Below are 115,343 nucleotides of genomic sequence, written 5' to 3'. Positions count from 1 at the left end.
GTGTTCCGCATCTGCGGCTGGACGCCGAGCGACGCGGACCCGCGGGTGGGCTGGCTCGACATCGGCCGCGTCACCCTGATCGACGGCTGGGCGGACCGCGCCGCCGACCCGAGCGCGCCACCCGCCTACAAGTACGCCGTGGCGGCGGGCGACACCTTCACCATTCCGTTGTGGGCGGAATGGAAGCGAAGCGAATCCGAATGCTAATTACGAGGCGGAGGAACGATATGCTATCCATCATCAAAGGCCCTTACCTGCAGTGGCCGACGGCGACGTCCATGACCTTCATGTGGGAGACTTCGGAGGAGGCGAGCGCCCGTGTGGACATCCTGGCCGCGACGCTGGTGCACGACTGGAAGCGGTACGAGCAACCGGAGCACGTGCTGTTCACCGTCACCGAGGAGGCCCCCGCGCGCCTTCACCGCGTAACGGTGAACGGGCTTGAGCCCGGGACCGTCTATTTCTATAAGGTGACATCCGAGTCCGCCGCGAGCGACAGCGGCAGCGACATCGTCGAATCCGGCCCTCATCCGTTCAAGACGGCTGCGGGCCCGGGAGTGCCGTTCTCGTTCACCGTCACAAGCGAGACGGGCGGCTACAGCGGCTTCGACACGACCGGCGGGCAGATCAACACCGCGGTCTTTGAGCAGATGCAGCGCTATCGGCCGGATCTGGCTTTGTTCGTCGGGGACATCGTCAATGACGGGCAGCAATACGAGGATTGGGAGAAATTCTTTTTCGGTCCGGGCCGCTCGTTCCTGACGACGACGCCGGCATACTGCTGCCCGGGCAACCATGAGAATTACGCCGAATCGTACAAAGATTGGTTTGCCTTCCCGCCTCCATCGATCTACTATTCGTTCGATTATGGAGACGTGCACTTCATTTCCCTGGACGCAACCGATTTCGTGAAAAATGCGCATTATCCTCAAGGGGCGGGCGAGATGTCACCGGGCCATGCCCAGTATGACTTCCTCGTTCGCGATCTGGAGGAAGCGGCCGCGGCGAAGTGGAAGATCGTCTTCTTCCACTACCCGCCCTACGTCTCCGGGAGCTACCAGGTCGAGGCGATGCGGGCGCTGTGCCCCGTCCTCGAGCGGCATGGCGTCGATCTCGTGTTCAACTCGCACACGATCGTCTACGAGCGCAGCCATCCGCTACGCGCCGACCGGCTCGACTACGAGGACGGCATCGTCTACATCGTGGCCGGAGGAGCCGGCGCGATGCCGGACTGGCTGCTGCCCAAGCGGGAGTGGCATACGTCCCAATCGGTCGCGGTGCCGCACTTCTTGCAAGTCGTGGCGCTGCCGGACCGGTTGGACATTCGTGCGATCGACATGGACGGGCGCCTATTCGACACGCTCACGATTCGCAAAGACGCGGACGGGCGGAAGTCGTTTTTTTAGTCGGGTTAACTTTTAGATACCATAGTTGAAATATTTGCATCTAATGCGCCAATTGAACCATTTCAGCTTGAATTAGATGAAAATTTTTCCGCTATCTCTTGGGTTCAACCACCCCTCCATGGGCCGGTTCTACCCCCAATCTGCAAAAATTCGCCTGCCGCTTACATGATTGATCCAACATTTGGTTACCCTACATTTTACCAAATGACGGGAGCGGCAGGCGGACTTATGAAACCCTCGACCGACAAAATCCGATTCATTCAAGCCTGCATGTTGCACATGCTGATGACCGGCTTGACCACCCATGTAATTATCAATCCGATGCTGCTGGATGCCTCGGGCCGGGACGCCTGGATCGCGGTTCTGAGCGCCGGGGTGCTGTATATGCCCTGGTGCGCCCTCCTCGCGTTCATCATGAAACGCGCCGGACAGCAAAAGCTGCAGCCTTGGCTCGCCCGTCAGACGAATCCGTTCGTCTCCTGGCTGCTGGTCATTCCTTTTTGCGTGCAGGTGTACCTGATCGGCGCCATGACCATGCTCCATACGACGGCCTGGACCATCACGAACTATTTGCCTGCGACTCCCTTGATCGCCCTGATCATTCCGCTTGCGGCGATCAGCTTCCTATTCGCGATTTCCGGGATACGGTCCATGGCGATCGGAGCCGGATTCATGCTGCCGATTGTGATTATCTTAGGGTACTTCGTTTCTATTTCCAATACGCCGGCCAAGGATTATCAACAGCTGAAGCCATTCCTGGAGAACGGTCTGCCGCCCGTGCTGGCCGGCATGGTGTATGCCGGAAGCGGCTTCGTCGAGCTGTTCGTCATGCTCGGGATCCAGCATCGGATGAAGACGCAAGCGAAGGCGTGGCAGCTGATGACGTTAGGCGCCATTCTGGTGTACATCACCCTCGGCCCGATTATCGGAGCGATTACGGAATTCGGTCCGAAGGAAGCGGCGAAACAGAACATCTCTCCCTACGAGCAATGGAGACTGGTCGAGCTGGGCAATTATGTCGAGCATTTGGACTTCTTTTCCATTTATCAATGGCAGGCCGGGGCCGTCATTCGGATCAGCCTCTCGCTGTACATATTGGCCGAGATGTTGCCCTTCCGTTCCAGCAAAGCCCGGCTATGGGGAATGGCGGTCATCATGTTCAGCTACATGGCGATGTCGCTCATTCCGGTGAGCGAATACGCGTTTTATCTCCTCCGGTATCGATACTACTTTCCCATTGCCCTTGTTGTCGTGCTCGCCACGACTAGTCTATGGGCGGTCATCGCTCTGTTAGGCAAGTCCAGGAAGGAGGCCGGCCTGACATGACTCTGAAAAAGAAAACGGATCTGAACGCAACCCAAGGGCTGTGGACCGAGGAGTTGATTCGAGAGACGTTTCGCTATTCGGCGGACGTGCAGGTGCTCTCGGTCCAGCTGACCGCCGATCGCGAGTCGACGCTCATTCTCGCGTACGCGGACGGCTTGAGCGACGACCGCCTGCTGGGGGAGATTGTCCTGCCGCAGCTTCGGCTGGTGTGGGAAACGGAAGGGCCGGATGGATTTTGCGGGAAACGCGTTCACGGCACCCTGCCCCTCCTTCCCATAGATGGGGGTGAATCGGCTGACGCGTTGGCGGAATGGCTGTTTCAGGGCGACGTCCTGCTGCTTCTGCCTGAAGCGGCGATCTCGTCCGGCGAACCGCCGTTCCTATTCCGGATGAGTATTAGCCAACGGCCTGTCCGCATGCCGGATGAGTCCAATACGGAGATCTCGATCAAAGGACCGAGAGACGGCTTCGTCGAGGATCTCATCACCAATGTGTCGCTCGTCCGCAAGCGGCTGCGCAGCCCATCCCTCCATTATGAAGCCTTCACGCTCGGCCGTCGGACGAAGTCCAAGGCGGCTCTGCTCTACATGGGGGACATCGCGCCTTCGGCCGTCATCGAGGAAGCGAGGAACCGGCTGAGGAACATCGATATGGACGGCATCTTCAGCATCGGCCAGCTGGAAGAGCAGCTGGCCGACAGCAAGTATTCCCTGCTCCCGACGCTGGATACCACCGGCCGGCCGGACTATATCGTCCAGAGCTTGTTGGCCGGCCGGTTCGCCGTGATCCTGGACGGCAACCCGATGGTGCTGATCGGGCCTGCGGGCCTGTCCATGCTGCTCAAGTCGCCGGAGGATGCGTACTTCAATTTCTATTACATCTCGTTCGCCCGTGCGATCCGTTTTTTTAGCTTTTTCCTGTCGATCTTGCTGCCCGGCATCTGGGTCTCCTTGTCCGCCTTCCATCAGGACCAGATTCCGTTCCGGCTCATGGCTACGATCGTGACCGCCCGATTGGGCTTGCCGTTCTCCGCGCAGATGGAGCTGTTCCTGCTGCTCGTGCTGCTCGAGATCTTCCGCGAGGCCGGGCTGCGGCTGCCCAGCGCGATCGGCCAGACCTTGACCGTCATCGGCGGTCTGATCATCGGAGACGCCTCCATCCGGGCCGGTCTCGTCTCGCCTTCCGTCGTCGTGGTCGGCGCGATTACTGCGGTGTCCGGTGCAACGCTGGTCAACCAATCGCTTAGCGCGGCCGTCAGCGTGCTGCGCTTTTGCCTGTTTTTGCTCTCCGCGGTACTGGGCATGTACGGCCTGCTGCTCGGCATTATCCTGATGGTGGCCTATATGTCCCGGCTCGGGTCCTACGGCGTTCCGTTCCTGACGCCGATCTCGCCTCCGGTGTTTCGGGATATGATCCAATCGTTCCTGCGCGTGCCTTGGGACAAGATGAAGAAGCGCCCGGCCTTCCTCCGCACATCGGATACGACGAAGGAGGGGGAAGAGGGCTCATGAGGCGTGTCGGGAACATCGCATGCTGTACGCTGCTCCTCCTGCTGCTCAGCGGATGCTGGAATTCCAAGGACATTCAGAATTTGGCGTACATCACGGCGATTGGCATGGACTACGAGGACGGCAAATTCATTACGTACGCCCAAGTGCTCAATTTTACGACAGTGGCCAAGCAGGAGACGGCCGAAGTCGGGAAGAAGATCCCGGTCTGGATCGGAAGAGGCGAGGGCCGGTCGGTGACGGAATCGCTCACTTCGCTGTATGCGACATCGCAGTATCGGATTTACTGGGGGCACGTCAAGGTTGTCATTTTCAGCGAGCGGATCCTGAAGCGGGGCGTTTATGAGGTGTATGACATGTTCAACCGGTACAGGGAGATCCGCTATAACATTTTGCTGTACGGGACCAAGGAAAAGCTCGTCGACATTCTGAGCCAAAAGTCGATGTTCAACCAGGCTCCGCTGAACACGCTCATTTTTAGCCCCAAAGAGGTCTTTGCCCAGCGTTCCTTCATCCTGCCGATGCAAGGCTACAAGTCGATCGCTCGTCTGCACGACGGGAGCCACTCGGTTCTGTTGCCCACCGTTTCCCTGAATAAGAATCGCTGGAGCGAGGACCAGAACCTGAAATCGATGTTCCAAATCGACGGCGCCTTTTATTTCCAAACCGGTTACGTGCTGTCCGGCTGGCTGTCGGAGCAGGAGCTGAGGGGAGGACGCTGGGTGCAAAAGAAGCTCGACCGGTCGCCCATCAACATTCCGGATGACGAGCATCCCCATGCAGGGCTTATTCTGGAGAAGCCGAAGCCGCGGCTCGAGACGATCTTCGAGAACGGCAAGGTGCGGTTCCGGGTGAAGATCCGGTTGAAGGGGTACGTGGACGAAATGCATAGCGATATAAGCGAGCGGCAGATGGAGGAGGAGGCGGCCAACAAGGTCAAGGCGGAAGTGGAGGAAGCTTTTCGCAACGGATTGAAGATTAAGGCCGACGTGTTGGGACTGGAGGAGCATCTGTACCGGAATCATCCGCAAAAATGGAAGCAGCTGGGCGCCGACCAGCGGATGATCCTGACCGAGGACTCGCTCGCGGAAGTGACCGTAAAGGTGAAGCTGAAGCATACCGGCAAATACAAGGGACGCTCCAGCTAGCGCGGGCGGACCCGCAAGAAGGCGGAGCCTCCGGGCTCCGCCTTCCGTGTTGCTGGGTCGCGCTATACGACCGGGAAGTGCCACGCCGGCTCGAGCCGGTGCACGCCCTGCGGGCGATAGCCGAGTGCCGGCGCGATCCCGCAGGCGTCGGCCAGCAAGTAGATGATGCTGAGCCACATCTCGGTGCCTTGCAGCCCTGGGGCATGCACGGTCTCCAGCTCGAAGCTGAAGCCCCGGCCCGGCTGCCAGCGGGTGAGCGTCCGCTCCAGCTGCGCCCGCGCCCACTGGACGATGTCGGCCCGCCGGTAGTCGGTCTGCTTCATGCACAGCCAGAGCGGGTGGATCACATCGAGCACGTTGCACGCATTGCCGAGATCGTCCCGGAAAAACTGCCGGTTGCGCGTATGCGCGAGCACCGAGTCGATCGTCGTGTTCGGATACGGCAGCGGCATCCCGAACTGCGCGTACGTGGAGCGGGTCAACCGGTAAAAGCCGTTGACCGGCTGCATCAGCCCTTCCTTCGCGGTCGGCCTGCCCCAGAGGCCGGTCGTCGGGTCGGCATGCGTATGCAGCCAGCCGAACAGGTCGTCCGGCCGCTTCGCCGACCCGAAGTGGCGGGCGTTGATGTACAGCCCGGTCGCATAGCTGTCGATCCAGTTTCCCGCGCTCCAGGCGTTCGTCTCCCACGGCAGCGCGTCTAGGCTGCGGAAGAGCGACTCCGATGTGCGCCGCTCGATCACGTGAACCGGATGCTCCACATGGCTGCCGAGCACCTCGAGGGCATAGCCGACCGCGAGCAAGTAGTAACCCGACAGAGTGTTCGGCAGGAAGTCCGGCTCGTCGCTGACCGGATCGGGAGCCGCCCACGGATCGGGGATGAGCCCGGTCTTCGGATCCTGGAAGCTCCGAAGCTTCGCAATCATTTGCTCGCGCGTGAAGCCCGGCGGCAGCTCCCCGAACATGGCCGCGATCTCGGTCGCATCGCAGTACGCCCGCCCGGTGCGCTTGAAGCCGGTCTTGTCGATGTAATAGGGCTCGGCGCCGGCTTCGTCCTGCACGAGGTAAGCCGACAGGACGTCCTGCAGCTCCTCCTTCACTTGCCGGCCGAATGCCGCGAGGCGCTGCTCGAGCGCCGTCCCGCCGGTGGCAGTGGCTGCGCCGTCTACCCGCGCCACAGTCGCGACGGCGTCTGCCGCCTCCGACGTCGCGGCGATCGCGGCTTGCGCGGCGGCTTCCGCCGTCGCCACGCCGTCCGAGGCCACCCGGCTGCGGAGGACGCGTGCCGGACTGCCGCCAACGATACTGTATGGCGGCACGTCCTTCGTGACGACGGCGCCCGCGCCGATGATTGTATGGGCGCCGACGCGCACGCCGTCGACGATGACGGCATTGGCGCCGATCCAGACGTCGTCGCCGATCTCGATGCCCTTCGACGTCGTCGGCTGGCGGAAGATCGGCACCTCGGCCGAATCGAAGCCATGATTGAACCCATAGATGCTCGCGAGCGAAGCGATCCGCACTCCGTCGCCCATCGTCACTTTGCCCGATACGACGGCATACGCATTGATCGTGCAGTCGGAGCCCATATGGAGCGTCGTGTTGCGCACGATGGCCCCGGCCGCGATATAGCTCCGGTCTCCCATCCGCAGCGAGTTCGGGAAGACGATCGCTTCCGGAGCGACGAAGCAGTCGACCCCGAATGTGCAGTCATAAGCTTCGGCGAGCTTTCCTTGAATCTGCGCTTGGCTCTCGCGTTCCTCGTCATTGTTCCGAATCCACGGCATGTAATCCACGTCTCGAATAGACTTTTCCACTGTGGTCAGCATCCTTTCCGAACCGCATGTATTCGGCTCCAGTGTAGCACTTCGCGGCTGGGATCAACATGGCCAGAAAGCTTGGAATCTTGTCAAAAACGCCGCTCTATCCTATGCTGAAGGCAAGAGTGACATGATGAGGGGAGGCGTCGAAAATGTCGCAGGTGGCCGGACTGCCCAGCAACCTTTGGATGACGATTCAATGGATGGACGACAAACGCACCGCAAGCGGGTGGAGGGACATCCGACAAAATACGAAGGTGCACAGCTTCTACTGGATTCGGGCGGGCCGAGGGACATTCGTAACCGATGAGCCGGTGCGCGTAAAATCGGGGATGCTGTTCTACCTGAAGCCCGGTCTGTCGATGTCCATGGAGTCGGATGACGAGGAGCCGCTGCGCATCTCCATGGTGCTGCTCAAACTGTACACGGTCGAGCAAGAAATGGCCGTCCCGGTCCAAGAGCTGGACTTGCCGTTCGTGACCCAGGTTGGCGGCGAGTCGCAGCAGCGATTGGACGAGGGGTTCGAGGCGCTCACATCCGGATGGGTGCCGGGTCAGCCGGCCGAGGAGCTCCGTGCCAAGGCAGTGCTGTACGAGCTGCTGTACGAGATCGTCCAGCTCCAGTATTCCAGCCCGGCCGCCGAGATCGGCCCGGAGCTGTTCCGGCGCATTAAGGGTGAGCTGGAACGCGATTTCGGTGAGCCGCTTCGGCTGAAGGAGGTCGCGGCCCGCAGCGGCATCTCGGTGTCCCATCTGCGCGAGCTGTTCCACCGGTACCTCGGGATGAGCCCGAAGAGTTACCTCGACCAGGTGCGCAACGAGCATGCGAAGAAACGGCTCATCTACACGAGCCTGACGGTGCGGGAGATCGGAGAGAGCTGCGGTTACGCGGACGAATACCACTTCAGCAAACGGTTCAAGCAAGCGAACGGCCTCCCGCCGCTCGCGTTCCGGATGCGGAACCGCTAAGCAGTTGTCTCTCTGCGGCAACGGCCGGGAATGGTGGCGGACGAGAATAAGGGCCTTCCTGGCCAGGAAGGCCCTCCAGGGCGGGACTTAATCCACCTCACAAGATGGGCGACAGCAGATTGGAGATGCCCTCCATCAGGCGATGCCAGAGGGAGCGGTTGTCGTACTCGGCTTCGGTCAGCTCAACGGAATCCTTCATGTCCTCCAGGAAGATGTTCTGGAGCTTCTGCGACGTCGGCGCGTGGTAGAGGACGGCGTTCGTTTCGAAATTCAGCTTCAGGCTGCGCTGGTCGAAATTCGCCGTACCCACGGTGGAGATGGTGCCGTCGATGATAAGCGCTTTGGCGTGCAGGAAGCCTTTGCGGTACAGATAACATTTCACTCCGGCCGGCAGCAGCTCCCCGACGTAATAGAGAGAGGCCCAGTGTACGAACAAGTGGTCCGCGTCGTAGGGAATCATCACCTTGACCTCGATGCCGGACAAGGCGGCGATGCGGAGGGCATTCTGCAGGCTCTCGTCCGGGATGAAGTAAGGGGTTTGCAAATAGATGCTGCGGCGCGCCGAGTGGATCATTTTGATGTACATGTTCTCGATGTGGCTCCACTTCTGGTTCGGTCCGCTCGCGATCAATTGGATCGGCACGTCGCCGTGGCCCGGCTCCTCCACGGGAGGGAAGTACGTCGGATTATAGTCGACGGGCGTCTGGGAGGCCAAATTCCAGTCGCGGATGAACAGGGCTTGGAGCGAATGGACGCTGTTGCCTCGCAAACGCAGGTGCGTGTCGCGCCAGAAGCCGAATTTTTTGCTCAGCCCTATGTACTCGTTGCCCACGTTGAAACCGCCGATGTAGCCGATCTTCCCGTCGATGACGACGACTTTGCGATGATTCCGGTAGTTCACCCGCAAATTCAGGTAAGGGATGCGCGAGGGGAAGAACGCTGCCCGTTGCCCGCCCGCCGCGGTGAAAGCGCGGAAGAACTTGTCGTTCAGCTGCCGCGACCCGATGTCGTCGTACAGAATGCGCACCTGCACGCCTTCCGCCGCTTTCCTCGTCAAAGCTGCTAGGACGCGTTGGCCGAGCTCGTCGGTATTGATGATGTAATATTGGAAATGAATGTGATGCTGGGCCGCTTCAATCTTGGCTAACAAATCCTCGAACTTGGAATTGCCCTCGGTGAACAGCTCCACTTCGTTGTTTTGGGTGAGCAGCGCCTTGTTCGCCTTGACGTTCAAGTAGATCGTATCCTTGTAATGCTCGATCTCCGGATCCTTGTACTCGATTTGCCCTTCGTGGATGCGTCGGGCTTGCGCCTGGGTCAGCTTGCGCATGATCTCGACTTCCCGCTCGTTCAGGCGGTACAGCTTGCGCCGGCTCATTTTTTGCCCCAGGATGATGTAGAGCACGAAGCCCACGATGGGGACGAACAGAAGCACCATGAGCCACGACCAAGTGGCGGCGACATTGCGGCGTTCCAGGAACACGACCGCGACCGCTAGGAGGATGTTGATGATGAGGATGTAGATCGATATGCCTTGCTGCAGCGAGAACATGAATGACACCCCGGGATTATATTTGTAGAAGTACGGTCGACGTTGCTCTACCATTGTACACTTGTTAGAAGCTGGAATAAAGCGGGCGCCATAAAGCTCTTTTATCGGATGCAAAGATTTTGGTATTTTACTTTATCTTCGTAATGAGGTAAGTTGATTATAAAAGTAAAATGCTTAGGGAGACTGATGACAATGCCAATTCAACTTAGCATTCAGCGAGCACAGCAGCTCAAGGCGAAACCGGACGAGAAGAAGCTCGGTTTCGGGCAATATTACACCGATCATATGTTGATTATCGACTATACGAAAGGCCAAGGTTGGCACGACGCCAGAATCGTCCCGTACGCTCCGATCTCGCTCGATCCGGCTGCCATGGTGCTGCACTATGGACAAGCGATTTTCGAGGGGATGAAGGCGTTCCGCACGGAGAAGGGCGAGATTCTGCTGTTCCGTCCGGACAAGAACATGGAGCGCATGAACGTCTCGAACGATCGGCTCAGCATTCCTCCGGTGGACGGGGACTTCTTAATTCACGCCATTAAGGAACTTGTGCACCTGGAGCAAGATTGGGTGCCGAGCGAGCCGGGCACTTCGCTCTATATCCGTCCTTTCATTATTGCCACGGAAGCCTGCCTCGGCGTCAGAGCTTCGTACCAATATATGCTTATGGTCATTCTGTCTCCGGTCGGCGCCTACTATTCGGAAGGGATCAAGCCGGTCAAGATCAACGTGGAGAGCGAGTATGTGCGCGCCGTCCGCGGCGGAACGGGCCATGCCAAGACCGCGGGCAACTATGCGTCCAGCATCAAGGCGCAGGAGGAAGCGAAGGAAGGCGGCTACGCGCAAGTACTATGGCTCGACGGCGTGGAGAAAAAGTACATTGAGGAAGTCGGCAGCATGAACGTGTTCTTCAAAATCAATGGCGAAGTTGTCACGCCGGAGCTGAACGGCAGCATCCTGCAGGGCGTCACCCGGGATTCCGTGCTCCAGCTGCTGAAGAGCTGGAACGTTCCGGTTACGGAGCGCCGCGTGTCGATCCAGGAGCTGTACGACGCGTCGGCGAACGGTACGCTCGAGGAAGCGTTCGGCACGGGCACCGCGGCTGTAATCTCGCCCATCGGCGAGCTGAGTTGGGAAGGCAGGGTCATCCAGATCAACGGCGGAGTGATCGGGCCGATCGCCCAGCGGCTGTACGATTCCATCACCGGTATCCAGAACGGCACGCTCGCTGATCCGTTCGGGTGGACGGTACAGGTGGAGACGGCTAAGGCGTAATAAACCAAAAGCGGAGAAAAGGCCATTCTTAGGTCTCTTGTGACCTCAGGATGGCCTTTTTTGTGGTTTTCGGATCATTGACAGCCCATTTTATATCATGTAAATTATACATGTAAATAATACGGATGAAAGGAGGCTTATGTTCTTTACGTCCATCTAAGACTGAAACCTGCACTAGAATTGGAGCTGAATTGCTGACTTTCACTACAACATGTAACCGCTTGCAGACGAATGTGAACCGACACTATTCGTAAAAGAGGAGTTGTTCCTGTTGGTGAGATCTATCCGGTTATCCAAAGGTTTATGTGTTTTATTGATCATTGCTCTCCTCCTTCCTTTCTTCCAAGCACCAAGCCAAACTACATATGCAGAAGGTGTTGAAGTGCAACAAGAAAATTCGCTGCCCCCGAACGGCGGATTCGAGGAATCGACTAACGGCAAACCGTTGAATTGGGTGTTGTACGATCCGAACCAGGTGTATCAAACGACCACGGAGCAGGTGTATGGAGGCTCGTATAGCGCCAAAATCACCAATCTTACTTCATCCGCGGGACTACGCAGCGCGAAGATGCCCGTCACGCCGGGGACGATGTACGAGGCATCCGTCATGTCCTACAATCTGGACGCCAATTCGGATCTGTATCTCGAATTTTGGGATGCCTCCAACAAACGGTTGACTCCGGTCACCACGAAAACCAACTCCACCAGAACGCAATGGGTCCGCACGGACATTCGGGCGCAAGCCCCGGCGGGCGCGGTATCGGCGACGCTGCTGCTCTACCTGTCCAGCGCGAATAAAGGCACGGCCTACTTTGACGATGCCAAGTTCAGCGCAGCCTCCGTTCAATCCTCTTTCGATCATCTCGTCGTGAATACATCCAAAACGTTATATCAAGTAGGCGATACCGGCACGCTCAAATGGTATGGCTTGAGAAGTGACGGTTCCTTGTTGAAAGACTCGGAGATCTCACAGGTCTCCTATACAAGCATGAACCCCGACGTCTTCGCGGTGCATCCGTCCAATGGGAGCTTCCAGGCGTTGTCCGCCGGCAGCAGCGAGATCAAGGTGAAGGTCACCTCGGGCGGGGTTACCCATACGTCCATCATTACGCTTCGGGCCGACGATTTCAGCGGCACAATTCGGAGCAGTAAAACCAAAAGCACGTATTATAAGGACACGAAGCTCCAGAACCTCCGGGACAATCTGGCGAAATATGAGTGGGCGCGCGCCGAGCGGGACTCGGCGGTGACGACTGCGGCTCCCTATTTGGCCATCGACGATCAAAAGCTGTGGAGCATCGTCACCTCCCAGAGTGTATCCCGCAGTCTGGGGATCGCGACCCGGTACAAGCTAAGAGTGAAGGGAAGTCCCGATCCTGCGGATTCAACCATCAGCAATTATGGTAATTACCCATGGAAAATCGACGTCATCAACAAGCCTTGGAAGCTGCAAAGTCCGGTCACCGGACGCTACTTCCCGACCAACGACTTCGCTTCGTTCTACGAGAGCGGGATCGACGAGTACGGGGCGTTCGATTATAAACTCGCTATGCAAAACGGCTCCGCCTATTTAACCAACCTGGAAACCCCCGGCTCCAAGTGGGGGGTCGACGACGGCTGGGGCTGGATGGAAGACAATGACGACATTTGGACTTTTATTGCCTACTATAATCATTGGGGAATCTGGTACAGCGGGTTCATTACCAAAGCTCTGGACAGTCTGAGAAATGCGTACCTGTATACGGGCAATCCGGAGTATGCTTACAAAGGGCTTATTCTCCTGGACCGGGTAGCGGATCTGTACCCCGACATGGATGTCACGGCTTATCCGTGGAACAAAGGGTTCGATAACGGAGACCCGGGCATTCATACCGCGCAAGGAAAAGCCGTGAACGATATATGGGAGACCGGGTTGGTCAAGAGCCTGGTGCTTGCCTACGATGCGTTCTTCCCCGAGGCCCAAAGTCAGGAGAATCGATTGGTGTCGTTCCTGTCGGCCCAGTCGGCCAAGTACCACATGGCAAACCCCAAAAATTCGGCGGCCGCCATCAAGAAGAACATCGAAGACAATATCGTACGGGTGGTCTATCCCGGTATGAAGCAATCCCAGATTCGCGGCAATATGGGGATGCATCAAAGCGCCTTGGCGCTCGCTGCGGTCGTGCTGGATGAAGAGAACACTTCCAAGACGTGGTTGGATTATGTGTTCCAAACTGGGGGGCTGGTGACGGTGAAAGATCCGGACCGCCCCTATGGCAGGCAGTATCAAGTGACGGGCGGCGATCTGAATCGGCTGCTGGTGGATGAGATCGACCGGGATGGGATGGGGAACGAAGCCGCCCCCGGCTATAACGCTTTATGGCTGAATACGTTTTTGGAAACGGCAGAGTACCTGGACGGCTACGAGCGGTATCCGGTGTTTGATATTTACCAACATGTCAAATTTCAGAAAATGTTCTCCGCCTTCTACCAGTTGACGATGCTCGGCAAATATACCCCTTCGATCGGCGACTCCGGCTTTTTGGGTTCGCCGGGCGTAGTCGGGAATATGAATCATGATCTGCTGGCCTTCGAGAGATGGCGCGATCCGCTTCAGGCCCAGCTGATTTATCTGAAAAACGGCAATTCGGCGAACGGCCTCCACGGAAGTATTTTCTCCGCCAATCCGGAGCAGATCGGACTCGACATTGCGAATGTCATACAGTCGCGAGGCCCCTTGCAGCTGGACAGCACGTTAATGAGCGGGTACGGTCTGGCGGCACTTCGCGATGGGGATCCGGCCACGCTGCAGACGGACGGCACGGTATTCGATTTCAAGGACTTGAAGATTGTATCCGCCAATCGCGGCACCAAGTATTTGCCTGCCTATGGCGCCTTGCTCTTCCAGAACCTTGATGACACCGACGGGGCGATTACGTTCGAGTTCAACGTTCCGGCATCGGGCGAATACGGCATTGACTTCCTGCCGAACAAGGCGACCAGCTATGGCAAATACAAGGTGGCCGTGGACGGACTGGAAGTCGGATCGTATGACTTCTATGGCGGTTCGGCTCCGAGCAGCTTCACTACGTTAACGAACCGCTCGCTGGAGGCCGGTCCGCATACGATCTCCTTCGTGTACGAAGACCGGAATCCGGCGTCGACCGGGTATTACGCGGCCTTCAAGAAGCTGGCTCTGGTCACGCCGGAAGAGCGGGAGCGCCAGGAGACGGCCAAGCCGGATACGCAGCGCGATATCTGGATGTATTTCGGCAGGAACGGCGGCCACGGCCACAAGGATACGCTTAACTTGGGTCTCCACGCGTACGGGATGGATCTGGCGCCGGATCTGGGCTACCCGGATGTAACCGGCAACGACCCCAAGCGGATGGAGTGGACGGAGAACACAATCTCTCACAATACCGTGATGGTGGACAAATCCAAGCAAAGCAACTCGATTGTCGGACTTCCGCGGCATTTCGACGGCAACGGGAATGTGCAGCTGTTCGATGTCGAGGCTCCTGATGTATATCCGAATACGGACCTGTACCGCCGCACCACCTCGCTGATCAAGGTGGATGACGAGCGTTCGTATGCCGTCGACTTTTTCCGGGTCGAGGGCGGCAGCAACCACACGTTCAGCTTCCATAGCGCCGATGCGACCGTGACTACGGAAGGGCTGGAGCTGGTCCCGCAAAAGGATAGCAGCGGCAAGTACGTGGGGACTTATGCGGGAGCCGACGTTCCTTATGGCCAGAAGGAGCCGGGAAGCGGTTCGGGCAGCGGGTACAAGGGGAGCGGGTTCCATTATTTGTTCGACGTGGACCGGGCTTCGTCTCCGCAAGCGCCCTTCAGCGTGGATTGGAAGGTGAAGGACACATGGGGGATTGACCCTGCCGATCCGAACGTTCACCTTCGCCTGACTATGCTGAATTCGGTCGACGGAGTGGCGCTGGCCAGCGGTCAACCGCCTCAGAACAACGCGAAGAGTCCCCCGTCGGTCCGGTATATGGTAGCGGAGAGGACGGGCGACAACCTGAAATCGACGTTTGCTTCGGTAATCGAGCCGTACAAGAGTGAACGCTTTATCGAATCGATCGAACGGGTTGCCGTGAGCAAGGCCGGATCTCCGGTAACCGATGAGTCGGTTCAAGCGGTGAAGGTAACTTTGAAAAATGGAAGAACCGACTACGTCATTTACTCGCTGGATCCGAATTCGATTTATACCATAGACAATCAACTGCAGTTCAAGGGATTCTTCGGGGTCTATTCGGAGCGAAACGGGCAATACGAGTCGGTCTATCTGAACGACGGGACCCTGCTCGGCTTGCTGGAGGAACCCGTGATTCAGCAGTCATTCGGCAGCTTGGACGGGACGATTGCCGATTTCACGAAGACGATGTCCTTGCATAACGAGCTTATCGTGAATCTCGATCTTCGCGGCATACAGCCGGAGTCGCTCGTAGGCCGTATGATTCATATTGACAATGACGGCGTTCGGAACGGCACATACGAGATCAAAGGCTTGACTCGTGTCGGTCCAAACCAGTATCGGGTCGATCTGGGGGACATCACGCTCATCCGCTCCTATCGGGATTCGAATGATTTCAGCCAAGGATACGTCTACGATATTGCGCCAGGTGCGGCCTTCCGCATTCCGTTGTCCTTTACCCCGCCTGTGGTCACCTCGATCCGACTGAGCGGGATCCCCTCTCCGCTGCAGGCGGGCACGGTCAAGCAAACGGTAGTAACGGCAACCTACAGCAACGGCGCAGAGGCGGATGTAACCCGCTGGGCGCATTATACGAGCTCCGACCCGAGCGTGGCGGAATTTACGGATACGGGGCTGCTTTTGGCCCGAAAAGCCGGAACGACCGTAGTTAAGGCGACATATGGAGAGTTCGTGTCCGAAGCCTTCACACTGCAGGTGGAAGGCGCTGCGAAGAGCACGGCCAAGCCGGGGGTTCCTGTTCTCTCCCATGACAACGGGTACGATTACGGCTTATTGGACGGCCGATACAACGTCACGATGAACTTGTGGTATGGGCAAAACGGCTGGATCTACAAGCTGTATGAAAACGATGTGGTCGTCGATACGCAGATCCTGTCCGATCAGACCCCGGCTCCTCAGTCGGCGGTGACCGCCATCAGCGGCAAGACGAACGGCACCTACCGGTATCGGGCGGAGCTCACGAACGGACATGGAACGACGAGCAGCGATCCTCTCGTCGTCACCGTCAAGGATGCAGCGCCAGGCAAGCCTGTATTGGCTCATAATAACTGGGACGGAGACGGCCGCTATGAAGTGAGCATGAATCTGTGGTGGGGGACGAACGGAGGCACGTATCGCTTATACGAGAACGGGGTGCTGATCGATACCCAGACCTTGACCGAACGAACGCCTAACGCCCAAACCGCTGTTACAAGCGTAGCGAACCGAAGCAAGGGTACGTATGAATATCGGGCGGAGCTGGTCAACTATGCTGGTGTAACTGCAAGCGACAGGCTGACTATCATCGTCGACAAGTGAATCGGGATAGGAGAAGAGCCGGTCATTCGACCGGCTTTTTGTCTCCTGATCCGGTATGTTATGATGGTTCCAATGATGGACTGTGTGCCCTTACTAGGGGCAGAGTAACTAGGAGGACCGTTGTGAGAGCAGGCTCCAAAAAGTACGCCAAGTTTCTGAATGACATAAAGCTGAGCATCATAAGCGGGGAGCTGTCGGAAGGGGAGTTCATCCCGTCCGAGAACAGCCTCGTTCAGCAGTATGGTCTGAGCCGCCCGACCGTGCGCAAGGCGCTGGCGGAATTGGCGCAAGAGGGGCTGATCCAGACCATTCCCGGCAAAGGAAGCGTGATCCTGGGAACCGATCATCTGGAGCTGAAGGTCACGATGCTGAACCTGTACTGGATTCTTCCGTCGAATGAATATCCGCTCATTGAACGGGTTGTAGAGCGATTTAATGCAGAACACCGGCACATTCAGGTTCGACTCGTCCCCTTTTATAGCGAAATCACGCCTTCCATCTATGCCAGCTATAGAGCGCAGGATATGCAGGAACGGAAGCCGGATTTGATCAGCATCACCAACCGATTCCTGCTGGAGCTGGAAACCGAGAAGATTGATTCCGTTCTGCAGCCCTTGAACGATCTCCAGCTCGATACGCGGGCGGAAATCTATGATTTTCTGTGGAGTCCCACCATCCGGAACGGACAACTGTACGCGGTGCCGGTTACGTTCTCGCCTATTATACTGGTTTACAATAAGTCTATGTTCCATCAGATCGGCCTCGAGGTGCCGAACCGCCGTTGGACGTGGGAGGATCTGGTGCAGGCGGCTTCGCAGCTTACCCGGGAGGTTAGCCCCTCCACGGTTCAATATGGCTTTTCGTTTTCTCCTTCCTTTTACCGCTGGCCGTTGTTTTTCCTGCAAGAGGGAGGGGAGTTTGTGAAGGATGGGATTGCTTTCCCTCCGTCGGAGCAAGGGAAAGCCGGAATCCGGTTTATACTCGATTTGATCTACAAGTATAGAGTAGCGCCGCTGCTCTATAAGAGCTCTGACCTGAGCGAGCAGTTTTTCCATCGGGGCAAGGTCGGCATGATTTTATCCACGTACTATTTGTGCGAGTCGTATAGCGGCAATCCTTTTGAATGGGGAATTTGCAAATTTCCTACCGGCAGAATGGACAAGTCTTTAGCCATCTCTACGAATATCGGGATCAGCAAAGATTGCGAGCATGTACACGAGGCCCGTTATTTCATCCAATATTTGTTGTCCGAGCCTGTTCAAGCGTTCATTAAAGCGAAGAGCACCACTATTCCGGTCGTCCGATCGGTGGCGGAATCCACGAATTACCCGCATACATCTTTTACAGGCGAGGGGTATTATTCGTTCTTGGATACATTGGGCGATATCCAATTGGTCAATGATTTGGGTCTATCCAATCATCAAGTCGCTCAGCTAAACCAGGCGATGGAGATGGTCTGGTTCCGGACGGAGACGTTCGATCATGTATGGGAAGCCATTGGAGCGCGTTCCGATTAAGCTTGGCGCCTCTTTTGTAGTTGCGGACGGCGATTTCAACATGATACGCTTTGCTTGTCATATCCAGTTGAAGGAGGAGTAGGTTATGAGCGAAGCCAAGTACATATGCCGCCGGCTGCCGGCGGAGGGGAAGCTGTCGCTTCCGTTGGGAGCGTCGTTGTGGGAGCGGGCCGAGCAGGTGGAGCTGCTCGAGGTGGTGAGCGGCGGTGAGCCGCGGCTCGGTACGCGCGTCCGCGCAGCCTGGAACGACTGGGGCGTGTATTACCGGTTCGAATGCGAGGACGACTATATCCTCAGCACGATGACGCAGCGTGACGACCCGATCTACGAAGAGGACGTAGTAGAAGTGTTTATGTCGGTTGACGGGGATCTGACGCGGTATTTTGAATTCGAGTTCAGCCCGGCCGGCGTCCTGTTCGACGCCAAGATCGTCAATGACTTGTCTGATCCGAAGGGCGCTTCGATTCAAGTGGACACGTCCTGGGACAGCGCGGAGCTGGCTTCCTCGGTGAGTGTGGATCTGGCGAATCGGCGGGTCGTCTACGAGATCGCGATTCCCGCAGTGGATCTGCTGAACGGGAAGTCCATCCAGCCCGGCGACGAGTGGAGGACCAACCTGTATCGCATCGACCGTAGCCCGAACCGCGACGAGGACGAGTATACCGCTTGGTCCCCTACGGGCATCGTCCGCTTCCATATCCCGCGACGATTTGGAACATTTGTCTTCGAATAGCGGATTTGGGCGGAATGGCAGCGTTTTCCCAGCATTTTGATATTGAAACCAATTCATTCCTATGCTAGCCTTACTAACAGAAACGCAACATAATCAAGCCGAATCCGGTCGTACCGAACGACCGGTACGGGGGACCGATGGAAAGAAGCTGACGGGCGCTTAGGCAGGTCCTGTCGGCCTTTTCTTTCCCATGCGCCTTCCGGCCTAAGGCCGCGAATGCGCTAGTGGGGTGAATGCGAAGCCGCTCCGTGCAGGAGCGACACGCTAGGGAACACTCTCTTCCCGAACCCGACACCTAACCTCGGAGGCACTAGGAGGGAAAGCTGGTTGAAGAAATGGTTCAAACCCGTGGCGATGTCCTGCGCCACGTTGGGACTGGCCGCCTTGCTGTATGCGGGTGCGCCGTCCGACGCCTCCGCTGCTCCGGCGGATGACGTGAAGATGCAAGTGAACGACTCGCTCGTCTCCTTCCCGGAAACCGGGCCGGTCATGAGCCCTGCCGGCTCGGTGCTCGTTCCTCTTCGTGCGGTAGCCGAGCAGATCGGCTTCAAGCTCGATTACAGCATGCAAGGCTCGACCGTCAGCCTCACGATGAGCGACGGCAAGCGATCGATCAGCCTGCGCACCGGCTCGCCGGATGCGACCGTGAACGGGAAATCCGTGAAGCTGGAGACGGCACCCGCGTTCATGAACAGTGCGACGTATGTGCCGCTTCGGTTCGTCTCGGAGAGCCTCGGTTATCTCGTGCAGTGGGATAATGATAACCGGATCGCGATCCTGAGTCTGGATGGCAGCTATCATGCCCCGGCCTGGTACGCCCCGCCGAAGAAGTCCTCGACCGACCTGCTGTTGGAAACGGCGCAGACGTACCTCGGCATCCGCTATCAATGGGGCGGTACGACGCCTGCCGGTTTCGATTGCTCCGGCTTCGTCAATTACGTGTTCGATCAGTACGGCATCGACCTGCCTCGGACGTCCCGGGGGATGTACGACAGTGCCGGCTATTCGACCGTCGGGTTAGCGCCCGGCGATCTCGTGTTCTTCAGCATCGGCGGTTCCACTACGCATGTGGGCATCTACTTGGGGAATGAGCTGTTCATCTCCTCGACGACCTCGAGCGGGGTGAAGATCGATTCGATTACGAGCAGCTATTGGGGCAAGCGTTTCATCGGCGCGAAGCGCGTCATGTAAGGAAGTCTAAGGGAAAACGGCACGGACCTGACCGCGGGTTCGGGCCGTTTTGTCGTTTGTACGCGGTACGACTTTAGGCCTAAAAGTATACAAATCGTGGCCTAGCTCTTCATTCTGCGCGCCTATTTTCCGACAAACCATTTAGAACAACTTGACGGCTCTTGCTTTCATCCACTTTTTTCTTACTCAAGGCAGGTGCAGCATAATGCGAATCAATCATAATCTGGCTGCCGGGAATACGCAGCGGCAAGCCTCCACGAATAATACGGCCGTCGGCAAAGCGCTCGAGAAGCTGTCGTCCGGCTATCGCATCAACCGCGCCGGCGACGACGCGGCCGGGCTCGCGATCTCCGAGAAGATGCGCGGGCAGATTCGCGGTCTCGATCAGGCGTCCCGCAATGCGCAGGATGCGATCTCGCTCATCCAGACCGCCGAAGGCGCGATGGGCTCGACACAAAACATCCTGCAGCGGATGCGGGAGCTGGCGGTGCAATCGGCGAACGGTACGATGACCGATTCGGACCGCGAGCAGCTGCAGAAGGAAGTGGCGCAGCTCAAGACCGAGATCGACCGGGTCGCGACGACGACCGAGTTCAATACGAAGAAGCTGCTGAACGGCAGCTTGAGCGGCAAGAAGGAGGCGCAGGGGACGGAAGTGCTCTCCGCCATGCTCGATCAGGCGGACATTCCGGCTACCTCCGCGACCGCCAAGGCCGGCTATGCCGTCCCGATGCGGGAGGCCACGCCGGGGCAGCCCGGTACGGGGTACACGCAGATGGCGGGCGAGCCGCTGATGGAGCCGATTGTGGTTCAGACCGGGCTTAACGACCAGTTCAGCATTTCAATTAACGGGTCCGTATACAATCCTGTGTCCATCCCAGCCAGCCCCGCTCGCGGCTATACGAAAGCGGAATTTATCAGTGCCTTGAATAGTGCCGTGCAGGTATCGGTGGGTACGGATTGGGTCAATGAACTTAACCAAGTTTCATTTCAGTCCAGCCCGGATGGTCGGTTAATGGTTCAAACGGTGGCGACGGGGAGCAATAGCTCGATTTCAGTCAGTTTGTCGAATCCCGGAACAGCTTCCCAATCCGCCCTGATGGCGATGGGGTATGCCGCGAAGGCTCCGGTGTTGACCGGGACGGTCAATCTGCCTCCGACGGTAACTCTAGACGCTGTGGCAGCCAACAATGATCTGAGTGTAATTCTAGGCAACTCAACCCTAACTGTGAATGTTGTGACGGATGCGGGGCTGACCGCGGGTGGCACCTATTCGTTGCCGGACCTAGTTACTGCCCTTCAAACGGCGATGGACACCCAGTTTGGGAAAGACATTATCCAAGTGAAGGATGACGGTACACACAAGCTGAGCTTCTACACTGCCATTGGGACGGCCACATTCAGTATAGCCGACAGTGGAGGCACATTTGCCACCACCCTCCTGGGCGGATCGCCGGTGAACGCGCCGGCCGGAACGCCGGTTACGAATATTAACATCAAGGGTGCCGATCATATCATTGCGAACAAAGGCGGCACTTATATAGGGGAAGGCGTGAATGACCAATTCACGATTCGCGTGAACGGCGGGGAGCCGGAGACGATTACACTGAACGCGGGGACGTATGCGCCGGTTCAGAAGCTGCTGGATGAGATCAACAATCAGCTCGGCACGCATCCGGCGCTGGCGAATGAAGTGTTCGCTTATTTGGACGAGCAAGGTAGGCTTACGTTCGCGACGTACAAGTCGGGGGCAAGCACAAGGGTAGAGGTGGGGGATCCGAACCCTCTGACCCGGACCGCGCTCGGTGTACTCGGCTTCGCCGATTCGGCGGGCGATCTGAACTCGAGCGCTTCGTTCACGAATATCGCGGCCGGGATCGACTTGACGACGGCCGCGAATCGCAAGCTTAACATTACGCTGGGGAACAAGACGGTTACCATCGATCTGGGCAATCAGAATGTGAACACGACGACCGTTCCGGGGAATGACAATACATCCCGCGATGCGTTCCTAACAGCCTTGCAGGGGGAGATCAACGCCGCCTTCGGAGAAGGAGCCTTGACCGTGAAGTGGGCGAGCGTCCCGCCGAAGGAAGTACTGACGATCAGCAGTAATGCACGGGCTTCGAAGTTCGAACTCTCGAATGGAGGAGCCGGCGTCACGGGAGCTACTGCGCTGTTCGGTGCCGCTACCGTTACCTCGTCGACCGGCTACTCCGGTGCACCGAACGAGATCCGGGTGGGCAGCGATGCGATCGCCCAATCAATCACGAACGCCACTCCGCTCAGCGAGCTCGCCGATTCCGACGGCAATGGGCTCGGGCTGAAGACGGGCCATGTGATCAAGATTACCGGCTCGCAGAACGGGGAAGGCTTCGAGACCGAGTTCCAGGTGGGGTCTGGGTCCACATTGGGCGAGCTGCTCGGGGCGCTGCGCAAGCTGGACGAGTTCCGCGGGGCAGCGGTGTCCCTGGACCTGCTCCAAGGCAAGATCGTAATCCGTGGAGCTACGGGCGAGACGAAGGACATCTCGAACCTCACGTTCACTGCGCAGCGATCGGCTACCGATTCTAGCGGCGTGTCCGCGTTCAACCGGGTGTTCAACACGTTCGCGGTGACGCGTCAAGCGCAGAACGCGAGCTCCGACCGGTCGCTCTCGATGCAGATCGGGGCCAACCAAGGGCAGACGCTGACGCTCGACATCAACAATGTGAGCCTGGGGGCGCTGCGGCTGACCGCCGTTGACGTGTCGACCTCCAATTCCTCGCAGTCGGCGATTAGCGTCATTAACAATGCCGTCGAGTTCGTCTCGACGGAGCGGGCCAAGCTGGGCGCGGCGCAAAACCGGCTCGAGCATACGATCCAGAACCTCGGCACCTCGAGCGAGAACTTGACGGCATCCGAGTCACGCATCCGCGATGTCGACATGGCCAAGGAGATGCTCGGCTTCACGAAGGACAACATCCTGTCGCAGGCCGCGCAAGCAATGCTGGCGCAAGCGAACCAACAGCCGCAGGGCGTGCTGCAGCTGCTGAAATAAGGACAACAAGAGGGCATCCCTGGCGGGATGCCCTCTTTGCCAGCCGGCCGCTCCAAAGTAAATTTTCTACTCTACAGCCCCGCAACCGACCGACTTCCGAGCTCCAAAGTAGATTTTCTACTCTACAGCCCCGCAACCACCCAACTTCGCCCATCACTCCCCCAAATCGTCCAGCCACAGCCCGCGCACCTGCTCGCACAGCTCTTCCTCGGTAAGGATGCCGGCCCAATACTTCTTCAGCTGCTGCCGGAGCAGAGCGAACGTCCGGAGCGGGAAGTTCAGCTCCCGGTGCAGCCGGTAGGAGGCCATGATCTCTCGGAACAAATAGTACCGCGCCGGCCGGTTCATCGCTTCTGGAGCCGGGTCCGCCGGAGCCTCCGCCACCCGCTTGCGCGCCGGCAGGCTGAGCGTGTCGCGCCGCAGAATCGCCTGCGCTCGCGTCGAGGCGAGGTAGTCTACTAGCTGCTTCGCCGCCTCCTTGTGCTTCGCCGCCACGTTCACGGCCACCCCGATTACGGTCATCAGCGAGCGGGGCTCGTACAAGTAAGGTAAGGGCGAGATGTCGTAATCGATCGCGGAATGCTTAATCTCGTTAAGGGTCATGTAGTTGGTCAGGATCATCGAGACTTTGCCCTGCATGAACAGCTCGTTCACGTCATGGCTGTTCTCGGACATGTAGTTCGGGAACACGCGGGGATCCGTAATAATCCGTTTGCACAACCGGATGCTCTCGAGGAGTCGCGTGTCGTGCAGCTCCACGAAGCCGCCCGCGTCCGGCTCGAAGCGGAGACCGCTCTGGAGCAGGAAGGCCGGCCAGCGGTTGTCCGACAGCAGGTGGAAGTACAGGCCGTGCCGCTCGCCCGGCACGGTCAGCGTCGCGGCGTGCTTGAGCGCCTCCGCCCAGGTCCAGCTGCCGTCCGGCTCCGGGACGCCCGCCTGGCGAAAATGCTCGCGATTGTACGCGAGCAGCACCGGCGAGAAGACGATCGGCCTCGCCAGCAGCAAGCCCCCGGACTCGAAAGCCTCGCTCGCGAACCCGTACACCCCCGGGTCGGGCGTGAGCGGCTCCAAGAGTCGAGTCGACCCGCTATGCTCGCTGCACATGAAATCCATATTGTTGATCGTGAGGGCGTCGACCAATCCGCTCTGCAGGTAGTCCCGATTGAAACCTTGGTACTCCACGGTCGAGAGCCGGACGGTCTTCACCCGGAGGCCGGGATGAAGCGCTTGGAAGTCCTCCAGCAGCGCGGTGAGATGGAAATCGCGCTCGATCGTGCCATACGTGCCGAGCGTCACCGTAAGCGTCTCCGCCGCGCGGTTCGTCACTTGGCTGCCGACCCGATTGATCTTCACGATCCATCCTTCCGCCAGTAGCTGATCCAGCCCTTTGCGCACCGACTTGTTGCTCAGGTTGTACTTCTCCACCAGCTCCGTCTCCGCAGGAAGATAGTCCCCCGGCTTGTAGTCGCCGTCGGCGATCTGCTGCCGCAAGTCCAGGACCATCTCCTGCAGACGGGCTGAGAATGTAGCGCGGCTGCGCGGATTTCGCTTCTCCATCTTCGCTCTCCCTTGCTGAGTTCATTACTCTCGTTCATACCTCAATCATACCGAATGAGAGTTATGATGTACAGTAAAGTGATTTATACAAAATAGCCATTGACAGCATTTAGCCCCGTAAGTAAACTGATGCCGTAATTATACAGCAATATGTACAGCAGAATACAAAGCACACCATACCAATCCTGCGCGATGTACAGCAGGGGCCAATAAAGGACAGGTGACCATCATGAAGCAAGTAAAAGTCGGGATCATCGGGTGCGGCAATCTGGGCAGAACGCATGCGGAATGCATCCAGCAGCTGGACGGGATGACCGTCGCCGCCTATTGCGACGTGTTCGAGGAGAATGCCCGGAAGCTGCTGGAGCGGTTCGGAGGCGACTATGCGACGAGCGACGTCCAGAGGCTCATGGATGACCCCTCCATCGACGCGTTGTACATTACAACCTTGCACGACACCCATGCGGAGCTCAGTATCCGGGCGCTGGAGGCGGGGAAGCATGTGCTGGTGGAAAAACCGCTCGCGATGAGCCTGGAGGATTGTCTGCGCATCGGGGAGGCGGTCGGCAAGAGCGGCAAAAAGCTGTTCACCGCGTTCAAGATGCGGTACTACGACATGCTGTGGAAAGCGAAGGAGCTCATTCCGGAGCCGCTCGTCGTGACGATGCAGATGATGGACAATCGTTGGGCGGACGGGATGTGGGCGAACGATCCGGTGAAAGGCGGAGGCAACGTGCTCAGCCAAGGCTGTCATTCCGCCGACATCTTGCGTTACGTGACGGGTGCGGAGCCGGTCGAAGTGTACGCGGCGGGCGGCAACTACTATCAGCCGTCGGGTGTGGTCGACAACCTCGTGGCGGTCTACCGCTTCTCGAACGGCGCGGCGGGGAACCTGGTGCAAGGGGACTGCCGCTGCCCGGAACAGACGAGCAAGTTCTTCATGCAGCTGTTCGCGGAGAACAAGTCGATTACGCTGAACGACCGGTTAACGACGTTAACCTATCAGGAAGCCGGGCAGGAAACCGTCGTCTACAAAGGAAGCGAATCCGGCTTCTTGGAGGAAAACCGTGCGTTCCTGCAATGCATTCAAGAGGATACGCCTCCGATGATCGACCATGTAGACGGGCTGTATGCCACGTTAATGATTCTGCAAGCGATGGAGTCGCTGAAATCCGGCAAGCCCGAGCCGATCCAGGCGGTCGTGAATCAAGCGTTGTCAGGCCAAGCGGTTTAACCGAAAATACTCAATCCAGAGCGGAGGCAACGGACCATGAAATCATTGAAACTCGGCATGGTGGACCTCGATACGTCCCATCCGAAAAGCTTTCTCCCCGCCATCCGAGCCATGGGCCACGAGGTGACGGCCGTATTCGACGGAGGAGCGGTGAACCCGCCCGGATACGCGGAAACGTTCGCGCGTGAGAACGGCATCGCCGGAGTATACGATTCGGTCCGAGCAATGGCCCAGGACGTGGACGCGGTGCTAATCCACAGCTGCAACTGGGATGTCCATGTGGATCGGGCGCGGCCGTTCGTGGAAGCGGGCAAGGGCGTCTTCATCGACAAGCCGCTGGCGGGCACGGTCCGCGATTTGCGCCAGCTGCTGGCTTGGAACGAGCAGGGCGCCCGTATCACCGGCGGCTCATCGCTGCGTTGGAGCGTGGAGGTACAATCGTGGCTGTCCCAAGGCATTCCGCGGGAGGAATGGGTGTATGCGCTCGTCGGTTGTGCCGTGGATGAGTTCAACTATGGCATTCATGCCTATTCGATGCTGCACGGTCTATTGGGGCCGGGCGTAACCCAGGCGCGGCATCTGGGCCAGTCCGTTCAGAATCAGGTGGAGCTGACGTGGGCGGACGGCCGCACCGGCATCGTAAGTGTAGGACGCACCACGGGCTATCTCCCGTTCTATGCCAACATCGTCACGCAGAAAAAGGTCGAGTATATCCAGGTGAACAACGCTCTATTGTATCAGGCGCTGCTGGAGCAAGCTTTGCCGTACCTGGCCGGGGAGACGGAGCCTCCGCTCACACTTGCCCAGCTCTTAGAAGTGGAGCTGTCGGCGATTGCAGCCAAGCTGTCGCAGCATCGGGGCGGAGTTCCGGTTGCTTTGAGCGACATCCCCGACGATTACGCGGGATATGATGGAGCGGCGTTCGCCGAGGCGTACAAGGCCCAGAAGTACCCGCCGGTGAAGGCGTAATCTTAAGTTCCGGCATCAACCGTGCCTGCATCTTAACAATTTCTTTACCTGAATTTGACATCGCCGTAATCCTGCTGCGGTAAGCTGGGGCTTGTGAGTACTCAGACCGTAGCAGGAGGATGGCCAAGATGTGGAGACGTTTTAGGTTGAAGAAAAGATGGATCGTTATATCGTTGGCGGCATTAACCATAGGGGGAACGCAAGTAGTCGGCGCGGCCGGTTCGGCTCTGGAGGCTATCGCAGTCAAGTTCCAGATCGTATCGGGTGGCCAAGCGGTCTCGCTGACCCAAGATCCGGTCGTCATCGACGGCAGCACGTATGTACCGCTGCGTGCGCTGAGCGAGGTGCTGGGCCAGCAAGTCGAGTGGGACGAGTGGAACCAGACGATTCGGCTGAAGGCGTCCCCGACTGTAGAAGCGGTACACCAGTGGAAAAATCCTGCCAAGCTCGGCAGCACCGAAATCAAGGAAGGCGGCTTCTCCGGGCTGACGCACTTGCCGGGCGACCCGGCCGACGTGTTCTACACACTGGCCGACCGCGGGCCGAATGGGGAGTTCGGCAAGGATAAGGTGCGTACGTTCCCGGTCGATCAATACATCCCTCGGATCTACAAAATCAAAGCGATCGGCGGATCGATCGAAATTCTAGAGACGATTCAATTGCACCTGCCGGAAGGTGTCAAGGACGTCTACTCCGAAACGAACTTCGTGACCGGGGTTTCCAACTTGAAGGACACCGATGAAGTGCCTTACGATGGGACCGCGGCGACCAAGCTGGCCTACGACCCGGATGGTCTCGATCTCGAGGGCATCGCCTACAACCCGAAGGACGACACGTTCTGGCTGAGCGACGAATATCGGCCATCGCTCGTGCAAGTGAAGCGGGACGGCACGATCGTAGGGCGCTACGTCCCGCAAGGGGCGAAGGAAGCACTGCTCGCAGCCGGCGCGAAGACCGAGCTGTACGACACGCTTCCGGCCGTCTACGGCAAGCGGGTGTCGAACCGCGGCTTCGAGGGCGTCGCGATCTCGCCGGACGGCCAGTCGCTCTACGCGTCCATCCAAAGCCCGCTCGCGAACCCGGACAAAAAGACGAGCGACGCTTCCCGCAACCTCCGGATTCTGAAGCTCGATCTCGCAATGAAGCAGGTCGTCGGCGAATACGTGTACGTGGCGGAGCAAGCCGGGCAATTCGTCAATGTGGCGCAAAAGGACGTCGTCATCAGCGACTTGTCGGCGCTCGATACGAATGTGCTGCTGGTCGATGAGCGTGACAAAAATGTAGGCAAGGACGCGCAGCTGAAGCGCATTTACAAAGCCGACTTCTCGAAGGCGACCAATGTGCTCGGTACGGATGTGAGCGACTCCCTGGAATCGCTTAGCGTGAGCCAGCTGAAGGAAAAGGGCATCGTACCGGTGGCGAAAGAGATGATCGTCGACATGACGAAGCTCGGCTATCCGTACGAGAAGATGGAAGGTATCACGGCTATCGGCAAGGACCGCATCGCGATCGTGAACGACAACGACTTCGGCGTCGACGGCTACAACGACAAGGGTGAACTGCAGCTCAAGGAGACGCCGAGCGAAATGTATGTCGTGAAGCTGAACGAATCTTTGTACTGAAGCCGGGAGCAGGATGGCCCCCTCCGCCATGGAGCGGGGCTTTTTCTGCTTGTCATGCTCCATTGACACCCCCCGGCACATATACTATGATACAGAAAGAATACAAAACATTCTGATTGAGGATCAGATATAATACAAGGTCGTGAACGATGAGCCAAACGCCTAGCCGTAAAACATTTCGCGCCCGTTTCGATGACATGGTGAAAACGTTGCGCAGCCGCCTCGCCTCGGGTCAATATGCCCCTGGCACCTATTTGCCATCGGTAGAAGCGTTGTCCGAGCAGTTCAACATGAGCATCAATTCCGTGCGCAAAGGACTCGATACGCTAGCCGCGGAGGGATGGATCGAGACCATTCCGCGGGTGGGCTCGCGGGTTTGCCCTAGATCGATAGCAGCGGCAGCCGATACGACGCTCATCCTGGCCGTGCCGCATACGTTCGCTCGCGATGCGGCGCTGGAGGAGCTGCTGGACCGCTTCCACGCCCAATATCCGCATATCAAGGTGCAGCCCACGATCGTGCCGGAAACGACGCCGAGATCCTGCGTCGAGAGCGGCGTCTTCGATGTGGTCGCGCTGACATACCCGGGATTCGAGGAGCTGGCGGCGAACGGCCTGCTTCCCGCATTGGAGGTGCAGGAGGAACGGAGCGACATTTACCCGTTTCTGACGGAGAGCTTCAAGCAGGACGGCGTATTGCGGGCACAGCCGTTTCTTTTTTCGCCGGTCGTCTTGTGTTACAATAAGGACCATTTTCGGGAGAGCGGGCTGCTGGAGCCGGACAGCGGCTGGAGCTGGGATACGCTTATCGAGCAGGCCGAGAAGCTGACCCGGAAGCCGGAACGATACGGGTTGTTCTTTCTTCACGAAACCGAGAATCGGTGGCTCCCGTTCCTGATGCAGAGCGGACAACAGTTCGTGCGGCGAGAGGACGGGACCGTATCTTTACGAGGCACGAAGCTGATGGACAGCTTATCGTTCTGCCGCGACATCGTGGCGAATGAAGCGATTTTCCCGCGCGGTCTGCGGATGGATGCGCAAACGTTGCTCCTGAAGCAGCGGGCTTCCATCATCTTGACGACATACTTCGGACTGAACATGTTGAAGGACGCACCGTTCGCGTTCGATGTATCGCCGCTGCCTCATCTCCATACGCCCGATACGCTGCTGCTGGTCATGGGGCTTGCCGTGCATGCGCGCTCTGCCAATGCGGAAGCCGCGAGAGAGCTGGTCCGCTTCTTGACCTCGGCCGAAGCGCAAACGCTCATCAGCCGGCATACCTTCAGCATTCCCGCCGTGAAGCCTGTCGCGGAAGCGTCCGTTCCGGAGCGGGACAGCCGTGTGGCGAACTATCACATGTTCCGGCATATCATCCCTACGTTTCGGCTCCACAAGGATTTGAAGATGGACTACCGAATGGTAGCGAGGCTGCGCGAAGAGCTGCTGTTGTTCTGGTCCGGATTGGACGATGAAGACGCATTGGCCCTCAGATTGGAGTCCCAGCTGTAATAGAAGCGCGAAGCTTGTCTCTTGGAGGAGCGAATCCTGAAGAGATGAGCTTTTTTGTATTTTATCTGAATCACATCTTTACATATTGACGCAACAAGAACCAGAGTACTATAATGATTTTGTAATTATGTGATATAGATGTAATTCAGAGAGGGGAATGAGGGTAACAGTGAAAAAATGGTTCAACACTACGGTGGCCTTAACGGTTGCAGCAGCCGTTTTAGCCGCCTGCTCCGGATCCGGCGAGCCGCAATCGTCGCCGGAAGCGAGCGCGTCCCAGACCGGCGCGCAAGAGAAGCTCAAATTGGACTGGTTCGTTATGGGGCCGGTTACGTCCACCCTGCCGCCGGCGGATAAAGATTTCATCAAGAAAACGATCGACGCCAAATTCAACGTAGACTTGAAAATCGATTTCATGGCCAACGGGCAAGACTACACGAACAAGCTGAACCTGAGAATCAGCAGCGGGGAAGCGCCGGATCTGTTTATGGCGAACGGCGTCGAATCCAACAAGTACATCCAAGACGGCGTTGTAATGGATCTGACCAACCTCGTCACGCCGAAGACGATGCCGAACTATTTCAAGACCTGGGTGACCGAAGACGAGCTCAAAAGCTATCAGGTGCAGAACGTATTCAAACGCGCTCCCGTCCCGTATACGCGCACGTTGTACACGAGCTATTACATCCGTAAAGACTGGCTGGATAAGCTGGGGCTCAAGATGCCGGAAACTTACGAAGACATGATCAGCGTAATGAAAGCGTTTACGGAAAACGATCCCGACGGGAACGGCAAAAAAGATACGTACGGCTTCACCGATGTCGGGAACGGCACGTCCATCCCGCGCGGGTTTCCCGAGTTTTACAAAAACGGACTATACGGGACTTTCCTCATCGAGAACGACCGTTTGATCGACCCCGGCACCGACATTCGGATGGGTCCGGTGCTGGACGACCTCAAAAAAACGCTGTCCATGAACATCGTCGATCCGGACTGGCTGCTGAATAAGACGGGCCAGCAAGTCGAGAAGGCGCAGCAGGGGAAAGTGGGAATCGTCTACTTGGGCTATCGGACCGCGGCTCTCGACAATGCGGCAGACAGCATGCAGAAGAAGACGAAGGAAGTGACGAATAATCCGAACGTGGATTGGCAGCCGTTCCATCCTTGGGCGAAGACCGGCGTCAACACGCTCCCGCTGCCCGGCAATCCGTTCTTGATCAATGTTAAGACCTCTGCAGCGAAAGCGAAAAAGTCGATCGAAATCCTGGACTGGCTCGCAAGCGCTGAAGGCTTCCTGCTTACGCATTACGGTCAAGCCGGCGTGCACTACAAGCAAACGGGCAACAAAATCGAGCCGAATCCCGATGCCTTCAAAAAAGATATCACCGATAACGGCGATTTTCTGAAGGTGTACTCGTTTTTCGCGCCGAACGAACCGCATTTCCTCAACCTGGAATATGTCGATCCGCAGGAAACCGATCGCGACCGGGCCATCCTTGCCAAAATCCGCTCCTATAAATTCACTCCGAATATCGGCACGAGCGTCGTGACGGATCCGACCATGAACTTGCCGGAAATGCGCAAGCAAGCGAATCAGGTTCAGATCAAAATCGTAACCGAGGAAAAGGATGCATCCAACTGGCCTAAATACCGCCAAGAGCTGATGACGAAATACGAAGGCAAAAAAATATTGGATTCCTACGCGGCGCAAGTCAGCAAAGCGCTAAATCGGACGATTACATTCAAGTCGGAAAACTAAAAAAGGTTCACGGGCTGCAGGAAAGATAGGAGAGAAACCATGAAAACGACTTACAGCCGGAATGGGCAAGTGGAGCTGCTGGAAACGGAAATTCCCGAGCTTCGAGACCACTTCGTCTTGATCCGAACGGAATATTCGGCCATTAGCCCGGGAACCGAGCTTGCTTTAATCCAAAAGAAGTCCAATACAACGCTTGGCAACAGCGCGGTCGGGATCGTGCAGGCCGCAGGGGCCGGGGTGAAGGGGATCGAGGAGGGGATGAGGGTCGCTTGTTACGGCGGCCCTTATGTGAAGCATGCGGAGTACTTGCTCGTACCGAAGCATTTGGCGGTCCCGGTACCGCCGGAGGTCGATCCGGAACATGCCGCCTTCGCGGGCATAGGTGCGATCGCGATTCATGCGCTGCGCCAATCCGGATTGCAGTTCGGCGAGGTTGCCGCCGTTATAGGGCTCGGGATCTTGGGCCAATTGATCGCTCAGATCGCGCTGGCCGCCGCTTATCAGGTCGAAGCATTCGACGTACTGGAGAGGAGGTGCCACGCTTGGCAGCAAGTTAGTCGCCTTCCGGGCCGTCATCCGGCTGAGGGAGCGCTCGAGGAACGAATCGCCGCCATCACCGGAGGCAAAGGCGCCGACTGTGTCCTGCTGTGCGCGGGGAGCAGCGGGCAAAGGTTGATGGATGATGGGATTCGCTTGCTGAGGGACCGCGGTACGCTAGTCATCGTAGGCGATCCGCTGCCGGCGTTCGACCGTGCTGCCCTGTTCGCCAAGGAAGCGTCGATTCGCATCTCCCGGGCAGGAGGTCCCGGTAGGTACGATCCGCATTACGAGAAAGAAGGAGTCGATTACCCGTATGGTTATGTTCGATGGACGGAAGGGAGGAATACGGCTGAATTTGTCCGACTGCTGGCGGATCGGCGAATCCGGGTCGGACCGCTCATTACCCACCGATACGATTACCGGGACATTGAGCGGGCCTATGCGTTTTGCCGGGAGTTCCCGAGCGAATCTCTCGGCGTGTTAATCCAGTACAATCATTGATCGAAGACATCCAACCGATTAAGAAGGAGTCGATCAGCTTGGGATTAAAACGGTTTATGGCCAAATTGCTCGTTGCAGTGCTAGCTGTTGGTTTGCTCCCCCTGATGCCTGGGAAGTTCAGTTCTCTTCCGGCTGCGCAAGCTGCGTCCGGTCAGGAGCTGCTCCCGAACGGAGGGTTCGAGGCGGTATCCGGCGGCTTGCCCGACCAATGGACGGCGATTACTCCGGGCAACTACTATGCCTCCGTTACCGATAACGTTTACGCCGGCGCCCGGGCTTTGAAACTGACGGACCCGAGCTCTACGACGGGCATTGGGATGCGCAGCGCCAACGTGCCGGTGGGGCAGGGGGATCGCATTCAGGCGTCGGTGTTCGCCAAAGACGATACGGGCCACTCGATCCTCTACCTGGAGTTCTGGGATGCCAACAACCAGCGGATTTCTTACAAAACGAAGAAAAATACCGTTTCCGCAGATTGGACTGTATTGAGCGTGGAGGATGAGGTGCCAGAGCATGCTGCCTATGTAACCCTGTTGCTATATTCGGATTCCACGAATACCGGCATATCCTACTTCGACGTCGCGTCGATTACGAACATTACCCAAAGCACGGAACTGCTTCCGAACAGCAGCTTCGAAGTGGTGGCGGGCGGGCTGCCGGCACAGTGGACGGCGATCACCCCGGGGGCCTACTATGCTTCGGATTCCAGCTACGCTTATGACGGTTCGTATTCGTTGAAAATGTCCGATCCCAGCGCGGGTACCGGAATCGGCATGCGCAGCGCGCAAGTGCCGATCGTCGATGGGAATTCGCTCAAGGCTTCGGTCAGAGCCTATGACGCATCGGGCCACTCCGTCTTGTATCTGGAGTTCTGGGATGCGTTCAACCAGCGAATCGCTTATAAGACGAAGACCAATACGGCTACGGCGGCCTGGACCTCGCTGAATGTGGAAGACGTGGCGCCGACGAACGCCGTGGCCGCAACGCTCTTGTTGTATTCGAGCTCCAGCAATGTAGGCGTATCCTACTTCGATGCCGCCTCGCTCCAATATGCAACGCCTACTCCGGAGCTGCTGCCTAACAGCGGGTTCGAATCGGTAACAAGCAACAAACCGGCGCTATGGACGCCGCTCAGCTCCGCGATCGGCATCCAATCCGCGACGGATCAAGTGCTTCAGGGCGCTTACAGCGTCAAGCTGACCGATACTAGCACGACGAGCTCGGGCGGCTTGCGCAGCGCGAAAGTTCCGATTACCGGCGGAGAGGTCTATAAGGCGCTCATTGACGTTTATGTCAGCAGCGGCTCCTCGTTCAGCTATTATATCGAGTTTTGGGACAGCGCGAACGTGAGGGTTCTGAACAAATATAAGACCGTGAGCGCGTTGAACGCCTGGACGAACGTCGCGGTGGAAGCTACGGCTCCCGATAACGCGGTCACCGCCTCCGTGCTGCTGTACTCGAGCGGCTCGAATGCCGGCACCGGCTACTTCGATCAAGCTTCCTTAAAGCTCGTACCAGATATCGCGTTTCCGCTCGCCGTAACCGGGCATCCGCGGCTGTTCTTTACCGGTGCCGAGATTGCGGCGCTTCGGGCCCGTGCGCAGGACTTGACGCCGTCGCCTTCCGGCGAAACGGCCAAAGCTTTATGGGACAGTGTGCTTAGTAGTGCCAATGAGTACTTGAACGAAACCTCTTATACCGTGTTGTACTATAACGGGTATCCGGTTACCTACCCCTTGCCGCCGGTGATGCCGCCCGTCATGGCCAATCCACCTGGGTATACGGGAAGCCCGACTTATCCGTATTGGGCGGCTATGGCCAAAGCGCTTCAATACAGGCTGGAAACGTTGTCGCTTGCCTATGTCATAACGGAGGACTCGGCTTATGCGGCGAAAGCGAAATCGTATATGCTGTCCTTGGCGGACTGGGAGAGGTGGACCGATACGAATTATCCATGCGGAGGCGGGTTGTCTTGCCTGGATACGGCGCATTTGACCCTCGGCGTCAGCGCGGCTTACGATATGCTGTACGATACGCTTACGGCCGCGGAAAAGTCGAAGGTGGAGGATGCGCTGGAGCGTCTCGGGTTGGAGCCGCTGCGGCTCTCCATCAACGATGTCGACAACAATGCCGACGCGCTGCGCGCGGCCGCGCTCGGCAGCGGGGGCGCCGCCTTGCTCGGCAAAAGTCCGAAGGCTAACAAGTTTTTGACGCGAGCGGTCCGGTATTACCAGTGGTACCTCGATTTCCGGATGAATTCCGGACAAACGGAAGGCTTCAACTATACGGACTATTCCGTGGAGAATATGATTCGAGGGATCGACAACTTGACTCGGACGACCGGGGTGCAGAGCTACATTACGCATCCGTTCTTTAATGATTTTATCGTCCGCTGGTCGAACTACTTCCTGTCTCCGGGAGGCGGCGGCTTGGCTACGATCTCCGATTCGGGCGCCAATGCGTTCAGCTACGGCTTTTTCCCTAATACGATGAGCATCGTCGCCCGCTGGTTGAACAATCCGTACGCGGTTTGGTATTTGACGCAAGCGGATGTAGCTGGCTCCGCCTTCGATCGGTTCCTGTATTTCATCCCGAATTCGAATGCCGGCGTCCCGAATGCATGGCCGAGCTCGGCGGTGTTCCCCGAAGTCGGATGGGCGGCGATCCGCTCCGGCTGGACCGGCAACGATTCGCTGATGACCCTGATCGGCAACAACAACAAGCTCGATCACAGCCACTATGATCAGAATAGCTTTACATTGGCAACGAACGGCACCTGGATCGCCAGGGACCCGGGATACCGGGATTTGAGCCCCGGCCCGAAGCAAAATTTCACGGCCAAGGACGGCCACAGCACGATACGCGTAGACGGCGGGTCGCAATCCGTGAAGGGAGGAGGCACGCTGCAAACCGGGATTATGTCGCCGACAGTCGACTATGTGAACGGTTCGGCGCCCGGAGCTTACGGCACTGCGCTGACTGCCTTCGATCGGCATGTCGTACGCGTCCGAGACTATTACGTGATGATGGACGATCTGAAAGCGAGCTCGACGCATACGTACGACTGGATGCTATACGCCGGACCGGTCAAGGATGCCAAAGTGGACGGGGCCGCGGTCGCAAGCGGCGTCGCCACGAACGGGAACAAGCTCTCATACCGGCATAGCGGCGCTGAAGTAACCGTTTATGCCCTCGAGCCGTCGGCCGTGCCGATTACGTTCGATAAGTATGCGGGCGCCGAATCCTACGGATATATGGCGCAGGTAAACGGCGGTGCGGCGGTAGCCGACCGTAAGTTCCTGCATGTGCTGAAAACGGAGGCTTCGCAGCCGGCAGGTGTGCTGGCCGGGACCGACCTGTTGCCTTCGGTGGCGGCTTCTTCGGGGGACATCATCGATTCGGTGAAAGCCGCGACGACCGATATCCTGCTGTACAAGGCCGATGCAGTCGGGGACTACGTGGACTTCACTATGAATGTAAGCGAACCGGGAGCGTATAGCCTTAGCGCTTATCTGGTGCTCGCGCCCAAATACGGGCAAGTCAAGGCTTATGTAGACGGCCAGCCGGTCGGCCCCGTATTCGACAGCTATAGCCCGGTCACGCAGAGCGCTCCTCTTCAGCCATTCGGCAACGTAACTTTGACGGCTGGACCGCACACGGTTCGTTTGGAGGTCGTCGGGAAGCATCCGTCCTCCGGGGATTATTGGATCGGAATCGATGAGATCCGCCTGCTGCCGGCTGCGAACAACGCGGTGGGGACCGATGCGAATTTGCAGCCCGAGCGGGTGGAGGCTGCCGGTGTCCTTGGGGCAAAAGTAGCTTGCACCGTCACGTGCTCGGTATACGATTACGTTCTGTTCAAGACGGGGACGTCCAGCAGCGAGTATACCGTGGAGAACATCACGAGTAATGCCAAGCAATCCGTCGTCTCGCATGGAGCTTCCGGCGTGCCGGTCGCGTTCGCGATGACAGACGGGACCGGCTTGGCGGATAGCGGGCAGACGCTGCTGCAAGGGGCCGCGAACTTCGATGCTTCGTTTGCCTATGCGCCGGATACTGGAATCACGACGGGCATCTGGAATGCCGACGCAGGCAGTTCGTTCTCGCTTTGGGTGCCTGGCGCACCTGCCCTAGTGCAGGTAGACGGAGCGGCGGTTACGAATTACAGCTACAATGCGACCGCCAAGCTGTTAAACCTGCCTTTGACGGCAGGCCGGCATTCCATCACTGTGCAAGAATAGGCTCATAGGAGGCGACCTAAGCGGTTGCCTCTTTTTTTGCGTTCTTTACCGGCGCCGGACAAATCTGGTAGTGTATGTACGGAAGCGATTATCGATGTTTGTTAAATAAATGAGGGGGAAGCAGCCATGGAGTGGGTAGAGGAAGCGAAGCAGCTGGCCGAGCAGGCGGCCATCGAGGCGGGGACGTACGCCCGGGAACGGTTCGGCAGCCGGCTGACGGTGGACCACAAGAGCGACAGCGGGGATCTCGTCACCGAGGTGGACGTGCATACGGACGCGATGATCGTACGGCGCATCCGCAGCCGCTTCCCGGATCATGCGATCGAGAGCGAGGAAGCGGGCCATACGACCGGTGCGGCACCGTCGGACGTCATCTGGCACGTCGATCCGCTCGACGGGACGAACAATTATGCGCTCGGCATTCCGCTGTACGGGGTATGCATCTCAGCCAATGTATACGAGGAGACAGTGCTGGGTGTCATCTATGATTCGCAGCTGGGAATCGTGTACGGCGCCACGGCGGGCGGAGGAGCGACACAGGATGGCGTGCCGATCCGAGCCAAGCCCGTCGCCGAGCTGCGCAAAGGCACGATCTCGTGGATCCAGGGCCATGCCGTCGGCAAGCAGGACGAGCAAGCCTTGCGGCTTCGCCATGCGCTTGAGGCGCAGCTGAAGCGCGTGCTGCGCGTGTGGGCGCCGTCACTCACATGGGCGATGCTGGCCCGCGGAGATCTCGCCGGTCTCGTGCTGTACAACTCCGAAGGCTGCGACCTGTACGCCGGCCTGCTGCTGGCACGCGAAGCGGGCGTACGAGTCACCGACTTCGGCGGCACTCCCGTCACGGGAGCATGCCCGGCGGAGCCGTATCTCGTGGCGGCGCATCCCGACAATCATGCCGAGCTGCTTCGAATCGTACAGCAGGCAGTGGGTGTGTAACTGTAGCGAGCTGCAGCGGCAAATGGAATGGGCGATGCATGAAAAAGGAGGATTCGGGGAACAGCTAACCTTGTTTCGTTCAGATGGATTGGATTTCCACCTACAGAAAGAAGGCCGCTGCCCATGAGTCATGTTCCAATGATTTTTCAATTCAAGGATCGTCATGCCGCTTCCCTCGCTCACGATACGCTCACCGAGATCGGGTACCACGTTCACATGGCGGATCGCGGCGATCAGCCGGTCGTGCAAGTGTTCGTGGACCACAGCGAGCTGACGTCGGCGCTTGAGATCGCGCAGGCGCACGGCGGAGACTTGCTGCCCGCCGAGGAGCAGGCTTACGCCTCTGCTGCTGCCGTAGACACTTCGGGTGAAGGGCAGCTGTACAACATGGCGTACGGGATGGACATGGTCCCGATTCCGGCGCATCTCGTGAACGAGGACGCGGGCGCCGACGCTCCGCTCTCCTCCGACTTCGACCCGTCCGGGGACGATTACGACGGATTTGATGCCGGGGTCCATATGTAGCCCGCTTCTAAAGAAACCTGACCCAGGATCGCCTCGGTCAGGTTTTTTAGTCTAAACGGAAGCCGTTTATCCAAGTGAACTAATAAGCTAACCTGCTTTACTATTTCCGGGCGAAATGTGGCGTTTTGTCGAGATTGTAAACCAATGTGAACAATTAGAAAGGGTTGGGACTCGGAGCGGTGCCGGTGATTCATTCCCGGGCTCTTTCAACGCGTCGTCATTCGACCTAAAAAAGCGTTCCCCATGCACCCTGCAAAGGCACCTCGATTCCCACTTTTTATCATTGACAGCTTGAGGGGGCGTCATTAGAATACAGATAGGAATATACAGGTTATATACAAGAATGCGGTAGTGGTGGTTATCGAGAGAGGAGCCGTACTTAAGATGATAGTCGACAGCCATCTTCATTTGGTATTTACTAGAACGCAGCCTTGGGAACCGCTGGTTGAGAAGGCGCTGCACCATATGCAAATGCACGGCATCGAAAAGACGTGTCTGATGCCGCATCCGCAATTCGCCGGGAACATCTATCCGAACCAGGCCGACATGACGTTCCAGGCAGAGACGCTCGTCGAGATCGCGAATGCTCACCCGGATGTGTTTTTGCCGCTCTTATTCATCAACCCTTCCTTGCCAAGCGCCTTCACGCTGGAGCTGATGGAGAAGTACATTCTGAACGGGCCGATCATCGGGGCCAAATTCCACATCTCCATGATCGCCGATGACGACCGGTACGAGCCGATCTACGACTTCCTGGAGCGGCATGACATCCCGCTGCTTTTCCATAGCTGGTACAAGACCGTCCAGCGCACGACGTTCGAGTCCACGCCGGCGGATATCGCGCGGATGGCGCGGAAGCATCCGAAGCTGCGTATCCTGATGGCCCACCTGACGGGGGCCAAGCTCCGAGGCGTGCAGGATATTAAGGCCCTGCCGAACGTCTACCTCGATACGTCCGGTTCTCAGCCGGAGGAAGGCTACCTGGAATACGCGCTTCGGGAATTGGGGTCCGACAGGGTGCTGTACGGGTCCGACTATCCGATCCGCGCGTTCTCGACGCAGCTCGCCCGGATCGATTCCGTGGACATGTCGGCGGAAGACCGGGACAAGGTGCTGTACCGCAACGCCTTGCAGTTCTTTCGCAAAGGAGGGGCGTAAGCGATGACGATGGGGAAAATATTGCCGAAAGTAATCGATGTTGCCGCATGGACGGGCAACTGGCCGTTCCTGAAGCTGCGGTATACGGAGCTGCCCGCCCTGAAGGCGAAGCTGCAGTCGCTCGGGGTGCAGCAAGCGCTTGTCGCACCGATCGAAGCGATCCTGGAGCAGGATCCGATGCGGGCGAACCGCGACCTGCTCGAGGCGACACTGGGCGATGCGTTCTTCTCGCCAGTGCTCGTAGTCGACCTCTCCTACGCGAATTGGGCGGAGGTAGTAGAGCTGGCCGTGCAGGACGGCCGGGTGCGCATCCTGAAGCTGCTGCCGAACTACCACATGTACGACGTCAGCGAAGCGGTCCTGGAGCCGCTCGTGAAGCTGACCCAGCAGCACCGGCTGCTCATCAGCCTGCAGATGCGCGTCGAGGACAAGCGGGGGATGTACCCGCTGCTGGACGTGGACGACCTGGATATCGTCCGGGTGGTGAAGGTGTTGTCGTACTTCCCGGAGCAGCTGTTCGTGATCAGCAATCCGGTCATCGCCGAGCTCGCGCAAGTGCTGAATTCGGTGGACAACGTGCATGTCGAGCTCGCGGGCCTGGAGCACGTGGACATCATCGAGCATCTGAAGGAGCTGTATACGCTGGACCGGATCCTGTTCGGCTCGCATGCGCCGTTCTTCATTCCGGAGTCGGTGCTGGCGAAGCTGAAGTACACCGACGCCTCGCAAGCGGACGTGGAGCAAGTCGCCTACGGCAACGCCGAGCGGCTGCTCGAGTGGTGCGGGAAGTAAAGCGCGTGCGCGTGACATAGGGTATGCGGCATGCGGCGTACGGCGTACGGCGTGCGGTAAGACATGCTGACTTGCTGACTGACAACAGGAGCGGTATCCCGATGGGTGCTGCTCCTTTTTTGGGTAGGTCGGGCAGTGTCAGGTAAGAAATGGTGAATTTAACTGATTTATTGGCGAAAATAAAAAGAGCTTGTTGGGTTAACTTGCAATACGCCAACAGCTCCTTTGAGCACAGTTGTAGATCCTATTAACAGATAACTTTGATTCACTGCTTCAATAAATGGCTATTTGATTTAGTCTGTTTCTTAAATCATCTTGATTATCAATAATCTCACTTGTTCGTTTATATCTTCCTTGAGAATCCCTCATTGTAACTTAACTACCTCACTATTATCTAGCATTAGACTACTTCTTCTTCATTATCCTCAGAATAATACACCGCCGATTCGGCCATTGCAGCTACTAAAGGTGTTAACTGATCTTCCTCATTCCAACAAATACTTCCTTGTGGCGTATCTTTGGTGAAATCCAAAAGACTGATTAAAAGCTCTTCTACTATTTTAAATAGCTCATTATTTTTTTTCAATTGAGTTAGTGCATTATAAGGCTTTCCTGATCGAATTGTTTGGCTAAAATATGCCGCTTCAAAATTAGGTAATGATGCTACTATTCTTACCTTGCTTGGGTCTATTGCCTCCTTTACCTTTTTTAATATCGCATTATTTTGTGTCCACGCCGAGTTCTTCTTCTTACCGTCCTTAGTATAAGGGAAATCACTGTCATGTAAGACAGAATATCCAGAACCGAAATGATTCAATATCTTACATAATGATACGATCGTTGCTTTACCTCTGGCCCTAATAATATGTACGTTCCTATAGAGATCTGGCTTTTTTGAAGTTATGTACTTAAAAGCAGTATACTCGGTATCACCCTCAACAATAATGGAGTGCCCCCCGAAAAAAAATTCTGCTACGTGTGGATCGAACATATTTAATAGCTTTAATTGCTCTCGATCATTCTCATCCAGTTTTACTTTCTCTGGGCGAAACACGGTTGTGCCAGATATTTCACCATCGTTAGATCTCTCTACACGGACTATAGTTGTATTATCTCTCGAAACATCAATAAATGCTGGGGAATGTGTTGTAACCATAACTTGCCAGTCTCCTTTTGTTGGGAGGTCATACAACACTTTGCACGCTTCTCGAACTGCGTTAGGATGAAGGCATAATTCAGGCTCGTCCAATAAAAGAACATGTGGACGTGAAGACTTCGCTTTTTTTGCGTTCTCAGCTTGCGCTATTAATCTGAGAGCAGACCACAACAACGTTCTTCTTGCACCACTACCTTGCTTGTCTATAGCACTTTGATAACCAAATTCAGGGCCCATTAAAAGCTTTGCTGAATTTTTAAATAAAGAAACATCATTTTCAATATTATCTTCTGCCTTAGAATCAAACTTTACTATGTAACCTGGGAAAATACCCGAGATCGATGAAGTGAGTTCGGTTTCAATTGATTCAATTTCTGTCTTTGATTCATCCAGTATTTTTCTTCTAATTACAGAAAGCTGAGTCAGAAGTTTAGCATATTCTGTTTCTTCCCCGTCATCCGAGGTTGTTTTTTGTATTGTTTTAACACGGTCTTTTACAATTGCAGTAAGCAGATCAACTATTTGCTTCTCTTGATCTATAGGATGAGCAAAAGCTTCCACCATGTGTGGTTCCGGTCTGTTTTCCTTTGCTATATTAGGTGCTCCCCACGGAACTTGATTATCCCAATCGTTTTTTTCAACATCAAACCCTTGACGTTTAGGATCAGTATTTGGAGAATTCCAAATCCAACGTTCCCGAACGATTGCTTTTTCATTTTCTAAATCTTTCTGGACCCATCTTACAGCGGGAGATGTATCGCCATTCACATTAGTATGAAGTTCAATTTCAGGGAGCATATTTGGGTCGACAATTCCATTTGGAAAATCAGCTTCACTGAGCTGAGCCTTTTTTGAGCCATGGTTCATAACTACTTCATAGGCTTTCAGTATTGAGCTTTTACCCGCATTATTAGGGCCAACTAAAACTACAATTTCATCTAAATCAATAGTTACGGGAGTACTTCCAATACAGCGAAAATTTTTTATTATCATTCTCCTAAGGTTTGGACGACTTGCTTCAAACCAGGGGAATAAGTCTTCTGTAATTTCCTGCGTTTTCTTTTTCGGTGGCATCACAATCACCTCAATAGGTATATTTTACTAATTAATTAGAAGCATATCATTGAATGGAATAGTATTCCATAGAAACATATAACTACTAGACTACTAATGGGTTACTCTCTTAACACAACTCCTAGGGCACAAGCTGATTCTTCCACTCTCCCCCCCTCAACAGTTGCCGCAATTTTCACACTTCTTTACATGATCTCCAAACAAGCTTAACACTCCTCTGATGTCGACAAGTTACGGTTGGTACAAGGACGCGCGAAGGGATGGAGGTGAGAAACACAATGATACGGGAGTCCGAACTGCGCAAAGCCGCTCCCCGTTATCTGGAAATTGCGGACATACTTCAATCCGAGATCGGCAGGGGCCTCTACCAGCTGGACGAACGGCTCCCCTCCGAGGTGCAGCTGTGCGGCCGGTTCCGAGAGAACCGCTATACGATCCGCCAGGCGCTGGACATCCTGCTCCACACCGGAGTCATCCGGTCCCACCAAGGCAAAGGCCACTATGTATGCAAAAAACCGCTCGACCTTCAATATACGATTACGCCCAGCACGCGCTACTCCCATGTGATGGAGGGGCTTGGGTGCAAGCCGCAGGCAAGGCTCCTTCACCAGGAACGGCAGAAGGCGCCGGCCGCGGTAGCGGAAGCGCTCCGGCTCGACGCCGACGAGGACGTGTACCGCTTGGAAATTTTGCGCTATGCCGACAGCGTACCGCTGACTTGGAACATGACGTGGCTGCCGGTGCGCTTCGTGCCGGACCTTATGGAGCATACCGCCTCGCTCGGGTCGCTCTATGAGCTGCTGGAGGTGCAGTACGGCCTGAGGCTGCACCGCATCTGGTCCACCTTTCAGGCGACATATCCTACCGCGTTAGTCGCGGGATATTTGCAAATCTCCCCCAACACGAACCTGCTTCAGATCGAAAGCGTCATGCGGGACGACGACCATCGGCTCGTAGAGTATACTTCCGCGAAATATCGCGGGGATTTATGCCGGGTATCCATTCAGTTCGAATAATCGAGGGTCACTAATGATGACGATGGAGGAATCGACCAATGAACGGAAAGCAAGCCAAACAGGCGGGTAAGTGGAAAATGAAAGCGGCATTAACTTTAGCCGTGGCGGCAGCACTGACTTTACTCGCCGCCGCATGCGGAGAGAAGACGTCCCCGACAAACGCGGGCGGAGCAGGGGCGGCTCCGGGACCGGCAGCGACAGCAACGGCCAAAATGCCGGACATCATCCGGGTCGGGGTGCTGCCTGGGGAAGAGGAAGGCAAGCTGTCGCGCGGCAACAAAAAGTTCGTGGAGGACCTCGGCGCGGCGATCGGGATCAAGACGGAGCTGTTCGTCGGAGACGACTACAACGCCGTCATCGAAGCGATGCGCACGAAGAAGATCGACATCGCCTCGTTCGGGCCGTTCTCGTACATCATCGCGGCTGAACGCAGCGGGGCGGTACCCTTCGCGGTCAAGGCGGTTAGCAAGGAAGCGGCATTCTATCACAGTCTGATCGTCGTACCCGCGGATTCCAAGGCCCAGACGCTGGCCGATCTGAAAGGCAAGACGTTCCTGTTCGCCGACCCGGCTTCCACGTCCGGCCACCTGTTCCCGCGCGCCATGTTTATCAACAAGCTGGGCATCAAGAATGAAGAGGTCGAGTCTTTCTTCTCCAACGTGTCGTTCTCCGGAGGACATGACAAATCGATCCTGGCGATCGCCAAGAAGACGGCGGAAGGAGCCGGCGTGTGCGATACGTGCATCCAGAAGGTGATCGACGCGGGTCTGGTGAAGCAATCCGACTTCCGGATTCTGGCGACATCCGATCCGATCCCGAGCAGCCCGTACACGTACCGCAAAGATTTGCCGGCTGAGCTGGTCGAGAAGATCAAAGCATTCATGTTTGACTATCACACCAAAAACCCGGAGTTCTTCTCGGGCGGAACACAGCGTTTCTTCCCCGTCGAGGACAAGGACTTCCAAGTCGTCAAGGACACGGCCAAGGCGCTTAACATGACGCCGGAGCAGCTGTTGAAATAATCGGCAAGGAGGGGAAGAGAGAGTGGCGGCATTACTGACCATCCGAAACTTGACAAAAGTGTACAGCGACGGGACGGCGGCCCTGCAAGGCGTAGATCTGCAAGTGGAACGCGGAGAATTCGTCGTCGTGATCGGGTCGAGCGGGGCCGGCAAGAGTACGCTCCTGCGCTGCATCAACCGGCTCGTCCAGCCTTCCGAGGGCAGCGTAGTGTTCAACAATATCGATGCGACCCGGGCCAGCGGGCGGCAAGTACGGCGGTTGCGCCGGGAAGTGGGGATGATTTTCCAAAGCTTCAATCTCATTCAGCGTGTTTCGGTGCTGAGGAACGTGCTGCACGGGAGACTCGGCTATATGAATCCTTTGTCGGGGACGCTCGGCCTGTTCACCAAGCACGACGTGGAGGAAGCGAAGCGCATTCTGGACCGGCTCGGCCTGAAGCAGCAAATGTACAAGCGGGCGGACGAGCTGAGCGGAGGACAGCAGCAGCGCGTGGGGATCGCGAGGGCGCTCTCGCAGAAGCCGCAGCTCATCCTGGCGGACGAGCCGATCGCGAGTCTCGATCCGGTGACCTCGGAGACGATCATGCATCACCTCCGTACGATTTGCCGAGAGGACGGCATCACGTGCCTCGTCAACCTGCATCAGGTCGAGGTCGCCAAGAAGTACGCCACCCGCATCGTCGGCATTCACAAGGGAGCCGTCACGTTCGACGGCAAGCCCGAGGAGCTGTCCGAGGAAGCGATCGGCCGCATTTACCAGATTTCATAAGGAAGAGGAGCTGCTGAACGCATGGAAGCTCGGTGGAAGCAAGCGCAGCGGCAAAAAAAGCTGCAAACGTGGATGATCGCGGCCGCTATTCTGGCGTTGACCGTGTGGTCGGCGATCGAGACGAACTTTTCCATTGTCCAGTTGTTCCAGGGGGGAGGGGAGATCGTCCGGTTCATTCTGTTCGACTTCCTCCCGCCTGATTTTACGAGAATCGGTACGCTGATCGGGCCCGCGCTGGATACGATCTACATCAGCTTCGTCGCCATGGTGGCCGGGGCGCTGCTGTCGATGCTGCTGTCGTTCCTCGCCGCCTCGACCACTTCGCCATACAGGCCGCTGCAGGTCGCGGTGCGGGCGTTCTGCTCGGTGCTGCGCAACATCCCGACGCTCATCTGGGCCATCCTGCTCGTCTTCGCTTACGGGCTGGGGACGACGGTCGGCTGCCTTGCGCTCATCCTGACATCGATAGGGACGCTCACCAGGGCCTATGCCGAAGTGCTGGAGGAGATCGATATGGGGCAGCTCGAGGCCGTGAGGGCGACGGGCGCCACGTATTGGCAGGTGCTAGGGCAAGCGGTCATGCCGCAATTCATGCCGGGCTTCATCGGCTGGTCGCTCTACAAGCTGGAGCTGAACATCCGGGCTTCGACGATTATCGGCATGGTAGGCGGCGGCGGGCTCGGGTTTGCGATTCAGAAAAGCATCAAGCTGTTCCAATATCAGGAAGTAAGCCTTGCCATTCTCCTCGTCATTGTCATCATTCTGGGGACCGAGTGGACGACAAGTAAAATTAGGGAGCGAATCCTATGAGCACTCCATGGACGCAGGCCGGCAAGCTGGCCGGCATGGGCCGATCGGATGAATACGGGTACCCGCGTAAGCCGAAGAAGGACCCGGTTCTGGTCGGGGCTGCGGTATTCGGCGCTTTGTTCTTCATCTTTTGCCTGATCCGTTTGAACTTCGATTACGCCCGGATCGTGCACGGAACGTGGACGTTCCTCCAATCGTTCGCCAAGATGATGCCGCCGAACATTTCGGACTGGAAGGGCATTCTGTCTGCGGGACTGGTGACGCTGCAGGTCGCGGTGGTGGGCACGGTATTGGCCGTCATGCTGGCGTTCTTCCTGTCCTTCTTGGCCGCCGAGAACGTGTCGCCCAGAACATCCCCTTTCGTGAAAGGGCTGGCGTCGCTGCTGCGCGCGATTCCTACGCTCGTCTGGGCGCTTGTTTTCATCGTGGCCGTCGGGCTGGGTCCGTTCCCGGGCATTCTGGCGATCGGCGTTCATGCGGTGGGCATGCTGGTCAAAGTATTCTCGCAATCAATCGAGGAAGTGGAAGAAGGGACGCTGGAAGCGATGCGCGCGACCGGAGCGGGCTGGCTGCAGATTATGGCTCAGGGCGTGCTGCCGCAAGTGTTCACATCCTTCCTGGCCTGGAGCGTATTCCGGCTCGAGATCGACATCGGCGAATCGGTCATTCTGGGCGCTGTCGGCGCAGGCGGCATCGGCTGGGAAATCTCCAACGCGATGCGGGCCTATGAATTCGATACGGTCGCGTTCGTCGGCCTCGTCATTTTCCTCATGGTGTTCAGCGTAGAGTTCTTGAGCAACCGGATGAAAGCCAATATTCGAAGGAGAGTGTAGCCCATGAAAAAATGGCAAATCGCCCGCATTCTGATCGAGGGGGACCGCAGCTTGCTGCAGCGGCTGTGCGAGCAAATCGAGCGGAAGTACAGCATGGAGACGGTCAAACCTCCGGAGCGAAGCCTCGTGATGACGAAGGCGAACGATTCCGTCTCGCAAAAGCCTTTTTATCTGGGCGAGGTGCTAGTGACCGAATGTACGGTTTCCATTCAGGGCGTGTACGGCTTCGGCGTGCTGATGGGCGAGGATGCGGAACGCGCCTACCAGCTCGCCGTCGTAGACGCCGCATTCCAGGCGAAGCTGCCGGAGACCGGTGCGTGGGAGCCGGAGCTGCTCGCCGAGGAGGAGCGGATCGCGGTTCGACAGCGCACCGTCTATTCGCAGTCGGCGAAGACCAAGGTGAACTTCGACACGATGGAGGAGTACAATGCCAAACGTTAAAGAGCGCCCGTTCGATCGGGTGCACGATACACAGTTCATTTATCGGCAATTGCTCGAGGCGCTCGCCCGACCGGGGCAGATCGGCAGCATCGCGGCCGCAAGCGCGCGAGTCGAGGCCGCGTCGCCGCTGCTCGCTACGGCGACTTGCTTCGCCCTGACGCTGCTGGACGGCGAAGTCGGCTTCGCGGTCGCGATGGAGGCCGAGAAGGAAGCGCTGGAGGCGCACATTCGCCGGCAGACATTCAGCCGGATAGCCGCGTTGCCGGAAGTGGACTATGTGTTCGCGAGCGGGGGCGAGGCGCCGGAGCGGATCGAGGCGCTGCTCGCCCAGGTGAAGAAGGGCACTCTGATCCGTCCGGAGGGCGGGGCGATTCTGTTCGTGCTCGTGGAGGGCTTCGAGAGCTTCGAGCCGGGGCAGAGTCCGGAAGCCTGCTGGACGCTGAGCGGTCCGGGGATCAAGGACACTTGTCGGCTGTGCGTGCAGGGACTGTCGCCCGTGTGGATGGAGCAGCGGGCCCTCGCCAATGCCGAGTATCCCATGGGCGTCGATCTCGTGCTGTATACGGTGTCGGGCGAGCTGGCGGCGCTGCCGAGGACGACGCAGGTTCACGTGCAAGCTCAGGAGAAAGGAGTGAGGTAGATGGCATACGTAGCCGTAACGGGAGGACAGGAAGCGATCGAGGAAGCGAACCGGCTGAACCAGCTGTACCGCGTACAAGGCTCGGAGATGAGCCTCGCCGTAGAATGGATCGAGAAGCAGCTGCGCTTCCTCATCGATCGCGTGATGGGAGAGGGCGGCATCTATGCCCCGGAATACGCGGCGATCGCCTTGAAGCAAGCGGAGGGCGATCCGGCCGAAGCGGCATTCCTGCTGCGGGCGTACCGCTCGACGCTGCCGCGCAACCACTACTCGCTTACGGTCGAGCCGGGCGAGATGAGGGTCATCCGCCGGATCTCCTCGTCCTTCCGCGATATCCCGGGCGGACAGATGCTCGGTCCGACGAACGATTATACGCACCGGATGCTGAACTTCTCCCTGCGCGAGGAAGGCGACGCCGACATGGAGGCGTTCGTCCGGGCTTACATGGATGATGTGGAGCTGCAGCCGGGCTCTCTCACGTTCCAGAAGGTAGCGGATCTGTTGCGGGAGCAAGGGTTGATGAAGAAAGTAGAGAAATCCGATGCCGACGCGGAACCGTTCGACATTACGAGACAGAAGCTGACGATCCCTTCCACCCGTGCGGCCAGACTGCAGGCGCTCGCCCGGGGCGAGACGGGAGCGATGACCGCGCTCGCTTACAGCAGCATGCGGGGTTACGGGATCGTGCATCCGACGATCGGCGAGCTGCGCGTCGGGTACGCCGCCGTTCATATTGCTTACCCTTACAGCGATGACGGGGACGGAGAGACGGAACCCGTCTACATCGGGGAGCTGCTGCTCACCGAGGTCGAGTCGATCAACTCGTTCAAGCAGGATACGGAATCGGGCGAGGTACACTTCATTCTGGGCTACGGCCTATGCTTCGGTCAGAACGAGCTGAAGGGCATTTCTATGGCGATTCTGGAGCGCAGCCTGGAGACGAAAGGCGACGCCCCGGCGCAGGACGAGGAATTCGTCCTGACCCACATCGACTCGGTCGAATCGAGCGGCTTCGTCTCGCACTTGAAGCTGCCGCACTATATTACGTTCCAGTCCTCGCTGGATCAGATTCGCAAGGTCCAGGCGACGAAGCAGCAGGAGCTATCGAGAAGGAAGGAGGCGCCGCACGATGCAGATGACGACGGAGGACAGACAGGACAGACAGGACAGACAAGAGAGACCGCACGCAAGAACCTTCAGCACGCCGGCGTATAATTTTGCTTTTCTGGATGAGGGCTCGAAGCGGGAAATCCGCCGCAAATCGCTGAAGGCGGTCGCCATCCCCGGCTACCAGGTGGCCTTCGCCTCCCGGGAGATGCCGATCGGCCGGGGCTGGGGAACCGGCGGCTTACAGCTGACCTTGTCCCTGCTCGGCCGGAACGACACGCTCAAGGTTATCGACCAGGGGAACGACGACAGCGTGAACGCCGTCAGCATCCGCCGCCTCGTCGAGGCGACGAGCGGGATCGCGACGACGGAAGCGACGGAGGAGGCGACGATCATTCAGTCGCGTCACCGGATCCCGGAAGAGCCGCTTACGCGCGACCAGATTCTCGTCCTGCAGGTTCCTCAGCCGGAGCCGCTGCGCAAGGTCGAGCCGAGGGAAGAGAAGACGCGTATCCGGCACGCGGAGATGGACTACAGCGCGATGTGGCTCACCCTTTACGAGAGCATCGTCAAGTGGGGCAGCATCACGCTCGGCGCCGACTACCCGGTCATGGTGCATAACCGCTACATCATGGCGCCGAGCCCGATCCCCCGCTGGGATACGGAGAAGCTGCACATGAGCGAGCATCTGTCGCTGTTCGGAGCGGGGCGGGAGAAGAAAGTATACGCGATCCCTCCGTACACGAATGTGGTGCCCCTGCAGTTCGACGATTACCCGTTCACGGTGGAGACGTTCAAGGATGCCGAGTGCGGCCATTGCGGCAGCACGCATACGTTCCTCGACGAAGTGAAGGACGAGTCGACGGGGCGGACGATCTACCAGTGTTCGGATACGGCGTATTGCCGCAGGCAGCGCGAAGGGAGAGGTTGACCGATGACGGCGACAATGGTCGAAACCCCGCTGCTCCAAGTACGGGGACTTAGCAAACGATTCGGGCCCGGCTGCTCGCAATGCCGCGTCCCTTCCACGGACGAGCGCGAGTCGAGCCGCTGCCCGGTGTGCGGCAGCATCTGGGCGTGCCGAAGCCTCAGCTTCGACCTGCATTCGGGCGAGATTCTCGGAGTCGTTGGCGAGAGCGGCTCCGGCAAGAGCACGCTGGTGAAGTGCCTGTACTTCGACGAGGACACGACATCCGGCGAGATGACGATCGCGGGCTACGACGACGGGGCTTCCAACTTGTTCGTTAAGTCGGCGCAGCAGAAGAGGTACATCCGCAACCATGTCATGGGTATGGTGTACCAGAACCCCTATCTGGGGCTGCGCATGAATTTCTCGAGCAGCGGCAATATCGCCGAGAAGCTGTTCGCCGCGGACCGCTTCCATGTAGGCACCATTCGCGAGCGCGCCTCGGAGCTGCTGCGGCAGGTCGAGATTCCGATCTCGCGGATGGACGAACCGCCCCGGAACTTCAGCGGCGGCATGCAGCAGAGAGTTCAGATTTCCAAAGCGCTGGCCAACAACCCGCCCCTACTGTTACTGGACGAAGTAACGACGGGACTTGATCTGTCCGTGCAGGCCAAGGTGCTGGATCTGATCCGCAGCCTGCAGCGGGAGCTGCAGGTCGCGATGATCGTCGTCTCCCACGATCTGGGCGTCATTCGGATGCTGGCCGACCGGACGATGGTGCTGCGCCAAGGACTGATCGTCGAGCATGGCTTGACCGACCAGATTCTGGAGGATCCGCAGCACCCTTATACTCAGCTGCTAGTTCACTCTTTGCTGTAACAGTCGGCCCGGTTCGGCATCAATGACGATAGAAAGCGGTGAATAGCGATGATTCAAGTAATCGGCTTAAGCAAACGGTTCGAGCTGTCCCTGTCGCACCAGATGAAGGTCCATCCGTTCTCAGATTTATCGTTCGAAGTGCCCCGCGGCGCGTTCATGGGCATTGCGGGTCCTAGCGGCATCGGCAAGTCTTCCATTCTCAAGTGCTTGTATCGCACGTACTTGCCGACGTCCGGCGAGATCTGGTACGACTCCTCGCTGTATGGCAGGATTGACCTGGCTCAAGCGACCGAGCGCCAAATGTCCCATCTGCGCCTGCATGAGATCAGCTACGTGTCTCAGTTCCTGAAGGTCATTCCGCGCATCTCCGCGCTCGACATCGTAGCGGAACGGCTGCTTCCCCGGGGCTACGCCCTATCCGAGGCGCGGGAGGCGTCGGCGCACATGCTCGCCAGGCTGAACATCCCGGAGGCGCTGTGGCAAGCGTACCCGGCGACGTTCAGCGGCGGGGAGCAGCAGCGGGTGAACCTGGCGAGAGCGTTCGTCGCCCGGCCGCGCCTCCTCATCCTCGATGAGCCGACCGCCTCGCTCGACAACGAGACGAAGCACCGTGTGCTCGATATCCTGCACGAGATGAAGCGGGAAGGCACCACGATGATCGGCGTTTTCCACGACTGGGAGGTCATGGGCCGCGTAGCCGACCACATCCTAGATATGCGCTCGCTCGGAGGGGCCAAGGAAGAGAAGCAGCTGGCGACGGCGGAGGGAGTGCGACTATGAAACCAATTTTAACGATCCGCGGCGGCAACGTGGTGACTCCGACGGGAGTGCTCATGAAGGGGACGGTCGTGATCGAGGACGGTCGGATTGCCGACATTCGTCCCAATACCTCGGCTCTGGCGAGTGCTGGGCAAGTGTATGATGCCACGGGATGCTGGGTCATGCCCGGTATGATCGATACGCACAGCGACGCGATCGAGCACGAGATGCAGCCCCGGCCTACTAGCCGGTTTGCGCTGGAATTCTCCTACCAGGAGCTGGAGCGGAAGCTCGTCAGCCAAGGCGTCACGACGATCTACCACTCGCTCAGCATGTGGGGGGAGAACTCGAGCAACGATTTTCGCAAAAATCAAAGCGTCAAGGACATCGTGAACCGGATCGCGAACCTGAGGCAGCATGACCACCTCATCCATCACCGGGTGCACATTCGCGTGGAGCTGACTAACGATAGCGTCGTGCCGTTCGTCGAGGAATTCATCACCCAGGGACTGATCGACCAGATGTCGTTTATGGACCACACCCCGGGTCAAGGCCAATACCGCAATACGGATGTGCAGAAGAAATTCATCATGGAGCGCCAGAAGAAGACCGAGGAAGAAGTAAACGCGATTCTGGAGGAGCGCAAAAACCGGGCGAAAATCGCCGATGCCGAGCTGCAGCGGCTCGCCGACCTGGCTTATCGCAACGATGTCCCGCTCGCCTCGCATGACGACGATTCGATCGAGAAGCTGGATCGGATTCAGCAATGGCGCGGGACGATCAGCGAATTCCCCGTCGATCTCGCGGTAGCGGTCGAGGCGAAGCGGCGCGGGCTGTATGTCGTCATGGGCGCGCCGAACGTCATGCTCGGCCGCTCGCACAGCAACAACCTGTCCGCCCAGGAGGCGATCCGTGCGGGCGTCGTCGACATCCTGTGCTCGGATTACTACCCGCCTGCGATGCTTCGCGCCGTATTCCTGCTCGTGTCTCAGGGGCTCGACATCGTGGAGGCGGTCAATATGGTGACGCTGAATCCGGCCCGAGCGCTGCGGATTGACGACCGGACCGGGTCGCTTACGGCGGGGAAAGAGGCGGACCTGCTCGTCGTCCGGGAACAGGCGGGAAGCCCGGTCATTCAGAACGTGTTCGTCCGAGGCCAGCTCGTATGCCAAATGAATTATCTCTCGGGAACTACTCGCGCCGCCCTGAGCGGGAAAGGGGCCGAGCGCATTGAAGCTTAAGGGCATTGGGGTTAGCTTGATGAGCTGCGACGTCGTCAGCCGGACGGACCGCTTGAAGGAGAAGCTGGCCCAAGTGTTAGAGGCGGGCTATCAAGCCGTGGAGCTTCCGATCCAAGGGATGCGGATCATCGAGAACGGCGTGATCGATCCGGGCCGGCTCGAGGCGTACGTGGAATTGCTTCGCGGAATCCCGCTGCGCTATACCTTGCACGCCCCGTTCGACCTGAATGTGTTCCGGGCGGATGACATCGGATTCGAGCAGCGTTTGCTGCTCGCTTGTCTCGATGTGGCCGGCGCGGTCGGCGCCGATCTGCTCGTCGTGCACGTGGGGAGATTCGTCGGCGAGGAGCAGTTTCTCTATCCGCAGACGTGGCCGCGGTATACGGATGCTGACAAGCGGCTGCTGCTCGAGCGCGAGGCGGCGATCATGAGGGAGGCCGGGGAGTATGCCCGGCAGCGGAGCGTACGGATCGGCATGGAGAACGTCAGGCCGTACTTGGACTGTCCGGACTATTGCTACTCCGTCATTCCGGCTCAGCTAGCCGAGCAGGTGGCGGCGATCGGCCACCCGAACGTCGGGATCGCCCTCGATGTCGGGCATTTATATTTATCGCTGCAGATGTATGGGCTGAGCCTCCAGCGGGAATTGGAAGCGATGGTGCCGTACATTATTCACCTGCACGTTCATGACAATTACGGCAAGCCCAACTACTCGACGGAGAAAAACCAGTACGAGCTGCTGCCCTTGGGCCGCGGCGACATGCATATGCCGATAGGGGAAGGGGCCGTGCCGATGGCCGAGATCGCCCGGCTGCTGGGGGGATGTGCGCAGGAGGGCTACATGATCCACGAAATTCGGGAGCAGTATGAATCGCACTGGACGTATTTGTCCGCGACCTACCGCGATCTCTCCTCTTTCGGCAAGGCGGTGGCGGTCGGTTGAAGGGACAGGGCATCGTAGACCTGCATTGCCATACCAAGGCCTCGGACAACACCTACACCGTCCGGGAAGTGCTGAGCGCGGCCCATACCGCCGGCATCCGGTACTTGGCCGTCACCGATCATGACACCACGGCCGGGGTACCGGAAGCCATGCTGTGGGGAGAGCGGCTGGGCGTCGAAGTGATCCCCGGCATCGAGATCTCGGCTTACGACTTCGCGCGCAGACGCCGGGCCCATATCCTGGGCTACTACGTACAGCCGGAGCATCCGGCGCTTGCGAGGCTGTGCCGCCCGATTCTCGAGCGGCGGACGCAAGCAACCCGGCAGAGTGTGGAGCAGCTCGTGGCGGCGGGCTACCGCATCAGCTGGGAGCAGGTTGGCCGGATTGCCGCAGGCGGCACGGCCGTCTACAAGCAGCACATCATGGCGGCGCTGATGGAGAGCGGCCACTGCCAGGAGCTGTTCGGCGACCTGTATCGCTCGCTGTTTGCTCGGGGCGGGAACGGCGAGGCGCCGGGTACCGCTTTTGTGCCGATGCAATATGTGGACGCGGCGGACGCCATCCGCGCGATCCGGGAAGCGGGCGGCGTGCCCGTCCTGGCCCATCCGGGCCAGCTCGGGAACTACGAAGCGATCGGCGAGTGGGTTCAGGCGGGCCTGGAAGGCATCGAAGTGTATCACCCGGACCACGACCGGGAGGAGGAGCAGAAGGCCCGCGGGTACGCGGAACAGTACGGGCTGGCGATGACCGGGGGCTCCGACTTCCACGGCGGCTACGGCCGTTCGGCGCTGGGCAGCGTCGACTCCGGGTTCTTGAACCTGCTGGCGCTGAAGGCGAGGCTGTGGCCGGGGCTTGTTTGAACTCGGACACGGCAAATGACAAAAAGGCAATCGGCAGACGAATGTGGGATCCGTCTCGCCGATTGCCTTTCATCTCTCCCCCGCCTTCACCCGCCTACGCCTGCCGCTCGAACCGCCGGATGATCTCGATTACCACTTGCGTCGCCTTCACCATATTGTCCGCCGAGATGTACTCGTACCGGCCGTGATAGTTCTCCCCGCCGGTGAACAGGTTCGGCGTCGGCAGTCCCATGTAGGACAGTTGCGACCCGTCCGTCCCGCCGCGGATCGGCTCTACGACGGGCTCGATGCCGAGGCTGACCATCGCCTCGTGCGCGATGTCCACGATTTCGCGTACCGGCTCGATTTTCTCCCGCATGTTGAAGTATTGATCCTTGATATCCACCGAGACACGCCCTGCGCCATATTCCGCTTCCAGCTCAGCGGCGATCGCCTTCAGCTTCGCCTTGCGCGCTGCGAACGACGCCTTGTCGAAGTCGCGGATCAAGTAGTGCAGCTTCGTCTCCTCGACATCGCCCTGCATCGAGATCAGGTGGAAGAATCCTTCATAGCCTTCGGTATGCTCCGGCGCTTCCTGTGTGGGCAGGCGGCGATTGAACTCCATAGCGATCTTCGCCGAGTTCACCATCTTGCCCTTCGCCGTGCCCGGATGCACGATCTTGCCCTGCACGTCACGAGCGCCCGCGCGGCGTTGAAGCTCTCGTACTGCAGCTCGCCGAGAGGACCGCCGTCGACTGTGTAGGCATACTTCGCGTCGAACGCCGCGACGTCGAACCGATGCGGCCCGCGGCCGATCTCCTCGTCCGGCGTGAAGGCGACTCGAATGCGGCCATGCTTGACCTCCGGATGCTGCAGCAGCCAGTCGAGCGCGGTCATGATCTCCGCGATGCCTGCCTTGTTGTCCGCCCCAAGCAGGGTGGTGCCGTCCGTCGTGACGAGCGTATGCCCCACATACCGCAGCAGGCTGGGAAACTCGTCCGGCGACAGCACGATCCGCTGCGCTTCGTTCAGGACGATGGCCTCTCCGTCATACCGCTCCACGACTTGCGGCCGGACGCCAGCACCGGTGAAGTCGGTCGCCGTGTCAACGTGGGCCATGAACCCGATTGTCGGTACGTCCTTGTCGGTGTTGGAAGGCAGCGTCGCCATCACGTAGCCATTCGCGTCCATGGTAACATCGTTCATGCCGATCTGCCGCAGCTCCTCCACGAGCATCCGGGCAAGGGTCAGCTGACCCGGAGTAGAAGGGCAAGTCTCGCTCGCATCGTTCGATTGCGTATCCACCTGAACGTAGGTGGTCAGTCGCTTTATAAGAGCCTGTTTCATATTTTCCATTATGGTCTCGTCACCTCCCCCTCATTATAAGTAAAAAATCCGATCGAAGCCATTCGAGGAAGGGCATTCGTGATTTGCTCAAAGCGTTCGCTTCGCTCCGGGCCGACGGGTAGCCGCCGCAAGCCGGCTTACTTCTTGTCCGTAGACTCCTCGGTGCGGCCCATTTTGTAATTCGCCATTTTCGTCAGGCTGCTGCGGGAGGTGCCCAGGGCTTTGGGAGGCTCCGCCTCGCTCGGATTGTTCCGCATGTAGGCGTTAGTCAGGCTGTAGACGTTGTGCTCGATCCGCCCAATTGCTTCGAAGAGCAGGGAGAGGGTCAGGAACACGATGCCCCCGAACGCGCCCGCGATCCACCAGAACAGGCCGATCGACCAGCGGTAGTCGGACTCGAATTGTCCGTCCCCTCCGAACAGCGGGTATCCGTCCATATGGCCCATAATAAATCCAAGCAGCAGCCCCCCGATCAGCTGGACGATCCCGCCGACCCGCAAAAAGTCGCTCATGCTCCAATCCTTCCTTTCAACACATTCAGTAGTTTCTTCGCTCATATAAGTATACGGAAATGCACCAGGAAAGTCGTGTCATGAGAATCGAAATCCGATACACATCGGTGCGAGCGTGCGGTGGTTGACGGAGGAAGGGCGTGGAAACTGTCCGTTATCCGCGTTAGCTTCAAGGCGATCGCCATCAACTTGACAGGTTGCCTGAAACTAACTACAATAGTTCCAATATTCAATTAATAAGATCAGTAAAATAGTACCGTCCATGATCGGGACAGTACTTGTCGGGGAAACGTTCAAGCGAGCCGGGGGTGGTGGGAGCCGGTACGAGGCCGACAAGGAAGCGGGCCCGGGAGATGAGCGCCAGAACAGGCGTCTGCTGGCTGCATAGCAGATGGCTCGGGTACGGCGTTCCGGCGTCCGGCCGTTATCCGGTTGAGGGGTCAAGCTCCGAAGGAGCTTGGCACGAAGAGTGGTACCGCGGGAGCAGAGGCTCTCGTCTCTTGAATTCGTTCAGGAGACGAGAGCCTTTTTTGGCGTTCGCACACAGTTCTAGGTGAAGATGCTTTGATCAGGAGGAGATAGGAATGAGTACGGTACAACAACTACTGGCCGATGCCTTGCGCGAACAGGTGGCCCGTCTGCTGCGGGAGGCGGGCCTGGAATGTCCTGCCGACCTGCAGGTGCAGGTCGGGCCGCCGTCCCATGCGCAGCACGGCGACTACGCGTCGAACGCGGCCATGCCGCTCGCACGCCTGCTGCGCCGGGCGCCGCTGTCTATCGCGGCCGAGCTGTGCGACGGCCTGCTGGCGGATGCCAGCGGCGGGGGTGACGTCGGCGCCGGCGGGCTGCTGGCGCACGTCGAGGCGGTGGCGCCGGGATTCTTGAACATGCGCCTGAACTGGCGGCGCTGGGCGGAGATGGACTTCGACGCAGGTCGAGAAGACGCGCATGCCCCGCCGCCTAAAGTCGTGATCGAGCATACGTCGATCAACCCGAACAAGGCGGCGCATATCGGCCATCTGCGCAACTCCTGCATCGGTGACACGCTTGCCCGGCTCTACAAGCGCGTCGGCTACCGGGTCGAGGTGCACAACTACATCGACGACCTGGGCAATCAGCTGGCGGACACGGTCGTCGGGCTGCTTCACACGGGAGCTGAAGGGGCATACGCCCGATTCGGCGACTATTGCTGGGACACCTACGCGGCGGTGAACCGGGCGTATGCGGCCACTCCGTCGATGACGGAGGAGCGGACCCGCGTCCTGCACGAGCTGGAGGAGGGGCGGTCGAGCACCGCCTGGATCGGAGAGCTAGTGGCGGAGCGTATCGTGCGGGAGCACACGGAGGAGATGCGCCGGTTCGGCATCCGCTACGACGTGCTCGTGTGGGAGAGCCATCTCGTGCGCCAAGGCTTCTGGGCGGCGGCGTTCGCGAAGCTTAAGACGACGCCCGCTTTCGTCCTGGCGGAAGAGGGCAAGCTGGCCGGCTGCTGGGTGCTGAAGCACGGAAGCTGCGCCGAGGACGCGACCGATCAGGTTGATGCCGAGGAACTCGCGCCGGGACAGGCGGACCATTCCGCGGACAAAGTTCTCGTCCGCTCCAATGGCATTCTGACGTACACGGCGAAAGATATCGCCTACCATCTGTGGAAGTTCGGGCTGCTGGATCAGACGTTCAAGTACACCCGCTTCGCAACCGACAGCCTGTGGACGACCGCTCCGGCCGGCGCGGGGGTGCGCAAGCGTTTCGGCCAAGCGGATATCGTGCTGAACGTCATCGACCACCGGCAGCAGTACCCGCAGGCGATGGTGAAGCAGGCGCTGGAGGCGCTCGGCTTCATCCGCCAGGCGGAGCGGCTGCGGCACGTCAGCTACGGCGTTGTATCGCTCAGTCCGGGGACGGCGGCGGAGCTCGGTATAGACACGTCGGATGGCAAAGGCTCCTACGCGATGTCCGGGCGCCAAGGGATCGGCATCAAGGTAGCCGACATGCTGCAGCTGATGGAGCGCGTCATCGAGGAGAAGCGTTCGCGCCGGACCGGGCTGACGAGCGAGGCGATCGCCGCGGCGGCCATTCGCTATTACTTGCTGCGCTACAACCTTCAGACCGAGGTCGTGTTCGACCTGCACAAGGCGACGGAGATTACGGGCAACACCGGCGTGTACTTGCTCTACGCGCATGCGAGGGCGGCAAGCCTTCTCGCTAAGGCTGAGCAAGAGGCGAGTGAGAAGGTTAGGCCGGGAGAGGCTGGAGAGTTGGTGTCGTCGAAGGCTCCACCTTTCCCGGCCGTGCTGGAAGCGGCCGAGTACGCGCTGCTGCGCCAGCTCGCTTACTGGCCAGAGACATTGGAGGCTGCCGCCGAAGAGCGGGCTCCGAATTTGATCGGCACGTACGCCTACGAGCTGGCGACCGCGTTCAACACGTTCTATGCGGCGTGTCCGATTCTGAAGGCGGAGGGGGAGAGAAGGAGCTTCCGAATCTGGCTGACCGCCAAGTACAAAATGACTTTGGCCGACGCGCTGCAGGTGCTGGGACTGCCCGCGCCTAACCGCATGTAATGGGGGGATAAGGGAAGCCGAAAAAATCGGGTTACTGGTCGGAATCCGGGGCGGTGGACGGGATTAAGCCGAAAAAATCGGGTTACTAGCAGGGACCTGGGCCGTCACCCAGGCCCCGTTTTTGGCTTAAAGCACAAATTTACCGCGACAGCGTCAGCTTAATATCCTGCGGGATATTGCCGAAGTGCTTGCCGAGCAGGTTCAACCCTCCACGATGGCGGGCGTCGGGCTTCACCGCGAACCGCACGACGATCGGCTGATTCGCTTCCAGCTTCAGCTGCCCGATCGTCACGGACGAGGACGGCGTGCCGTTGATCGAGCTGCCCTGCTCGTCCACGGTCCATTCCGTCAGCAAGCCGTACTGCGTGCCCCCCAGCCACCAGCTGGGGGTGAGCTCGCCCTTCTTCTCCCCGAAATCGCCGGGGCTCGTCCATGTCCCGATCTCCAAGCCGTTGATCGACACCGTGATGTCCGACGGCCAAACTTCCTTGTAGCCGAGCGCCTCGGAGCACAGCTCCGCGCTCAGCGACAAGCCCCGGAACGGCTTCCCGGCATCCGCCGAGTTCGGGAATTTATACTCCACATAGCCGTCTTCGCTGAACCAAGCGAGGAATGCGTCCGAGCGCTCCGGGCGGTAGAACGCATGCGGGTCGTCGACCGATCCGATCAGCCCTTCCGGGCCGACGAGGCCGCAAGGTGCTTGAACCCGAAAGTCGCTATACATGCCGACTGGCATCTGCACGGTGTAGGCGGCGGACATCTCAGTGGGCACGCGGGGCAGCTCGAGGAGCAGCGAGTCGCAGGCGCGGGAGCAGATCTTCCCTCTCCCGAACCGCTGAGCCGTCTCGACCAGGCCGACCGCCTCGAGCATCTGGATGTTGATGGAGACCGTCGGCTGCGCGACGCCCAGCTGCTGCGTCAGTTCGGTCACGCTCATCGGCTTCCCGCTCAGCGCCTCCAGGATCCGCAGCCTCAGCTCGCTGGACAGCGCCTTCGCCACCTCCAGGACGTCCGGCGTCGGGATCCGCTTGCACACTTGTTCCTCTTCCATTGCATTGTACCCTCGTTTCGCTCGCATTCTATTAATCCTTAGTGTACATGGATGACGGACACGTTGCAAAACATCTGTTTATAACATGGATGGTTAACAGCCATAAGGTAAAATTTTAATTTCATATTGGGCGATCTTTCAGTGGATTTTAAGCTTCATCCTATATGCTAGGGATAATTCGGCATAACGAGGAGGAACGATCCCATGATGGCCAAAATGGGACCCAAGATGGTTGCACTGTGTTCGGCGGCCATAGGATTGATCTATACAGCGGGGTACCTGGTGACCGATACGGCCGATGCCGGCGCCGCAAGCGGAGTCCCGATCGCCGCGGCCCCGAAGGCGGGCGTGCAGGCTGAGCCTACCGTCCGTCCGGGGCAGACGCCCGTTCCTGATCGGGGCTTGACGCGCGAAGGAACCCGCGGCAGCTTCGATCGCGGTCGGGAAGGCCGTCAGCGGCCCGGGGAAAATCAGCCGTCCAATGGAGGCTCGGGCGGGACCGCCGGGAGTACGGGCATGCCTCCCGCCCCGACCGGCACGGCGACGTACAAGGACGGCGTCTACAACGGCTCCGGCACGAACCGGTTCGGGACGGTGGAGGTCGCCGTCACGGTCAAGAGCGGTAAAATCGCCGCCGTGAATATTACGAGCAGCCGGACCCGGTACCCGCAAAAATATATCGACCCGCTGCCAGCCCAGGTGGTGGCCAGGCAGACGTATCAGGTGGACGTCGTGAGCGGCGCCACATACAGCTCCGAAGATTTCATGAACGCAGTCTACCAGGCGCTGCTGCAAGCAGAGAAGGCATAGTCATGCATACAAAGCGCATCTATACCTCGTCGTTACTCTGCATGGATACACGGGTGACGTTCAAGGTCGTGACGGCCGCCAGCGAACGCGACGTGGAAGCCGGCTTGGACCGTGCCTGGGCTGCCTTCCGCCACGTGGAGGCAACGTGCAGCCGGTTCGATCCGCAGAGCGAGCTCTCCCGGCTGACCCGCCGCATAGGCGTTGCCGTGCCAGCCAGTCCTGCGTTGTTCGAAGCGATCCGCTTCGCCTGGGAGGTAGGGCAGCTGACGGACGGCGTGTTCGACCCTACCGTCGGCGCGGCGATGGAGCGACGAGGGTTCGATCGACATTACTTGACGGGTGAGCGAATGCTAGCTAACCGCGATATCGCCGCAGCAGAGGAAGACTTCGCCTCTGCTGTACCGCCCGTCAGCTATCGGGACATCCTGCTCGACGAGGAGCGGAGGACGATCGAGCTCACCCGTCCGCTCACGCTCGATCTCGGCGCCGTGGCGAAAGGGCTGGCGAGCGATCTAGCCAAGCGGGAGCTCGAGTCGTTCGGAGACTTCCTGATCGAGGCAGGCGGAGACGTGTACGCACATGGCTGCAACGAACGGGGGACCCCATGGAGAGTAGGCGTGCGGCACCCGCAGCCGTTCCTGATCCCTAATCTCCTCGATCTCACGGACCGTCCGGATGCGCTTATGGGTTGGATAGACGTATCCGGAGCGGCGGTGTGCACCTCCGGCGGGTATGAGCGACGGGCGGAGCTGCCGCAAGAGCACCATCTGCTCGATCCGCGAACCGGGCGTTCGCCGCAGGCGGCGATCAGTTGTACGGTCATCGCCCCATATGCGATGATGGCGGACGCCTTCTCGACGGCGGCTTTCATCCTGGGGCCCGAGAAAGGCACCGCCTTGCTCGACAGCCTGGATTTGGCGGGGATTACGATCTCGAACGAGCTTCAGACCAACGAAACGAAGAGAATGAGGGGGATGTGGCATGAGATTGCAAGCTGAACGGAACCGGCCGCAGCCTTCGAGAGGCGGCGACTTCGATTATTTCAATACCCCAAAAGGGATGCTGCTCGTGTTCCTCTCCATATTGGCCTTGCTCGGACTGCTCCAATCGCGCAGCGGAGCCGGCCTCGCGCACCTGCTCGTCTCCGTGGCGACGGCGGTCGTCATCGACGCCGGCACGAATTATCTCTTGCGCCGCAAGAGGAGACTGCCCGACAGCGCGATTCTCACCGCGTTAATCGTGTCGATGGTGCTCAGCCCGGCGGCGCCGTGGTACGTCTCCGTGTCCGCGACGGGTATCGCCCTGCTGTCTAAGCTGCTGTTCCACATCCGCAGGAAGCCGGTTTTCAATCCGGCGGCCTTCGGCCTATTCGTCGCCCTGCTCCTGAGCTCGAGCGGGCAGGACTGGTGGGGAGCGCTGTCCGGCCTGCCGGTCTGGTGCATCGCGCTGCTGGTCGTCGCAGGCTTCATGGTGACGAACCGAGTGGGCAAGTTTCCCCAGCTGTTCGCCTTCCTAGGTGTATACTTCGGTCTATTTATGCTGATGGGAGTGTTTCAACTCGGGGAGGCGGCGGAAATTTTTCGGGTTCCTTTCATCCATTCCGCGCTGTTTCTCGCTTTCTTCATGCTGACCGATCCGCCAACATCGCCGGCCCGCACGCGCGAGCAGCTGCTGTTCGGTGCGGGCGCCGCTCTCGTGAGCGTAGCGGTCAACTATACGATCGGGGGCTTGTCGTTCCTTCTCGTCGGTTTGTTGGCGGCGAACGGCCTGCATGCGGCGCATGTCAAATGGGTGTCGCGCCGGCAGCCCGGCTCCCGGCAACAACCGTCTACGGCAATACGGACCGAGCCGCGCTAAGCCCGGCCGTATAGCCGGTGGAGAAGGCCGCGGTAATGTTGTAGCCGCCGGTATAACCGTGGATGTCGAGCACCTCGCCGCAAAAATATAAGCCTGCCATCAGCTTCGACTCCATGGTCTTGGGGTCGATTTCTTTCAAATGCACCCCGCCGCCCGTGACGAAAGCCTCCTGAATGGAGAGCGTCCCGTACACGGCAATCGGAAACGCCTTGATCGCCTTCGCCAGCTCCATCCACGCTTGCCGGGGGAGGTTGTCGTACGTGAGCTCCTCTCGCAGTTGCGCACGCTGCAGCAAGAGGGGGATGAGCCGCTCCGGCAGGAGCGGCTTTAATACGTTTTTGATCGCCTTCTTGGGCTCCTGCTTGGCCAGCTCCAGCGTCTCGGCATACACGTCGTCGACACTCTTGGCCGGGAACAGGTCGAGCGTGAGGGTAACGTGCTTCACGTCGAACTGCTTAAGCGCCTTCACGACGAATTGGCTGCAGCGCAGGACGGTCGGCCCCGATAAGCCGAAGTGGGTGAAGAGCATGTCCCCTTCGTGGGTAACGATCTTTTTGCCCTTAGGGTTCCAGACGGTCAGCGCGATATCGCGCAACGATAGCCCCTGAAGCTCCTTGGACCGAATGAAAGGCTCGCTCGACGTGAGCGGCACCTCGGTCGGATACAGCTCGGTGATCGTATGGCCGGCTTGCTCGGCCCAAGCGTAGCCGTCGCCCTCGGACCCGGTCTGAGGGACCGATTTGCCCCCGACGGCGATAATGACGGCCCGGCTCTTGATCTCCTCGCCCGAACGGAGCCGGACCCCGACGGCGCGGCCTTGGCGATACAGCACTTCCCGCACCGGGCTGTTCACCAGGATACGCACGCCTTGCTGCCTCACTTGCCCGACCAGTGCGTCCACGACCGTCTTCGCGCGATCCGACACCGGGAACATGCGCCCGTTGTCCTCTTCCTTCAACCGAATGCCCAGCCCTTCGAAAAAATCGATAATCTCGCGATTGCCGAACGTAGCAAGCGCACTGTAGAGGAAGCGGCCGTTGCCGGGAATATGTTTGATCAGCTCGTCCATGTCCTTGTTGTTCGTCACATTGCACCGGCCTCCGCCGGAGATGCCCAGCTTGCGCCCAAGCTTGTCTCCCTTGTCGACGAGCACCGTCCCGGCCCCGTTCCGGCTGGCCGCGATCGCCGCCATGAGTCCCGACGAGCCCCCGCCTATTACGATGACATCCGCATTCATTGTTTCGACTCCCTTGCTTGCCGTATCCTGAATAAAAGCGTTCTGTTCCCCATCATACCGTATGGGCTCACCGTCTGCCATAGGGGATGACGACCGGCTCGCCGATCCATCGCCGCCGGGTATGCTCGCGGAACCGGATGACGACCGCATCCGTTCGCACCTCTACCGCCAAGCTCTCGCTCAGCCCGGTAGACTGGTCCTGCCGGTCGAGCGTATCGTAAACCGAACCGCTGCCGATGGCGGTGAAGCTGCCGCTGCGCCATACCTGCTGTGTGGTCCCGGCATCCCAATGCGTATGGCCGGAGAAGAGGAACACGTCCGGGTAGGCGGTGAGAAGCCGCCGCAGCGCCTCGTGCTGCACGACGCCCAGCTCGCGCGAACTGCCGTCCGTCGTACCGGGCAGCGGTTGATGCAGGAAGACGAAGATCGGCTTCCGCCGCTCGGAAGGTTGTCCGGACGAAGCGCGATACAACTCCAGCCGCTCCTTCAACCAATCCAGCTGCCGGTCCGACAGCCATGCGTCTTCGCCGACGTCCGGCTCGACGTCGCGGTACGCTTCTCCGCTCAGGAACAAGAACGGATAACCGTCGACGATCTCCTCATGATAGGGCCGCTCGTAGCCGAACTCGGAGTCAAACAGCTTCACAGCTTGTCCGGACGACCAATGATCCGTGAGCTTGCTATAGGTCCAGTTCCACATTTTATAATATTCATGATTGCCCATCGTGAACGCGACCGGAGGGTGATTCTGCTCGGCGAGCAGCTGCTTCAGCCGCTTGTAATCGGTCGGATCCCCATTCGTGGAATCTCCGTTCAAGACGAGCAGACGCGAGTCCGGCGTCTCCCGCATCGCGTCCTCCAGGGCGTTCCGGAATAGCTGGTGTGAAGGCAAGTGGAAATCCTGCACGTGCACATCGCTCATCACCGTGAAGCGGAATACCGTAGATCCGAGATCGGAAGCCGCAGGGGGAGCGCTTGTCGCGAGCACATAACGCGATTCGTTCTGCAACCAAGCCAGCCAAGTAATCATCAGCGTGAACGCCAATCCGCCAAGCAGGAGGATCGGGCGCAGACGGGGAATGGTATACCAAGGTTGAGTGCCGCGTCCAGGCGGTCCGGATGTTCGAGGATGTGAGGGCATGAACAGATCCTCCTCTCAGGGAATTCTTAACAGCGTTCGAGCTTATCTATGAAAATACGACGGCTAGTGCACAGTATGGTTCCTATAGCGAAGCTTTATTCGACATGAAAGGAAGATGTCATCTCAAATGAATGATCTCATCGAAGTGGGACCTCTGATCGTAAAACGCGGGCTGTTAGTGCTGCTTGCGGCAATCGCATGCGGGCTGCTCGCGATCCGCATTAGTCGGCGCCGGCTCGGCCCCGAATCTATCGCTGCGCTCGATGTGCTGCTGCAAGCCGGCCTCATCGTCCTGCTGTTCTGGAAGTTCGGCCATGTGCTGTCCGCCCCGGCTCTGCTGTGGGAGCGACCGCAGTCGCTCCTCCTCATGTCGGGCGCCGCGCGCGAAGCGGTTCTCGGCCTCGTCGTCGCCGTCGCGGTGACTTCCTATCGCGCCCGGAAGCAAGGCATGCCGCTTGCTCTGCTCTTGGACGCAGCCGCCTACGGGGCAATCGCAGCCGCTGCGGTCTATTCGCTGCTGCAATGGCGGTACGGCCTGCCCACGAATTTGCCGTGGGGCATCGGCGACGGGATCGGGCAGGAGCGCTACCATCCTGTGAACGTCTATATGTTGCTTTTAACCTCGCTCGCCGCCGTTCGAACCTGGAAGTTGGCAGCCGAGACAGGAAGCGGCCGATTATTCCAGGAAACGGCGATCGTGTTCGGCATCGGCGGACTGCTAATCTCGTTATTCGGTGCCCGAGGCGAACCGTTTTTGCTCTATCTCTCCAGAAGTCAGCTTCTGTATGTCGCATTAACGCTGGCCGGGGTTATTTTTTCCCAATCGACGCATAATACGGGGAGAAAGGAGCTGATAGCCATGCAACCGAAACACGACCCAAACGGCGATTCGCTGGAGCAGCGGAATCAGGAGCATAAAAACGCCGCCAGCCCTAAGCATGGGGGGGCCAACCCGGGCATCGACAAGAAATTGGACGGTCCGAACCGGCCTTCCACTTAGCCCGCGGAGGAACGTCTATGACTGCGAACAACCAATCGAACGGCCATTCGGCCGAAGAGCACGATCCCGCCAAAGCGTTGGAGGCGTTAGGCGCTCCGGAGCTCGATCCGTATGAGATCGACTTCCTGCCGGAATTCGAGCGAGGCCGGGGACCGCGCGCCGCCTTCGTGAACGAGCATGGCGTGTTGATCGGCGACCATGAGTACGAATCCCCCAATTCCCCGCTGCAGCAATGGTCGACGGAGACCGATCCCGCCGTAATGGCCGGGGACGAGTGGGTGCATCCGTTCAAGGACATCGGGTTCCGGAGCGAGGAGAACCGGCAATTTTTCGAGCAGGGCATTTTGCCATCTTCACCAGGCTCCAAATTCATGCATCCGGACAAGGATGTCGCCTATCAAGACGGACTTTCCGCCGAGGACGCAGGGGAGTCGGGCCCGGACGCAGCGCCGGATAAGTGACTTTCGCGTTCGACAACCCTTTGCTTCTTCCGGTCGGAGATGTATAATACGGGTAGACCCCAACATTTTTTCAACTCTGACCATTAAAATAGAGGAGTGAAGTCACATGTCGATGTCGTTCGAAGCTTATATGCGGGATATGATTACCCCGATGCGTGAAGAATTAACCCGTCTCGGCATTACCGAGCTGAAGACGCCTGAGGACGTCGTAGAGAAATTCGAGGATGCCAAGGGTACGACGCTCGTCGTCGTCAACTCCGTCTGCGGCTGTGCCGCCGGCCAAGCCCGTCCCGGCGTAGCGCGCGCGCTTCAGAATGAGAAGCTGCCGGATCACCTGTACACCGTCTTCGCCGGACAGGACAAGGAAGCGACGGCGAAGGCCCGCGAATATTTCACGCCGTACCCGCCTTCTTCCCCTTCCATCGCCCTGATGAAGGACGGCGAGCTCGTGCACATGATCGAACGCCATCAGATCGAGAACCGTTCGGCCGAAGAGATCGCCCGCGACCTGACGAGCGCTTTCGAGAAATATTGCAGCTAATTTGCATAAGCGTTACGCGAACCGCCCGAAGCCTTTGTGCTTCGAGGCGGTTTTTCGCGTTCACGGCGAGGTTCTGCCTAGCGGATTAGCTCAACAAACCGGTTAGCTGCACTGGACAATGGCATATTGCGCATCGTCATGATGCCGACACGGGAGGGTGGCAGTGAGATGTCCAGCTGAATTTCGAACAAAGAGCCGTCTTCGAGTTCATTCAAGACAAACTCCCGGGTGACGTACGAGATGCCCAGCCCTCTGCGGGCGAACTCGATGAGGAGATCGACGCTGCCGACCTCGATCTCCGGCTTCAGCGTATGGCCATAGCTCTGAAACAGCTCCGTGACCGCCATCCGGGCCCGGCTGTTCCGGGAGAACAAAATGACAGGGTATTGAAGCAGCATATCGAGGGTCAGCACTTGGTCCTTCAGCTCGGCATAATGGCTGCCGGCCACGAAGCAGTCTTGCAGCTGGAAGCTCTCCCGAACCTTCAGCTGCGGATCGACGATCGGCAGGCGAACGACGCCCAGATCGATCCGGCCTTCCTTGAGAAATGAAATGACATCCGGTGTGGTGCCGTGATGCAGATGCAGTTTGACCCCAGGATGCTTGGCGCGGAATTCCTCCAGAATCGGAAGCAAGTAATGCTTGAACAGCGAGTCGCTTCCGCCGATGCGCAGTTCGCCGCTGTCCAGATTTTTGAGCGCCAGCATGTTCTCTTCCGCGTGAGCGATCAGAATCATGGACTGTTCGATATAGGAGTAGAGGATCGCGCCCTCCTGTGTGAGCTCAACCCCCTTGGAGTTGCGGTAAAAAAGCGTCATGCCGAAGCTGTTCTCCAGCTGCTTGACAGCATGACTGACACTCGGTTGGGTGAGGTAGAGCGCGTGGGCGGCTTGGGACAAGCTGCCCGTTTTGGCAGCCCAGTAAAACACCTTGTACAATTCAAAGTTATTGTTTATAGACACGGTCTATAGCTCCTCATCAATATATCAATTACATGTATACCCCTCATTTGTATTATAGTGATTCTAAGTCAAAAAGTAACTAATCGCATGATCAGGTTATCAGACCTCATGGGAGGATCATCATGTTGGAGCCAGCCACTATAATCTTGTTCGGGGCGACAGGGGATTTGGCCAAGCGCAAAATTTATCCCGCCCTCTATAACATGTTCCTTGACGGAAAGCTTCCGCAGCCGTTCTCCCTCATCGGACTCGGAAGAAGGGAATGGACCGATGAGTCCTTCCAGGCCAATGTTGAGAAATCGATCAAGCTATTTTCCAGACGCGAACCTGCCGATCCGGATACGATCATGAGCTTCATCGGCGCGTTCCGCTACAGGGTGCTGGACGTGGGGCGCGAAGAGGATTACCGGAAGCTCTTGGAGCAGGTGGAGAAACGCGAGAGGGAGCTGGGGATTCCTCAGAACCGGTTGTTCTACTTGTCCGTCGGACCTGAATTGTTCGAGCCGATCGCGTTGCAAATTCGCGGCAGCGGGTTGGGTACTTCGAACGGCTGGAAGAGGCTGGTGATCGAGAAGCCTTTCGGGCATGATCTGGAATCGGCCAGACGGTTGAATCAGACTTTGAGCCAAGCGTTCGCAGAGCAAGAAATTTACCGGATCGATCACTACCTCGGCAAGCCGATCGTTCAGCGCCTGGAGTCGTTGCAGCAGGCTCATCCGGCCTTTTACGAATTATGGGTGGACCGCCAAATCGCCAATGTGCAGATTACCGCGAACGAGTCCGTCGGCGTAGAAGAGCGAGCAGGCTATTACGATCATGTCGGCGCGATCAAGGATATGTTCCAGAACCACATGCTGCAGCTGCTCATGATGACAGCCGTGCATATCCCGAAGGATAGCGGGAACGGAAAGGGCCGCAGCAAGAAAACGAAAGTGATGGAAGCCCTGGAGCCGCTGCAAAAGGAAACCCTCCGCAATCGCGTAATCCGAGGGCAGTATACGGAAGGCGTCATCAAGGGCGATTTCGCAGCCGGTTACAAATCTGAACCGGGAATTGCTCCCAATTCGATGAACGATACGTTCATCGCCGCCAAACTTCAGATCGCCAATGACGATTGGCGGGGCGTACCGTTCTACCTTCGTACCGGCAAGCGACTGAAGGAGAAGTCGACGCGAATTGTGGTCGAGTTCCAAGGTGCCAGCGAGCCGGTTGGAGAAGAGAGCCATTCGCCGAATCTTCTTGTGTTGGAACTTAGCCCCAAGGAGTCCATCACGCTGCAGCTTCACTCGCGGAAGCAAGGACGGAGCGAGACGTTCCAGCCGATAGAACTCGATCTCGGCGCCAACCCGATGAATGCTCCGGAAGCGTATGAGAATTTGATCTGGGATGCCCTGCGAGGGGACGCGACCTTCTTCGCTCATTGGAACGAAGTGGAATTGTCCTGGCAGTGGGTGACGCCGATTCTGGAGGCTTTTGCCGAGAATGAAGCTCCGCTGCTGCCCTATGCAGCCGGTACTTACGGGCCTGCCGCAGCGGACGCCCTGCTAGAAGCAGACGGTTTCCACTGGTGGTTTGACGACAAGCTGGACCGGGAAGACCGGCAAGACCAAAATTCGGATAGAAAAGAGGGAATCCGTTATGCCTATCACACAAACCATTGATCAATTAGCGATCGATACGATCCGTACTTTGTCCATCGATGCGGTTAATGCAGCGAATTCCGGACACCCGGGACTGCCGATGGGTGCAGCGCCTATGGCTTATGCGCTCTGGTCGCAGCATTTGAATCATAACCCGAACCATTCCAAGTGGTTTAACCGCGACCGGTTCGTCCTCTCGGCCGGACACGGTTCGGCTTTGTTGTACAGTATGCTTCACCTCTCGGGCTACATGGTGTCGCTCGACGATCTGAAGCAATTCCGCAAGCTGAACAGCCGTACTCCGGGTCACCCCGAATATGGCCACACCGACGGGGTAGACGCGACGACCGGACCGCTCGGGCAAGGGATCGGGAGTGCGGTCGGGATGGCGATGGCCGAAGCGCATCTCGCGGCGAAATATAATCGGGAAGGCTTCCCGATCGTCGATCACTACACGTATGCGTTGGTAGGCGACGGCTGTTTGAGCGAAGGCATCTCCTACGAGGCAATGTCGATGGCAGGTCACATGAAGCTGGGCAAACTGATCGTGCTGTATGATTCCAATGACATTTCGCTCGATGGGGCGCTGAATCTCTCCTTTAGCGAGAACATTCAGCAACGGGCCGAGTCGGTGAACTGGCAGTATGTGCGCGTCGAGGACGGCAACGATGTCGCGGGCATCTCGAAGGCCATCGCTGCAGCCAAAGCGAATAGCGAGCAACCGACGCTTATCGAGGTTCGGACGATTATCGGCTACGGCAGCAAAGCCGCAGGCACGAACAAGGTGCACGGCAATCCGCTTGGCCTTGAGGAAGCTCAAGCCACGAAAGCGAGGTACAACTGGCTGTTCGAGGAAGAGTTCACCGTTCCGGAGGCGGTCAAAGCCCATTTCGCCCAGCTGAGACGCGAAGGCGCCGCTAAAGAAAAAGAGTGGATCCAGCTGCTCGAGTCGTATAAAGCGCAATTCCCTGCAGAAGGCCGGGAGTTCGCGCAAGTTCTCGACGGAACCGTCTCGCTCGACACGTCCGACATTCTGACATTCGATCCTTCCAAATCCATCTCGACTCGCGTCGCGAGCGGCGAAGCGATCAACCATTACGTCAAGACCGTTCCTGCGATCTTCGGCGGCAGCGCGGACTTGTCGCATTCGACGATGACGGATATCAAGGGAGAATCGGTATTCGCCGTCGAATCCTACGCGGGACGCAACATATACTTCGGCGTTCGCGAGCATGCCATGGGCGCGGCCGGCAACGGCATGGCGCTGCATGGCGGAGTCAAACCGTTCGTCAGCACGTTTTTCGTCTTCTGCGATTACCTGCGTCCCTCGATCCGGCTCGCGGCCTTGCAAAAGCTGCCGGTCATCTATGTTTTCACCCACGACTCGATCGCGGTCGGTGAAGACGGCCCGACACACGAGCCGGTGGAACAACTCGCCTCGCTACGTGCGATCCCGGGGCTTACCGTCATCCGTCCGTCGGATGCGAACGAAACGGCTAGTGCTTGGGCTTACGCCTTGGAGCAGAAGGAAGGTCCGGTGGCGCTCATCCTGAGCAGACAGAACCTGCCGGTCTTCGCCGAGACCCGAGGGAATAAAGAACAAGTCGCTCAAGGCGGTTATATCCTGACGGAGACGAATGCTCATCCGGACGTCGTGCTAATCGCTACCGGCTCTGAGGTGTCCCTCGCCGTAGGGGCCAAAGCGGAGCTGGAGAAGGAGGGCACATCGGTTCGAGTCGTCGCGATGCCTTGCCGTGAGCTGTTCGATCGCCAACCGGCCGCCTACAAGGAAAGCGTCCTGCCGAATGCCGTCACCAAGCGGATCTCCATTGAAGCCGGCATTTCCTTGGGCTGGGAGCGATATACCGGCCTCGGTGGTAAGGTAATATCGGTCGATACGTTTGGCGCTTCCGGATCGAGCGGCGCGGTTCTTGCACACTTCGGCTTTACGGTAGATCGCGTCGTCAGTGCGGCGAAGCAATTGCTGCAGTAATCCTTTTTTACACAACAAGAGGTCGCGAGCTTCGCGGCTTCTTTTGTTTTTCAAGGATATTCAATAAAGGAATTCATAATCTGATATAAAGTACATATGTGACATCTAATATTCTGAGGAGGAGTACGAGACATGATGGAGAACACGATTCAATTACCGGATGGGCGAGTTTTGGGATATGCAGAATACGGATGTCCGGACGGCACACCTGTTATTTTAATGGGCGGAACGCCTGGGGTACGCTTTGGCCCATTGATCTTCAGACTGGATCGGATGGTGAAGGAGGGGACTGCTCCGGCCATTCGATTGTTTGTTTTGGAAAGACCTGGTTATGGTCTCTCGGAGCCTCATCCCGGTCGGAAGATAGATCACGTTGTGGAGGATACGGCTTTTTTCGCAGATGCAATAGAATTAGAGCAATTCACGTTATTTGCCGGATCGGGAGGCGCCCCTTTTGCATTGGCATGCAGTCAACGCTTGCCTCACCGGATTACGAAAACTGCGATTTCAGCCGGAATAGGGCCGGTATTCTTGCCGGAGTTACGAAGGGGGGTAGACAAGCAAGATTTAGAATTTATTCAATCCGCGGTGGATACGCCTCAAATCATTATTTCTTATGCCGAGAAAGCATATAACGATCCATTTTCATTAATTGAACAAATTTTTGCCCATATGCCTGAAGAGAAGAGGAAGCAAATACCTGCCGCGGCCAAGGAAGCTCTTGTCCCGATGATCAAAGAAGGTACTAAAAGTCCGTACGGGATGCTGGATGATTATAGATGCTTCGGACAACCATGGAACGTCAAATTCGAAGATATTCGCGTTCCCGTTCGATTCTGGCACAGCGAAGCGGATCAATCCGTTCCTATTGCTCATGCCGAGTATTTGACGAACCTGATCCCGAACGCGAGCTTAAGACGATTCCAGGAGTTAGATCACCTAGCAACGTCACAAGCGGCCCTCCCCGAGGTACTTGCTTTCCTAGCCGAGTAGCATCCATCAGATCATACAGCCTCGATTCATGTCGAAAATGCTGCCTTGCGCCTGTCTGCATATTTCAGTAACATGAGAATCAAATGAGAGGGGGCAGGCGGCATGAAGAAAATCGAAGCGATTATCCGCCCGGAGAAGCTGCGGGAAGTCATCGAGGCGCTGCGCGACATTCAGGTGACGGGCTTCACGGTGACGCAGGTGCAGGGGCGCGGCCAGCAGAAGAATGCGACCGGCGTGTACCGGGGCAAGGCGTATACGGTCAATCTGCATTACAAGGTGAAGATGGAAATCGTCCTGTCGGACTACAAGGTCCAGGAGACGATCCAGACGATCATCAAGACCGCACAGACCGGCGAGATGGGCGACGGCAAAATTTTCGTCCTGCCGGTGCTGGAGATGTACAATGTACGGACGGGTCAAATCGACGAGACGATTGACGAGCTGCACACATAACAGAAGCTCGGAAGGGAAGGAGATCCGCTATTCGGGAGAATGGTGGATCTTTGTCGTATCAGGAGGGCGCAGCTTCGTGAAAGTCCCGTTCGCTGAACCGAGGTAAAGACCATCCTGGAGGGACGTCACCATCCCGTAGTCGGTCAAATAGGGCCGGATCGCTGCGCTGCCCAGAACCGCGTTGCCGAGCCGATGCTTAAGAGCCCCGGTAAGCCGGTCCAGCACGAACAGCTGCTCGTTCCCCGGCACCCATAGCTCGTCTCCCGCGACAAGCAGCTGCTTATCCCCGCCTGATTCCCCCCGTTCCATTTCCCCGACCGTGTATGGTGCCTGCCAGAGCAGGGTCCCGCTCTCTCGATCCACCGCCATCGGACGATCGTCCAGCAAGTAGTAGAGCGTGTCCCCCTGGATGACACCGTACGCTCCCCGGCCGTGCGCAACCCAGAGGAGTTTCTTGCGCTTCAGATCGTACAAGCCGGTCGTGAAGTCCCGCCCCTTCCAGTACACGGACGTATCCGACTTATGGATGAACATGTAGTCTTCGCCGACCGAGCTGTAATAATTGCCAGGCTCATAGGGAAGCACTGCGAGCGTGGCGCCGTTAGACAAGTCTAGGCTTGTGAAGCCTTCTTCGAGCAAAATCCAAAGCTTACGGTCGCTCTCCGACGGCTCCTGCAGGCGTCGCACATCTATGCCGGACAGCTCCATTCTGCGCAGAAGCTTGTTGTTCAGCGTCCAGTCCTTCACATGCGCATCCTTCACCCAGGCGACTTGTCCGGTAAGCGGATCATAGGCCTGAATGCGGCAGCTGCCGATGACTATGACATTAGGACCGGAGGATTCGTACAGCAGCTTCTCGTCATCGGAGAGCTTCTTCTCCCACAGCAGGTCCCCGGTTCGCTCATGCAGGACCTGGAAGGCATTGGCAGCTCCAGCCGAGGAATCCTGACGCTGCTCCACAACAACGACTCCATCGGCGCTCGCCATGCGGGAGACCGTTTGCGGCTTTTCCTGCCAACGCTGCTCCCATTCCACCGCCCCGGATTGGGCGTCCATCCATTGCAGCTTCGTCTCATACTCTTTGGTCGCCGGGTTGACCCAAGTGAGGATCGCCGCATGCCGCCCATCCGAAGAAGCCGAGAAGGCAACCCCGCCGAATTTGCCCGGCGCTTCCCACAGCTTCCGGCCCGTCTCGGCGTCAATGCCATACAGGGTAGAGTCGAAATGGGCGCCGCTGTACCCTCCGTCGTCCCCCAACACGAATAAGGATCCGCCCGCTCGCCCGACGAGATACGTGTACCGGAGGCCGCTCTGGAACGTCCAGTCGACTGCGTATTCGCGGGAAGGGAGGAGTGGCACGTCCGAATATAGGACTTCTCCCGATGTGCTGAGACCTGCCCGATAGACCGTCGTTCGCCCCCCGGAACGTTCGGGGTAGGCGAGAGTGAAGGCGAGTACTTGCCCCTCGGCGGACCAAGTAATATCCAATTGGTGCTCGGCATCCTCGTACCGCCAGCCTTCGTAGACTTCCGGGGAGTCGGCGTACCCGACACGCCTCACCGCATCCGGTGCAGCGAACCGGCTCCGCACCTGCTGTCGCGTATCCCCGAGAGCAAGCGTTGCATCCGCTCCTGCACGGGGGAATGCCGCTTGAAAGTGCGGTCGGCTTCGCTCCATCTCCTCGTTAACGCTCTCAGGGATCGGGTTAGGCGGCTCAAGTGCTGCTGCGTGAATCGCCGGTTCCGCCGGTTCGCTAGTCGCATCGGGCGCCTCGCCTCGACCCGGCTCGTACGTGACGAGTGTGATCCACGCCGCCATCCCGGTTATTATGAAGCTGGCCCATCTATTCCGCATCGTGTCCGCCTCCCGTTCATTTTCCTATTAGACGAACCGAATTGGAAAATGTTTCATTGGACGCAAAGTGGTATACTAGGAAAAAAGAAAGGGTGAGGCGTAGCATGAATGAGCGTCCGACAAAGGAAGAGTATGGCCTTTATTACGAGCAGTACATCAGCTTGGTTCCGGAGGGGGACATCCGGGAGCTGCTGGCGCAAGCGTTGGAGGAGAACACGGCCGTTTGGTCGGCCTTATCGGAGGAAAAGGGGCTGTTTAGGTATGCCTCGGGCAAATGGAGCGTGAAGGAGGTGCTCGGCCACCTCATCGACGGGGAGCGGATTATGAGCTACCGGCTGCTGCGTATCGGACGCGGAGACCCGACGATGCTGTCGGGCTTCGACCAGGACGCGTACGTCCAGGGTGCGGCCTTCGATGCGGTGCCGCTCGCTCAATTGGTGGAGGAGTACACGGTCGTGCGCCGAGCCACGCTGCTGCTGCTCAAGGGATTGCCGGAAGAAGCGTGGTCGCGGGCGGGCAGTGCCAACAACAGCGTGCTCACGACCCGGGCGTTGGCCTATATCATCGCGGGACACGAACGCCATCATATGCGCATCTTGAAAGAGCGCTATCTGGGGTAGACGCGCTGGGGTATCCTTGATAATCAAAATGAATGTAAGCCCAAGTTTTGAGGGCCAAAAAGACCTAGTGAAGAGAACGTCGTTCCGCTATTTGGTCTAAACCGCATTGATTTCGTAGTCAAGGGATACGACATTCCGCTATTCCTTTCAAAATGCACGGCTCTAGCCCTTTTGACCCGCAATAAGGGAACCTCGTTCCCACGAAGGGTTCCTTTCTCTGGTTTCCGGGAGAATAGCGGAATCTCGTTCCGATTCGGACGAACAAGAGGTTAGTCCATTCCGATAAAACAGCGGACGGAACCCCTCTGCCTGCCCGTCCCACGCGCCTAACTGAACGCCAACGCCAAGGACCGTCCGTAGGACGGTTTTTTTACTTGGCGGGGTTTCGCACCGGCTGGGTTTTCGCATGCTTGAGCAATTCCGAGACGGTGACGAACTCATATCCCCGTTTCTGCAGCTCCGGCAGGATGATTTCCAACGCCTGAATCGTCTGTGTGCGGGGGTGGACGTGATCGTGGAACAGCACGATGTCGCCGCTTCGGGCATTATGCAGCACCTTGCTGGTGATGCGGCTCACCCCGGGCAGCTTCCAGTCCCGCGTGTCCTGGTGCCAGGACCAGAGCACCGGCTTCAGCCCCGCCTTGTTCGAGACCTCTACGAGCAGATCGTTGTACGTGCCTCCGGGCGGACGGAACAGCACGGATCTCGTCTTGGTCGCCTGTTCGATCGCCTCTTCGGTGAGGGCTAGCTGCTGACGGATCTGTTCGGCGGAAGAGGCGTTGTTGAAGTAGATATGGTTGAACGTATGATTGCCCAGTTCATGACCTTCATCTACGACTCGCTTGGCCAGCTCGGGAAATGCCTGCACCCGTCTGCCGACGACGAAAAAGGTGCACTTGGCGTTGTACTTGCGCAGCAAGTCCAGAATGGCCGGCGTCTGCTCAGGGTCAGGGCCGTCGTCGAACGTTAGTGCCATGAGCTTCTGGTCCGTTTTCACTTCCCAGACGATTTCGCCGCGCTGCTCATAGTAGAACCGCTCTTTTTTGGCTGGAGCGGCGGCAGCGGAAGTGCTGGAGGCCGTGAGGAGGAGGGCTGCTGCGGCGGCTAGCCCTAGTTTGCTAATGTTCATCCCATCACCTTGTCCTATTTGTTAGATGTCCCGGGGTCCCCACAAAGTAATAGGAATAAACTCCAGCGGCCTGCTTCACTTTGTGGGGTTGCTTAGTATAGGGTCTCCTTTTTCCATAGCATTATTCTCCTCATCTTCCTTGATCAAGAAGGACATAATGTAGGGGAATGCGGGCGGAAGGAGGGAGCAGGATGTCACGGGATCAAGCGAACAACAGCGGGAAAAAGTCACTGCCGGGCAACAACCGGGACTCGGAAGTGGCCGGATCCAAAAAGAAGCGCTCGAACAAATCTTGACCTTGTGCTACAATAAATGCCAGGTTCCAATGATTCGGAAGGAAAGTAGGTGACTTAGAGATGTGCAGTCAACTGGAGTATCTGGTCGAAATCGTACGGACGATCAAATTCACGGATGTGCGGAACGGGATCAGTCTGTCTATGGACGGATATTCGGATCAGCACATCCTTAAGCCACTTGGAGAGCGATAGGGCCGTTAGTACCCCGATTGCGACTCATCCCGGCTGTGGAGTGCTGCTCCACGGCTTTTTATTTTGTATGGGAAAAGGATGAGGATCGTGGGTAGGGATCGGTTAGCGGCCAACGTGCCTTTATTTTATGTATATTATTTTCTGAATTCATTCATCTTGGACCGGGCGATCTGGATGCTGTTCCTCGTGTCGAGAGGCTTCTCGCTGACGGAGATTGCCTTGATCGAATCGGCGTATCATTTGACCGGCTTCTTGTTGGAGGTGCCTACGGGGTACGTAGCGGATCGCTTCGGCAAGCGCATCAGCCTCCTGACAGCCCAAGTGATCGGCGCCTTGTCCTCGGCTATGCTGATCGCGGGGCATGGTTCCGTAGCGGTGGCCGGCTTCATGATCGGAGCGGCGGCCGGCACATTCCAGTCCGGAGCGACGAGCGCGATGGTCTATGAAACGCTAAAGCGGCTGGGCCGGGAGGAGTCGTTTAAGCGCGTCAATTCGCAGCTGTCGGGGATTATGCTTGCCACGCTCGGATTAAGCGGCATCGCAGGCGGGGGGCTGTCGGATATCGATTGGGCCTGGGTGTACGGCGGCAAAATCGCGCTGAACTTGCTTACCTTCGGAATCGTATACCTGATGGTCGAGCCGCCTGAGGATCAGGGGCTGGAGGGAGAGTCTGCGGGAGCCCGCTACTCTTTCTGGAGACAGCTTGGAGAGGGGTATGCCTTCGCGCGAACCAGCCCGGCCTTCCTGGCTCTCTGTACGTATGGGGCGGTCTTGTATGCGATGTCCTGGTCGATTGCGTTCTACAGCCAAGTGCTGTTCCAGCAGTTCGGAATGAACAATCGGGCGATCGGTGTCGTCAATGGAGTCGAGACATGGCTGTCCGCGGGGATTGCGGCGGCTGCCTTCCTGGGGGAGCGCCGTCTGGGCAAACGCGGGTCGATCTGGACGGCCGGCATCGGCTTCTCGGTCTGCTTGCTGCTATTCGCGACCTCGGACGGACCTACCGCGGGGATTGCGGCTTTCTTGCTCATGGCGGTGTTCATCAGCTATCTGGAGCCGCTCTTGGAAGCGTATCTGAACGAGCTGCTGCCGACGGGGATCCGCGCCACGATGCTCTCCGTGTTCAGCATGATGATCTCGACGGGCATGATGGCGACGTTCTCGGTGCTCGGGTATTTGGCGGACCGGTCGGATTTGGCCACGGCGCTTGGGCATGTCATGCTCGTATGGGGGTCGCTCTGTCTCGCCTCCCTTGTCTGGGCATCGCGAAGATTAAGGAAAAGCTGATGGGAGCTGAAGACTATGCAAGCGGATCGACTGTTGTATCGCCGTTTCGGCGAACCGCGGGACGTGCTGGAGCTGGAGCGCCGGACTCTGCCCGCCCCCCAGGCGAGGGAGCTGCTGGTGCGGCTGGCGGCCCGCCCGATCAATCCGTCCGATCTCATCCCGATCCGGGGCGCGTATGCCCACCGGATTCCTCTGCCGGGTGTACCTGGGTACGAAGGGGTGGGCTATGTCGAGGCGGTCGGGCCAGGGGTCCCGGCCTCGTGGCTCGGCAAGCGAGTGCTGCCGCTGCGGGGAGAAGGGACGTGGCAGCAGCTCGCCGTCGCTCCGGCGGAGTGGGCGGTGGAGGTGCCGGACTCCCTCGACGACGATACGGCCGCTCAGCTGTACATCAACCCCGTCACCGCCATCCTGCTGTGCACCGAGATCGCGCCGAGCCGTCCCGGGGATTGGTGGGTGGTGAACGCCGGCGGATCCGCTATCGGCAGGGTTCTCGCCCAGCTGTCGCGCGTGTTGGGCTTCCGGCTGATCGCGGTGACGCGCAGCGGGGCCCATACGGCATCGCTCCTTGCCCTGGGGGCGGAGCATGTGCTCGACGCCTTTGACGCGGCCTTGGGGCCGCTCCCGGAGCGGGTGCAGGAGTTGACGGGCGGCCGAGGTGCCGCCGTCGCCATCGACAGCGTAGGCGGCCCGGCCGGCCTCGAGCTGCTCGCCTGTACGCGGCCCGGCGGGATGATGCTCGGCATCGGTCTGTTGTCCGGGACGCCGCTGAACCTGTCCGCCGCGGCCGCCCAGGCGGACGTGCGGTTCGGGCTGTTCCACCTGCGCCACTGGCTGCAGGACGTCACGCCCGCGGGATGGCACGCCGCTTTCGAGCGTATCGTCGGTCTGTTGGACGCAGGTCAGCTCCGGCTGTCGCCGATCGCGGGCCGTTATCCGCTGGAGGCGTACCGGGAAGCGATCGAGGCGGCGGAACGGAGCGGCGGCGCGGGGAAAATCCTTCTCGTCTGAACAGCGGGAGTAGGGATATCTCCGTGTTCCGTCGAATAAGACTGTGAGAGCGATAATCCTACTATCCGGAGGAGGGTTCTTCCTATGGCCAACTTATTCAGCGGCTTATTCGGCAATTATTCCGACGTATCGAACGAAGAGCTTCAAGGCAAATACGGCATCTATCTGATGCCGACCGAGACGATTCAGATGGGGTTCAAGCTCGTCAGGGACACGTTCATCGTGACTAACGAACGGCTCATCTTCATCGATCATCAGGGCGTGACGGGCAGCAAAACCCGCGTCGCGTCCATCTCGCTCGACTCGATCTACGAAGTGAGCTTGGAAACCGCCGGGACGGGATTCGACGACAGCCAGCTCGACATCCACTACATCACGTCGCCGTATTACAAGTCGAACAATGTGCAAGTCGCTTCCCACAAGTTCGAGTTCGGCAAAAAATTCAACGTGCAGCCGCTGTACGTCGCGTTAATCACGCTTGCGCACGAGAACCAGAAACGGATTAACGGGTAAAAGGCTAAACAAAAAAGGGATCCGGTACGAGAGGCAACTCTCATCGGGTCCCTTTTTTTGCTATTCTAGCGTAAATCCTTTGAAATCCACTCGCATCGACACTCCGCTGCACCCCTCCAGCTTGTACAACCCCATATCCAGCTCGCCCAGCAGCGTCTCGGGACCGGTCAGCGTCCGCGCCTTACCGTTGATTCGGACGTACGTATCCGGACTGTCATGCTTGTAGGCTCGGAGCACGAGCGGATGCTTGGCCAGCACGAATACCCAGGCCGACAGGATCGGGCGATCCTCCGCCTCCTCCAGGGTATGATCCACGTACACCTTGAACGAATCGGCCGGCTTCTCGGGCAAAGTCAGCCAATCCTCGGGCACGCTCCGGAATAAATGCTGGCTGGACAAATCCAGCTTCGTGAAGCTGTCGGCCACGACCGTGCGAGGCACGATGTGAGCGAACAGCAGCTCCGCTTCGAACTGATGGCCGATATCCCCGAAGTGCAGCCGGTCCGAAATAATGTGCTTCGCGCTGTGGGACGAATACAAGAGAAACTGCTCGGTGTAGCGGTTCACGTCGATGAGCTGCAGGCCGTATTCGACCGCCAGCTCCCGCTTCACTTCGTTTGCGATCGAGTCGATGTGCCCGCTAGTCCGCATCGGGTAATCCTGCACGTATTGCGTCCATACGCCGGGCTCCAGCGTAGCCTGGGTTGTCAGCAGGAAGGGCTGGATCCCTTGAGCGTAACACCACTCGATGAGATGGGTAATGTTTGCTTTGAAGCCGAGCCGGTACGCCTTCTCGTTTTCGTACCCGAGCCGGTCGTTGATGCCGAAGCCGATGCCCATCATCTTGACGTCGCAGTACGGGGACTCTGGCCCGAATACGTCGTCGATCACCGTGACCGCCCAGCTCGACACTTGTCCGCTGAACCCGGCGTTGTAGACGCGCAACTGCGTATTGTCTGCGGCCTCTCTCAGCAGGCGCTCCAGCTTTCGGCTGAACGCGTTCGGGGACACGTTGTCCGCGCCGATCGTATTGCGGACCCACCCGGTCGTATTGGCCCCGTCAATCGTGCTGTCGCCGAAAAAGGCGATCGGAAATTTGCCGCCCGCGAGCCATTCCGTCCAGGCGTCGTTAAACGTATACAGCGGCCTCGGCCGCGGGTTGTCTGCATGTGTCTCCACAAATCCACACCTCCGCAATAGGCATTCGACATGTTGAAGGCGGATTCCTACCGACGGACTGTTCGGCGGCCTCATGCATGATCCAATCCTGCTTAACGGTCCTCCCAGCTCTTTCAGCCGGAATATCGTCCATTTTTCCGATAACTGCAGAGATCATCCAAGCATTCCTATCAGAAGTTCATAACATATATCAATCTAATAATAATAGGGAAGTGATGGAATGCTGCATTGGAGGAATAAATATTCGATTACAATTCTAGGCAGCTGCGGAGGTGTTGCCAAGGCGATCTTAGCCATCCTTAATCAATCGGTTCAAGATATAAACGACCCCTTATACTCCATATTGAAAAAATCAAAGCTCCATCTAATTGATAAAAAACAAAAGGATCCCAGTTACTACATCCATTTATTCCCTCACCTGTACGATAAAATAAAGCTTTATCAGCTGGATCTCAAAGATGTCAATGAATTCCGTGAGCATCTGATCCAGACAAAAACAAAGATCGTTATTGATGTTTCATGGGCGGATACCATTGAAATGCTCAGCTGTTGCAACGATTTAGGCGTATTCTATATCAACTCGGCGTTAGAGAATACCCAGGTGGACGAGGATGAAAGCCTGTACGGTTTCCCTCTCACGGAACGGTATATCCGATTTGAAGCGAAAAAAAATCAATTTACAAATACGACGGCCATCGTATGCTCCGGTATGAATCCAGGTGTCGTACAATGGATGGCGATTAAATTAATGAATGAAAATCCGGACCAAAAGCCATTAGCCTGTTACATCGTAGAGCATGACAACTCTTTTTTCGCCGATAAAAAAATCATAGAACCGTATACCATTTACGCATCATGGTCCGTTGAATGCTTCCTTGATGAGGCTATTTTAAGCTTTCCGATGTTTGTCAACCATCATTTGCCGCATTACCTCTATGAGGAAGTTTATGCTTTGGAATATAAAGTAAGGCTGGATGAGAAGCAATTTTATGGTTGTCTCATGCCTCATGAAGAAGTCATTACTTTAGGTGAATTATTTGATATGGAAATCGGATTTATTTACCGGGTAAATGAATATACTACGGAATTGATTCGAAATAACCTGGGTAACGTGGATGACTTATGGCACTGGAATCAGAAGATCATTGATCCTGCCGAAGGAGAGGTTGAAGGGGAAGATCTGGTCGGCGTGCTCCTAGTGTATAACGATCATGAAAAATATATTTATAACACGATGAAAAGCAGCGATATCTTCCCGAAATACGCAACGAATGCTACCTACTTCCAGGTTGCCTGCGGTATTTATGCCGGATTGGCAAGTCTAGTCTTGGATGATCTTCCTTTGGGCGTCTATTATGTCGATAAGCTTTTGTTAGACACCGAAAGCAAGTATGGGGAGTATGTTACTTATCATATGAGAGAATTTGTAACCGGCATGAACGGGACTTCGGACGGATTGCTGCATCAACGAATCAAATGGATACAAGAATAAGCTGCCTAAGCTAATCATGAACGTATGATTAGCTTTTTTGGTGAACAAAACGCTGAAGGAGACACCCAATCCCCCGACTGTCTCCTGATCTCGCATATTCAATTCAAAGGGATCATTTCAAAACGCATCATTAACGATATCCAGCAGCGCCGTGTTGCGGTCGGTTTGAATTTTCCCTTTTTGATGGCGGTTGACAAAATAATACGGCATGTGAAACATATCCTTCAGCTTTTCGGGAGTCAGGTATTGCGTCGAGACCAGCATCCGCAAGCTGTCAGCCTGTACAGAGAACAGTGTGGCCAGACAGAAGCCCCAGTCCTCGCCGTCCTCCAGCACGAAATTGTGGTATGGAAGCACATGGAATCCAGCCTTTTTGAGGGTCTCCTGTATGCTCCAGAAATACTCGGGCATCCAGGAGGAGGTGGAGCAGGCTACGCTGATTGCACCGTTCGGCTCCAATCGTTCTTTTAAGAGACCGTAGAACTCCCAGCTGAAGAGACGGGAAAGCTGGGGACAACCGTTTGTAGGCTCCGGAATATCGATAATAATGACGTCCCACTTGGCAGGCGCCCTCTCGACAAAGCTTCTGCCGTCTTCGATGACGGTCTTCACTTTAGGGTGATTTAAGGAACCCTTATTAAATTTGACCAAGGCGTCCAGATTTTTACCAAAATCCAGCATCACATCGTCGACATCGACGGTGGTTATTTCCTCCACCTCCGAATAACGAAGCGCTTCACGGGTCGTCACGCCGCCGCCGCCGCCGATGATCAGAATCTTCTTCCGCTTACCTGCCGCAGCCATCGGAATGTGAACCATCACCTCGGCATACATATGTTCATCTTCCGTTGTACTGAACATGACGTCGCCATTTCCGTAAATCCACATTTCCCCGCGATAATCAACAAGGGCGATCCGCTGGTTAGGCGTTTTCATTTTACGCAGTATCCGATATTTTCCTTCAGGCGCCTGGTCCTCGTTGATATAATCCCTGACCGAGCCGGAGCCTAAATATCTCCAATAAATCAAGTACAATCCTTCGATGGACAAAACGAGTCCGGCACCAACGGCCATCCATATCCATTGACTCATATCGTCACTCCTTTCTGTGAGCTGGAATCTCCTATGCTTGCAGCATATGCAATATAATATGTACGATTAGTAGAACGGAATAGCTTGTTGCCTAATGATCATTCCCATTTTCGCGTCCCCCTTCTGTTTTCTCGAGATCCGTGCTCATACAGATGATGAAAAGAAGAACGAAAGAGGGTTCTTGCAGACTCTCATCGCTCCTTCATGTAAGCCGACGGCGTGGCGGCATAGATCCGCTTGAATGTACGCTGGAAGTAGGACACGTCGCGGTAGCCCAGCATTTCGGAGATCTCCGCCACGGTCAAGAGCGAATCGCGCAGCAGGAACACGGCCGACTTCATGCGGACGGCGTGGACGTACTCGCTGATCGTTTGCCCCGTGATCCGGCGGAAGACGGTGGCCGCGTAGTTGGGGCTTCTACCTATGCAAGCGCCGAGCTCCTCCTTGGTGATTTTCGATCGGTAATGCTCCTGGATGTAGGCTTTCATCCGCTCGGCGAGCCGCGTCAGGTCGGAGGAGGCCGGTGCCCCGTCCAGCTCGCGGTTCCAGAGGGCGAACAGCTCCAGGACGATCGCCTGTCCCCGCACGGCCGCATAGGCCTCCTGGTCCGTCCACTCCGAAAAGCACCTGCGGATGCGCTCGAGCATGTAGTCGTACAAGCCCGTTTTGGCCTTGACCCAGCGCTTGCTCTGCAGGAGCGGCAGGGCCCCGGCTGCCGACGCCTCGAATCTCCCCGGATCTGCCGGTTCCATTTTCACTACGGCGACGTACTTCTCGTGTACGACGGTCGGGATGCTTTTGCCGTAATAAGATGTATTCGGGGGGATGAGGAGCAGATCGCCTTTCTCCGCGATGACTTTCTCGTGTTCGATCCAATACACGCACTTCCCGTAGCTGACCAAGACGAGCAGCGCTTGCGGGACGCCTGCCGGCCGTTCCTCGAACCATTCGACACCTTGATCCATCCTCAGATTTACGAGTGAGAGCATCGCTGTCTTCCCCTCCTTGTTGATCGTACTGCATTGCATGTACAGTACTATAGTTCATTTTCGCGCGTCTTCATCCGAATTACAATAGGAGCGACTAGAATCCGGAAGGAACGATACGCGATGCTCAAAACGAAAATTGTATGTACGATGGGCCCGGCCTGCGATTCGGTGGACGTGTTGAAAGAAATGATCCGCGCCGGCATGAACGTGGCTCGGATCAATATGGCGCACGGCGAGCTGGAGGACCACCTGGGACGGATGAACCGGGTGCGGCAGGCGGCGCAGGAGACGGGAGCCGTGATCCCGATCATGATGGACATCAAGGGGCCGGAAGTCCGGATCGGCAAGCTGCAGGAACCGTCCTATATGCTGCAGGCGGGGGAACGGCTCATCCTGACCGTGGAGGACATGCCCGGCAACGCCGAACGCATCTCGGTCAACTATGCGGAGCTGCCGCTCGTCGTTCAGCCGGGCAACCGGATCTTGATCGACGACGGGTTGATCGAGCTGGTGGTGGAGAACGTCACGAAGACGGAGGTGCATGGCCGCATCGTGAACGGCGGCCTGATCAAGCCGCGGAAAGGAGTCAATCTCCCCGGCGTTCGCACTACATTGCCGGGTGTGACCGAGCGGGACATTCGCCATATCGCTTTCGGAGTGGAGCACCGGATCGATATGATCGCCTTGTCGTTCGTCCGTTGCGCGGAGGATGTCATGATGGTCCGGCAGCTGCTCGAGGAGCAAGGTTGCGGGCATGTGCAGCTCATCTCCAAGATCGAGAACATGGAGGGAGTGGACAACCTCGATACGATCATCGAAGCATCGGACGGCATCATGGTCGCCCGCGGCGATCTGGGGGTCGAGGTTCCGGTAGAGGATGTGCCGATTATCCAGAAAACGATGATCGAGAAATGCAACCGTGCCGGGAAGCCGGTCATCGTCGCCACCCATATGCTCGATTCGATGCAGATTAACCCGAGGCCGACGCGGGCGGAGGCGAGCGACGTGGCCAATTCCGTCCTGCAAGGCACCGACGCGATCATGCTGTCCGGCGAGACGGCGGCCGGGAAATACCCGATCGAGTCCGTGCGGACGATGTCCTCCATCGCCCGCAAGGCGGAATCGCTGTTCCTGGAACGGCAGCAGCCTCAATATGTTCAGGGTCAGACGGTCACCGAGGTGATCAGCCAAGCTGCCGTGAACGCTTCGTTGGCCCTGGACGCCAGCGCCATTCTGACCCCGACCGAGAGCGGCTTCACCGCGCGCATGGTGGCCAAGCATAGGCCGAAGGCGCCGATCGTAGCCATCACCCAGCACGAGCATGTGCTCAGCCGGCTCTGTCTCGTCTGGGGCGTGTACCCGGTGAAGGGCCTCGCCTCCGAGTCTACGGATGCCCTGTTCCGGTCGGCGGTGCAGAGCGGGATGACGGCGGGACTGATTCGCGAGGGCGACTATGCCGTCATTACGGCGGGTGTCCCGATGGGGAGAACGGGAGCGACGAATCTGATCAAAGTTCAACAGGTGTAACGTGTGAACAGGAAATTTGGGTTGAATGCTTCGGGCGGGTATGGTATGTTACTGGAAATCATTCACTGCGAGAGGAGCGACAGCCATGCCCGACATGCCCGAAACGCCTGATATCCCCGAAATATCCGACACGCTGCCTGGATCCGATTCCGGTTATCCTGTCCGCCCAATCTTGCTTCATGTGCCTGAGCAGTTCGAAAGCGAGAGGCTTATCATCCGCGCCCCGCAGTGGGGGGATGGGGCGATGGTGAACGAGGCGATTCGGGAAAGCCTGGACGAGCTGCGCCCTTGGATGCCCTGGGCCGAGCGGGCTCCCGCGCCGGAGGAGACCGAGGCGAATATCCGGGAATCTCGCCTTCATTTCCTCGAGCGATCCGACCTGCGTCTCCTGCTCGTGTCGAAGGTATCCGGGCGGCTCATCGGCAGCAGCGGGCTGCACCGGATCGATTGGGAAGCCCGCAAGTTCGAGATCGGCTACTGGCTGCGTACCTCCGCTGCCGGACAAGGCTATATGACGGAGGCGGTGGAGGCGATCGAGGCTTATGCGATTCGCGAGCTGCAGGCGAACCGGGTGGAAATCCGCTGCGATGCGCGGAACGTCAAGAGCGCCAAAGTCGCGGAACGGTGCGGCTTTACGCTGGAGGGCGTCCTGAGGCAAGAGAAGCGCGGTGCGGACGGCTCCCTGCGGGACACGATGATTTTCGCCAAAGTACGGGGAGTGGAATTCGAGTAGAGATGAGGAGGGAAGCGGGATGGAGGATCGGAACGGTCGCGCCGCGGCTGCGGATGTCGAGGCGATCGCGCTGGAAGTAACGGAGGAGCTGCGCAAGGCGATGCGCAAGTTTCCGCCGTTCCACTCGGCGCATGAAGGGTATGCGGTGTTGCTGGAAGAAGTCGACGAGGCGTGGGATGCGATCAAGCGAAACGATCTCGTGCACGCCCGGGCCGAGATGATTCAGGTTGCAGCGATGGCGCTGCGGTTTATTCACGATTTGACCCCGGACGGGGACCGATAGGGAGGAGATGGCCGAATGTCGCATGCTGCTCAAGCGCAGGCTTTGCCGCGCGGCTTGCCGGAGGCGAACGGGATACCGTCCGCTGCGGTAAGGGAATTTTTGAAAGCGGTTAACTCAGCGGAATTAGGGCTACATAGCTTCATGCTGCTGCGCCATGGCCAAGTGGTCGCCGAAGGCTGGTGGTCGCCTTATGGTCCAGAGCGGCCGCACATGATGTTTTCACTCAGCAAAAGCTTCACCTCGACAGCCGTCGGCCTTGCGGCAGCGGAAGGACTGTTGTCTGTGGACGATCCGGTCGTCTCCTTTTTCCCGGACAAGGTCGTCAGGAACGATGCCAAGCTGCAGGCGATGCGTGTCCGGCACCTGCTGTCCATGGGATCCGGTCACGGGGCCGAGTCGCTGGTTGGAGACGGACGGGGGAAGACGGACGATTGGGTCCAGCACATCCTGGACCAGCCGGTCGTATATGAGCCGGGGACACGGTTCGTCTACAATAGCGGCGCGACCTACATGCTGTCGGCCATCGTCCAGCGGGTAACCGGGCAAACGGTTCACGAATATTTGATGCCCAGGCTGTTCCAGCCGCTCGGCATCGAGGGCAGCGCCTGGGAAACGTGCCCCCGCGGCATCAGCACCGGGGGCTGGGGATTGTGGCTCAAGACGGAGGATATCGCGAAATTCGGGCAGCTGTATCTGCAGAGGGGGATCTGGAAGGGCGAGCGGCTTATTCCCGGAACGTGGATCGAACAAGCGACGTCCGCTCAGATCGCGAACTCGAGTGTGAACCCGGACTGGAGTCAAGGGTATGGGTACCAGTTCTGGCGGTGCCTCCATGGCGCTTATCGGGGCGACGGGGCGTTCGGGCAATTTTGCGTCGTGCTGCCTGAGCAGGATGCGGTTGTGGCGATCACCGCAGGCTCACGGCAGCTGCAGGGCATATTGGATCAAGTATGGGCGCATCTGCTGCCGGCGATGGGGAATCAGTCTTTGTCGGCAGATGCAGCCGCGTATGAGGAACTTACGGCTGAGCTGCATTCCCTGTCGTTCCCGCCGATTCTATCGGAAGCGACGTCGGATGTAGTGGGGCATGTCTCGGGCAGGCGGTATTCTCTGAAGGACAATGACCGCGGGATCAGGACCGTCTCCTGGGAATGGGAAGCCGATGTATGTGTGTTCACGCTGCAGATCGGGGAGAGAGTAATTCTCGTACGCTTAGGAGTCGGGCAATGGGTGGAAGGCCTCGTGCACTTTGAGGGGGAGCCGCTTCGGGCTGCAGCGAGCTGCGGATGGTCCGCGCCCGACACGTTCGTCATGAGCATGAGGCTGGTGGAGACGCCTTTCTCCGACACGTTCACGTGCCGATTCTCGGGCGACGGGGTGCGGATTCAGTGGGAATTCACACGGTTCGGAGCGCAATCGACGTTAGAACTCGAGGGGATGCGCGTGTCGGATTAGTTCTCGCGAGATAGATAATATTTTTGTTTCATGTTAGATAACCTGACATAATCCGTTGACGAACCTTCCCACCGTCCCTATAATAGGGCGAAAGGGAGCGTGTGGGAGATGAATGGGGAACAGATAATAGCCCTAAACACGGTATGGGTTGTAATCGCTGCAGCGATGGTTTTGTTTATGGAAGGCGGGTTCAGCTTGCTTGAGGCCGGGCTCGTCCGGACGAAAAATGCAGTAAACGTCACGATGAAAATTTTTGTGGATTTAACCTTGGGCGCTCTGGCCTTTTTCCTGATCGGGTTCGGCATCATGTTCGGTCCCGATATCGCCGGGGTGTTCAGCTTCGACTTCTGGGGCGCTTCGCAGCATTTGGAGATGACGCTTGATTTGCCTCTGGCGGCCTATGTCTTGTTCCAGCTTGGCTTCGCCGTCGCAGTCATATCGATTATTTCCGGTGCTGTTGCCGAGCGGATGTCGCTGAAGGCGTACATGGTGCTGGCCGTCCTCTTCGCGGCGATCGTCTACCCGATCTCGGGCCATTGGGTGTGGAATGCCGACGGGTGGCTGATGCAGCTCGGGATGAAGGATTTCGCCGGCTCGGCGGCCATTCATGCACTGGGCGGCTGGTCGGCGCTCGCGATTGCGTATGTGCTCGGCCCCCGCAAGGGCCGGTTCAACTCGGACGGCAGCGTGAACGTATTCGCGCCGAGCAATATCCCGCTCGCATCGGCAGGCGCCTTCATCCTCTGGTTCGGCTGGTTCGGCTTCAACGCGGGCAGCACGCTGAACGCCTTCGACACGAACCTCCCCTCCATCGCGCTGAACACGATGCTGGCGGCTTCGGCGGGCGGAGCGGCCTCGCTCTTGTACACGCTGTTCCGGTACGGCAAGGCCGACCCGAGTATGACGATGAACGGCGCACTCGCGGGCCTCGTCGCGGTAACGGCGGGATGCGCCTACGTCGAGCCTTACTCGGCCATCCTCATCGGACTGATCGCCGGCGTGCTCGTCATCTGGGGGACGCTCCTCGTCGACCGGATGAAGATCGACGACCCGGTAGGAGCGGTCGCCGTCCACGGCGTCAACGGTACGTTCGGGACGATCGCCGTCGGGCTGTTCGACAAGGCGGACGGCTTGTTCACGACCGGCAGCGCGCATCTCGTGCTCGTCCAGCTCATGGGTGTGGCAATCGTCTCAGTCTGGGGGCTGGCGGTCAGCTACGGAGTGGCGGTGGCGATCAAGAAGACGATCGGCTTGCGGGTCACCGCGGCCGAGGAAGAAGAAGGGCTCGACATGGCGCTGCACGGCATCCCGGCGTACAACGATCTGGAGCGGTTCAGCGACCAGCCGGACTATTCGAGCCTGGAGGCGTACGGGATCGGCGTCGAGCCGATGCCCGGTCAAGTTCAGGTTCGCAAAGGCTAACGTTTTCGGTATGCCGCATGTGCACATCCGGGCTCCAGGTACTTGCCTGGAGCCCGCTTTTATGGCGGGATGCTTGAAATCTACTCCCGGTAGACTATACTGAGAGGGAGAAATAAGTGACGGGAAAGGAAGATGACCGATGAGCCTGCAGCAGGACATTATCGCCAAGCTGGGGGTGAAGCCCCAGATCGATCCGAAGGAAGAGATTCGCCGTCGGGTTCAGTTCCTGAAGGACTACCTGATCCAGTCGAGCATGAGCGGGCTGCTCATCGCGATCAGCGGGGGCATAGACAGCGCCGTCACGACAGGGCTGTGCAAAATGGCGACCGACGAGCTGTCGAAGGAAACCGGCCGCGACTACATTACCCTCGGCGTGTTCCAGCCGTACGGCGAGCAGGCAGACATCTCCGACAGCTACGCCGTCGCGGAGGCGTTCCAGCTGACGCATAAGATCGAGACGAACATCGAACAGGCGGTGGATGAGATCGCGCTCGAGGTCGAGTACGGCTTCAAGCACCTCGGCATCCCTCGGCACGTGAGCCGCGAGGGCAAGGGCAACATCAAGGCCCGCACCCGCATGGTGATGCAGTACGCGCTGGCGTTCGACCTGAAGCTGATCGTGGTCGGCACGGACCATGCTTCGGAAGCGATCACCGGCTTCTTCACCAAGTATGGAGACGGAGCGGTCGACGTGACCCCGCTCAGCTCGCTGAACAAGCGCCAAGTGCGCCAGCTGGCGGCCGAGCTCGGCGTGCCGCAGAGCGTGCTGGACAAGGCTCCGACCGCCGGACTGTGGGAAGGGCAGACGGACGAAGGCGAGCTCGGCATCACATATGACGATAACAGCGACTACCTGGAAGGCAAGGAGATCGGCGCGGAAGCGAAGGCGAAGCTGGAGAAGCAGTACCTCCGTACGGAGCACAAGCGGGCCCCGATCCCCGGCATCTAAGCGCCTATGATTATCGGCATCGGTATGGATTTGGTAGAGATCGCCCGCATCCGGCGCATCCTCGAGGAGCCGCACGGCGCGCGCTTCGTCGAGCGGGTGCTGACGCCGGAGGAGCGCGAGCGCGCGGCTACGCGGGGGAACCGGCTGGCCGAGTATGTCGCGGGCCGGTTCGCGGCGAAGGAAGCCGTCGCCAAGGCGCTCGGCTGCGGCATCGGGCGGCAGGTCGGGCTGCAGGACATCCGGGTCGTCCCGGATGACCGGGGCCGGCCCTGCTGCAGCGTGAGCGACGCCGCCTGGGCGCGGCTCGGCTACGCCGTGGCGGCGGCCGGCGCGGCAGCAGACACGGCGACGGCCACAGAGGCGTCGCCTAACGCGGGGCCGCAGCCCGCGGTGCGGCTGCATCTAACGATCACGCACACGGAGACGACGGCGGCGGCCTTCGTAGTAGCCGAGCGGGACGCGCAGTAACAACAAAACCTACCGTTCACGCAGCGGGCATGGTGCCGATAGAGCCGTGCCGCTGCAGGGAGCAGTAGGTTTTGTTGTTTGTAGTAGGTAGAGTGGGTCCCGTCCCCAAGTAAGGCCGAATCGTCACCTCAAGCCCGCCAGCCAATCGCGCAGAGCGGCGATCTCTTCCGCCTTCAGATCCTGGAACGCCGGCATGCCATTCCCGCCCTTGCGGATCTGCGCCTCGATCTGCTCGGCCGTGAGTCGGCCGCCGACCTGCGTCAGATCGGTCTTCGGGCCGATCCGGCCCTGGAGGCCGTCGCCGTGGCAAGACATGCAGCGTTTCTTGTAGATCGCCTGCGTATCCGCCGAAGCGGCGGCAAGCAGCTCGGGCTTCCCGGCAGCTTCTTCGCTGCCTCCGGACTTGGCGCCGCATCCCGACAGCAGTCCGATGAAGACGGCTGCGGCGAGGGACACAAGAAGCGTGCGATTGAGCAGGGAGGGGGAAAACTTTATAGTGGACATAGGAGTTTGGCCTCCGAATCGATATAGTGAGCATACAAAAGGAGCATAAACGATTATGAAACTCATCATCGTAACTGGAGCTTCGCAAGGCTTGGGCGAAGCGCTCGTCCGCCGTCTGCTCGATCAGCCGGACACCCGGATCGCCGCCATCTCCCGCCAAGAGAACGCCCAATTGCTGGCGGAGGCAGCGAACCGGCAGGCAACGCTGGAATGGATCGCGTACGATCTGCTGCACACGGCGGGGCTGGAGCAACTGATCGGCTGGGCTTTCCGCGATGTGAAGCCGCAGGAGCTCGAAGCCGCCTATTTGATCAACAACGCCGGCATCGTTCAGCCGATCGCTCCGGCGGACCGGTGCGACGCAGAGGAGATCGCGCGAGGCGTGCAGCTCAATCTCATCGCGCCGATGGTGCTGACCGCCGCCTTCCTACGCCATACGGCGGACTGCAACGGCGATAAGGCGGTGCTGAACGTCTCCTCCGGAGCGGCGCGCAACCCCTATGAGGGCTGGAGCAGCTATTGCAGCGCGAAGGCCGGGCTCGACATGTTCACCCGCGCCGTAGGGCTAGAGCAGGCGAACCGGACGAATCCGGTGCGCATCCTGTCCGTCGCGCCGGGCGTCGTCGATACCGGCATGCAGCAGGCGATCCGCTCGACGGACCCGAGTAATTTCGCCCAGCATGCACGCTTCGTCGCCCTGAAGGAACAGGGCGGGCTTCAATCGCCCGACACGGCGGCGGGCAAGCTGCTGAAGGCGCTGTTCGACCGCACGCACGCGACGGGAAGCTTGCTCGACGTCCGTACGCTGGGCGATTAAGCCGCCGTCTCTGACTCTGCTTGCCCTACAGGGTGCATCCACAGAATCGCGGCGCAGGCGAGCAGGCTCAGTCCTCCGAAGAACAGCAGCACGAGAGAGGCGTAGCCCAGGAACCAGAGGGCGAGCACGGCAGTCAGCGCCCACAGCCAAACGCCGAGGTACATCAGCTCGCGCCGGAGCCAGACCCCGAGCAGGCTGTACAACAGCGCCAGAACGAGCGGCCGCAGCAGCTCGATGAGGATGTAAGACAGCGGCTGCACGTACAGCAGCAAACCGGCCGAAGCGAGTACGACCACTAACGGCACGAGGAAAGAAGAGGCGCGGTAACGGGGAGAGCTCGTTAACTCCTTCGCCGCCGGCTCCTTCCGTCCCCTGGCCAAGCGCAGCACAAAAACAACCGCGCTAAGCGCAACGGCTGTCCACAGACTGACGGTCACCGCGAGACTTGGCGGCTCCGCGTTCCCGCTATATTGTAGCAGCGCTTGCAGGATCCACTGCGCGCCCCATATAAGAAGATAGGGCGTATAAGCCCTGGCTGTATCCATATGAATATCCATGCATCATCACCTCGAACCAACGTAAGCTTACTATTTGTCCGAAATGATGTCAACTTAAGCACGCCGCGTCACCCGGCCGCTACTCGCACTTAATGCGCCGGCTCGACCCGGTGCTTTTTGGCGTACTCGCGCGGGGACAAGCCGACCACTTTTTTGAAAATGCGGCTGAAATAAAACTCATCCACGTACCCCACACTGTTGGCAATCGACTTCAACCGGTAATCGGACAGCACGAGCAGCTCCTTCGCCCGGTCCATGCGCAGATGGGTCAGGAAGTCGATCGGACTGTACCCGATATACTTCTTGAACAGCCGGGAGTAGTGGCTCACGCTGAGTCCCGCCAACTGGGCGAGCTGCTCCAGAGTAAGCGGCTCCTGATAATGCTGCACCATGTACTCCTGGGTGAGCTCGATGGCGGCCGTCGTGTCGCCGGCGATCTTTTGGGCGCGGAAGTCTTGCAGGAGGGTCAGGAAAAACTCGAGCAGCAAAATTTTGCGCCGCATCGCGTTCATATGCCCCCGCCGCTGCCACAAGGCGAACAGCTGCTCCATCAAGTAGATGAGCTGGGGCGTGTTCTGCATCGAATACATCCCCTCCAGCGGAAAAGGACAATCCGACGCGCTTCGCGAGATCCACTGCTCCTTCTCCTCGTACGTCTCCTTATAATGGAACCGGACGAAGTAGTATTCGATCGGCTGTTCGGGATCCGTATTGCGCTCCACGATCATGCCGGGCGAGAAGAAAAAAAGCTTGCCGGGTTCCGCCGGGTAGAGCGTGCCGTTGATGGTGAACGTCCCCCGCCCTTTCACAATGAGCCAAAAGGAGTGGTGGCGGATCGCTCGGAGCGGCTGCGACCAGGACACCTCTGTCTTCTGATGGCCGATCAGCAGCAGGGAGAACACGAATCGATTCAGTTGAGCCGCAATTTCACCGGGCGTTAACATAGAGGGCCTCTCTTCCACTAACAATTAAATCCAGTATAGCCCACGGGCGGGAACGCTGACAATGAAAAAGCCGAACGGTGCAGCCATCCGGAGACCGGTCAAGGCTGGGCGACCTTCAGCTTCAAGCCGCTTGCCACGAGCGGACCGTAATTCATCAGGCTGGACAAAATCAGACTGATCTCTTCGGGAGATTGCTGCATCCCGTTCCGGATCCAATGCTGCACGACGCCCAAATTCGCCGAGATCGAGTAAGCCATTAGGTAATCGATGGGGACGAGCCGGCCCGATTCCTCGATTTCGTAGGTGAATTTCGTGTACAAATGATTCCGGAACAACTCCATCACCCGGTTGAGAAACGACATATCCCCGTTCGGCCCCAATATCACTTGATAGAAGAGCCGATGGGCCGCGAATTCCTCGAAGAGCCGGACGGATTTCGGGTAGGCCTTTCCCTGGTTCAAATGCTCTAGCAGCTCCCGGGGATCAAGAGCTTTTATTAAAGTTTGAATGCGGTTGAACGCTTCATCCTTGATCTGCTCCAGCATGTCGGGTACGTCGCGGTAGTGCAGGTAGAACGTTCCGCGATTCAGATCGGCCCGGTTGGAAATATCGGTTACCGTGATCTGGTCGCTCCCTTTTTCCTCGATCAACTCCAACAGCGCTTGTAGCAGCACTTGCTTCGTGCGGGCTTGACGGCGATCCGGCTTGTCGCTCATAGGGCTTCACCTCGGGTTTCAAAAGTTTTCAGAGATAATGAACAGTGGACAAACCTTGTGTGGAATAGTTAACAATGCGTGCTGGGATTGATTATTGCAAGCAATGGTACTCTTATTATAATTAACAGTGTGAACATTAATCAACAACATGTTAATTGAAATAAGGGGTGTGCAAACATGGGATTGTTTAAGCAAAAGCTGCTTTGGATCGGAATTGTTGTGGTGCTTTTGGTGCTGTCGATTTTCGGGCTCGCAATGATGGGCTCGATTGTGGGGGCGAAGCCCAAGGAGCTGCCGGTCGCGATTGCAGTGCTCGATCAGCCGGTCAAATTGCCGAACGGCTCGACGCTGGCGGCTGGGGAAATGGTGAAGGAAAAGCTGCTGGGGAACGGGCAAATGCCGGTTCGATGGATCGTGGAAACATCGGAAGCCGCCGTGCGTGAAGGGCTGGATGAGCAAAAGTATTATGGCGCACTCGTGCTGCCGGCAGACTTAAGCGCCGGTCTCCTGTCGTTGTCGTCCGCCACGCCGAAGCCGGCTACCGTGCAGATTCTCGTGAACGAAGGCATGAGTACGCCGGCTTCGACGGCGGTGAGCCAAATGCTCCAGCAAGTGATGGCGGGGGTAGGCACCGGATTCTCGCAGCAGCTGCTCTCGATGGCGGGCGGCAACTCGCCTACGATTCCGGTCGTGGCGGCCACGGCGATGCTCACGCCCATTCAGACGCAGGTACAGCTCGTGCATCCGATCGGAGCGAATCAGGCGAGCGGCAATGCACCTGGGCTGCTCACGCAGATTATATGGATCGGCAGCTTGGTCACGGCGGCTTTCCTGTTCCTGGCCGGCGGCCAAGCGGCTGCACAGGGGGCGGGTCGGTTCGGGATCGCAGCCTCGCAGTTGGTCTCGGGTGTAGCCGTGCTCGCGCTCGTGTCCGGATTTATCGTGTGGATGGCTTCGGGCTGGTACGGGGTGGCGCTCGCGGATGCGGCAGCCGTTTGGTTGTTCCTCTGGCTGATCGGGGCGGCGTTCTTCCTTCTCCAATCCGCGTTGCTGATCTGGATCGGCCTCCCGGCGATGGCGCTGCTCGTCCTGCTCATGTTCTTCTCCATGCCGGTGCTGAACATGCCGGTCGAGTTCCTGCCGCAGGCGACGCAGGACTGGTTGTACTCCTGGTCTCCGCTTCGGATCGCGGCTTCCGGACTGCGTAACGTGCTCTACTACGGCGGGGCCCAGCCTCTCGCATCCAATGGAGCGATCCTGGGTTGGATCGCGGCCGGCTGCGGTGTGGTGCTGCTCGGATCCGGGCTGCGCCCGAATGCGGGGGCGTCGGGGACGGCGGCCGGTAAAGAATCCGGGGGGCTTCAGACGCAATAGGCTTGCCAACCGGGCGGGTTCCATGCACAATAAGAGGATGTCCGAAATCTGTTCAGGTAGAGGAGTCTAAGCGTTATGATGGAGCCCGCGGATCGCAACTTGGTTATATATTCGGAGCCGCTGCTCGCCTGGTACAAAGCCCATCGAAGGGATTTGCCGTGGCGGCGCAGCCGCGACCCTTATCATATTTGGATCTCGGAAGTGATGCTGCAGCAAACCCGGGTCGATACTGTCATTCCTTATTATCACCGGTTTTTGGAAAAATTCCCGACTCTTGAGGCGCTGGCGGATGCGCCGGAGGAGGACGTGCTGAAGCAATGGGAGGGGCTCGGCTACTATTCGCGGGCCCGCAACCTCCAAGCGGCGGTGCGGGAGGTGAAGGAGGGCTACGGCGGCACGGTGCCGGATACGCTTGAGGCCGTGTCCTCGCTCAAGGGTGTCGGCCCTTACACCGCCGGGGCGATCCTGAGCATCGCCTACAACCGGCCCGAGCCGGCGGTAGACGGGAACGTGATGCGCGTGCTGTCGCGCTTCTTCCTCCTGCAGGACGACATCGCGAAGCCGTCGACCCGGGTACGCATCGAGGCGCTGGCCAAGTCGCTGATCCCGGAAGGGGAAGCCCGCGACTTCAATCAAGCGCTGATGGAGCTCGGGGCGACGGTGTGTACGCCGAAGTCGCCCAGCTGCTTGACCTGCCCGGTGATGGAGCATTGCGCCGCCCGGCTGGAAGGGATGACCGAGGCGCTGCCGGTCAAGGCGAAGGCGAAGCCGCCCCGGCCGGAAGCGCGCCTCGTGGCGTTCGTGGAAGGCACCGGCGCGCATAGCGGCCGGTTCCTCATTCGCCAGCGGCCGCAGGACGGCTTGCTGGCGCGCATGTGGGAACTCCCGCACGTAGCGGGAGTTCAGGCGCCTGCGGCGCTGGCCGCGGCCGGTGGGCCGGCCGCGGGCGGCGCGGGCAAGCGCCGCCGGCGGAGCTCGGCGGCGGCGGACGCCGGCGCAGGCACCGGTGCGGATGCGCTCGCGGCTGGCGGCGGCGAGCTCGCGCTGTTCGCGCCGCTCGGCGCGGAGGCGCCTGCGGGCGCGCCGCCCGCGCGCCGCGACGCCGAGCTGCTGCGCGGCGAGCTGGCGGAGCGGCTCGGCCTGCGCGTCGAGCCGGGCGAGTGGCTGATGGCGGCGGAGCACACCTTCAGCCACATCCAGTGGCAGCTGGACGTGTACCGCTGCCGGTTCGAGGGGTTCGTGGAGGGCGGCGAGAGAGTCGGGGACACGGAGGCGTCCCATTGGCAATGGATTGACGCCTCTGACATGGATCGGTTCGCGTTCCCGAATGTGTTCCTCCGTATTATCCGCGAGCTGCAGCCGAAGTAGGCCCGTCCGAATACGATACACCAAAAAGGCGTTCGAGATCGGCACATCCGTGCTCCTCTCGAACGCCTTTTTGGGATGCTACGCGCTGACTCGGGTCCGGCACTTTTTGCACACCTTCAGCTTCTGGCCGTCTTGCTGCGTCCGGGTGTAGAGCAGCTTGATGCGTGTCGAGCCGCAAACCGGGCATGTGCCTCGGGCCCGAGCGGGCAGTTTCCAGAGCGCTTTCCCACGATTGTTTTTGGACATCGGCGGTTCGTCCCTCCGTCATGATCGGCATTCGCTGCATTATATTCAGGACGGGGCCGAAACAGTACGACGGGAGCAGACGGGCGTATAAGTCCCGGTGCTGTAGAGTAGAAAATCTACCTTGGAGCACGGGAAGAGGCGGATCGCGGTGCTGAACGGCACACAAAAAACGCCCGGTCCCCCAAAGGAACCGGACGTCCGTTAACTTCCACTTACTTAGCCGCTTCGTAACGCTTGCCCACTTCGGCCCAGTTCACTACGTTCCAGAACGCAGCGATGTAGTCCGGGCGCTTGTTTTGGTATTTCAGGTAGTAAGCATGCTCCCACACGTCCATCCCGAGGATTGGCGTAGCGCCTTCCATAATCGGGCTGTCTTGGTTCGGGGTGCTGCTGACGACGAGCTTGCCGCCCTTCACGCTCAACCAAGCCCAGCCGCTGCCGAAGCGAGTCGTGCCGGCTTTCGCGAAATCTTCCTTGAACTTCTCGAAGCCGCCCAGCTCGCTGTTGATTGCGTCCGCCAGCGCGCCTGTCGGAGCGCCGCCGCCGTTAGGGCCGATAACTTCCCAGAACAAGCTGTGGTTCGCGTGGCCGCCGCCATTGTTGCGAACTGCGGTACGGATCGATTCCGGTACGCTGTTCAGGTCGGCGATCAGGTCTTCGATGCTCTTCGCTTGGAGGTCCGCATGGCCTTCCAATGCAGCGTTCAAGTTCGTCACGTAAGTGTTGTGGTGACGATCGTGGTGGATCATCATCGTTTGCTCGTCGATATGAGGCTCCAGTGCGTTGTTGGCGTAAGGAAGCGGTGGTAATTGATGTGCCATTCGTGAATCCCTCCTAATAGATATGTATCTCGTACTCCCTTATTATCCCTGATTCGGGACCATAAATCAACATCTTCAACATTTATGTTTCGAAAGTATCGGATGCCAAAAATCACCGTTTACTAGTATGGCTGGCCGGCTTTTTATTATGCATTACCCCGATTTCGCAACATTCAAACCTAGGGCGTGCATTTTCTGAAAATATCCATGAAAATAGAAGATATAGCGAGCAGCATAGAGCATGCGCCCGATCCGCCATGGTTTGGTCAAATGAAAAGTCCGGCAATGCCGTTTTCAATAGACGTGTAATCTTTACAGGCCGCTCCGGCAGGCGTAAGATACAATTCAAGATTCCTGATGCGCAGTCTGCCTGCCATCGGACAATCGCTGAAGCTTCTGCGGAACGCAGAGGCGCGGGGGAACCAATACGCGGTGCATCGGTGTGAGAGCCGACAGGCACGGCATGGGGTGAATCCTGATGCGTTGGAGCGCAAGCTCCACAGCATCGGGTAGGGCGACTCTCACCGCCCGAATCCGGCAGCTAACCTCGTAAGCGTCAGGAGAGAGGATGATGAAGCTTGTGATCGACGACGTCGGCTGCAGGGCTTAGGCCTCTGCGGTTATTTGTTTTGTCCGTTGTTGAAAAAGGAAAAAGCCGGATTTCATATAAAGGAGACAAGGAAGCATGGAACCCTCTATAGAGCGCATCGTGGTGGCAGCGCCGAATAAAGCGGGGGAAGCCTTCGTCGGCGAGCTCCTGCGGGCGCGCATTCCGTTCGCTGTGATCGTCAATAACCGGGTCGAGCTGAACAAAGTTCGAGAGCTGGGGGCCACGGAGTGCATCGAGCTCGACACCGTGGACCAAACGACGTGGCTGCTGCCGGAGTTTCCGGTGGGCCGGGTATTCCTGTTCGAGACGAGCCAGACGCTGACTTGCCGCTATATTCAGATATGCCGGGCCTGGACGGTCCACCCGATCTACGTCATCACCCATTCCGTACACCCGAGGCTGATCTATAAAAGCTTGGGTGCGGCGTACGTCCTTCATACGAATACAAACGATGTTTCTTTTTTGATGGAATCGATTCGGGAGAAGTAGGGAAAGCTCCAGTTTGAATTTGCCAACTTGCAAGTGGACTGGCGAGCCGGGAACGTGCTCTAGTTCCAGTTTGCCAAATTGGATCATGTTTTAAGAGTAGTGCTCCCGGATTGTCCTCCATTAAGCAGGCAAAATCGAATTACACGTGTCCAAACCTGTTCGACTCCTGCTCTAATTCTGCAAAATCGACTTGAATGGGCGAGGGAGCGAAGGCAACAGTATGACTGGAAACTGTGAAGCGGATGACGGGTTAGCATATAGGGGAATCGGAGATCTGGTCCTGAGCGGAAGGGATAGTGGAACAAAGAGATAGAAGAGCCATGCAGGTTATACGAGTCAGTCCGCTAAAGGAAAGGACCTCAACCCACTCAGCAGTGGGATTTGAGGTCCTTTTCGTTTTATTACACAGAAGCAGGCCGATCCATATACACCGTCTTGACTTGGGTGAAAAACTCTCGAGCCGACTTACCCTGCTCCCGGGAGTTGGAGCTCGACTCTTTCATCCCGCCGAACGGGACGTGCGGCTCGGCGCCGGCCGTCTCCGAGTTCACGTGCACGATGCCACACTCGACCTCTTCGACATAGCGCAGCGCTTTGCCCAGGTCGCGCGTGAAGACGGAGGAGCTTAGGCCGAAGGAGCTGCCGTTCACGAGCTGCAGCGCCTCGTCCATGCTCGCCGCAGGGACGACCGCGACGACCGGGCCGAAAATCTCCTCCGTCGCAAGGCGGCTCCCCGGGTTCACCCCGGCGAACACCGTAGGCGCGACGTAGTAGCCGGAAGGATCCAGCGCTTCGCCGCCCGTGACGAGTCGCGCGCCTTCCTCCTGGCCGAGACGGATGTAGTCGAGTACGGTCTTTTGCTGGTCGGCGGAAGCGAGCGGGCCCATGTACGTGGCGGAGTCGAGCGGATCGCCGACCTGCAGCCCGCGGCAGCGCTCGGCGAGCGCCTCGGTGAAGGCGTCGAGCAGCGGAGCCTCGACGATGACGCGGCTCGTCGCCGTGCACTTCTGGCCCGTGGAGCGCATCGCGCCGCGGATCGTCATCTCGACGGCGAGCTCGAGGTCGGCGTCGGCCAGCACGACGACGGCGTTCTTGCCGCCCATCTCGAGCTGGTACTTCGCCCCGCGCGTCGCGCAGGCGATGCCGATGCCCCGGCCGACGGCGTTCGAGCCAGTGAACGAGATGCCGCGCACGGCGCGGTCCTCCGTGAGCACAGGCCCGAGCACGGAGCCGCGGCCATAGACGACGTTCAGCACGCCTTCCGGCAAGCCGGCGTCGACGAGTGCCTGCGCCAGGTGGAACGCAGTCAACGGCGTAATGTCCGCCGGCTTCCAGACGACCGCGTTGCCGTAGACGAGCGCGGGCGCGATCTTCCAGGCCGGGATGGCGATCGGGAAGTTCCACGGCGTGATGACGCCTACGACACCCAGAGGCTCGCGGCGCGTGTAGAGCAGCGTGGTCGGGTCTTGCGCTGCATACACTTCGCCGGTCTCTTGGCGTGCTTCCCCGGCGTAATAGCGCAGAATCGCGGCGGCGCGTAGCGTCTCGCCCTTCGCTTCGGGGAACGTCTTGCCCTCTTCGAGCGCCAGATCGCGGCCGATGGCGTCGGCGCGAGCGGTCAACAGCTCGGCGGCGCGATACAAAATGTCGCCGCGCGCAACGAGGCTCATGCTGCGCCACTTCGGATACGCGGACGAGGCGGCCTCCAAGGCATCCTGCAAGTCGAGCGGGTCGCTCTCAGGGAAGTGGGCGAGCACCTCCGAGGTACGGCTAGGGTTCAGGTCCGGGCGCACCCGGCCCGAGCGGGCGGCGGTCCAGCGGCCGCCGATCAAGTTATGGTATGTAGACATATGAAACGTTCGCTCCTCTCAATGTTGGGATAGCCTGCTTCCTAAAGCACGATAAAGCACGAATACATGAGTTCACTATATGGAACCTGTTGTCATAAAATCGACATTCCTGTCGATCCTAGGCTAAGGCAGCGTCGTGCGGTGAAACCGGACGAGCTCCGCCGCTACCCGGCCCGTGATCAGCTCGAGCAGCTGCTGGCCGCGCTCTGCGCTGGCAGCGCCGGCGTCGTCGCTGTAGCCGTCGATCGCTCTCCAGCTGCCGTGCCGCTGGATGAGCGTGCCGGCCGACGGGTCCTGCGGCACGGCGGGAAGCGGCCGCTTGTTCGGCAGCGGCAGCAGCTCGGTGCGCACGAGGTCCGGGCGCATGGCGAGCATGACCGAAGTCTCGAAGCCCCCTGCATGACCGGGGACGATGCCGAGCTGCGCCGCTTCGCCCTCCTGCACGATCGCGTCCCAAGCGATCGTCCAGTAGGAGGCGGCGCCGGCGACGACCGGATGCCGCAACGCCAGCTCGCGGGCGGCCAGGCGGACGCACTCTTCGTTGCCCCCGTGTGCGTTCAGAAGGAAGATGTGCCGGAAGCCGCTTGCGACCAAGGAGTCGCACAACTCATGCAGCACTTGAATCAAAGTTCCGGTAGACAAAGACATCGCACCGGGATAGATCAGATGGTGATGAGAAGCGCCGAACGTAACGACAGGCGTGACGAGGACCGGGATGTCCACGCTGGCGAGCTCGGCCGCGGCGAGGGAGACGGTGTCCGCGATAAGCGAGTCGACCATCACCGGCAAGTGGGGGCCATGCTGCTCGACGGCGGCGACCGGGACGACTACCGTCGCCTGCGGCGCCCATTCCTCGATCTCGGTGCGCGACAGCTCTTGAAAGCGGATACGGCTAGGCCTGGAAGCGGACGCGGTCATGGTGGAAATCTCCTTTACAGTGGTCTTGCTCTATATTATACTTTGACTTATTCAAGATTTGAAGTGCATTTCCGTATACGGAACTAATTAATTTTATTCGGAGGGATCACGATGCAAGAGACACGGCAATTTTTGAAAAGCATGGGTTTGCCTACCGGCGATGCGCACGATCTGCCTACTTCCGCGAAGCGGTTCCCGGACGGGGCCCAAGTTCGGATCGAAATTCCCAGCGTCGAGGGGCCGAATGCGCTTGCGGCCACGCTCGAGACGGCGAAGGAATACGGCGTGCCGATTCACCGCGTCTCCCAAGGAAGCGGGATCATGCTGCTGACCGATGCGGAGATTCGCGAAATGATGCAGCTCGCCAAAGCGAACGGCGTCGAGGTGAGCTTGTTCGTCGGGCCTCGAACGACATGGGACATCACAGCGGCGAGCCATACGGCGGCCGGAAAGGGTCAGGCGCTTCGCCATGAAGGCATGGACCAGCTCATCTATGCGATTGAGGATATCAAGCGCGGCTGCCGGCTCGGGGTGCGGGGCGTCCTGGTGGCGGATGAAGGACTTTTGCTCGTGGTGAACGAAATGAAAAAAGCAGGGGAATTGCCGGCCGACCTCGTCGTGAAAGTATCCGTCTCCATGGGTGCGGCCAATCCGGCGTCCGTACGCCAGATGGAGGCGATGGGCGCTAATACATATAACTTGCCGACGGCGCTGTCGCTCTCCCGGCTGGGGGCAATCCGGCAGGCGGTGGAGATGCCGCTCGACTTGTACGTGGAAGCGCCCGATGATTTCGGCGGCCAGATCCGGATTTACGAAATTCCGGAGATCGTACGCGTCGTCTCGCCGGTCTACATCAAGTTCGGCCTGCGTAATGCGGCTGGCGTCTACCCTAGCGGCGGACACATCGAAGCGATGGCGGTCGCGCAATGCCGGGAGAAGGTTCGCCGGGCGGCGCTTGGGCTGGACATTCTGAGACGGTACTACCCGGACGCGGTAATGTCCAAGCCGGGCGCAGCAGGACTCGCTATTCCTCATATTTAACAGAACTCCTATGTAACCTTTCGAAATAAGACGGGAGGCCGACCGATGGCTCAACCTGGAACACCGATCGGCGTAGCGATCCTAGGCTGCGGCGACATAGTAATGACTCAGCATCTGCCGACATTGATCGCCGAACGCGAGGCTCGCCTTATCGCGGTATGCGATGTGGAGGAGGCGCGCGCCCGCAAGGCGGCGGACATCAGCGGGTGCGACTATTATACGACCGACCATCGGAGAATTCTGAGTGATCCCGAGATCGCGGCTGTATTCGTCTGCACTCCGCCTTGGGTGACGCCGGCCCTGACGATGGAGGCTCTGCGGGCAGGCAAGGACGTGCTGTGCGAAAAACCGATGGCGACTTCGGTGGAGAAAGCGCTGGAGGTAGCCGCTGTAGAACGCGAGAGCGGTCAGCTGCTTCAGGTAGGCTTCACCTACCGCCACGGACCGCTGATGGACGCGCTGCAGAGCTGGATCGCGTCCGGACGTCTCGGCCGACCGCTGCAGATTCGGCTCAGCCTGTTCGATGAGGTGTGGAACCCCGAGGGCGATCCGGAGCATTACGGCCGCATCCTGAACACGCTTCGCCACGGGCCGCCGTGCCTGCATGACGGGGCGCACGCGGCCGACCACCTGGCGTTTCTGACCGGCGCTTCTCCGGTAAGGGTGACCGCGCAGGGACTCAAGACTCGTCCCGAATTTCCGTCGCCGAACTACAACTCGGCCAACATCGCATTCGACAACGGGGATCAGGCGAAGCTGGAGGTGGGCTGGTTCCTGCCGCATTTTCCGAAGGGCGAGTATCAGATTTTGGGGCCGAACGGCATGGCATATCTCGATAGGAGCAACGCCGAAGCCGTTCTGGTGACGGATTCGATTACGGAGCGGGTCCAGCTGTCGGAGGACCGGATCCGGTCCTGCTTCCGGGCGCAACTGGCCAAGTTTCTGGCCTGCATCCGCGAGCGGCGGACGCCCGTGCCGGGCAGTCGGGAAGGGATCGCGAGCCTGCGTCTGACGCAAGCGATCGCCGATGCGATGGCGGCCGATGCTCCGATCACGATGGAGCGGGAGGAACGAGCATGATTATAGATGCGCATGTGCAAATAGGCCAGGGACGCTACCATTCTGTCGATCCCGGCGAATTGATCGAACAGATGGACCGCAGCGGCATCGACCAGGCGTTAGTCAGCCCGGTGGACCGTGAGATGGCGGTGTATAACCGCGAAGGCAACGACCGGGTGCTCGCGCTCACCCGGCAATATGCAGGGCGCTACCTTGCTTATGCGACGGCCAATCCATGGTATGGGGACGCAGCGGTAGCCGAGCTCGATCGCGCTCTAGGGGAAGGGGCTGCGGCCGTGAAACTGCATCCGCCTCTGCAAGGGTTCATGATTTTGGAGAGCCTCGTGCATCCGCTCATCGAGGTGGCCGCGCGCTACCAGGTGCCGGTCTACATGCATACCGGCACGCCGGCTTATGCGCTGCCTCTGCAGCTGGCGGAGCTGGCGCTTGAGTATCCGGAGGTTCCTTTCATAATGGGCAAGAACGGCAAGACGGATTTCTGGATCGACGCCATGCCGGCATTCGAGACGGCTCCCAATCTGTTCGGTGATACCGCCCATGACTTCCCTGAACGGGGCATGCGCCGCATGACGCAAGTGATCGGCACGGATCGGATGATCTTTTCCAGCAATCACCCGGTCTCGCGAATGGGGCTGGAAGTGGACAAGGTACGCGACCTGCAGGTGACGGAGGAACAGCGCGCGGCCGTGCTAGGCGGCAATCTGCAGAAGCTGCTGCAGGCGAGACGCGGTTAAGGAGGCTTACGACAATGAAGGTCGATTTTCACGTACACCAGCCTGCCCGGAGCCGGGAGGGGACGTATCCTTACTCCGCGGCGGATTATATTGCGTTTATGGATCGGCACGGCATCGACATCAGCGTCATGCTGACGATCGACGGGTTCTGGTACGACGCGCATGCCTGCAACGATTATCTGGCCGAGTGGTGTGCGCCGCATGCCGACCGGCTCGTCGCTTATTGCACGGTAGACCCGCGCAAGGACGATGCCGCCGAAGAGGTCGAGCGGTGTGTGACCCGGTATGGAATGCGGGGCGTCAAATTCCACAACTGGCTCCAGGGCTTCAGCCCTCTGGAGAGCTTCATGGCTCCTGTGTGCGAGCGGGCGGCTGCCCTGGGAATTCCGCTTTTCTTCCACGACGGCACGCCTCCTTATTCCTCTTCGCTGCAAATCGCACATCTCGCTGTCCGTCACCCGAATCTGAAGATCGTACTCGGTCATGGAGGGCTGCACGATCTATGGCCGGAGGCGATCGCAGCTGGGAAGCGGCACCGCAACGTGTATCTGTGCATGTGCGCGACGCCGCCGTTCGCGATGGAGCAAATCGTGGGCAACGTACCGCTCGACCAGATCTTGTTCGGCACCGACGGCGGCCTATTCCACGTGCCGGAGCAGCCGTTCGTCGACTATCGCTTCCGCGAGTTCGAGGCGCTGGATATTCCGGTAAAGGCCAAGCGGCAAATCCTGGGGGCGAATGCACTGAGGCTGTTAGGCCGGGCCTAACCGTTCCCGGCAACCACATGGAGGTACGAGTATGAAAATTACATCGATCGAAACGATCCCCGTGCAGGTCCCCATTCATCCGGAGCGCGCCATCCGCTCGGGACGGGGCAGCCACTTGGTGTCGCCGTTCCTGCTCGTGAAGGTGCATACGGATGAAGGCGTAACCGGACTGGGCGAGGTGAGCTGCACGCCGGGCTGGAGCGGGGAGGACCAAGTGACCGCGGCCCACTTTATCCATCAGTTCCTGGGGCCGCTCCTCATCGGCGAGAGCCCGCTGAATATCGAGACGCTGACGCAAAAGGTGCAGAAGCGGATCGCGCACAACATGTTCACGAAGGCGGCGCTGGAGATGGCGCTGTGGGACATTCTCGGCAAAGTGGCGGGCATTCCGGTGTATCGGCTGCTCGGCGGTCCCGTCAGGGAATTCGTGCCGACGAAGTTCTCGATTACCGGCGTTGAGCCGGAGCGGGCGGCTGAGATCGGGGCTTGGGCCGTGGAGCAAGGCTTCCGCAAAATGAAGGTCAAGGTCGGCACCGGTCCCGACAAGGATGTGGCGCGGGTTCGCGCGGTGCGCGACGCCGTCGGGCCCGACATCCGGCTCGGCGTCGACGCGAACGGCGGCTGGACGTCGACGCGGGAAGCGATTCAGACGATTCGCCGGCTCGCCGAATCGGACATTTACTTCGCCGAGCAGCCGGTGCCGGCGCTCGACATGACTTGGCTGGCGGACGTCCGCAGCCAAGTGGCGGTGCCGGTCATCGCGGACGAGAGCCTGTACACGCTGCAGGACGCGATGGGTCTCGTGCGGGCCGGTGCGGCCGACGTGCTCTCGATCTATGTCGGCAAGGGCGGCGGCATCGGACCGGCCCGCAAGGTGGCGGCGGTCGCCGAGGCCGCAGGGATCACGTGCACTGTAGGCAGCAACCTGGAGCTCGGGGTAGCGAGCGCGGCTATGATCCATCTCGCGATGGCGACCCCCGGCATCGGCGCCGAAGAGTACCCGTGCGACATCCTAGGGCCGTTCTTCTACGCCGACCTGCTGCTCGCCGATCCGCTGCCGATTCAGGGCGGCGCGGCACGGCCTCTCGAGCGGCCGGGGCTTGGCGTGGAGCTGGATGAGGAGAAGGTGGAGCATTACCGGGTTCGGTAGATTACCGGTCCGGTCCGGTAGATTCCCGCCTCCTTCTGCCTTCCATATGGCTGTCCGCGTTGTCGGTTTGTCGCGTTGTAAGGCAATGTTTACAATTAAGCGGCCCATGTTTACTATTTTCGAGCTCCTTCAAGTGAAAATGGCCCTACTTTCCCTAACTAACCGATGCGGAGATGCGGAAACTCCGAGAGGAGGCGTGGACAGCATGTACCACCCGAGAGGGCGTGAAGCCCGGATCAGCTGCGATTACACATACAAGGGGCACCGCGTGGCCGTGCTGGAGAACGAGCTGCTGGCCGTCACCCTCCTGCTCGACCAGGGCGGCAGCATCGTCGAGTTTCGCTACAAGCCGCTCGACGTCGACGTGATGTACCGGTCCCCGTGGGGGATGCGCACCTGGGGGAGCTGGGTGCCTACCTCCGCCAACTCGCGCGGCGCCTGGATCGATCACTACCCCGGCGGCTGGCAGGTCGTGTTCCCTTCGGGCGGGGGCGCCTCCGGTTACAAGGGAGCCGAGCTCGGCACGCACGGCGAGGCGGACTTGATGGCCTGGGACTACGAGGTGCTGCAGGACCGCCCCGAGGAGGTCGCCCTGCGCCTCACGCTCACCACGCAGCGGCTGCCGTTCCGCCTCGAGCGCGAGCTGCGGCTCGCGCAGGGCAGCGGCGCGCTCCGCATCCGGGAGAGCGTGGAGAACTTGAGCCCGCAGGCGCTGCCTTGCATGTGGGGCCAGCACCCGGCGCTCGGCGAGCCGTTCCTCGGCCCCGACCTGGAGCTGCACCTGCCGGCGTGCCGCATCTCGCGCGGCCCCGGCGGGGCCGACCAGCCGGGGCGGTTCGTCCCGGATTCGACCGGGACGTGGCCCTGGCTGCCCGGCCGCGACGGCCGGCCGGTCGACCTGCGGCGCTTGCCCGCTCGGGAGGAGCGGGCAAGCGACATGCTGTACGCCGCCGAGCTGGCGGACGGCTGGGCGGCGGCGTGCAACGGCCGGCTCGGGCTCGGCTTCGGCCTGAGCTGGCCGCTCGAGCTGTGGCCGTACCTGTGGATCTGGCAGGAGCTCGGCGGCCACATGAACGCGCCGTGGTTCGGCCGGGCGTATGCGCTCGGGCTCGAGCCGTTCAGCAGCCTGCCGCATCCGGAGCAGCCGGGCTTGGCGGGTGCGGTCGCGAACGGAACGGCGCTCATAGTCGCGCCCGGAGAGATCAAGACCGCCTCGTACAACGCGGTGGCGTTTCCTTTCCAGACCGGGCGGGCGATCCACCGCATTACGCGGGAAGGCGATGTACTATACGCAGCACACTAGGAGGGACCTCAGCGATGATCGATTACCATACGCATCTAGGAGAACCGCACCATTACAGCACCGAGTATTTGGCCGAAGGGTTCAAAATGCGCGGCAAGCCGGTGCAGCGCACGACGCCGGACGAGCATTATGAGGCGATGAAGCATGTCGACAAGTGCATCGTGCTCGCGTTTCGCAGCCGGCACTTGGGCTTCAACGTCCCGAACGAATATGTGGCGGAGTATTGCCAGCGGGACCCGCAGAAGCTGATCGGCTTCGCGTCCGTCGACCCGCACGACTACAACGCGCTGGACGAGCTGAGGGAATGCGTGACGAACCTCGGCATGCGCGGCCTGAAGACGAGTCCGATCTATCAAGCCTACGACCCGCTGGACGAGCGGATGATGCGGATCTACCGCTATTGCGAGGACCAGGGGTTGCCGATTCTAACGCATCACGGGACGACGTTCCCGCGCCGCGCTCCGATGAAGTGGGCGCATCCGGAACAGCTGGAGGAGGTAGCGCTCGCGTTTCCCGACCTGCGGATCATCATCGCGCATATGGGCCACCCATGGGAAGGCGAGACGATCAGCGTTATCCGCAAGCATCCGAACGTGTACGCCGACGTGTCCGCGCTGTTCTACCGGCCGTGGCAGTTGTACAACTCCCTCACGCTGGCCAAAGAGTACGGCGTCTGGCGCAAGCTGATCTTCGGCACCGACTACCCGATCTGCACGTTCGAGGATTCCGTAGCCGGTCTGCGCAAAGTGGTCGAATATGCGGAGAAGATGCCGTTCCCGAGCTTCTCGGCGGCGGATATGGAAGCGCTGCTGAACAATAACATTTTGAAGGAATTGAACTTGGAGTAAGAAGGGGGGCGTCAAAATGAGCAAGCAGGAATTGCGCACGGATGGGGCTCCGGCGAAAGTAGGCGCGTATTCGCAAGGACTTCGCGTCGGGGATTTCATCTTCGTGGCGGGGCAAGTCGGACGCGATCCGGTGACGACGGAGCTGGCCGAAGGCATCGAAGCGCAGACGGCGCGTACGATCGAGAATATCGCCGCCATCCTGGCGGAAGGCGGCGCTACGCTGGCCGATGTCGTGAAATCGACCGTTCATTTGAAGGACATGACGCTGTTCCGGCAGTTCGACCAGGTGTACGAGAGCTACTTCCCCGATCCGAAGCCGGTGCGCACGACGGTAGGCAGCTTCCTGCCCAAGGCGCTGGTGGAGATCGATGTGATCGCGTACGCCCCTCAGGGCCCGGCCAAGTGATCTAGGACGTTTGACTCTCGGCGATCCGCTTGCGGGCTTGACTGCACCGGTAGCAGGCAGGGTCCGTGCAGAGCAGCGAAGCGGCGTCATGCCGGAGCTGTTCGACCGCGCTGTCGATGACCGCCTGCCCAGGCACCAGCTGGATGAGCGATCCGCCGATCATGATGTCCCGGATCGCACCTCGCGCCCGCAGGCGGGCTTCGATCGCGCCGAACGCCCGGCTGCAGCCGGGCGGCTCGTGGACGTCGACGGTCAGCTCGGCGGCGCCCGTCACCTGGATGCGCGTAGGCCACGCGGGATTGAACGGGATGTCGGCGTACGGCGCGCCGGCGTACGCTTCGCCCACGTGGACCGTAGAGTTGCTCGTATGGCCGACGCCGAGCAGCAGGATGCGGCCTCCGGCCTTCGCGACGCGGTCCAGCGGCGTATCCTTGCCGAGGCCCGGGAGCCGGTGATGGCCCTCGCACACCGACTCCGCCCCGCGGCCGATCGCCGCCACCGAGTGGGTCGGGTGGAACGAACGGACGGCACCCGCCCGCAGCCGCAGCCGTTCCGTCAGAATGCCGGTCCGGCTAGGGGAGCGTTCCGTATCGAACGTCCCGCTGTTGTACGTGAACGTAGGGACGACGAGCAGCCCTTCCTCGCCGAGGACTTCGAGCAAGGCGTCGAGCACCGTATCGGCGCCGCCGTCCACCGGACCGAGCGAGCGCAGGGCGCTATGTACGACGAGCCGGTCGCCGCGGGAGATCCCCAGCTTTTGAAACGATTGCACTAACGATTGCTTTTGAAGCGGATCGGCCATAGAAAGTTCCTCCCGATCGATGAAGTATGCTATAATAAGTGGCGGTCTCGATGATAGTTCCGTATACGGAACTGGTATTCAGAACATTTTACATGTTTCATTTTAGCATCCACGGTCGTTTCATACAATGCATAATCCGCGTCCGGGACTGCGGTTACGGTTGCGGCGGTCCAAAATATGATGTGCCAGGAGTGAAGGTGGTGCCATGACCAAGAGGGAAACGAAGTCCCGCATGATTCCGAACGTGGACCGGGCCTTTAAAATATTGGAGCTGCTGAGCGCGACGCCCCAAGGGCTGCGGTTCGGCGATGTGTGCACCGAGTTGTTGCTCGCGAAGAGCAGCGCTTTCGTCCTGCTGGACAACCTCGAGTCGCTCGGCTTCATCGAGAAAAATCCCGACGGCCGGTACCGGGCCACGCTCCGGCTGTTCCAGCTCGGCTGCCAAGTGTTGAACGAGCTCGATATCCGTTCGATCGCGCTGCCGCATATGGTTGCCCTGCGCGACCGGACCGGCTTCCCGGTTCACCTGGCGAAGCTGGACGGACCGGATGTCATCTATCTGGAAAAGGTCGAAGGGACGGGCTTCGTCCGCTTCGATACGTATATCGGCAAGCGTGCGCCGGTCCACCTCACCGCGGTGGGCAAAGCGATCGCAGCGTTCCTGCCGGAGCCGGACGTCGATCGGATCATCGCCGCCCGCGGCCTGGGCGGCGGTACGGAGAAGGCGGCGGCCTCGCCTGCGGAATTCAAGGCCGCACTGCAGACCGTCCAGCAGCTCGGCTTCTCACTCGACGACGAGGAGGAGGTGCTCGGCGTGCGCTGCATCGGCGCCCCGGTCCGGGATCATACCGGGACGGTCGTCGCCTCCATCAGCGTCATTGCCATGCACCGCGAGCTCCCGGCGACGCGGGTCCCCGAGTTCGCCTCGTCCGTGGTCGAGACCGCGGACCGCATCTCCTCGGCGATGGGCTTCGCGCAATAGGCCGCAAGCTTGCCTAGCTCGACTCCATCCAGCTCATTCAGGTCGTATCCTAGCGGCTTGGATGGGCTTTTTTGCTGCGTCTGAGAACACCCATCTCCCAACAGTCTGTGATATGCTAGAAGCAGCCTGTCCGAAATATGTCTCTTTTTCATCTCGCCAGTCATTCGCGCCATGGAGGCTGATTATGAGAAAAACGATGTTTAACCGGCTGCTGCTCTCCTACATGCCTATCTTTTTTATTGTCGTCACGTTTACGTTTTTTGTGTTCTTTCAGCTGCTCAGCGAGCAAATCCGCAAAGAGACGCTGGGCGCCAATAAAATGCTGTCTCAGCAAGCGATGCGCCTGATCGATACGTCGCTGAAAGCCATCGATAACAGGGTGATGACCGAGACGATCAACAACAAAGGGCTCATTGATTTTTTCAACAACGAATCGAAACAGGACGTCTACCTAAATATTAGTGCGGTCAATCAGTTGAATGATATGATTTCCGCCTATCCGATCATCGATTCCATTTATTTGGTGCGATTCGAAGACAATTTCGTGCTAAGCAATGCGACGAACGATCACCTGGGCAACTACAAGGACGCGCCGTTCATTCGGCAAGCCATGGAATCGCAAGGGTCCAGGAAGTGGTCGGGGGTGCGGAGCTTCGAGCAGTTTTCCGTAAAAGGGAGCAAGCCGGTGGTCAGTCTCGTGAGGGGGATGCCGTTCATCACGGGCGAGAAAGGGCTGATCGTCGTCAATGTATCGACCGATTACTTGCGGAGAACGATCGCCGACTTGTACAACCCGCAAGCCAGCTTCATCCGGATCCTCGACGCTTCGGGCAACGCCCTGTTTAACGATTCGGGATCCAACGCGCAAGCAAGGGTGTTCTCCAATTCCATATCGGAATATACGGGATGGTCGTATCATAGCGGCCTGATCAAAGGCGAAGTTTTTCAAGCCGTCACCGTGCTGAACAACGTTTGGTTTATGATCGGGATTGCGATGATTGGGCTTGGATTCATATGGCTCGTCTTCGTGACCAGACGTCATTCGCGGCCTTTCGAGCAATTGGTGGCGCGCCTTCACGGCAACCATCCCGCGCTTCCCGGCCGAGCGGCCAAGGAAGGGGGCGATGAGTTCTCGTTCCTGGAATCCGCGCTTGAAACGATTATTGAACAATCCAATCTGTATCAGCAAAAACATAAAGAAGACATGCATCTGCGGACGAGGTATTTGTTTCACCAGCTCATTGAAGGCACTGTCGACTTGGCGCCGGAGGAATGGATGGAAGAATCGAGCGACGTTCTGTTCTCAGGCGCCCCCGGCGAACTCGTGATGCTAGTGGTGGAAATGGATAAATACAACGATTTCAGCCGCCAATATTCAGCCCGGGACCAAAACTTGCTGAAATTTTCCCTCCGCAGCGTCATTCAGGAGCTGGGTCCGGAGCACGAGCTGAAGCTGTGGGCGGAATGGACGTCCGCGTTTCAGCTCAGCGTCATTGTAGGCCTGGGAGAGGCGGGCGAGGAGAGCGAGAGCCGTCATCCCGCCGTGATGCTCGAGTTGTTCGATCATGTGCGCGCGTGGACGCAGGACCATCTGAAGTTCACGGTTACGATCGGCATCGGCAAGCAAGTCGCGCATCTATCCGACATTGGGGAATCGTACAAAGCGGCGCTTAATGCGCTGAAGCATAAAATCGCGCTTGGGGAAAACCGGCTCATTACAAGTGAGCACATCGCGAGTCACGGGCAAGTGGAAGTGTTCTCGCACCTGAATGCGATCCGCTCCATCGTGCAGTCGTTCAAAATGCTCGATGACGAATGGACGTCCAAGTTTGACGAGCTGTTCGGCGAAATGAAGCTGAGCTTGCTCACAAAGGACGAAATTATGAATCTGATGAATTATTTCATCTATTACATGGGGCGGGAAATGGCGGGCATGCCGAAAGAGCTTCTGGACATCTGGCAGAGGGAGGGCTTGCCGAAGTTGACCGAGACGATCGAGAACTGCCATTCCCTAAGTGAAATGCGGGAGAAGACCTTGCACGTCCTGGAGAGCTTGGCCGGCGTTTTGCAGGAAGCGCAGGACAGTCGTCTCCATTCCGGCACTATTCGCGAGATGCGGAAATTTATCGAGGAACAGTTTGCGAACCCTAACGTTTCCCTCGAATATTTGAGCGGACAGTTCAACATCAACGCCAAATATGTAAGTAAGCTGTTCAAGGAAGAGACCGGACAGAAGTTCGTCGACTTCCTGATCGACGTCCGCCTGCAGCATGCCCAGCGGCTGCTGACGGAGACACAAGCTTCGGTGCAGGAGGTGGCCGAGCAGGTCGGCTATACGAGCGCCATCTCATTCGGCCGTGTGTTCAAGAAAGTGGTCGGCTGCTCTCCGAGCGAATTCCGCGAGGAGGCGGCACGCAGACAGAGCGGGTGAAAACGGTTAGGCAAGTAGAAAAATGTTGGCCATGCTCGTCCAATAGGAAGGTTCCATCCTCCCGACTGCCCGAAGTCCCGGTTGCTTAACTGGGGCTTCGCGCTTTCTTGACGGGGTCCCCGCAAAGTAATAGGGGGCTTCGCCGAGCTCCGAGGGCATACGTCACTTTGTGGGGTTGCTTGGCGATGCGAAAACGGTTGGGGGACACGATTCTTGTTTCTTGCGGCTCCCGGGTTTCGTCTGTAGTATGGCGTTATGAAAGCGCATGCAGCGAGAACGAAAGGAGGCAGCTTCGATGTTAAGCCAACAAAAGGCGGTGCCAAGCCGCCCGTCCGCCATCCATTCGGCAGCTAAAAGAATGAAGCGTCACTGGCAGCTTTATTTAGTAGTGCTGCTGCCGATGGTCTACTTGATCATTTTCAAGTACATTCCCATGGCCGGTGTCGTTATTGCCTTCAAAGACTACAACGTCATCAAGGGCATTTGGGGAAGCGATTGGGTCGGATTGAAATACTTTAATCAGTTTTTCGAGTCGCCCAACTTCTGGATGTACATCAAAAACACGCTCGGCATCAGCTTGTACGGTTTGCTGGTCGGTTTTCCGGCCCCGATCCTGCTCGCCCTGGCGCTGAATGAAATTCGCAACGGGATATTCAAAAAATCGGTGCAGATGGTCACTTACGCCCCCTACTTCATCTCCACCGTGATCATGGTGTCCATTCTGATCGTAACCTTGTCGCCCAACGTTGGGATCGTCAGCAAATTTCTGCAAA

The 115,343-nt window shown here is 58.7% G+C and carries 97 protein-coding genes, 3 pseudogenes, 2 riboswitches and 1 other annotated feature (2 of these 103 running past the window's edge); of the genes and pseudogenes, 76 read left to right on the top strand and 24 right to left on the bottom strand.

The features are described 5' to 3' along the window. From ACI5FR_RS02230 to ACI5FR_RS02210, 5 genes are all read left to right on the top strand, one after another. A protein-coding gene (locus ACI5FR_RS02230; protein ID WP_405449703.1) for a heparinase II/III domain-containing protein crosses the window boundary here: on the top strand, positions 1-207 show its end. 3,402 nt of this gene lie to the left of the window's left edge; only the last 207 of its 3,609 coding nucleotides appear in the window; its start codon lies beyond the left edge, outside the window; its stop codon occupies positions 205-207. Positions 208-227: 20 nt separating this feature from the next. Further along, complete coding sequence (locus ACI5FR_RS02225; RefSeq protein ID WP_405449700.1) at positions 228-1,406, top strand: purple acid phosphatase family protein; 1,179 nt, start codon at positions 228-230, stop codon at positions 1,404-1,406. Between the two features lie 228 nt (positions 1,407-1,634). After that, a complete protein-coding gene (locus tag ACI5FR_RS02220; protein ID WP_405449698.1) occupies positions 1,635-2,732 on the top strand; it encodes an endospore germination permease in 1,098 nt (365 codons plus the stop codon). Then, entirely contained in the window at positions 2,729-4,243 is a 1,515-nt protein-coding gene (locus ACI5FR_RS02215) for a spore germination protein (protein ID WP_405449695.1), read from the top strand. Before ACI5FR_RS02220 ends, ACI5FR_RS02215 begins: the two co-directional genes overlap by 4 nt. Continuing rightward, a complete protein-coding gene (locus ACI5FR_RS02210) occupies positions 4,240-5,388 on the top strand; it encodes a Ger(x)C family spore germination protein (RefSeq protein ID WP_405449692.1) in 1,149 nt (382 codons plus the stop codon). Before ACI5FR_RS02215 ends, ACI5FR_RS02210 begins: the two co-directional genes overlap by 4 nt. A gap of 62 nt (positions 5,389-5,450) precedes the next feature. On the opposite strand, the gene ACI5FR_RS02205 is transcribed toward ACI5FR_RS02210, so the two are convergent. Further along, positions 5,451-7,202, bottom strand: coding sequence for an acyltransferase (locus tag ACI5FR_RS02205; protein WP_405449689.1), 1,752 nt, complete (start codon positions 7,200-7,202; stop codon positions 5,451-5,453). 155 nt (positions 7,203-7,357) lie between these two features. Here ACI5FR_RS02205 and ACI5FR_RS02200 point away from each other — a divergent pair, with 155 nt between their 5' ends. Continuing rightward, positions 7,358-8,173 carry an AraC family transcriptional regulator gene (locus ACI5FR_RS02200; RefSeq protein ID WP_405449686.1) on the top strand — a complete coding sequence of 272 codons (816 nt, stop codon included), beginning with the start codon at positions 7,358-7,360 and terminating at the stop codon, positions 8,171-8,173. 97 nt (positions 8,174-8,270) lie between these two features. On the opposite strand, the gene cls is transcribed toward ACI5FR_RS02200, so the two are convergent. Continuing rightward, positions 8,271-9,725, bottom strand: coding sequence for a cardiolipin synthase (cls, locus tag ACI5FR_RS02195; RefSeq protein WP_405449684.1), 1,455 nt, complete (start codon positions 9,723-9,725; stop codon positions 8,271-8,273). Positions 9,726-9,917: 192 nt separating this feature from the next. Here cls and ACI5FR_RS02190 point away from each other — a divergent pair, with 192 nt between their 5' ends. From ACI5FR_RS02190 to ACI5FR_RS02160, 7 genes and pseudogenes are all read left to right on the top strand, one after another. Next, entirely contained in the window at positions 9,918-11,000 is a 1,083-nt protein-coding gene (locus tag ACI5FR_RS02190) for a branched-chain amino acid aminotransferase (protein WP_405449681.1), read from the top strand. 382 nt (positions 11,001-11,382) lie between these two features. Then, positions 11,383-16,509 carry a heparinase II/III domain-containing protein gene (locus ACI5FR_RS02185; protein WP_405449680.1) on the top strand — a complete coding sequence of 1,709 codons (5,127 nt, stop codon included), beginning with the start codon at positions 11,383-11,385 and terminating at the stop codon, positions 16,507-16,509. A gap of 122 nt (positions 16,510-16,631) precedes the next feature. Then, positions 16,632-18,026, top strand: a complete 1,395-nt coding sequence (locus ACI5FR_RS02180) for an extracellular solute-binding protein (protein WP_405449677.1) — start codon at positions 16,632-16,634, stop codon at positions 18,024-18,026. Positions 18,027-18,111: 85 nt separating this feature from the next. After that, positions 18,112-18,759 (top strand): carbohydrate-binding family 9-like protein, encoded by a 648-nt coding sequence (locus ACI5FR_RS02175; RefSeq protein WP_405449675.1) that lies wholly within the window; start codon positions 18,112-18,114, stop codon positions 18,757-18,759. An 86-nt stretch (positions 18,760-18,845) separates the two neighbouring features. After that, positions 18,846-19,083, top strand: a riboswitch (cyclic di-AMP (ydaO/yuaA leader). A 3-nt stretch (positions 19,084-19,086) separates the two neighbouring features. Beyond that, entirely contained in the window at positions 19,087-19,950 is an 864-nt protein-coding gene (locus tag ACI5FR_RS02170; RefSeq protein ID WP_405449673.1) for a C40 family peptidase, read from the top strand. A 205-nt stretch (positions 19,951-20,155) separates the two neighbouring features. Continuing rightward, positions 20,156-20,512: pseudogene (locus ACI5FR_RS02165) on the top strand (flagellin N-terminal helical domain-containing protein); the annotation flags it as partial. A 2,211-nt stretch (positions 20,513-22,723) separates the two neighbouring features. Continuing rightward, positions 22,724-22,990, top strand: a pseudogene (locus ACI5FR_RS02160) (flagellin); the annotation flags it as partial. Positions 22,991-23,143: 153 nt separating this feature from the next. Here ACI5FR_RS02160 and ACI5FR_RS02155 read toward each other — a convergent pair. Continuing rightward, complete coding sequence (locus tag ACI5FR_RS02155; RefSeq protein WP_405449670.1) at positions 23,144-24,547, bottom strand: extracellular solute-binding protein; 1,404 nt, start codon at positions 24,545-24,547, stop codon at positions 23,144-23,146. 229 nt (positions 24,548-24,776) lie between these two features. Here ACI5FR_RS02155 and ACI5FR_RS02150 point away from each other — a divergent pair, with 229 nt between their 5' ends. The 11 genes from ACI5FR_RS02150 (at position 24,777) to ACI5FR_RS02100 (ending at position 40,332) form a co-directional block, all read left to right on the top strand. Then, positions 24,777-25,781 (top strand): Gfo/Idh/MocA family protein, encoded by a 1,005-nt coding sequence (locus tag ACI5FR_RS02150; protein WP_405449668.1) that lies wholly within the window; start codon positions 24,777-24,779, stop codon positions 25,779-25,781. 36 nt (positions 25,782-25,817) lie between these two features. After that, positions 25,818-26,750 carry a Gfo/Idh/MocA family protein gene (locus ACI5FR_RS02145; protein WP_405449666.1) on the top strand — a complete coding sequence of 311 codons (933 nt, stop codon included), beginning with the start codon at positions 25,818-25,820 and terminating at the stop codon, positions 26,748-26,750. 128 nt (positions 26,751-26,878) lie between these two features. After that, positions 26,879-28,372, top strand: a complete 1,494-nt coding sequence (locus ACI5FR_RS02140) for an esterase-like activity of phytase family protein (RefSeq protein ID WP_405449663.1) — start codon at positions 26,879-26,881, stop codon at positions 28,370-28,372. A 149-nt stretch (positions 28,373-28,521) separates the two neighbouring features. Then, the gene (locus tag ACI5FR_RS02135) at positions 28,522-29,880 is read left to right on the top strand and encodes an extracellular solute-binding protein (RefSeq protein WP_405449661.1); all 1,359 of its coding nucleotides are present in this window, start codon (positions 28,522-28,524) and stop codon (positions 29,878-29,880) included. Between the two features lie 169 nt (positions 29,881-30,049). Beyond that, positions 30,050-31,639 carry a type 2 periplasmic-binding domain-containing protein gene (locus ACI5FR_RS02130; RefSeq protein WP_405449660.1) on the top strand — a complete coding sequence of 530 codons (1,590 nt, stop codon included), beginning with the start codon at positions 30,050-30,052 and terminating at the stop codon, positions 31,637-31,639. Positions 31,640-31,678: 39 nt separating this feature from the next. Further along, positions 31,679-32,680 carry a zinc-dependent alcohol dehydrogenase gene (locus ACI5FR_RS02125; protein ID WP_405449658.1) on the top strand — a complete coding sequence of 334 codons (1,002 nt, stop codon included), beginning with the start codon at positions 31,679-31,681 and terminating at the stop codon, positions 32,678-32,680. Positions 32,681-32,718: 38 nt separating this feature from the next. Next, positions 32,719-36,921, top strand: coding sequence for a carbohydrate binding domain-containing protein (locus tag ACI5FR_RS02120; RefSeq protein ID WP_405449655.1), 4,203 nt, complete (start codon positions 32,719-32,721; stop codon positions 36,919-36,921). 126 nt (positions 36,922-37,047) lie between these two features. Continuing rightward, positions 37,048-37,857 carry an inositol monophosphatase family protein gene (locus ACI5FR_RS02115; RefSeq protein WP_405449652.1) on the top strand — a complete coding sequence of 270 codons (810 nt, stop codon included), beginning with the start codon at positions 37,048-37,050 and terminating at the stop codon, positions 37,855-37,857. Between the two features lie 123 nt (positions 37,858-37,980). Continuing rightward, on the top strand, positions 37,981-38,382 hold the full coding sequence (locus tag ACI5FR_RS02110) for a hypothetical protein (protein ID WP_405449649.1): 402 nt from the start codon (positions 37,981-37,983) through the stop codon (positions 38,380-38,382). 384 nt (positions 38,383-38,766) lie between these two features. Further along, positions 38,767-39,540 carry an amidohydrolase family protein gene (locus tag ACI5FR_RS02105; protein WP_405449646.1) on the top strand — a complete coding sequence of 258 codons (774 nt, stop codon included), beginning with the start codon at positions 38,767-38,769 and terminating at the stop codon, positions 39,538-39,540. 3 nt (positions 39,541-39,543) lie between these two features. Beyond that, a complete protein-coding gene (locus tag ACI5FR_RS02100) occupies positions 39,544-40,332 on the top strand; it encodes an amidohydrolase family protein (RefSeq protein ID WP_405449644.1) in 789 nt (262 codons plus the stop codon). Positions 40,333-40,732: 400 nt separating this feature from the next. Here the strand turns inward: ACI5FR_RS02100 and ACI5FR_RS02095 are convergent, their stop codons facing one another. Next, positions 40,733-42,562, bottom strand: a complete 1,830-nt coding sequence (locus tag ACI5FR_RS02095; RefSeq protein WP_405449641.1) for an ATP-dependent nuclease — start codon at positions 42,560-42,562, stop codon at positions 40,733-40,735. A gap of 278 nt (positions 42,563-42,840) precedes the next feature. On the opposite strand from ACI5FR_RS02095, the gene ACI5FR_RS02090 reads away from it, so the two are divergent. From ACI5FR_RS02090 to ACI5FR_RS02025, 14 genes are read left to right on the top strand one after another with little or no spacing between them, the layout of a single operon-like run. After that, entirely contained in the window at positions 42,841-43,578 is a 738-nt protein-coding gene (locus ACI5FR_RS02090; RefSeq protein ID WP_405449639.1) for a GntR family transcriptional regulator, read from the top strand. Between the two features lie 38 nt (positions 43,579-43,616). After that, the gene (locus ACI5FR_RS02085; protein WP_405449636.1) at positions 43,617-44,600 is read left to right on the top strand and encodes a phosphate/phosphite/phosphonate ABC transporter substrate-binding protein; all 984 of its coding nucleotides are present in this window, start codon (positions 43,617-43,619) and stop codon (positions 44,598-44,600) included. Between the two features lie 22 nt (positions 44,601-44,622). Continuing rightward, a complete protein-coding gene (gene phnC, locus ACI5FR_RS02080; protein WP_405449634.1) occupies positions 44,623-45,369 on the top strand; it encodes a phosphonate ABC transporter ATP-binding protein in 747 nt (248 codons plus the stop codon). A gap of 21 nt (positions 45,370-45,390) precedes the next feature. Then, complete coding sequence (gene phnE / locus ACI5FR_RS02075; RefSeq protein ID WP_405449631.1) at positions 45,391-46,179, top strand: phosphonate ABC transporter, permease protein PhnE; 789 nt, start codon at positions 45,391-45,393, stop codon at positions 46,177-46,179. Then, positions 46,176-47,012, top strand: coding sequence for a phosphonate ABC transporter, permease protein PhnE (gene phnE / locus ACI5FR_RS02070; RefSeq protein WP_405449629.1), 837 nt, complete (start codon positions 46,176-46,178; stop codon positions 47,010-47,012). Before phnE (ACI5FR_RS02075) ends, phnE (ACI5FR_RS02070) begins: the two co-directional genes overlap by 4 nt. A 3-nt stretch (positions 47,013-47,015) precedes the next feature. After that, positions 47,016-47,453 carry a phosphonate C-P lyase system protein PhnG gene (phnG, locus tag ACI5FR_RS02065; protein ID WP_405449627.1) on the top strand — a complete coding sequence of 146 codons (438 nt, stop codon included), beginning with the start codon at positions 47,016-47,018 and terminating at the stop codon, positions 47,451-47,453. Beyond that, the gene (phnH, locus tag ACI5FR_RS02060; RefSeq protein WP_405449624.1) at positions 47,440-48,093 is read left to right on the top strand and encodes a phosphonate C-P lyase system protein PhnH; all 654 of its coding nucleotides are present in this window, start codon (positions 47,440-47,442) and stop codon (positions 48,091-48,093) included. The genes phnG and phnH overlap by 14 nt, the downstream gene beginning before the upstream one ends. Next, a complete protein-coding gene (locus tag ACI5FR_RS02055; protein WP_405449621.1) occupies positions 48,094-49,308 on the top strand; it encodes a carbon-phosphorus lyase complex subunit PhnI in 1,215 nt (404 codons plus the stop codon). It abuts the gene before it with no gap. Further along, complete coding sequence (locus ACI5FR_RS02050) at positions 49,223-50,131, top strand: alpha-D-ribose 1-methylphosphonate 5-phosphate C-P-lyase PhnJ (protein WP_405449618.1); 909 nt, start codon at positions 49,223-49,225, stop codon at positions 50,129-50,131. Before ACI5FR_RS02055 ends, ACI5FR_RS02050 begins: the two co-directional genes overlap by 86 nt. Before the next feature lie 3 nt (positions 50,132-50,134). After that, a complete protein-coding gene (locus ACI5FR_RS02045; protein WP_405449616.1) occupies positions 50,135-50,986 on the top strand; it encodes an ATP-binding cassette domain-containing protein in 852 nt (283 codons plus the stop codon). Positions 50,987-51,034: 48 nt separating this feature from the next. Further along, positions 51,035-51,766: a phosphonate C-P lyase system protein PhnL gene (gene phnL, locus ACI5FR_RS02040; RefSeq protein ID WP_405449614.1), complete on the top strand. Its 732-nt coding sequence runs from the start codon at positions 51,035-51,037 to the stop codon at positions 51,764-51,766. Further along, positions 51,763-52,986 (top strand): phosphonate metabolism protein PhnM, encoded by a 1,224-nt coding sequence (gene phnM, locus ACI5FR_RS02035; RefSeq protein ID WP_405449611.1) that lies wholly within the window; start codon positions 51,763-51,765, stop codon positions 52,984-52,986. The genes phnL and phnM overlap by 4 nt, the downstream gene beginning before the upstream one ends. Beyond that, the gene (locus ACI5FR_RS02030; protein WP_405449608.1) at positions 52,976-53,929 is read left to right on the top strand and encodes a sugar phosphate isomerase/epimerase family protein; all 954 of its coding nucleotides are present in this window, start codon (positions 52,976-52,978) and stop codon (positions 53,927-53,929) included. Before phnM ends, ACI5FR_RS02030 begins: the two co-directional genes overlap by 11 nt. Continuing rightward, positions 53,926-54,789 (top strand): PHP domain-containing protein, encoded by an 864-nt coding sequence (locus ACI5FR_RS02025; RefSeq protein WP_405449605.1) that lies wholly within the window; start codon positions 53,926-53,928, stop codon positions 54,787-54,789. The genes ACI5FR_RS02030 and ACI5FR_RS02025 overlap by 4 nt, the downstream gene beginning before the upstream one ends. Before the next feature lie 94 nt (positions 54,790-54,883). Here ACI5FR_RS02025 and pepT read toward each other — a convergent pair. Both pepT and ACI5FR_RS02015 read right to left on the bottom strand, forming a co-directional pair. Then, positions 54,884-56,115 (bottom strand): annotated as a pseudogene (gene pepT / locus ACI5FR_RS02020) (peptidase T). Between the two features lie 137 nt (positions 56,116-56,252). Continuing rightward, complete coding sequence (locus ACI5FR_RS02015) at positions 56,253-56,627, bottom strand: hypothetical protein (protein ID WP_405449602.1); 375 nt, start codon at positions 56,625-56,627, stop codon at positions 56,253-56,255. A 253-nt stretch (positions 56,628-56,880) separates the two neighbouring features. Beyond that, positions 56,881-57,131: a binding site (T-box leader), on the top strand. A gap of 80 nt (positions 57,132-57,211) precedes the next feature. Between ACI5FR_RS02015 and ACI5FR_RS02010 the strand changes: the two genes are divergently transcribed. Beyond that, the gene (locus ACI5FR_RS02010; RefSeq protein WP_405449599.1) at positions 57,212-59,185 is read left to right on the top strand and encodes an arginine--tRNA ligase; all 1,974 of its coding nucleotides are present in this window, start codon (positions 57,212-57,214) and stop codon (positions 59,183-59,185) included. Positions 59,186-59,324: 139 nt separating this feature from the next. On the opposite strand, the gene ACI5FR_RS02005 is transcribed toward ACI5FR_RS02010, so the two are convergent. Beyond that, the gene (locus ACI5FR_RS02005; protein ID WP_405449596.1) at positions 59,325-60,236 is read right to left on the bottom strand and encodes an ArsR/SmtB family transcription factor; all 912 of its coding nucleotides are present in this window, start codon (positions 60,234-60,236) and stop codon (positions 59,325-59,327) included. Between the two features lie 204 nt (positions 60,237-60,440). Between ACI5FR_RS02005 and ACI5FR_RS02000 the strand changes: the two genes are divergently transcribed. The 3 genes from ACI5FR_RS02000 to ACI5FR_RS01990 are packed head-to-tail and all read left to right on the top strand — an operon-like array spanning position 60,441 to position 62,903. After that, positions 60,441-61,046, top strand: coding sequence for an FMN-binding protein (locus ACI5FR_RS02000; RefSeq protein ID WP_405449593.1), 606 nt, complete (start codon positions 60,441-60,443; stop codon positions 61,044-61,046). A gap of 2 nt (positions 61,047-61,048) precedes the next feature. Further along, the gene (locus tag ACI5FR_RS01995; protein WP_405449590.1) at positions 61,049-62,044 is read left to right on the top strand and encodes an FAD:protein FMN transferase; all 996 of its coding nucleotides are present in this window, start codon (positions 61,049-61,051) and stop codon (positions 62,042-62,044) included. Further along, positions 62,028-62,903, top strand: a complete 876-nt coding sequence (locus ACI5FR_RS01990; RefSeq protein ID WP_405449588.1) for an RnfABCDGE type electron transport complex subunit D — start codon at positions 62,028-62,030, stop codon at positions 62,901-62,903. Before ACI5FR_RS01995 ends, ACI5FR_RS01990 begins: the two co-directional genes overlap by 17 nt. Here the strand turns inward: ACI5FR_RS01990 and ACI5FR_RS01985 are convergent. Next, positions 62,875-64,140, bottom strand: coding sequence for a BaiN/RdsA family NAD(P)/FAD-dependent oxidoreductase (locus tag ACI5FR_RS01985; protein ID WP_405449585.1), 1,266 nt, complete (start codon positions 64,138-64,140; stop codon positions 62,875-62,877). The two genes, ACI5FR_RS01990 and ACI5FR_RS01985, sit on opposite strands and share 29 nt — an antisense overlap. Before the next feature lie 67 nt (positions 64,141-64,207). Next, a complete protein-coding gene (locus ACI5FR_RS01980) occupies positions 64,208-65,281 on the bottom strand; it encodes a metallophosphoesterase family protein (protein ID WP_405449582.1) in 1,074 nt (357 codons plus the stop codon). Between the two features lie 127 nt (positions 65,282-65,408). Here ACI5FR_RS01980 and ACI5FR_RS01975 point away from each other — a divergent pair, with 127 nt between their 5' ends. The 3 genes from ACI5FR_RS01975 to ACI5FR_RS01965 all read left to right on the top strand — a co-directional run bounded on the left by ACI5FR_RS01975 (position 65,409) and on the right by ACI5FR_RS01965 (position 67,283). Further along, positions 65,409-66,281: a hypothetical protein gene (locus ACI5FR_RS01975; RefSeq protein ID WP_405449579.1), complete on the top strand. Its 873-nt coding sequence runs from the start codon at positions 65,409-65,411 to the stop codon at positions 66,279-66,281. A 17-nt stretch (positions 66,282-66,298) separates the two neighbouring features. Beyond that, positions 66,299-66,742 carry a DUF3905 domain-containing protein gene (locus ACI5FR_RS01970; RefSeq protein WP_405449576.1) on the top strand — a complete coding sequence of 148 codons (444 nt, stop codon included), beginning with the start codon at positions 66,299-66,301 and terminating at the stop codon, positions 66,740-66,742. A gap of 106 nt (positions 66,743-66,848) precedes the next feature. Then, positions 66,849-67,283: a BrxA/BrxB family bacilliredoxin gene (locus ACI5FR_RS01965; RefSeq protein WP_405449574.1), complete on the top strand. Its 435-nt coding sequence runs from the start codon at positions 66,849-66,851 to the stop codon at positions 67,281-67,283. A 77-nt stretch (positions 67,284-67,360) separates the two neighbouring features. Here ACI5FR_RS01965 and ACI5FR_RS01960 read toward each other — a convergent pair whose 3' ends face one another. After that, entirely contained in the window at positions 67,361-68,239 is an 879-nt protein-coding gene (locus ACI5FR_RS01960) for a LysR family transcriptional regulator (RefSeq protein ID WP_405449808.1), read from the bottom strand. A 131-nt stretch (positions 68,240-68,370) separates the two neighbouring features. On the opposite strand from ACI5FR_RS01960, the gene zwf reads away from it, so the two are divergent. From zwf to ACI5FR_RS01940, 4 genes are all read left to right on the top strand, one after another. Further along, entirely contained in the window at positions 68,371-69,906 is a 1,536-nt protein-coding gene (gene zwf / locus ACI5FR_RS01955) for a glucose-6-phosphate dehydrogenase (RefSeq protein WP_405449805.1), read from the top strand. After that, a complete protein-coding gene (gene tkt, locus ACI5FR_RS01950; protein WP_405449572.1) occupies positions 69,884-71,878 on the top strand; it encodes a transketolase in 1,995 nt (664 codons plus the stop codon). The genes zwf and tkt overlap by 23 nt, the downstream gene beginning before the upstream one ends. Positions 71,879-72,010: 132 nt before the next feature. Continuing rightward, positions 72,011-72,871 carry an alpha/beta fold hydrolase gene (locus ACI5FR_RS01945; RefSeq protein WP_405449569.1) on the top strand — a complete coding sequence of 287 codons (861 nt, stop codon included), beginning with the start codon at positions 72,011-72,013 and terminating at the stop codon, positions 72,869-72,871. A gap of 102 nt (positions 72,872-72,973) precedes the next feature. Then, the gene (locus ACI5FR_RS01940; protein WP_405449567.1) at positions 72,974-73,324 is read left to right on the top strand and encodes a P-II family nitrogen regulator; all 351 of its coding nucleotides are present in this window, start codon (positions 72,974-72,976) and stop codon (positions 73,322-73,324) included. Positions 73,325-73,351: 27 nt separating this feature from the next. Here the strand turns inward: ACI5FR_RS01940 and ACI5FR_RS01935 are convergent, their stop codons facing one another. Further along, positions 73,352-75,178 carry an outer membrane protein assembly factor BamB family protein gene (locus tag ACI5FR_RS01935; protein WP_405449565.1) on the bottom strand — a complete coding sequence of 609 codons (1,827 nt, stop codon included), beginning with the start codon at positions 75,176-75,178 and terminating at the stop codon, positions 73,352-73,354. A gap of 104 nt (positions 75,179-75,282) precedes the next feature. On the opposite strand from ACI5FR_RS01935, the gene ACI5FR_RS01930 reads away from it, so the two are divergent. Beyond that, positions 75,283-75,798 (top strand): DinB family protein, encoded by a 516-nt coding sequence (locus ACI5FR_RS01930; RefSeq protein ID WP_405449562.1) that lies wholly within the window; start codon positions 75,283-75,285, stop codon positions 75,796-75,798. A gap of 370 nt (positions 75,799-76,168) precedes the next feature. Here the strand turns inward: ACI5FR_RS01930 and ACI5FR_RS01925 are convergent, their stop codons facing one another. Next, positions 76,169-76,927: a polysaccharide deacetylase family protein gene (locus ACI5FR_RS01925; RefSeq protein WP_405449560.1), complete on the bottom strand. Its 759-nt coding sequence runs from the start codon at positions 76,925-76,927 to the stop codon at positions 76,169-76,171. Between the two features lie 575 nt (positions 76,928-77,502). On the opposite strand from ACI5FR_RS01925, the gene ACI5FR_RS01920 reads away from it, so the two are divergent. From ACI5FR_RS01920 to ACI5FR_RS01910, 3 genes are all read left to right on the top strand, one after another. Continuing rightward, complete coding sequence (locus ACI5FR_RS01920) at positions 77,503-78,702, top strand: MFS transporter (protein ID WP_405449557.1); 1,200 nt, start codon at positions 77,503-77,505, stop codon at positions 78,700-78,702. Between the two features lie 15 nt (positions 78,703-78,717). After that, entirely contained in the window at positions 78,718-79,710 is a 993-nt protein-coding gene (locus tag ACI5FR_RS01915; protein WP_405449554.1) for a zinc-dependent alcohol dehydrogenase family protein, read from the top strand. Between the two features lie 84 nt (positions 79,711-79,794). Next, positions 79,795-80,223 carry a PH domain-containing protein gene (locus ACI5FR_RS01910; protein ID WP_405449551.1) on the top strand — a complete coding sequence of 143 codons (429 nt, stop codon included), beginning with the start codon at positions 79,795-79,797 and terminating at the stop codon, positions 80,221-80,223. Between the two features lie 60 nt (positions 80,224-80,283). Here ACI5FR_RS01910 and ACI5FR_RS01905 read toward each other — a convergent pair whose 3' ends face one another. Continuing rightward, positions 80,284-81,402 carry an SGNH/GDSL hydrolase family protein gene (locus ACI5FR_RS01905; protein ID WP_405449549.1) on the bottom strand — a complete coding sequence of 373 codons (1,119 nt, stop codon included), beginning with the start codon at positions 81,400-81,402 and terminating at the stop codon, positions 80,284-80,286. A gap of 220 nt (positions 81,403-81,622) precedes the next feature. Here ACI5FR_RS01905 and ACI5FR_RS01900 point away from each other — a divergent pair, with 220 nt between their 5' ends. Next, on the top strand, positions 81,623-82,894 hold the full coding sequence (locus tag ACI5FR_RS01900; RefSeq protein ID WP_405449547.1) for an S-adenosylmethionine decarboxylase related protein: 1,272 nt from the start codon (positions 81,623-81,625) through the stop codon (positions 82,892-82,894). A gap of 117 nt (positions 82,895-83,011) precedes the next feature. Here the strand turns inward: ACI5FR_RS01900 and ACI5FR_RS01895 are convergent, their stop codons facing one another. Both ACI5FR_RS01895 and ACI5FR_RS01890 read right to left on the bottom strand, forming a co-directional pair. Further along, the gene (locus ACI5FR_RS01895; protein ID WP_405449545.1) at positions 83,012-83,986 is read right to left on the bottom strand and encodes a spermine/spermidine synthase domain-containing protein; all 975 of its coding nucleotides are present in this window, start codon (positions 83,984-83,986) and stop codon (positions 83,012-83,014) included. Positions 83,987-84,177: 191 nt separating this feature from the next. Further along, entirely contained in the window at positions 84,178-84,975 is a 798-nt protein-coding gene (locus tag ACI5FR_RS01890; RefSeq protein ID WP_405449542.1) for an AraC family transcriptional regulator, read from the bottom strand. 120 nt (positions 84,976-85,095) lie between these two features. Between ACI5FR_RS01890 and pyk the strand changes: the two genes are divergently transcribed. From pyk to acpS, 7 genes are all read left to right on the top strand, one after another. Then, on the top strand, positions 85,096-86,502 hold the full coding sequence (gene pyk / locus ACI5FR_RS01885; RefSeq protein WP_405449540.1) for a pyruvate kinase: 1,407 nt from the start codon (positions 85,096-85,098) through the stop codon (positions 86,500-86,502). A gap of 85 nt (positions 86,503-86,587) precedes the next feature. Next, on the top strand, positions 86,588-87,235 hold the full coding sequence (locus ACI5FR_RS01880; RefSeq protein ID WP_405449537.1) for a GNAT family N-acetyltransferase: 648 nt from the start codon (positions 86,588-86,590) through the stop codon (positions 87,233-87,235). A 19-nt stretch (positions 87,236-87,254) separates the two neighbouring features. Continuing rightward, positions 87,255-87,518, top strand: a complete 264-nt coding sequence (locus ACI5FR_RS01875) for a hypothetical protein (RefSeq protein WP_405449535.1) — start codon at positions 87,255-87,257, stop codon at positions 87,516-87,518. Positions 87,519-87,533: 15 nt separating this feature from the next. Continuing rightward, on the top strand, positions 87,534-88,973 hold the full coding sequence (locus ACI5FR_RS01870; protein ID WP_405449533.1) for a serine hydrolase domain-containing protein: 1,440 nt from the start codon (positions 87,534-87,536) through the stop codon (positions 88,971-88,973). Between the two features lie 108 nt (positions 88,974-89,081). Beyond that, entirely contained in the window at positions 89,082-90,395 is a 1,314-nt protein-coding gene (locus ACI5FR_RS01865) for an ammonium transporter (protein WP_405449530.1), read from the top strand. 139 nt (positions 90,396-90,534) lie between these two features. Beyond that, positions 90,535-91,344, top strand: a complete 810-nt coding sequence (gene nadE / locus ACI5FR_RS01860; RefSeq protein WP_405449527.1) for an ammonia-dependent NAD(+) synthetase — start codon at positions 90,535-90,537, stop codon at positions 91,342-91,344. Positions 91,345-91,350: 6 nt separating this feature from the next. Next, positions 91,351-91,812, top strand: a complete 462-nt coding sequence (gene acpS / locus ACI5FR_RS01855) for a holo-ACP synthase (RefSeq protein WP_405449524.1) — start codon at positions 91,351-91,353, stop codon at positions 91,810-91,812. Between the two features lie 123 nt (positions 91,813-91,935). On the opposite strand, the gene ACI5FR_RS01850 is transcribed toward acpS, so the two are convergent. Next, the gene (locus tag ACI5FR_RS01850) at positions 91,936-92,316 is read right to left on the bottom strand and encodes a c-type cytochrome (RefSeq protein ID WP_405449521.1); all 381 of its coding nucleotides are present in this window, start codon (positions 92,314-92,316) and stop codon (positions 91,936-91,938) included. 55 nt (positions 92,317-92,371) lie between these two features. Here ACI5FR_RS01850 and ACI5FR_RS01845 point away from each other — a divergent pair, with 55 nt between their 5' ends. Next, complete coding sequence (locus tag ACI5FR_RS01845) at positions 92,372-93,133, top strand: (S)-benzoin forming benzil reductase (RefSeq protein WP_405449519.1); 762 nt, start codon at positions 92,372-92,374, stop codon at positions 93,131-93,133. Here ACI5FR_RS01845 and ACI5FR_RS01840 read toward each other — a convergent pair. From ACI5FR_RS01840 to ACI5FR_RS01830, 3 genes are all read right to left on the bottom strand, one after another. Next, positions 93,130-93,690: a hypothetical protein gene (locus tag ACI5FR_RS01840; protein WP_405449517.1), complete on the bottom strand. Its 561-nt coding sequence runs from the start codon at positions 93,688-93,690 to the stop codon at positions 93,130-93,132. The two genes, ACI5FR_RS01845 and ACI5FR_RS01840, sit on opposite strands and share 4 nt — an antisense overlap. An 89-nt stretch (positions 93,691-93,779) precedes the next feature. Next, on the bottom strand, positions 93,780-94,634 hold the full coding sequence (locus tag ACI5FR_RS01835) for an AraC family transcriptional regulator (RefSeq protein ID WP_405449515.1): 855 nt from the start codon (positions 94,632-94,634) through the stop codon (positions 93,780-93,782). A gap of 98 nt (positions 94,635-94,732) precedes the next feature. Then, positions 94,733-95,350 (bottom strand): TetR/AcrR family transcriptional regulator, encoded by a 618-nt coding sequence (locus ACI5FR_RS01830; RefSeq protein ID WP_405449512.1) that lies wholly within the window; start codon positions 95,348-95,350, stop codon positions 94,733-94,735. 177 nt (positions 95,351-95,527) lie between these two features. Here ACI5FR_RS01830 and ACI5FR_RS01825 point away from each other — a divergent pair, with 177 nt between their 5' ends. Both ACI5FR_RS01825 and mutY read left to right on the top strand, forming a co-directional pair. Continuing rightward, on the top strand, positions 95,528-96,724 hold the full coding sequence (locus ACI5FR_RS01825) for a DUF3533 domain-containing protein (RefSeq protein WP_405449509.1): 1,197 nt from the start codon (positions 95,528-95,530) through the stop codon (positions 96,722-96,724). Between the two features lie 75 nt (positions 96,725-96,799). Beyond that, positions 96,800-98,092 (top strand): A/G-specific adenine glycosylase, encoded by a 1,293-nt coding sequence (gene mutY / locus ACI5FR_RS01820; protein WP_405449506.1) that lies wholly within the window; start codon positions 96,800-96,802, stop codon positions 98,090-98,092. 78 nt (positions 98,093-98,170) lie between these two features. Here the strand turns inward: mutY and ACI5FR_RS01815 are convergent, their stop codons facing one another. Further along, complete coding sequence (locus ACI5FR_RS01815) at positions 98,171-98,338, bottom strand: hypothetical protein (RefSeq protein WP_405449503.1); 168 nt, start codon at positions 98,336-98,338, stop codon at positions 98,171-98,173. 212 nt (positions 98,339-98,550) lie between these two features. Beyond that, positions 98,551-99,159, bottom strand: a complete 609-nt coding sequence (locus tag ACI5FR_RS01810; protein ID WP_405449500.1) for a superoxide dismutase — start codon at positions 99,157-99,159, stop codon at positions 98,551-98,553. Between the two features lie 375 nt (positions 99,160-99,534). Continuing rightward, a riboswitch (cyclic di-AMP (ydaO/yuaA leader) is annotated at positions 99,535-99,731 on the top strand. Between the two features lie 113 nt (positions 99,732-99,844). On the opposite strand from ACI5FR_RS01810, the gene ACI5FR_RS01805 reads away from it, so the two are divergent. Continuing rightward, positions 99,845-100,258, top strand: a complete 414-nt coding sequence (locus ACI5FR_RS01805) for a hypothetical protein (RefSeq protein WP_405449497.1) — start codon at positions 99,845-99,847, stop codon at positions 100,256-100,258. Between the two features lie 401 nt (positions 100,259-100,659). Here the strand turns inward: ACI5FR_RS01805 and ACI5FR_RS01800 are convergent, their stop codons facing one another. Beyond that, positions 100,660-102,108, bottom strand: coding sequence for an aldehyde dehydrogenase family protein (locus ACI5FR_RS01800; protein ID WP_405449495.1), 1,449 nt, complete (start codon positions 102,106-102,108; stop codon positions 100,660-100,662). A 123-nt stretch (positions 102,109-102,231) separates the two neighbouring features. Beyond that, the gene (locus tag ACI5FR_RS01795; protein ID WP_405449492.1) at positions 102,232-103,026 is read right to left on the bottom strand and encodes a creatininase family protein; all 795 of its coding nucleotides are present in this window, start codon (positions 103,024-103,026) and stop codon (positions 102,232-102,234) included. Between the two features lie 111 nt (positions 103,027-103,137). On the opposite strand from ACI5FR_RS01795, the gene ACI5FR_RS01790 reads away from it, so the two are divergent. The 8 genes from ACI5FR_RS01790 to ACI5FR_RS01755 all read left to right on the top strand — a co-directional run bounded on the left by ACI5FR_RS01790 (position 103,138) and on the right by ACI5FR_RS01755 (position 110,355). Further along, on the top strand, positions 103,138-104,067 hold the full coding sequence (locus ACI5FR_RS01790; protein WP_405449490.1) for a U32 family peptidase: 930 nt from the start codon (positions 103,138-103,140) through the stop codon (positions 104,065-104,067). Positions 104,068-104,112: 45 nt separating this feature from the next. Continuing rightward, positions 104,113-105,147 (top strand): Gfo/Idh/MocA family protein, encoded by a 1,035-nt coding sequence (locus tag ACI5FR_RS01785; protein ID WP_405449487.1) that lies wholly within the window; start codon positions 104,113-104,115, stop codon positions 105,145-105,147. Then, entirely contained in the window at positions 105,144-105,881 is a 738-nt protein-coding gene (locus ACI5FR_RS01780; RefSeq protein ID WP_405449484.1) for an amidohydrolase family protein, read from the top strand. Before ACI5FR_RS01785 ends, ACI5FR_RS01780 begins: the two co-directional genes overlap by 4 nt. Before the next feature lie 14 nt (positions 105,882-105,895). Further along, complete coding sequence (locus ACI5FR_RS01775; protein ID WP_405449482.1) at positions 105,896-106,648, top strand: amidohydrolase family protein; 753 nt, start codon at positions 105,896-105,898, stop codon at positions 106,646-106,648. Positions 106,649-106,679: 31 nt separating this feature from the next. After that, positions 106,680-107,798 carry a mandelate racemase/muconate lactonizing enzyme family protein gene (locus ACI5FR_RS01770; RefSeq protein WP_405449481.1) on the top strand — a complete coding sequence of 373 codons (1,119 nt, stop codon included), beginning with the start codon at positions 106,680-106,682 and terminating at the stop codon, positions 107,796-107,798. A 106-nt stretch (positions 107,799-107,904) separates the two neighbouring features. Beyond that, positions 107,905-109,101, top strand: coding sequence for a DUF4432 family protein (locus ACI5FR_RS01765; protein ID WP_405449478.1), 1,197 nt, complete (start codon positions 107,905-107,907; stop codon positions 109,099-109,101). Between the two features lie 14 nt (positions 109,102-109,115). Further along, entirely contained in the window at positions 109,116-109,949 is an 834-nt protein-coding gene (locus ACI5FR_RS01760; protein ID WP_405449476.1) for an amidohydrolase family protein, read from the top strand. Positions 109,950-109,965: 16 nt separating this feature from the next. Next, positions 109,966-110,355 carry a RidA family protein gene (locus ACI5FR_RS01755; protein WP_405449474.1) on the top strand — a complete coding sequence of 130 codons (390 nt, stop codon included), beginning with the start codon at positions 109,966-109,968 and terminating at the stop codon, positions 110,353-110,355. Between the two features lies 1 nt (position 110,356). On the opposite strand, the gene ACI5FR_RS01750 is transcribed toward ACI5FR_RS01755, so the two are convergent. Beyond that, on the bottom strand, positions 110,357-111,157 hold the full coding sequence (locus tag ACI5FR_RS01750; protein WP_405449471.1) for an AAC(3) family N-acetyltransferase: 801 nt from the start codon (positions 111,155-111,157) through the stop codon (positions 110,357-110,359). 205 nt (positions 111,158-111,362) lie between these two features. Between ACI5FR_RS01750 and ACI5FR_RS01745 the strand changes: the two genes are divergently transcribed. The 3 genes from ACI5FR_RS01745 to ACI5FR_RS01735 all read left to right on the top strand — a co-directional run. Next, positions 111,363-112,139 carry an IclR family transcriptional regulator gene (locus ACI5FR_RS01745; RefSeq protein WP_405449468.1) on the top strand — a complete coding sequence of 259 codons (777 nt, stop codon included), beginning with the start codon at positions 111,363-111,365 and terminating at the stop codon, positions 112,137-112,139. 184 nt (positions 112,140-112,323) lie between these two features. Further along, entirely contained in the window at positions 112,324-114,570 is a 2,247-nt protein-coding gene (locus ACI5FR_RS01740) for a helix-turn-helix domain-containing protein (RefSeq protein WP_405449465.1), read from the top strand. Positions 114,571-114,865: 295 nt separating this feature from the next. Next, on the top strand, positions 114,866-115,343 hold the 5' portion of the coding sequence (locus ACI5FR_RS01735) for an ABC transporter permease (RefSeq protein ID WP_405449463.1). It continues 470 nt past the right edge of the window; only the first 478 of its 948 coding nucleotides appear in the window; it begins with the start codon at positions 114,866-114,868; the stop codon falls past the right edge of the window.

The sequence above is a fragment of the Paenibacillus sp. HJGM_3 genome (assembly GCF_045062745.1).
GTDB lineage: Bacteria > Bacillota > Bacilli > Paenibacillales > NBRC-103111 > Paenibacillus_AA.
Note: the sequence above shows the minus strand (reverse complement) of the source record. Positions and strands in the feature narration are given on the sequence as shown.

Excerpts from the sequence above, each read along its gene's own strand:
- ACI5FR_RS02095 (WP_405449641.1), bottom strand. The coding sequence starts at position 42,562 with ATGCCACCGAAAAAGAAAACGCAGGAAATTACAGAAGACTTATTCCCC.
- ACI5FR_RS02215 (WP_405449695.1), top strand. The coding sequence starts at position 2,729 with ATGACTCTGAAAAAGAAAACGGATCTGAACGCAACCCAAGGGCTGTGG.
- phnH (WP_405449624.1), top strand. The coding sequence starts at position 47,440 with ATGCCAAACGTTAAAGAGCGCCCGTTCGATCGGGTGCACGATACACAG.
- ACI5FR_RS02175 (WP_405449675.1), top strand. The coding sequence starts at position 18,112 with ATGAGCGAAGCCAAGTACATATGCCGCCGGCTGCCGGCGGAGGGGAAG.
- ACI5FR_RS01875 (WP_405449535.1), top strand. The coding sequence starts at position 87,255 with ATGGAGGATCGGAACGGTCGCGCCGCGGCTGCGGATGTCGAGGCGATC.
- phnM (WP_405449611.1), top strand. The coding sequence starts at position 51,763 with ATGAAACCAATTTTAACGATCCGCGGCGGCAACGTGGTGACTCCGACG.
- ACI5FR_RS02010 (WP_405449599.1), top strand. The coding sequence starts at position 57,212 with ATGAGTACGGTACAACAACTACTGGCCGATGCCTTGCGCGAACAGGTG.
- ACI5FR_RS01870 (WP_405449533.1), top strand. The coding sequence starts at position 87,534 with ATGTCGCATGCTGCTCAAGCGCAGGCTTTGCCGCGCGGCTTGCCGGAG.
- tkt (WP_405449572.1), top strand. The coding sequence starts at position 69,884 with ATGCCTATCACACAAACCATTGATCAATTAGCGATCGATACGATCCGT.
- ACI5FR_RS01975 (WP_405449579.1), top strand. The coding sequence starts at position 65,409 with ATGAATGATCTCATCGAAGTGGGACCTCTGATCGTAAAACGCGGGCTG.
- ACI5FR_RS01945 (WP_405449569.1), top strand. The coding sequence starts at position 72,011 with ATGATGGAGAACACGATTCAATTACCGGATGGGCGAGTTTTGGGATAT.
- phnE (WP_405449631.1), top strand. The coding sequence starts at position 45,391 with ATGGAAGCTCGGTGGAAGCAAGCGCAGCGGCAAAAAAAGCTGCAAACG.
- ACI5FR_RS01755 (WP_405449474.1), top strand. The coding sequence starts at position 109,966 with ATGAGCAAGCAGGAATTGCGCACGGATGGGGCTCCGGCGAAAGTAGGC.
- ACI5FR_RS01940 (WP_405449567.1), top strand. The coding sequence starts at position 72,974 with ATGAAGAAAATCGAAGCGATTATCCGCCCGGAGAAGCTGCGGGAAGTC.
- ACI5FR_RS01990 (WP_405449588.1), top strand. The coding sequence starts at position 62,028 with ATGAGATTGCAAGCTGAACGGAACCGGCCGCAGCCTTCGAGAGGCGGC.
- ACI5FR_RS01845 (WP_405449519.1), top strand. The coding sequence starts at position 92,372 with ATGAAACTCATCATCGTAACTGGAGCTTCGCAAGGCTTGGGCGAAGCG.
- ACI5FR_RS01750 (WP_405449471.1), bottom strand. The coding sequence starts at position 111,157 with ATGGCCGATCCGCTTCAAAAGCAATCGTTAGTGCAATCGTTTCAAAAG.
- ACI5FR_RS01795 (WP_405449492.1), bottom strand. The coding sequence starts at position 103,026 with ATGACCGCGTCCGCTTCCAGGCCTAGCCGTATCCGCTTTCAAGAGCTG.
- acpS (WP_405449524.1), top strand. The coding sequence starts at position 91,351 with ATGATTATCGGCATCGGTATGGATTTGGTAGAGATCGCCCGCATCCGG.
- ACI5FR_RS02125 (WP_405449658.1), top strand. The coding sequence starts at position 31,679 with ATGAAAACGACTTACAGCCGGAATGGGCAAGTGGAGCTGCTGGAAACG.
- ACI5FR_RS01915 (WP_405449554.1), top strand. The coding sequence starts at position 78,718 with ATGCAAGCGGATCGACTGTTGTATCGCCGTTTCGGCGAACCGCGGGAC.
- nadE (WP_405449527.1), top strand. The coding sequence starts at position 90,535 with ATGAGCCTGCAGCAGGACATTATCGCCAAGCTGGGGGTGAAGCCCCAG.
- ACI5FR_RS01895 (WP_405449545.1), bottom strand. The coding sequence starts at position 83,986 with ATGAGTCAATGGATATGGATGGCCGTTGGTGCCGGACTCGTTTTGTCC.
- ACI5FR_RS01935 (WP_405449565.1), bottom strand. The coding sequence starts at position 75,178 with ATGCGGAATAGATGGGCCAGCTTCATAATAACCGGGATGGCGGCGTGG.
- ACI5FR_RS01830 (WP_405449512.1), bottom strand. The coding sequence starts at position 95,350 with ATGAGCGACAAGCCGGATCGCCGTCAAGCCCGCACGAAGCAAGTGCTG.
- ACI5FR_RS02220 (WP_405449698.1), top strand. The coding sequence starts at position 1,635 with ATGAAACCCTCGACCGACAAAATCCGATTCATTCAAGCCTGCATGTTG.
- ACI5FR_RS01880 (WP_405449537.1), top strand. The coding sequence starts at position 86,588 with ATGCCCGACATGCCCGAAACGCCTGATATCCCCGAAATATCCGACACG.
- ACI5FR_RS01890 (WP_405449542.1), bottom strand. The coding sequence starts at position 84,975 with ATGCTCTCACTCGTAAATCTGAGGATGGATCAAGGTGTCGAATGGTTC.
- ACI5FR_RS02210 (WP_405449692.1), top strand. The coding sequence starts at position 4,240 with ATGAGGCGTGTCGGGAACATCGCATGCTGTACGCTGCTCCTCCTGCTG.
- ACI5FR_RS01840 (WP_405449517.1), bottom strand. The coding sequence starts at position 93,690 with ATGGATATTCATATGGATACAGCCAGGGCTTATACGCCCTATCTTCTT.
- ACI5FR_RS02105 (WP_405449646.1), top strand. The coding sequence starts at position 38,767 with ATGATAGTCGACAGCCATCTTCATTTGGTATTTACTAGAACGCAGCCT.
- ACI5FR_RS02145 (WP_405449666.1), top strand. The coding sequence starts at position 25,818 with ATGAAATCATTGAAACTCGGCATGGTGGACCTCGATACGTCCCATCCG.
- ACI5FR_RS01965 (WP_405449574.1), top strand. The coding sequence starts at position 66,849 with ATGTCGATGTCGTTCGAAGCTTATATGCGGGATATGATTACCCCGATG.
- ACI5FR_RS01780 (WP_405449484.1), top strand. The coding sequence starts at position 105,144 with ATGATTATAGATGCGCATGTGCAAATAGGCCAGGGACGCTACCATTCT.
- ACI5FR_RS01930 (WP_405449562.1), top strand. The coding sequence starts at position 75,283 with ATGAATGAGCGTCCGACAAAGGAAGAGTATGGCCTTTATTACGAGCAG.
- ACI5FR_RS02090 (WP_405449639.1), top strand. The coding sequence starts at position 42,841 with ATGATACGGGAGTCCGAACTGCGCAAAGCCGCTCCCCGTTATCTGGAA.
- ACI5FR_RS01810 (WP_405449500.1), bottom strand. The coding sequence starts at position 99,159 with ATGGCACATCAATTACCACCGCTTCCTTACGCCAACAACGCACTGGAG.
- ACI5FR_RS01760 (WP_405449476.1), top strand. The coding sequence starts at position 109,116 with ATGATCGATTACCATACGCATCTAGGAGAACCGCACCATTACAGCACC.
- ACI5FR_RS01805 (WP_405449497.1), top strand. The coding sequence starts at position 99,845 with ATGGAACCCTCTATAGAGCGCATCGTGGTGGCAGCGCCGAATAAAGCG.
- ACI5FR_RS01970 (WP_405449576.1), top strand. The coding sequence starts at position 66,299 with ATGACTGCGAACAACCAATCGAACGGCCATTCGGCCGAAGAGCACGAT.
- mutY (WP_405449506.1), top strand. The coding sequence starts at position 96,800 with ATGATGGAGCCCGCGGATCGCAACTTGGTTATATATTCGGAGCCGCTG.
- ACI5FR_RS01745 (WP_405449468.1), top strand. The coding sequence starts at position 111,363 with ATGACCAAGAGGGAAACGAAGTCCCGCATGATTCCGAACGTGGACCGG.
- ACI5FR_RS02155 (WP_405449670.1), bottom strand. The coding sequence starts at position 24,547 with ATGGAGAAGCGAAATCCGCGCAGCCGCGCTACATTCTCAGCCCGTCTG.
- ACI5FR_RS02150 (WP_405449668.1), top strand. The coding sequence starts at position 24,777 with ATGAAGCAAGTAAAAGTCGGGATCATCGGGTGCGGCAATCTGGGCAGA.
- ACI5FR_RS01995 (WP_405449590.1), top strand. The coding sequence starts at position 61,049 with ATGCATACAAAGCGCATCTATACCTCGTCGTTACTCTGCATGGATACA.
- ACI5FR_RS02085 (WP_405449636.1), top strand. The coding sequence starts at position 43,617 with ATGAACGGAAAGCAAGCCAAACAGGCGGGTAAGTGGAAAATGAAAGCG.
- ACI5FR_RS02000 (WP_405449593.1), top strand. The coding sequence starts at position 60,441 with ATGATGGCCAAAATGGGACCCAAGATGGTTGCACTGTGTTCGGCGGCC.
- ACI5FR_RS01985 (WP_405449585.1), bottom strand. The coding sequence starts at position 64,140 with ATGAATGCGGATGTCATCGTAATAGGCGGGGGCTCGTCGGGACTCATG.
- ACI5FR_RS01785 (WP_405449487.1), top strand. The coding sequence starts at position 104,113 with ATGGCTCAACCTGGAACACCGATCGGCGTAGCGATCCTAGGCTGCGGC.
- ACI5FR_RS02100 (WP_405449644.1), top strand. The coding sequence starts at position 39,544 with ATGACGATGGGGAAAATATTGCCGAAAGTAATCGATGTTGCCGCATGG.
- ACI5FR_RS02045 (WP_405449616.1), top strand. The coding sequence starts at position 50,135 with ATGACGGCGACAATGGTCGAAACCCCGCTGCTCCAAGTACGGGGACTT.
- ACI5FR_RS02050 (WP_405449618.1), top strand. The coding sequence starts at position 49,223 with ATGCAGATGACGACGGAGGACAGACAGGACAGACAGGACAGACAAGAG.
- ACI5FR_RS02135 (WP_405449661.1), top strand. The coding sequence starts at position 28,522 with ATGAGCCAAACGCCTAGCCGTAAAACATTTCGCGCCCGTTTCGATGAC.
- ACI5FR_RS01825 (WP_405449509.1), top strand. The coding sequence starts at position 95,528 with ATGGGATTGTTTAAGCAAAAGCTGCTTTGGATCGGAATTGTTGTGGTG.
- ACI5FR_RS02005 (WP_405449596.1), bottom strand. The coding sequence starts at position 60,236 with ATGGAAGAGGAACAAGTGTGCAAGCGGATCCCGACGCCGGACGTCCTG.
- phnE (WP_405449629.1), top strand. The coding sequence starts at position 46,176 with ATGAGCACTCCATGGACGCAGGCCGGCAAGCTGGCCGGCATGGGCCGA.
- pyk (WP_405449540.1), top strand. The coding sequence starts at position 85,096 with ATGCTCAAAACGAAAATTGTATGTACGATGGGCCCGGCCTGCGATTCG.
- ACI5FR_RS01740 (WP_405449465.1), top strand. The coding sequence starts at position 112,324 with ATGAGAAAAACGATGTTTAACCGGCTGCTGCTCTCCTACATGCCTATC.
- ACI5FR_RS02225 (WP_405449700.1), top strand. The coding sequence starts at position 228 with ATGCTATCCATCATCAAAGGCCCTTACCTGCAGTGGCCGACGGCGACG.
- ACI5FR_RS01865 (WP_405449530.1), top strand. The coding sequence starts at position 89,082 with ATGAATGGGGAACAGATAATAGCCCTAAACACGGTATGGGTTGTAATC.
- ACI5FR_RS01850 (WP_405449521.1), bottom strand. The coding sequence starts at position 92,316 with ATGTCCACTATAAAGTTTTCCCCCTCCCTGCTCAATCGCACGCTTCTT.
- ACI5FR_RS01980 (WP_405449582.1), bottom strand. The coding sequence starts at position 65,281 with ATGCCCTCACATCCTCGAACATCCGGACCGCCTGGACGCGGCACTCAA.
- ACI5FR_RS01835 (WP_405449515.1), bottom strand. The coding sequence starts at position 94,634 with ATGTTAACGCCCGGTGAAATTGCGGCTCAACTGAATCGATTCGTGTTC.
- ACI5FR_RS01790 (WP_405449490.1), top strand. The coding sequence starts at position 103,138 with ATGCAAGAGACACGGCAATTTTTGAAAAGCATGGGTTTGCCTACCGGC.
- ACI5FR_RS01765 (WP_405449478.1), top strand. The coding sequence starts at position 107,905 with ATGTTTACTATTTTCGAGCTCCTTCAAGTGAAAATGGCCCTACTTTCC.
- ACI5FR_RS02140 (WP_405449663.1), top strand. The coding sequence starts at position 26,879 with ATGTGGAGACGTTTTAGGTTGAAGAAAAGATGGATCGTTATATCGTTG.
- ACI5FR_RS01800 (WP_405449495.1), bottom strand. The coding sequence starts at position 102,108 with ATGTCTACATACCATAACTTGATCGGCGGCCGCTGGACCGCCGCCCGC.
- ACI5FR_RS01770 (WP_405449481.1), top strand. The coding sequence starts at position 106,680 with ATGAAAATTACATCGATCGAAACGATCCCCGTGCAGGTCCCCATTCAT.
- ACI5FR_RS01775 (WP_405449482.1), top strand. The coding sequence starts at position 105,896 with ATGAAGGTCGATTTTCACGTACACCAGCCTGCCCGGAGCCGGGAGGGG.
- phnL (WP_405449614.1), top strand. The coding sequence starts at position 51,035 with ATGATTCAAGTAATCGGCTTAAGCAAACGGTTCGAGCTGTCCCTGTCG.
- ACI5FR_RS01925 (WP_405449560.1), bottom strand. The coding sequence starts at position 76,927 with ATGAACATTAGCAAACTAGGGCTAGCCGCCGCAGCAGCCCTCCTCCTC.
- ACI5FR_RS01900 (WP_405449547.1), top strand. The coding sequence starts at position 81,623 with ATGCTGCATTGGAGGAATAAATATTCGATTACAATTCTAGGCAGCTGC.
- ACI5FR_RS02190 (WP_405449681.1), top strand. The coding sequence starts at position 9,918 with ATGCCAATTCAACTTAGCATTCAGCGAGCACAGCAGCTCAAGGCGAAA.
- phnG (WP_405449627.1), top strand. The coding sequence starts at position 47,016 with ATGAAAAAATGGCAAATCGCCCGCATTCTGATCGAGGGGGACCGCAGC.
- ACI5FR_RS01910 (WP_405449551.1), top strand. The coding sequence starts at position 79,795 with ATGGCCAACTTATTCAGCGGCTTATTCGGCAATTATTCCGACGTATCG.
- ACI5FR_RS02015 (WP_405449602.1), bottom strand. The coding sequence starts at position 56,627 with ATGAGCGACTTTTTGCGGGTCGGCGGGATCGTCCAGCTGATCGGGGGG.
- ACI5FR_RS02115 (WP_405449652.1), top strand. The coding sequence starts at position 37,048 with ATGGAGTGGGTAGAGGAAGCGAAGCAGCTGGCCGAGCAGGCGGCCATC.
- ACI5FR_RS02110 (WP_405449649.1), top strand. The coding sequence starts at position 37,981 with ATGAGTCATGTTCCAATGATTTTTCAATTCAAGGATCGTCATGCCGCT.
- ACI5FR_RS02055 (WP_405449621.1), top strand. The coding sequence starts at position 48,094 with ATGGCATACGTAGCCGTAACGGGAGGACAGGAAGCGATCGAGGAAGCG.
- cls (WP_405449684.1), bottom strand. The coding sequence starts at position 9,725 with ATGTTCTCGCTGCAGCAAGGCATATCGATCTACATCCTCATCATCAAC.
- ACI5FR_RS02200 (WP_405449686.1), top strand. The coding sequence starts at position 7,358 with ATGTCGCAGGTGGCCGGACTGCCCAGCAACCTTTGGATGACGATTCAA.
- ACI5FR_RS01815 (WP_405449503.1), bottom strand. The coding sequence starts at position 98,338 with ATGTCCAAAAACAATCGTGGGAAAGCGCTCTGGAAACTGCCCGCTCGG.